Raw genomic sequence first — 115,343 nt, 5'->3', positions numbered from 1 at the left:
TGGACGCCGCCGAGCGGCACCTCGAGGAGACCGAACTCGTGTCGGAGCGCGAGACCCGGGAGGGCAGCGCCAGCCAGCGCGTGATCCACTTCGAGTCGCCCGGCGGGGTGGCCGTGGAGATCTGGGAGCACGCTGCCACGCGCTCCTGACAACGTGGGAAGCCTCGCGGGCCTAGGGTTGAGCCATGCACCAATACTTCGAAGGGGATCCCCGCACGCACCGGGAGCGGATGCTGGCAGGCGACCTGTACCTCGCCGAGGACCCAGAACTGGCAGAACGCCACGACCGAGCCATGCGGCTGCAGGCGGAGTACAACCGGGCTTTCCCTGCAGGAGACGCAAGGGCGGCGGAACTGCTGGCCGAACTCATACCGGACCGGGCTGACGGGGTCGTCATCACCGCCCCTGTCTTCGTCGACTACGGGGACCAGATCTCCATCGGTGCGAGAACCTACGTCAACTACAACCTGACCGCCCTCGACGTTGCGCGGATCACGATAGGGGCGGACTGCCTGATCGGTCCAGGGGTCCAGTTGCTTACCCCCACTCATCCGCTTGACCCGCAGACTCGGCGGGACAAGCTGGAGGCGGCACGGCCCATCACCTTGGGCGACAACGTCTGGCTCGGTGGGGGCGTGATCGTTTGTCCGGGCGTGACCATCGGAGACAACTCGGTCATCGGGGCGGGCTCCGTGGTGACCAAGGACGTGCCGCCCAACGTGGTCGCCGTCGGAAACCCGGCGCGCGTCATCCGGGAGTTGTGACGCCTGGTCGCTCGATTTTGCGCTGATATACCCCCTGGGGTATCTTTGGGTCATGCCTCAGACCAAGACCGAGCCGAACGACCCGAAGCGGATCGTCGTCGTCGGCGGGGTCGCCGGCGGCATGAGTTTCGCCGCCCGCGCCCGTCGCCTCGACGAAGAAGCCGACATCATCATCCTCGAGAGGGGCCAGCATGTCTCATTCGCGAACTGCGGGCTCCCCTACTTCGTGGGTGGCGAGATCACCAACCCCGGGTCATTGCTCGTGCAGACCCCGGAGTCGCTGCGGGCCGCACTCAACCTTGACGTCCGTACCGGGCACGACGTCGTCGCGATCGACGTGGAGCGTCGGGTCGTAACCGCCCGCACCGCCGATGGCGATCAGACCTTCCCCTATGACGCCCTGGTCCTCGCCCCCGGCGCCAAGGCGGCTCGCCCGCCGATCGACGGGCTGGACTCGCCGCGGGTGCGGACCCTCCGGACCGTCGACGACGCGCTTGGCCTGCGTGACCGCGTGGAGACGGGGGCGCGCCGCGCCGTCGTGCTGGGTGCCGGATTCATAGGGTTGGAGGCAGCGGAGGCGCTCGCCGGCCAGGGGCTGGCGGTCGACGTCGTCGAGATGGCCGCCCACGTCCTGCCTCCCCTCGACGAGGAGATCGCCGAGCACGTGACTGCCGAGCTGGAGCGGATCGGCATCACCGTCCGGGCAGGCGTTTCCGCCGAGACCATCGAGCACGGGACCGAGGAGGACATCGTCACGCTTTCAGACGGCTCCAGGCTGCCCGCCGACGTCGTGGTGCTCTCCGTCGGCGTCCGTCCCGACACCGAGCCGTTCGAGGCGGCGGGCATCACCTGCGAGCGGGGCGCCATCATCACCGACGAACACGGCCGCACCTCCGCCGAAGGCGTCTGGGCAGTCGGGGACGCCGTCACCTCCACCGACCCGATCACCGGCGTGCGCCGCCCCGTGGCCCTCGCCGGGCCGGCGAACCGCGCCGGCCGCCTCGTGGCCGACGACATCCTGCGGCCCGCGAGCGCCCGACCCATCCCCGCTCCCCTCGGCACCGCCATCGTGCGCGTGGGAGAACTGACCGCAGCGATGACCGGAGCCTCCAGGAACGCGCTGGAGTCCGCAGGCATGCCGCACCGCACCATCCACCTGCACCCCAACCAGCACGCCGGGTACTTCCCCGGCGCCACCCAGGTCCACCTGATGGTGCACTTCGCGCCCGACGGAAGGCTCTTGGGGGCACAGGCGGTGGGTCGGGATGGCGTTGACAAGCGCATTGACGTGCTGGCGACGGCGATCCGCGCCGGCCTGGACGTCACCGACCTGATCGACCTGGACCTGTCCTACTCCCCGCCGTACGGCCAGGCGAAGGATCCCGTCAACCTCGCCGGCATGGTGGGCGCCAACGTCCTCGACGGGACGTTGCGCCTTTGGTACCGGGAGGACGTGGAACAGGTGCTGGCGACGTCTCTGGTACTCGACGTACGCAGTGCTGCCGAGTACGCCACCGGGCACCTGCCACACTCGGTCAACATCCCCCACACCGAGTTGCGGCAACGCCTCGACGAGGTCCGCGGCGCAGCCGCCGGACGTCCGGTGCGGGTGTTGTGCGCCTCGGGCGTACGTTCAGCCATCGCACACCGGGTCCTCACCCAGGCGGGCTTCGACTCCGCATCCCTCTCCGGAGGCATGCTCACCTACAACCTCAACCGGAAGGAAGACCAATGGCCAGCCAAGACACAGACGCCCAGCGCCGCATCCTCAACCGACTCCGCCGCGCTCGTGGGCAGCTCGACGGCGTAATTCGCGCCGTGGAGGAGGGCGGGTCGTGCCGGGACGTCGTCACCCAGCTCGCGGCTGTCTCCAGCGCACTCGACAAGGCCGGATTCGCCGTTGTCGCCTCGGCGATGAAGGACTGCGTCTCCGAGCCTGACGGCACCCACCCCACCGAGGGGATCACAACCGAGGAGCTCGAGAAGCTGTTCCTCACCCTCGCCTGAACCGCAACAAACAAACCCGAACAACGAAAAGGAAGACGAAACATGTGTTCTGCAGTCACCTGCAAGAAGTGCGGAAAGACCACCTGGGCCGGCTGTGGCCAGCACGTCGACAGCGTCATGCGCGGCGTCCCGAAGTCCCAGCGCTGCGAGGGACACCAGAATGAGCCCTCCACCAGCTTCTTCGGCAAGCTCATGGGGCGCTGACCACACTCCCCCGCCAGAACCCCGGTTCCGTACGGAGCCGGGGTTCTTCGCGCCCCGCGCCGCACCTGCCCCGGTGGTCCTTCGTCCTTGGCGACCGCCGGATTCTGCACGGCGTCGTCGGTAAGGTGGCAACACGGCAAAGCGCCGGCGGCGGGGACCGTCCCGCGCCGCGTACGAAGGAGGCAACATGCCCAACCCGATCGTCAACAGCGCAACCACCGTGTGGAAGGGCGACCTTCCCAGCGGATCCGGCAACGTCACGCTCGACACCTCCGGCACCGGTACCTTCCAGGCGAACTGGAAGGCCCGCTCGGAGGAGTCCGGCGGCACCACCACCCCGGAGGAGCTCATCGCTGCCGCCTATGCCACGTGTTACTCCATGCAGTTCTCCAGCGAACTCTCGAAGAACGGCACCGCGCCGACGCAGCTTGACACGAACGCGAAGGTGACGTTCATCGTCGGCTCCGGCATCACGAAGATCGACCTGGAGGTGAAGGGCCAGGTGGACGGCATCTCGCAGGAGGACTTCGTCCGGATCGCGGAGTCGGCGAAGCGCAACTGCCCGGTCTCAGCAGCCTTGGCGAGCGTCCCGGAGATCAACCTCTCGGCGAACCTCGCCTGAGTCGAAACCCCGGACAAGTATCGGGACCGGTCCCGGGAGCGCGCGGCCTCTGTCCCGAGGATCGCGCGCGACCGGGGCCTGAGACCAGAGTCCGCCGGTTTGGGTTCCAGCCCCGCCCGAGTATAGTTGATTTCTCAATCACATTCTTCGGGACAGGTGACGATGAACAAGATCGCAGTACTGGGCGTGGGGCGCGTCGGAGCAGCGGTGGCGCGGACCGCGCTCCGTGCCGGTTACGACGTGGAAGTCGCGGGATCCGGGCCTGCGGAGGACATCGAACTCATTGCGGAGATCGTCATCCCCGGGGCCACTGCCAGGACCGCAGCCGAAGCCGTCAGGGACGCTGACATCGTCGTCGTGGCTGTGCCACTGCACAAGCACCGCACGGTGGACCCGGCCATCCTGGACGGCAAGATCGTGGTCGACGCCATGAACTACTGGCGCGAGGTGGACGGAACCATCCCCGATTTCGAGCGCGATCTGTCCAGCAGTGAGGTCGTGGCCCGACACTTCCGCGGGGCACGGCTCGTTAAGACCCTGAACCACATCGGCTACCGGGACCTCGAGGACCACGCGCGCCCTGCCGGCGCCCCGGGGCGCCGCGCGCTCGCCGTCGCCTCCGACGACGACGCCGCCGCGGCCGCCGTGCTCGAGGTGATCGACCGGTTCGGCTTCGACGGCGTCCACAGCGGACCACTGGACTCCGGAGCTGCCTTCCAGACCGGAACGGCGATCTTCAACGGCAGCTTCACGGCTTCCGAGCTCGAACGGGAACTCGGACTCGACGCCAGGACCGAGGCAGCCTGACCATGGAGATCGGCGCCTATTCCTTCGGGGACACCCAGCGGAACGACGACGGGACGCTCGGCCCGACTCACGAAGCCATCCGCAACCTCTTCGACGCAATCGTCCTGGCCGACAAGGCTGGGCTGGACTACTTCGCGGTTGGCGAGCACCACACGCTCGAGATGCCTGCCTCCTCGCCGGGCTCGCTCATCAACGCCGCGGCGGGCGCCACCGAGCGGATCCGGCTCGGCTCCGGCGTCAGCATCATCAGCACCGACGACCCGGTCCGGGTCTACCAGCAGTTCGCCACCGCCGACGCCATCTCCGGGGGACGTGTGGAGATAACGGCCGGCAGGGGGTCGTCGGTGGAGTCATTCCCGCTCTTCGGCCATGACCTGGCTGCCTACGACGTGCTCTACGCGGAGAAGTTGGACCTGTTGCTCCGGATCAACGAGTCGGAGCGCGTGACGTGGGACGGCAGCGTCCGCCCGGCGATCAACGACCTGGTCGTAGTACCGCGTCCGGCGCAGCGCAAGCTCCCGATCTGGCTCGGCACCGGTGGGAACGCACCGTCGACGGTGCGCGCCGGCAAGCTCGGCCTCCCAGTCTCCTACGGCATCATCGGCGGGGCGCCCGCCAGGTTCGCTCCTCTCGCAGAGCTCTACCGGCGCACGGCCCAGAAGTACGGCCACACAGGAGACGACATCAAGGTGTCGGTGGCAGCGCTGGGACTGGTGGCACCCACCAAGCAGGAGGCCCTGGACCGGATGTATCCGGGCTGGCGGCGGCTCAACGTGGAGATGGGCAAGCTGCGGGGCTGGCCACCTCCCGACGACCAGGCCTACCTGGCCCAGGCCCATGGCGCCGGGGCCTACTACGTCGGGGACCCCGACGACGTGGCCGAGCGCATCGTCGACCTCCACCGCCACCTGGGCCACGTCCGGCACTTCCTGCAGATGGACATCGGCGGCCTGCCGCAAGAGCACTTCCTGGAGTCCCTGACCCTGCTGGCCACCGAGGTCAAACCACGCGTCGAACGGCTCCTGGCCAAGGACTGACACCGCCTCAGTGCTCGTTGACCACCGTCAGCATCAACACCGAGTCCTCGAGAGCAGCCAGGGCGTGGCGCCGTCTGGGAATGACCACGAAGTCCCCGGCGGTCCCCTCCCAGGGCTCCGTGTTCACCTTGAGCAGGATCCGGCCCTGCAGGACCATGAGGGTCGCCTCGCCGGGGCTGTCGTGCTCGGCCATCTCCTTGCTGGCGGCGAGCGCCACGACGGTCTGGCGCAGCCGCCGGTCCTGACCCCCATGGATGGTCTTGGCGGCCCGGCCCGCGGTGGCCGCACGGGCCTGCCCGAGCAGGTCGTCGGCAAGGGCGGAAAGTGAATGCGAATCCATGTGTGCTCTCCCTTGGTCCTCAGGACCCCCATTCAAACGCACTTGGGGCCGGTGGGCCGGGTTCCCTGAAAAGTCGCCGCACCGCAGCCCGAGAGTCGCGCAAGTCGTGGCAGAGTCGAGCCATGTCGGATCAAGCACTCGACCCCCACCCGATCACCGGACGACTCTTCCCATCCCCGGTACCGCCGGGCAGTGGCTGGCCCGGTGATCCCGCGGACCCGTTGACGCCTGTCGCCACCACTGCTGCGGAGGTGGCGCGACTGGCCGGCGCCGCTGGCTCCGTGGCGGAGCTCGACGCCCGCGTCTCGGTCTGCCGGGCCTGCCCGCGGTTGGTCGACTGGCGCGAGGCGGTGGCCACCACGGGGCGGCGGGCGTCGTTCGCCGACCAGCCCTACTGGGGTCGGCCGGCCCATTCCTTCGGGGACCCAGAGGCCGCGGTTCTGATCGTCGGGCTCGCCCCGGCCGCCAACGGCGCCAACCGCACGGGACGGATGTTCACCGGCGACCGCTCCGGTGACTGGCTGTACGCGGCCCTCCATCGGGCTCGCTACGCCTCCCAGCCGACGGCGGTCGCCGCCGGGGACGGGCTTGAACTGCGCGGGATCCGGATCGTGGCAGCGGTGCGGTGTGCCCCGCCGGCCAACCAGCCGACCACGGAAGAGAAGGCCACCTGCGCACCCTGGCTGGACCGGGACCTGGAACTGGCCACCCCGCGACTTCGCTCGATCCTCGCGCTTGGCTCGATCGGCTGGGACGCCGCTCTCAAGGCGGCGCGCCGGCTGGGTTGGCAGGTGCCCGCACCCAAGCCGCGGTTCGGCCATGGCGCAGAGGCGCTCCTCACCACCCCACAGGGTTCGCCGATCCGGTTGGTCGGCAGCTACCACGTCAGCCAGCAGAACACCTTCACGGGGAAGCTCACCGAAGAGATGCTCGACGCCGTCCTCGCGCGCCTGTGAGGTCGGGGCAGAATTGGGGCATGCCACCCAAGATCACGGCCGTCCAAGGGGACATCACCACGCAGGAGGTCGACGTCGTCGTCAACGCCGCCAACAATGCGATGCGGGGTGGCGGTGGAGTCGACGGCGCCATCCACCGGGCGGGCGGTCCGGACGTACTCGCCGACTGCATCCGGCGCTTTCCCCACGGCCTGGCCACCGGCGACGCCGGCTGGACCACCGCGGGCAGGATGCCGGCCCGCTGGGTGGTCCACACCGTCGGGCCCAACTACGCGGCCGGCCAACGGGACCGTTCACTGCTGGAATCCTGCTACCGGAGGTCGCTGGAGGTGGCCGACGAGCTGGGCGCCGACAGCGTCGCCTTCCCGCTCATCAGCGCAGGGATCTACGGCTGGCCCAAGGACGACGCCATCGCGGCGGCGATCGAGACGGTCGCGGAGGCCGACACGGCCGTGGAAGACGTCAGGCTTGTCGCCTATGACGCGGCGACCTACGACATGATCCGCGCGGCGCTGGATCGCTAGGGGGCAGTTCTCAGTCGTCCAGGTCCTCTCCCGCCAGCGCCTTCGCCGCAAGGTTCTCCTCCTCGGCCACCTCCCAGACCTCCTTGGCGGCCGAGAGGTTCAGCGCCACGAGGAACAGGCCAAGGACGATGTCGGGCCAGCCCGACGTCCACAGCATCGTGATGAACCCGACGGCGATGATCGCCGCATTGGCGTAGACGTCGTTGCGGGCAGCCAGGAACGCGGCCCTGGACATGGAGCCGACGTCGTGGCGCTGGCGGGCCAGGAGATAGGCGCAGATGCCGTTGACCACGATCGCGCCGCCCGCCGTCACCACCAGCGAGAGGGGGTCCGGCGCCTCGGGGTTGGCGAACTTCGCGACGGCGGTGACGATGGCCGCGAGCGCGGGGACGGTGATGATGACCGCCATCAACTTGCCCGCCACGGCACGACGCTGCAGCGTCCACCCGAGCGCGATGAAGATCAGCAGGTTGACGGCGGTATCCTCCAGGAAGTCCACCGAGTCCGCGAACAGCGACACCGAGCCGATCGCGAGCGCCACAGCGTTCTCGACGAAGAAGTACGACAGGTTCAGCGCGACGACGATCAGCGAGGTGCGGCGCAGCGCCCGCACTGCCGACGCGGAAGCGTCGATGTTGCCGGCGGGGGTGATCGGAAGGTTGTCAGGCACTGCTGAAGGCTACCGCTCGCCGTCGGCGGCGACATCGGCGAGGCGGTCCAGCAGACGGACGGCGTCCCAGGGCGCGTGCCCGTGGGCGTCGTTGTCGAAGTACACGTAGGTGTCGAGCCCTTCGGCGAGCCACGTCCTGCACTGGTCCGCCCAGCGGTCGAGGGACTCGTCGGTGTAGCCACTGGTGTAGAGCTGCTGCTCCCCGTGGAGGCGGACGTAGCGGATGTCACTGGTGGCGTCCGGCATCGTCGGCCACTCCCCCGCGCTGTCGGCGATCACCATGCACACGCCTTGCTGGGCGAGGAGTTCATGGGCCTCCTGCGAAGCGAAACTCGGGTGCCGCGGCTCCAAGGCGTGCTGGACGGGACGGTCCGCGGCGACGCCGGGTGCGACGTCGGTGAGTGTCCGTTCGGGGGCGAGCTTGTCGTCGTGCCGCCGCGCCAGCTCCGCAACCTCCCCGAGGGTGCGCGGCAGCATCCGCAGGAAGTGGTCCAGGCGTTCGGCGTGGAAGGACATGCGAGGCGGGAGTTGCCACAACACGGGCCCAAGCCGGTTGCCGAGCGCGAGCACGCCGGAGGCGAAGAAGTGCGCAAGCGGCGCCTCGATGTCATGCAACTGCTTCATGTGCGTGAGGTAGCGGCCGCCCTTGACCGCGAACACGAAGCCCTCCGGAGTGTCGGACGCCCATGCGGCGTAGGAACTGGGCCGCTGCAGCGAGTAGAAGGAGCCGTTGATCTCCACCGAAGTCATCCGCTCGGCCACGTAGCGGAGCTCGTCGCGCTGCCGCAAGCCCTCGGGATAGAAGTCCCCGCGCCAGCCGCGGTACCGCCACCCGGAGACCCCGATGTAGTAGCCGGTCATGAACCGAATACTAGGCAATGGGGTGTGGCCGGGATTGGTGCTCGCTCCCGCACCGGCCTCTGCGCGTTGGGAATCTGGAACGCAAACTCGGCGTGTCGTGGATGGTGAGTGTCCATGACACGCCGTGTTCGCGTCCTGGTTTCTCAACGGTCCGACCGGAGTCAGCCGGCGAGCGGTTCGGTGGAGCTAAGGGGATTCGAACCCCTGACCTCTTCCATGCCATGGAAGCGCGCTACCAACTGCGCCATAGCCCCAGTTCCGCTTCTCAGCGGGGCTTCGCAATGCTAACGCAACCACGTCGCGTGGGGCCAATCGAAACCGGACTCGAGCCCGCCGCCACTGGGGCCATCGGGCCTCAAGTGTGGCGCATGCGGGTCGGCAGTCGGACCCTCAAGCGCCACCCTTGGATGGTGCGGTCACAGGTCTTCGATGACGTGCGGCGGTACGTTGTGGGCGATCAGCCAGGCGTTGTCGTCCGGAGCGATCCCTACCTCCGACCAGTGTGCGTTCCTGAGCCCACCCAGGACCCGGGCGTGCGCCGTGATGCCGACGAGGTTCTGGACGAGCTGGGCCAGCATGAACCCGTGCCCCACCACCAGGACCTGGTGGCCGCGATGGCGCTCGATGATCTCGCGAAGGGCGGGCATGGAGCGCTCCACCATCTCAGCGATCGTCTCCCCCTCCGGCGACCGGCGGAAGTCCTTGCCCTCCCAGTAGAGCGTGGCGAACTCGGGGAACTCCGCCTCCACCTCGGCGCGGGTCTTTCCGCTCCAGCTGCCCATGTGGATTTCCTGCAGGCGCGGATCCACCACGACGGGGAGTCCCAGGTCTGCCGCGACGGTGTCCGCCGTCGCCTTGGCCCGCACCAGGTCCGAGGAGTACACGGCGTCGAAGTGCCGAGAGGCAAGGGCCCTGGCCGCCGCGTGGGCCTGGGTGATCCCGGTCGCATCGAGGTGGACGTCGGCCTGGCCCTGCATCCTGTCGATGTGGTTCCACTCCGTCTGCCCATGCCGGAGGAGCACCAGGTGAGTGAGGTTCACCACCCCCGCAGTTCCTCTTCGAACGCATCGGGCTCGGGCTGCTCGGGCAGGTCGATCTCAAGGGGGATCTGCGGGCAGTCCTTCCAGAGCCGCTCCAGGTTGTACAGGGAGCGCTCCTCGGTGTGCTGCACGTGGACCACGAAGTCGATGTAGTCCAGCAGCACCCAGCGGTTCTCCCGATCACCCTCGCGCCGCACGGGCTTGACGCCCACCTTGAGCAGGGACTCCTCCACGCCGTCGACGACGGCGCCCACCTGACGCTCGTTGCGCGCGCTGGCGATGAGGAAGACGTCGGTGATGGCCAGCTGCTCGCTGACGTCGAAGGCGACGATCTGGGTGGCGAGCTTGTCGGCCGCGGCCTGGGCCGCCTGCCGCACCGGGACGAGGACTTCTTCAGTTACTGGCAACAGATTCTCCTGCGGTTGGGTCCTGCTCGACTTCGAAGCCGGCGTACAGGCCGCGCTTCTGGATGTACTGGACGATACCGTCAGGCACCAGGTACCAGATCGGTTCGGCGGCGTGGACCCTTGCGCGGCAGTCGGTGGACGAGATGGCCAGCGCCGGAACCTCCAGCATCGTCACGCGGTCCTCCGGCAGGTGCTTCAGGTCCTCGACGGTCATCGGAACCCCGGGACGCGTCACCCCGACGAACTGGGCCAGGTCGAACAGTTCGTCGGCCCCACGCCACGTGAGGATCTGGCGGACGGCGTCGGCGCCGGTGATGAAGAACAGTTCGGTGTTGGTGCCGCGCTCAGCCCGCAGATCCTTCAGCGTGTCGACGGTGTAGGTATTGCCCGGGCGATCGATGTCGACGCGCGAGACCGAGAACCGGGGGTTCGATGCCGTGGCGATGACGGTCATCAGGTAGCGGTCCTCAGCCAGCGAGACGTCGCGATGCGCCTTCTGCCAGGGGACGCCGGTGGGGACGAACACCACCTCGTCGAGTTGGAACTTGGCCGCGACCTCACTGGCGGCCACCAGGTGGCCGTGGTGGATCGGGTCGAAGGTGCCGCCCATCACACCGAGCCGGTAGCGCCGGCCGTTCGGCGCTGTCCGCAGTGGGATGTTGTTCACCTGGAGTTGGGCCGACCCGAACCCATACCGGTGACCCAGAGCAGGGCCGCCATCAGGAGGGCGAAGGCGATCACGCCGGCGAGGATGGTGGGCAGCGAGCCGGAACTGGTCGTTTCCAGAAGAGTTGCGAGAACCATGAACGGGATCCTATCCGCATGCCGCGCCTCAGGCGCGAACTTGCCCGTCGCCCTCGACGATGTACTTCGTGGACGTCATCTCCGGCAGGGCCATCGGTCCGCGGGCGTGCAACTTCTGCGTGGAAATGCCGATCTCCGCGCCGAAGCCGAACTCCCCGCCGTCGATGAAGCGGCTGGAGGCGTTGACCAGTACCGCAGCCGCGTCGACCTCCGCCACGAAGCGGTCCGCCGCGGCCTTGTCAGAGGTGACGATGGTCTCCGAGTGCCCGGTGGTGTACCGGCGGATGTGGTCCAGCGCCTCGTCGATGGAGTCGACGACCCTGGCGGAGATGTCCAGACTGAGCCATTCGGCCTCGAAGTCCTCGGGGTTGGCGGCCACCACCTCGGAGGCGGCCTGCACGAAGGCCTCGTCGCCGTGCACCACCACGCCGTGCTCCGTGAGCGCCGCCACTGCCTTGGGCAGGAACTCGTCGGCGATCTCGCGGTGGACGAGCAGCGTTTCCAAGGCGTTGCAGACGCTGCACCGCTGGGTCTTGGCGTTGAGTATGATCTCGATCGCCATGTCCTGGTCCGCCGAGGCGTCGACGAACAGGTGGCAGTTGCCGGTGCCGGTCTCGATCACGGGCACCTTGGAGCCGTCCACGACCGCCTGGATGAGGCCGGCGCCACCGCGCGGGATCAGCACGTCCACGAGCCCGCGCGCCTGCATCATCTCCGTGGTGACCTCCCGTCCCCCTTCCACGAGATTTACCGCGTCGGGGTTCACTCCGGCGCTCCGCAGCCCTTCCCGAAGCGCGGCGACGCTGGCCTGGTTGGTGTTGAACGCCGAACCGGATCCGCGCAGGAGCGCTGCGTTGCCGGACTTCAGGGCGATGCCCGCTGCGTCCGCCGTGACGTTTGGACGTGCCTCGTAGATGATGCCGACCACTCCGAACGGCACCCGGGTCTGGGTGACCTTGACACCGTTGGGCAGGCGCCAGCCTCGCACGACGTCGCCGACGGGGTCAGGCAGTGCGGCCAGGTCACGCAGCCCCTGCACCATGCCGGCGATGCGCGACGGGTTGAGTGCCAGTCGGTCGATGATCGATTCCGACGTGCCGTTGGCACGCGCGGCTTCGATGTCGCGGCCGTTGGCCTCGAGCAGGTCGGCCTCGGCCGCGGCAAGTGCGTCGGCCATGGCGTGGAGGGCGGCATCCTTGGCGGCACGATTCAGGCGGACCAGTTCGATGCTCGCGGCGCGGGCGGCGCGGGCCTGCGTTGTGAAATCCATGTCCCGCAGTCTAGGCGAGGATCCCTGCGCGGCCCGTCCCGTGGTCATTGGGTGACCACGCCCGAACGGGGACGTCAGCCGGCGGTCGCGGGTGCGAGTGTGTCGACGGCGAGCTGCTCCGCCAGCACCGGCGGACCAACCGTGCCTCGCGCGCCGCGCCAGCCGTAGTAGGCGAGGTTCACCACACAGAGCGTGCCCATCAGGACCGAGCAGACCAGGATCGCCGCATCCCCGACGCCGATGCCCCAGACGAGCCAGAGGGCCTGCACGAGCACGTTAACGGCGAGGGTGGGGACCGAGACCCCGGAGAGGTCAGCGGAACGCCGCATGAACAGCAACTGCGAGATCTGACCGAAAACGAGGGGAAGGGCCACGAGCGTCCCGAACACGACGGGGCCGAGCCACAGGTCCAGCCCGAAGAGCGCAAGACCCAGGACGGTCGGGAGGACGAGCCGCGGCAGGAACCGCTCGCCACGGTCGCGAACGATGAAGGCGAGGATGCCCAGCGCGAGCACCGTGCAAACGATGTTGGGCACCTGCATCTGGACGGCTCCGACGAGGAAGCCGTGCATGGTCCAGGCGAAGGTGGCGGCCGCGCTGAACTGCCACATCCTGGTGGAAAGACCGGCGCTGGTGCGGGTGCGGCGCAAACGCAGGATCTGGGGCACGCTGCCGGACATGCCGAAGGCAGCGGCAACCCAGCCGAGGATGTCGAAGAATGTCACAGCAGCCCTTTCAAGAAGCGCTCGCCGGTTCGGCTGTGGCCGGTCACCAGTCCCCCAATTCTAGGCTTTCGTATCCTCTCCGGCCAAACCGATGAGCGGAGCCTCGATCTCGATCCCACCGTTGCGAACCAGCCAACTCACGGACTCCAGGATCGCCTGCTCGGGCTCGTACCGGGGGGCGTACCCGATGACGGCGCGGGCCTTGTCGATGCTGACGTAATGGCTGCGGACCAGGTGCTCCCAGCTCGCATCGGCGTGTTCGGGGGAGGTGAGGTCGCGGAACTCCTCCCAGCCGACGTGCCGCAGCTTCGCCTCCTTGCCGAACCACGCAGCCGCCGTTCTCGCATACCCGCGCACGTTCAGCGCTGACGGCGCGACGACGTCGAAGTCTTCCCCAGCGGCCTCGTCACGCCGGTCGATGGCGGCCTCGAAGGCCTGGGCCACGTCGTCGGCGTGCACGTGCTGCATCAGTTCGGCGCCAAGCCCGGGCACGGCCAGCTCCCGACCCGCGGACAAGGTCCGCCAGACTGAAGGGTCGAAGTTGCCCAGCGGCCCGACCGGATGCCACCCCGGGCCGACGATGTGGCCGGGGTGGAGCGAAGTGGTCACCAGCCCACCCGCCCGGGTTTCCTCCCGCAGCAGTTCCGCGATGGCAGCCTTCGCGATCCCGTAGTCCCCCAACGGCGGCTCCTGGCTGTGCTCCCGCACTGGCAGCCGCTCGCTGGGGCCGTGGCGCCAGATGGAGCCGCAGTGCAGGAGATGGCCGCTGACTCCGCGCAGCGCCTCCACGAGCGCCTTGGCGGACTGGGGCGTGAAACAGATCAGGTCCACCACGACGTCGGCGCCCAGGCCCGCGATGCGCTCGCCGAAGATACCCTCGCGCTCCTCCTGCGTCCGGTCGACGGTCACGGGGCGGACGTCCTGCCAGGCGGCGTCGGCCACGTAGCTGTCCCGCTGCCCACGGCTGACGTTGCGCACCTCATGCCCGGAGCGCACCAGTCTGGGGATCAGGAAACTGCCGATGTGTCCACTGCCACCGATGACGACGACTCGCATGCCGCAAGCCTATGGCCCCGGCGCCGCCGCCGCGCGCTCACAACAGGATCAGGCGGTTGCGGTGCACGACCGCGCGGCCCCGGTCCTCGGGTGAGGACAGTTCGTCGGAGCCGTACTCGACGAAGCCCCTGGCGAACGGTTCACCCTCGGGACCGACGATGGCCACCGGGTCACCGGCGTTGAAGTTGCCCTCGATGCGCACCACGCCCGCTGACAGCAGGGACGCGTGGGTCTGGGTGAGTGCCCGGACCGCCCCGGCGTCGACGTGCAGCTGGCCCCGGATCTTGGCCGCGTGCGCGAGCCAGAGCAGCCGACGCCTGCGACGCTTGCCGACAGGTGAGAAGTGCGTCCCCACTTCCTCGCCCTCCAGGATCTGGTGCAGCTGGTCCGCATGGCCGAGAACCACCTCGATGCCGGCCTGCGCCGCGATCTGGGCGGCTTCCAGCTTCGTGCGCATGCCGCCGGTGCCCACCTTGGAGCCCACCCGAGAGGTGTCTACGACGAGCTTCGTGATGTCGTCGACCTGGGCGATCCTCTCGCTGCCGGACTCACTCGGGTGCGCGGTGTAGAGGCCGTCGACGTCGGTCAGCAGGATTAGTGCGTCGGCCCGCACCAGGTGCGCCACCAGCGCCGCGAGCCGGTCGTTGTCGCCGAAGCGGATCTCGTGCGTCGCGGTGGTGTCGTTCTCGTTGATGATCGGCACCACACCCAGCCGGAACAGCCGCGAGATGGTGTTGAGGGCGTTGCGGTAGGTGGTGCCGCGCAGGACGTCGTCGACGGTGAGCAGCAACTGTGCGACCAGGACGCCGTGGCGCGCGAACGCCTGCGTGTACTGGTGGACCAGCAGCCCCTGACCCACCGCCGCGGCAGCCTGCTGGGTCTCGAGGTCATTGGGTCGCTTGCCCAGACCAAGCGGTCCGATCCCGGCGGCGATGGCGCCCGAGGTGACCAGCACCACCCGGCGGCCGCCGCGATGCAGCGCCGACAGCTCGGCGGCGAGCGTCTCGACCCGCTCGTGGTCGAAGCCGCCACTGGGCGTCGTCAGGGAGGACGAACCGACCTTCACCACCAATCTGGACGCGTCGCGGACGCTACTGCGCATCGTCAGCCTTGCGTGCGTGGTACTCGGCATCCAGCTTGCGCCGCCGCGCGACTGCCGGACGCTCCTCCTCCAGACGGGCATCCTCGCCGCGGCGGGACAGGATCTCCGCGCCGACGTCCACCTGCGGGGCGAAGTCGAACACGACGGCATCCTCGCCGCCGATCGCGACGGCGTCCCCGGGCTGTGCGCCGATGCGCAGCAACTCGGTCTCGACGCCGAGGCGGTTCAGCCGGTCGGCCAGGTAGCCGACGGCCTCGGGGTTGTTGAAGTCCGTCTGCCGGATCCAGCGCTCGGGCTTCTCACCCTGCACGCGCCAGACGAAACCGCCCTCACCGTCACCCTTCCTGGCAATGGTGAAGTCGGCCTCCTTCGTCGCCGCACGGCCCACGGACCTGGGCCTGATGACGGGCCGCTCGGCCGCGGGTTCGGGCAGGGAGGCGCGTCTGGCCGCCACCACCTTGGCCATCGCGAACTTCAGCTCGCCGAGGCCCTCGCCGGTCTTCGTGGAGATCTCGAACACTCTGTGGCCCGCCTTCTCCAACTCGGCGCGCGCCATCTCAGCCAGGAGCGGCGCATCGGGGAGGTCCACCTTGTTCAGCGCGACGAGCCGGACCCGGTCCTCCAGGCCGCCGTGGGCCTCGAGCTCGGACTCGATGACCTCGAGGTCGGCCAGGGGATCGCGGCCGGGCTCGTAGGTGCCCAGGTCGATGACGTGGACGATCGCCTGACAGCGCTCGATGTGGCGCAGGAAGTCGAAGCCGAGGCCCTTGCCCAGTGAGGCGCCCTCGATGAGGCCGGGGACATCGGCCACCGTGTAGGTGACATCCCCGGCCACGACGACGCCCAGGTTGGGCACCAGCGTGGTGAAGGGGTAGTCGGCAATCTTGGGACGGGCTCTGGAGATGGCTGCCACCAGCGAGGACTTGCCCGCCGAGGGGAACCCGACGAGGCCGACGTCGGCCACCACCTTGAGCTCGAGCTGCAACAGCCGACTCTCCCCCTCCTCACCGAGGAGCGCGAATCCGGGGGCCTTGCGCGCCGACGACGCGAGCGCGGAGTTGCCCAGACCGCCCCGGCCGCCGGCGGCCGCGACGAACTCGGCACCGGCAGTGGTCAGGTCTGCGAGGACCTCACCGGTCTCGGCGTCAGAGATCACAGTGCCCGGGGGCACCGCGAGGACGATGTCGTCACCGTTCGCGCCATGCTGGTGGTCGCCCTTGCCGGGCTGCCCGTTGGTCGCCTTGCGGACCGACTGGCGGTGGTACTCCACCAAGGTGGTCAGGTTGTCGTCGACCCGGAAGATGATGGACCCACCCTGACCGCCGTTGCCGCCGTCGGGCCCTCCCAGTGGCTTGAACTTCTCGCGGTGGACGGAGGCGCAGCCGTGCCCGCCGTTGCCGGCCTGGACGGTCAGCTTCACGCGGTCGACGAATGACGGGATGGCCATGGATCCTCCTGGGAACTCTTGCGGGACAACGCTACCGCGTCGGCCGCAAATCAAAGGAGGGGCAGCCGTGCGGCTGCCCCTCCCTGATGAATGATGTGGTTGCTCAGGCCTCGACCGGAGCGACGTTGACGACGCGGCGTCCACGCTTGACACCGAACTCCACGGCGCCGGGAACCAGCGCGAAGAGGGTGTCATCCTTGCCACGTCCGACACCGACGCCAGGGTGGAAGTGGGTGCCGCGCTGACGGACGATGATCTCACCGGCGCCGACGACCTGACCGCCGAAGCGCTTCACGCCGAGGCGCTGGGCGTTCGAGTCACGACCATTGCGCGTCGAGGACGCGCCCTTCTTGTGTGCCATGTCAGCTCCCTCAGCTCTCGATGCCGGTGATCTTCACCTGGGTGTACCGCTGACGGTGCCCCTGGCGCTTCTTGTACCCGGTCTTGTTCTTGTACTTGATGATCCGGATCTTGGGACCCTTGGTGGCGCCGATGACCTCGGCGGTCACGGTGACCTTGCCCAGATCCTTGGCTGCCGAGGTGATGGACTCGCCATCGACCAGCAGCAAAGGCTGCAGGTTGACGGTACCGCCGACCTCTTCGGACACCAGATCGATGTCCAGGATGTCGCCAACAGCAACCTTGTGCTGGCGTCCGCCGTTGCGCACGATCGCGTACACGCCTGACCTACCTTCTCAGCTCTTTGACTTCAATGCTCGGAAACCTGTTGGAGTCCGATTCGTCGGGGTGGAGGCCGCACGCGGAGAACCGCGGAGCCAAATGCACCGATCGACAACTCTACGGGGCTGCCCCGGATCGGTCAAACTGACCAGATCCGGGACCCCAACCCACACTCAGGACTTGCCACCGTTGCGACGGCCGCGGCTGCCGCTGCGGCTGCCACGGCGCTGGTCGCGGTCACCGCCGTCGGCCTGCTCCTGGGAGTCCACCGGCTCGTCGTGGCGGACGTAGCCGGCGCCGTGGCAGTGCTCGCACTCCTCCGTGAACGCCTCCGCCAGGCCCGTGCCGATCCGCTTGCGGGTCAGCTGGACCAGGCCCAGGCTCGTCACCTCGGCCACTTGGTGGCGCGTCCGGTCCCGTGCCAGGCACTCCACCAGCCGGCGCAGCAGCAGGTCGCGGTTGCTCGGAAGGACCATGTCAATGAAGTCGATCACGATGATCCCGCCCAGGTCCCGCAGCCGGAGCTGGCGCACGATCTCCTCGGCAGCCTCCAGGTTGTTGCTGGTCACCGTGGCCTCGAGGTTGCCCCCGGTGCCGGTGAACTTGCCCGTGTTGACGTCGATGACCGTCATGGCCTCGGTGCGGTCGATCACCAGGGATCCACCCGAGGGCAGGTAGACCTTGCGGTCGAGGGCCTTGGCGATCTGCTCGTCGATCCGGAACTCGGTGAAGACGTCCCTGCCATCCTCAGCCGGCGCGTAGCGCTCCAGGCGCTCGGCCAGGTGCGGGGCCACATGGCCGACGTAGTTCTCGATGGCCTCGTACTGGTCATCGGGTCCACCATTGCCCTGCACGATGAGCCTGCCGAAGTCCTCGGTGAACAAGTCACGCACGATCCGCAGCGTCAGGTCAGGCTCGCTGTAGAGGGCCTCGGGGGCCTTGCCGAGCTTGACCTTCTTCTCGATCACTTCCCACTGCGCCTTCAGGCGGTTCACGTCCCGGACGAGCTCCTCCGAGCTGGCACCCTCGGCTGCAGTGCGCACGATCACGGACTCGTCGTCGGAGATGAGCTCCCCGAGGATCTCGCGCAGGCGGGCACGCTCGGCGTCGGGCAGCTTCCGGGAGATCCCGGAGAGGTGGCCACCCGGCGAGTAGACGATGTAGCGGCCGGGCAGCGAGATGTGGCCGGTGAGCCGGGCACCCTTGGCCCCGACCGGGTCCTTGGTGACCTGCACCAGGACCGTCTGCCCGGACTTGAACACCTTCTCGACCTTGCGATCCTCCGCCGAGACGCCGAAGCCGTCCCAGTCGACCTCGCCCGCATAGATCACGGCGTTGCGCCCACGACCGATGTCGACGAAGGCGGCCTCCATGCTGGGGAGCACGTTCTGCACCCGCCCCAGGTAGACGTTGCCGATGAGCGAGGTGGCCGACGCCCGATCGACGTAATGCTCGACGAGGATCCCGTCCTCGATGACGGCCAGTTGGGTGTAGTCCTCACCCTGCCGGATCACGAGCTTGCGGTCCACGGCCTCTCGCCGGGCCAGGAACTCCGCCTCGCTCAGGATCGGTGCCCGACGGCGGCCTGCGGCACGGTTCTCCTTGCGGCGCTGCCGTTTGGCCTCCATGCGGGTGGAACCCTCGATGCCGGTGATCTCGTCGTTGGAGGTACCGAGTTCCCGGTCGTCGGAGCGGCCACCGCGGCGACGGCGGCGGCGACGGCGCGTGCCGCCACCGTCGTCGGCTTCGCTGTCGCCGTTGTCACCCTCATCACCCTCTGCAGGCTCCTCGGTGCTGGGCCGGTCGGGCTCCTCCTCGGAGTCCTCGGCCTCGGCTGAGTCAGCATCCTCAGCATCCTGACGGGATCCGCCGCGACGGCGTCTGCGCCCACCGCGACGGCGGCGACGGCGGGAGGGACGGTCGGAGTCGTCCCCCGCCTCAGAGTCCTCCGATTCCTCCGACTCCTCGTCGGTCTGCTCGTCGTCGTCCTCGTCTTGGGACTCCTCGTCGCCCGCTTCCTCGTCCTCGTCCTCTGCCTCGTCCTGGTCGTCGTCCACAGCTTGACCCGAGGCGATCGCGTCGGCGAGTGAGTCCAGGGCGTTCTGGCGACGGCCGGCGGGAACGCTGAACGGGTCCGCGATGAGCGCCTTGCGCGCCTGGGCAGCCTCCTCGGCCATCCTCAGCGCGGCAGCGATGGAGTCCTCCGCCACCGGCTCCCGGTCCTCTTCCGTGGCCACCGGCTCGGGCGTCGGCTCCGCAGCGGCGGCGGTGCGGGTGGCCCGGCGTCGGCGTCCGGCCGGTCGCTCGGGTGCCTCGTCGGCCGCGGGGGCTTCGGATTCGGGCTGCCGGTCCGACGGCGCGGCCACGGCGGCCGCCTGGGTCTCGGCAGCCATCTCGGCGATCGGGTCGGGCTCGGGGGCGGCGGTGCCGCGGGTCGCACGTCGACGACGGGTGGCGGGCTTGGTATCGGCCTGCTCGCCGTGAGTCTGCGAGGACGACTCCTCCGGCGCCGGCTCCCCCGACGGAGCGGCAGCCGCCGCGGAAGCGGTGTCAGCGGCCATCTCGACGATGGGGTCCTGCTCGGGCGCGGCCGTGCTGCGGCTCGCGCGGCGGCGACGGGTGGCGGGCTTGCCTTCTGCTTGCACGTCGATGTCCGGGGAAACCTCGGCTCCCACGCCAGCCGGAGCGGCCTGGGCGGCAGCGGCCGTGTCCTCGGCGATTCCAGCGATGGGATCCTCCGCAGGGGTGGCGCTGGTGGCCCTACGACGACGGGTGGCGGGCTTCTTCGCCGGCGGCTCAGCAGCGGGAGCGCCAGCACCCTCTGGCTCGGCCGCGAGGGCTCCTTCACCAGCCGGGGCCGCCGCGACGGCGGCAGCGGTGTCACTGGCGAGTTCGGCGACCGGGTCTGCCGGAGCGGCGGGACGGGTGGCTCGACGGCGCCTGGCCGGGGCCGGCTGCTCGGGGTGGCTGGGGGCCACTTCGGGAGTGCCTGCGGGCTTGTCCTCCGAGGTGGGCGCGACCGCGGCCGCGGCAGTGGTCTGCGGAACCTCAAGCGGGGCCGCCACTGCGGGGGGCGGGCCAGCCGGCCTGGAGGCGGCGCGGCGGCGACGGGTGGGCTGGGAGGGGTTCGATTCGGCGACGTTGTTGCCGTTCTGGTTCTCGGCCATGTGGCTCCTCATGCGCACGGTGTGCGCGGAAGTGGCGCAGACAAGCTGCGTACCAAGTTCAACGGTCTACGGGGAACTGCTCCGAGCTGCCGCGGTCGAAAACTTCGTCGCGGTACAAACTCAAGCGGCCTCCGGCGGCACCGGCGGTGCGTGACCTGTCCACATTGTTTCACACGCCCCGTCAAAGCGCCGCATCGACGTGCCGCCCGTGGAGGATCTGACGGAAACCCCGCTTTCCCTGCAGAGCTGTGCGAAGAAAACGGGGTTTCCGTCAGATCCTCCCTCCGACCCGAGGGCTCACGCCTCACGCATGCGCGGACTGGGGACGCAGTGGATCGGCAATCTGGCCGTCGACCAGTGGTCCCTGCGCCAACCGGGTCAGCAGCGGCAGCCCGGCGGGCACGCGCGGGTCCACCTCACGCAGCGCCGTCAGCACGTCGTCGGGCCTGACCAGCGGGGTCTGGTGCAGCGACTGCAACGCGATCTCGTCGTCGGAGAGGGCGACCATCGAGATGATCGCTGAACGCACGTCGAAGGTGCGCATGCCGTTCTTGGTCAGCCGCTGAACCTTCAGTTCAGGCGTGGCCAGCAGTGCGGCCACGGCCTCATCCAGCACACCGGGGGCCGCACCGTCGATGCGGATCCGCCACTGCGAGGCCTGCAGGAGATCACCCAGTGAGTCCTTCACGGCGTCGGCGGCATCGATGACGACGAAGCCGTGAGGCAGTACCTCGTTCATGGCCGCCATCACCTTGGCGGGGTCGCAGCGCTCGCTCAGTCCCAGTTCCACGTACTCCGCCTCCGACGCGGCGGAGGTCGGGGCGGCGCTGCCGTAGGCGATCCGGGGATGCGGTGTGAAGCCCGACGAATAGGCCATGGGGATCTCGGCCCGCCGCAACGCCCGCTCCAGGGCCCTGCCGAAATCGCGGTGCGACGTGAACCTCGCCACCCCGCGCTTGGTGTAGCGCAGGCGGAGTTTCTGAACGGGCGGCGGCTGCTGGACCGGAGGCTGTCTACTTCCCACCCGGGTGAGTCTACGTAAGACCGCCGGGTGCGGGCGCACGGTGCCGGCCCCGGACGCACCGACCAGGGGCCGCAGTCAGGGACCCTCGTGCCCGATCGCACCGAGCACAGCAGCGCGGAACTCGTCCGGACGCTCCAGGTGGGGTGAGTGGCCGACGCCCTCAAGCAGCACCTCGGTGACCAGGCCGCCCGCCGCTGCGTAGGCGTCGAGCACGTCGCGAGTCTGTGACACCATCTCCTGCGCCGGGGAGACGTCGGCGCCGGGCCACCCTGGAATCACACCCAGTGCACCGAGGTTGGAGATGTCGAAAAAGGAGGAGTCGGACACGATCGCGTCAGCGTCCCCGTGGATCCACACGATCGGGGGCTTATTCTCCAGTGCGACGATGCCGGAGACGTCGAAGTACTTGGGGACCATGGTGTTGAGTACGCCAGAGTCACCGGCGGCAAACCCCGGCCAACTGGAGGTCACCACGGAGTTGCCCGGGTAGTTCCCCTCCCCCGTGGCCGTGGTGAGCATCGATTCCACCCACAGGTCCTCGTGGTCGGTCTGGAATCCCGGCGCCACGTAGCCGGTCCGGAACACGGAGCGGGGCGACGTCGGCGCGTCGTCGGTCATGTCTCCCGCCTCAAGCCGCGAAATGAAGTCCGGATTGGCGCCGCCGCCGCCGCAACCTGCGTCGTCATCGCTGACTCGGGAGCCGTCGCGACGCGTGCCGCCGAACCCGTAGGGCGAGACCGGCGCCTGCAGCGCCAGGCTGAGCACAGGGTGGTCGAGCGCGTACTGCATCACCACTCCCCCACCCATGGACCAACCGACCAGGTGTGCGGCCTCCAAACCGAGCGACTGCAGGGTGGCGTGCAGGTCGTCGGAGAAGTCACGAACGCCGCGCGTGGCGTCGACGGGCAGGGTCTGTGTGCCGCCGAAACCGCGCAGGTCGACGGCAAGGACCCGCAGGTCGCGTGGGAGTTCGAGCATCGCCGGCTGCCAGAACAGTGCCGAGGAGACGTTGCCGTGCACCAGGACGACGGTCCGTTCCGGCGGTGTGGATTCGTCGTCACCGGCCCGCTCCAGGATGTTGACGTCGAGGCGTGGGGTCGCAACGGTGCGTGAGGTGATGCCTTCCAGAAGGGTCATTCGTGCTCCAGGTGCCTCCGGGGGAGCCCCGTCGCTCCCGACAGCGCGACTATAACCGAAAACGACGGCGACCTGAATGGACTTTCAGTTTTCTCGAAGGGCACTATGGTTGCCGCCATGACGACAGCCGGGACCCCAGCAGCCGGGGGCCGCACCCACTGGCTCGCCCTCATCGCGGTGCTCGTGCTGGCTTTCAACCTGCGACCGGTGGCGGTCTCGGTCGGACCGGTGCTGACCGACATCAGCGCCGATCTCGGTCTCACCGGAACCACGGCCGGTCTGCTGACCTCCCTGCCGTCGGTGTGCTTCGCGGTTTTCGGCGCCCTGACCCCGGAGATCTCGCGACGGCTGGGAATGCACTACACCGTCGGCCTGGCACTGGCCGCGCTGATCGCCGGGCAGCTCGCACGCGCCTGGGTGACGTCGGGGTGGGCATTCCTGCTGCTTTCGATCCTCGCGCTCGCGGGCATGGCCACCTGCAACATCCTGCTGCCCAGTCTGGTCAGGCACCACTTCCCCCTCAAGGTGGGGCTGGCGACGTCGCTGTACTCGCTGACGCTCTCGATCGGGGTGACCGCGGCCAGCATCGGGACGGTGCCGCTGGCGAACGCACTCGGCGGATGGCGGGCAGCCTTCACTGCGGGCATTGCGATCGCCGTCGCCGCCGCCATCTGCTGGATCCCGATGTTGCGGCACAACGCCGGGAGGCACGGCAGGACCCGCTCGACCGAACACGTCGGGTTCGGGTCCGTCGCACGCACCCGGATGGGCTGGGTGATGGCGGTGTTCTTCGGGCTCCAGAGCACCCATGCCTACACGATCTTCGGCTGGTTGCCCACCGTCTACATGGACGCCGGCATGAGTCAGTTCGACGCGGGGCTGATGCTCGGCATCGCGACCGGCGTCGGGATCGTACCCGCCTTCATGGTGCCCCGCTACGCAGCCCGCGTGGCGGAACCCGTCAGCCTGTTCCTCGTCATCATGGCGTTCCTGGCCGCAGGCTTCATAGGGCTACTGGTGGATCCGATGACACTGCCGTGGCTTTGGTCTGTGTTCCTTGCGCTGGGCACCTCATCATTCCCGCTGATCCTCGCGCTGTTGGGGCTGCGGTCGCGGACGCCGTCTGGCACCACCGCGTTGTCCGGCTTCACCCAGTCGCTGGGCTACACCATCGCGGCGTTCGGCCCATTGCTGTTCGGCGCACTCGGCGGCGTGACCGGGAGCTGGACCCTGTCGCTGTCCATCCAACTCGCGCTGGTGGTGCCGATGACGATCGCGGGCTACTTCGCGTGCCGGCGCTGGTACATCGAGGACGAGGTCAGGCCAGAGCGGGCTTGACGACGGTCAACGGCAGCAACTGCCTGCCTGTCGGGCCGATCTGGATCTGGGTGTCCAGGTCGGGGCAGACGCCGCAGTCGAAGCACGGGGTCCACCGGCAGTCCTCCACCGGAACCTCATCGAGCGAGTCCTGCCAGTCCTCCCACAGCCAGTCCCGGTCCAGACCTGCGTCGAGATGGTCCCAGGGCAGGACCTCCTCGTAGGACCGCTCGCGGGTGGTGTACCAGTCCAGGTCGATCCCGAACTCGGCGAGTTCCTCCGCCGCCACGCGGGTCCACCGCTCGTAGCTGAAGTGTTCGCTCCAGCCGTCGAACTTGCCCCCCTCGCGCCAGACCCGTTCGATGACCCGGCCAACGCGCCGGTCCCCGCGGGAGAGCAGGCCCTCGATGATGCCGGGCTGGCCGTCGTGGTAGCGCAGCCCGATGGCCTTGCCGTAGTTGCGGTCCTGGCGGATCTTGTCCTTGAGAAGCTGGAGGCGCCGGTCGATCGTCTCGACGTCTGCCTGCGCGGCCCACTGGAAGGGGGTGTGCGGCTTGGGCACGAAGCCACCGATGGAGACCGTGCAGCGGATGTCCTTGGTGCCCGACTTCTCTCGCCCCACCTGGACCACCTTGCTGGCGAGTTCGGCGATCTCGAGGACGTCCTCGTCGGTCTCGGTCGGGAGCCCACACATGAAATACAGCTTGACCTGCCGCCAGCCGTTGCTGAAGGCGGCGGCGACGGTGTTGATCAGGTCCTCCTCGGAGACCATCTTGTTGATGACCTTGCGCATGCGCTCGCTGCCGCCCTCGGGTGCGAAGGTCAAACCTGAGCGCCGCCCGTTGCGGGAGAGTTCGTTGGCGAGGTCGATGTTGAAGGCGTCCACCCGGGTGGACGGGAGCGAGAGGGAGACGTTGGTGCCCTCGTAGCGGTCCGCGAGTTGCTTGGTGACCTCGGCGATCTCGGAGTGGTCCGCGCTCGAGAGGCTGAGCAGCCCGATCTCCTCCAGCCCGGTTGCCTTGAGGCCGCCGGCCACCATCTTCCCGATGGTCTCGATGTTGCGCTCTCGAACTGGACGCGTGATCATGCCTGCCTGGCAGAAGCGGCAGCCGCGGGTGCAGCCGCGGAAGATCTCCACGGAGTAGCGCTCGTGGACCGTCTCCGCCATCGGCACGATCGGCTTGGCCGGGTAGGGCCACTCGTCGAGGTTCATCAGCGTGTGCTTGCGAACCTGGAACGGCACCGTCGGCAGGTTTGGTGCCACGCGCTGGATGCGGCCGTCGGGCAGGTAGTCGACGTCGTAGAACTTGGGCACATAGAACGCCCCGGTCTCGGCGAGCCGCAGCAGGACGCCGTCGCGGCCGCCGGGCCGGCCCTCTGCCTTCCACTCCTGCACGATCTGGGAGATCAACAGCGAGGCCTCTTCGCCGTCACCGAGGACCGCGAGGTCGATGAAGTCCGCGATCGGCTCCGGGTTGAAGGCGGCGTGCCCGCCGGCAACGACGAGCGGCTCGCCGTCCCCCCTCTGGGCCGCGTGCAGGGTCATCCCTGCCAGGTCGATGATGTTGAGCAGGTTGGTGTAACCAAGCTCGGTGGCGAACGAGACCCCGAGCAGGTCGAAGGAGCCGACGGGGCGGTGCGCGTCCAGGGTGAACTGCGGGATGCCGTGCTCACGCATCGCCGCCTCCATGTCCGGCCAGACCGCATAGGTGCGCTCGGCGAGGATCCAGTCCGCCTCGTTGAGGATCTCGTAGAGGATGGCCACGCCCTGGTTGGGCTGCCCGACCTCGTACGCGTCGGGGTAGCTCAGGCACCAGCGCACGTCGACCGCATCCCAGTCCTTGACGACGCTGTTGTGCTCACCCCCGACGTACTGGATGGGCTTGTTGACGCTCGCGAGAAGCGGCTCGAGCCTGGGGAACAGGGAGTGCTGTGGCGTTGTGACAGTCATGGCGGGTTCAGGATAACCCGGCGTTGTGGAAATGCCCACGGGTGTCAGTGGCCCGTCCTAGCGTTGGGACCATGACGCAAGAAGGAGTCATCGACTGGCTGCTGGACTCGGACCCTGCCCTGCGCTGGCAGGTGGAGCGGGACCTGCTCGGGGCACCGGACGAGGTCTGGCAGGGCACCCGGGCTCGCGTGCCGACGGAGGGCTTCGGCCGGCAGCTGTTGGCTAGGCAGGACCCCGACGGCCAGTGGGCCGGGGGCGCCTACTTCCCGGCCGACGCCACCCCGGAGGAGTACGAGAACCGGGGGCAGCCGTGGACGGCCACCACCTGGTCGCTCCTCACGCTGCGGGAATGGGGCGTGGACGCCGACGTGCTCGGAGACACTGCTGAGAAGCTGGCGGTCAACTCCCACTGGGAGTACGAAGGGCTCCCCTACTGGGGTGGAGAGGTGGACGCCTGCATAAACGGCTACACCTTCGCCAATGGCGCCTGGCTGGGCGCGGACGTGTCCGCCATCGGGGACTGGTTCCTGGAGCACGAAGCTGCAGAGGGTGGCTGGAACTGCGAGTGGGTTGAAGGTTCCACTAGAGCCTCGTTCCACTCCACCCTCAACTCCGTCCGAGGCATCCTGGAACACGAGCGCTACACCGGAGGAAGCGAGGATCTACGCGCGGCCCGTCACCGCGGCGAGGAGTACCTGCTTCGTCGCCACCTGCTGCGGCGGTTGTCCGACGGCGAGATCGTCGGTCCCTGGGCCACCCACTTCGGGTTCCCCTTCCGCTGGACCTACAGCGCACTCAACGCCGCCGACTACTTCCGCTCGGCGTCGCCCCTGGACGGGTCACCTCCCGACCCACGCCTGTCGGAGGCGGTCGAGTTCATCCGCACCGCGCGCCGTGGGGACGGCCGGTGGGTGCAGGAACGGGTGCCGCGGGGGCGGGTCTGGTTCGATGTCGATGTGCCCGACGGGGAGCCCTCCAAGTGGCTCACCATGATCTCGCTGCGCGTTCTGAAGTGGTGGGACGAGCGGTGATCGGTTCCGGATTGCTGGACTGGCTCCTGGACTCGGATCCCGCCCTCCGCTGGCAGGTGCAGAGGGACCTCGCCGACGAACCTGAGGACGTGTGGCGTGGAACTCGGGCGCTGGTCGCCCGGCAGGGCTTCGGAGCGGCCCTGCTGGCCAAGCAGGACCCGGACGGGCAGTGGGCGGGTGGGGCCTTCTTCCCGCCCGACGTCACCGAGGCCGACTTCGACCACGGCGGTCAACCCTGGAACACGACGACGTGGTCGCTAACGTCCCTGCGGGAGTGGGGCGTCGACGCCTCGGCTCTCGCCGACACCGCTGAACGCCTGGCGGCCAATTGCCGCTGGGAGTTCGAGAACCTGCCGTACTGGGGCGGGGAGACAGACGTCTGCATCAACGCCTTCACCCTGGCCAACGGCGCGTGGCTGGGTGCCGACGTCTCCGAGCTCGCACAGTTCTTCCTGGACCACGAGATGGCCGAGGGGGGCTGGAACTGCGAATGGGTCGAGGGTTCGCGGCGGGCATCGTTCCATTCCACTCTGAACGCCGTCCGGGGCCTGCTCGAACATGAGCGCTACACCGGCGGGAGCGACGCCCTGCGCGCGGCCCGTCGTCGCGGTGAGGAGTACCTGCTGCAACGCGAACTCCTGCGGCGCCGGAGCGACGGCGAGATCGTCGGGCCGTGGGTGGACCATTTCGGGTATCCCTTCCGGGCCGAGTACAGCGCGCTCAACGCGCTGGACTACCTCCGGGCCGCCTCGCTGTTCGACGGCACTGCCCCTGACAGGAGAGCCGCCCCGGCGGTCGAACTGATCCGCTCGAAGCAGGGTGACGACGGGCGCTGGCTGCAGGAGCGCGCCCGCCACGGCCGCGTCTGGTTCGAGTTGGACGTCAACGATGGCCAGCCCTCCAAGTGGCTCACGTTCCACGCCCTTCGGGTGCTCCGCTGGTGGGACGACGTGGCGTGAGTCGGGCGGCCGCCGGCCGAGATCGCCTAGCGCCAACCGCCAGATAGCTCTGGCGGAGGGGCAGGTGCGGGCGGGGCGGCGGGGGCGGCCACGGTCACCATGGCGCGGCGTCTGGCCAGCACCTCGATCACTGCCGCGGCCACCAGGAGCAGCACCAGCTGGACGAGCACGATTGGCCCGGCGACGCCGGCACTGCGGTCGAAGATGCCGCCCCATTCCTGGAACGGCACGAAGGTGAGGCCGACGAGGTTGTTGGCCGCATGCATCGCGATCGCGGCCTCCAGACCCCCGGTACGCCAGGTGAGGTAGCAGAACAACAGGCCCATGCAGAAGTACATGAGGTTCAGCCAAGGATCGGCCGCACCGTGCAGGAGCATGAACACGAAGCTGCTGACAGCCGCGCCCAGCCCGAGCGCCACCCACCTGTGGGGCACCAGGGACCCCGCAGCGCGGAACAGCACGCCGCGGATCAGGTACTCCTCACCCGCCGCCTGGAATGGGGTGACCACGAGGATCGCCGCCAGCAGCGGGAGCCAGCCGGGTCTCAGCTCGAGGCCGAGCGCGGCCCACCCGCCGAGTCCCAGTTCGATGGCGGTGAGCGCAGCGACGGCCAGCAGCGAGATCCAGAAACACGTCAGCAACCATCCCCAGCGGGTCCGTCCGACCACTGAGCTGAGGAATCCCGCCGGCTGCCCGGTGAAACGCTGCAGCAGGAAGGCGAGCGGGATCATCAGCCCGAGCGCGACGCTGTTGGCGATGAAAACCAACCGCGAGACCTCCCCGGCCAGGAGATCGTTGGACACTTCCGTGAACCCGCCGGGCGTCAGGAGACCATCGATCACCACGGCTGCCAGAGTGATCACCAAGGAGATGGCGAAGAAGCCGACCGCCCCGAGGATGACCACCACGAAGGGCTTCCACATGGGGATCCCGGGAGTTCGCCAGAACTCCTGGTACTCCCGCTCGACCACGGGCAGCGTCGGCAAGCGGGCTGGCCGCTGACCGGGACCCGGACCGTACTGAAGCGGTTGCCACGGTGGTCCGGTCGGACCGTAGCCGGGAGGCGGTACCTGGCCGGGGCGCGACGGATGGTATCCGGGAGTCGGCACCTGACCCGGCGCCGGCCAGGTCCCTGGCGGCGCCCAGTTCGAGGGGCCGGGTGAGGGCGTGACCCACCCAGACGGCGCCTGCGCCCCGGGTGGTGTCACCGGCTGCCGAGGCACGCCGATCGGGTGTCCTTGCGGTCCCTCACCGGGGCGCGGTTCGCTCACGGCTTCGGGAACCAGAGCGCAATTTCGGAGGCGGCAGAATCCGCAGAGTCTGATCCGTGCACGCAGTTCTGCCTGGTGGAGGTGGCGAAATCGGCGCGGATGGTCCCGGGCTCGGCCTTCGCGGGATCCGTGGCGCCGTTGATCTCGCGCACGCGCGAGACCGCGTCCTCACCCTTCAGGATCCCCGCGATCAACGGACCCGACGTCATGAACTCCCGCAAGGGTGGGTAGAAGTCCCGCTCCAGGTGCTCGGCGTAGTGGCGGTCAGAGAACTCGCCGTCGATGGTGCGCATGTCGAGTTCGGCTATCCGAAGACCCGCGCTCTCATAGCGGGACAGGATGTTGCCCACGTAGCCGCTGGCAACGGCGTCCGGCTTGATGATGACGAAGGTCTGCTCTGACATTGCGCTCCTCAGGCTTGGTCGACTGCCGAGCGTCGGTCCAGACGCTTCCCCAGCACGAACGACATGATCCAGATCAATGCGAAAACGATACCCATTGCATACATCCAGGGCGTCAGGAGCCCCAGCGCAATGCCCGCGCCCTGTGTGGCCCAGCCGAACCAGTACCCCCAGCCGCGACGCAGCCCGACGGCGCCCAGCAACGCCAACACCGTCGCCGCCGTCGTCCACAGGACCGCCGTGCCGACGGGAACCTTCGACAGCTGCACCATCCCCGCGAAGGCGAGCCAGAACACGACGATGTCGAACACAAGGATCGACATCATCGCAGCGCGGATGGGGTTGCCGGCCGACAGGGTCATGCCTCGTCCACCTCAGTGTCTGCAGGCTTGTCCGAGACGAGCAGGTCGCGAGCCTCGCCGGCGGCGATGACGGAGCCGGCGATGAGCACCCCGGAGTGGGAGCCGGCTGCGTCGGCCAAGGTGGCGGCAAGCTCGATGGCGTCGGCCATCCGGTCAGCGCGCCGGACCCTGCCGGCCGGCCAGATGTCCTCCGCGAGCGCAGCGAGATCCTCAATGGGCAGCGCTCGTGGCGAGTTCGCGGTACGGGTGATCACCACCTGCTCCATCTGCTCGGCGAATATCTGCAGGACCGACTCGGCGTCCTTGTCCCGCATCATCGCGACCACACCGACGAGCGGCGCGAAGGCGAAGGACTCGGTCACGGCGTCGATGGTGGCCCGTGCAGCATGGGGGTTGTGGGCGGTGTCCACCACGATGGGTGGAGAGGTGCGCACGAGCTCGAGCCTCGCCGGTGCGACGACCGCACCCAGACCCTCGTTGATGATCTCCGGACTGAGTGGCTTTCCCCCGAGGAAGGCCTCGACCGCGGCCACCGCCAGCGCGGCGTTGCGGGCCATGTGCTCCCCGTACAGGGGCAGGAATACATCCGGGACCGGTCCGCCGGCGGTGTCGATCCGCAGCAGCTGACCCCCGACGGCCACCCGCCGGTCCAGCAGTGAGAAGTCGACGCCCTCCGCGCGCACCTGGGCGCCGACGTCGACGGCGCGGGAGAGCAGCACCTTCGCGGCCTCAGGGTCCTGGCCAGCCAGCACTGCGGTGGAACCCTCCTTTATGATTCCCGCCTTCTCCGCGGCGACCTCCGTGAGGGTGTTGCCGAGGATGTGCGTGTGGTCCAGCGCCACCGGGCAGACGACTGCGACCTTGGGACTGACCACGCTGGTGGCGTCCCAGCGTCCTCCCAACCCCACCTCCACCACAGCAACGTCGACGGGGGCGTCGGCGAAGGCGGCGTAGGCCATCCCTGTGATCACCTCGAAGAACGTCATGTCCACGCCGTCGAGCTTCTGCTCGTCCACCATGGCGACGAAGGGCTCCACCTCGCGCCAGATCTCGCCGAAGCGCTCCTCGCTGATCGGGTCGCCGTCGATGCTGATCCGCTCCCGGGCATCGCTGAGGTGCGGGCTCGCGAAGCGACCCACCCGGAGCCCAGCGGCACGGAGCAGGAAGTCGATCATGATGGCCGTGCTGCCCTTGCCGTTGGTGCCGGCCACCTGGATGACCGGCACCGAGTGCTGCGGGTCCCCGAGCAGGTCCATCAGCGCGCCGATGCGATTCAGGCTCGGGGCAACCCGGTGCTCAGGCCACCGGCTGGTGAGGTCAGCGACGAGGTCCGCGTGAGTCTGGTTCATGGTGTCCCCAAGCCTAGCGTTCGGCCAAGGCGATGCCGCTGCCCCCGGATGGCCCCGCTTCGGGACACTTGTCCGCTCAAGTTAGGATGTCCCCCGTGCGTAGTGCGCACCCACCAGGCAACCGGACGGCACAGGAGTAGGAACGAGATATGGCCAACAATTCAGGGCTGAGCAAGCGCGCTGCCCTCAAGCAGCAGCAGGAACTCGAGGAACGTCGCAAGCGCAATTCGAGGATTCTTGGCTTCAGCCTCGGCGGCATCGGACTCGTGGTGGTCGTCATCGTGGCCATCGTCATCTTTCAGACGATCGGCCAGAGCGGCAGCCGGAGCGAGAACCAGATAGCCCCGCCGAACGCCACCGAGGGGTACGGCATCGAACTGGTCTCGCAGGACGCCGAACCTGCGGCCGATGCACCGCACGTCGTCCTCTACGAGGACTTCCAGTGCCCCGCGTGCAAGGCCCGCGAGGAGGCCTACGGTCCTGCGTTCAACCAGCTCATCGACCAGGGTGAGATCACCCTTGAGATCCGGTTCGCCACCTTCCTTGAGATCAACCACGGCAACGACGCCTCCACGCGTGCGGCGCAGGCAGCTGCAGCCGCGGATTCGGTGGGCAAGTTCCGCGAGTACCACTCCTACGTCTACTCCCAGCAAGGCGTGAACACCGCCGGGTACAGCGACCAGCAGCTGCGCGTCGACTTCCCCGCCGCCGTCGGCATCGAGGGCGAGGACCTGACCAAGTTCCAGGAGCTCTACGACACCGAGGCGTTCGCAGACTTCGTCGAGAACTCCAACGAGATGTTCAACACCGAGGGCATCGGCTCCACGCCCACGTACCTCGTGGGTGACAAGAGGCTGGAGTTCTTCGACACCACGACGGAGGAGATCCTGATCCAGCCCACGCCGGACGACGTCCTCCGCGCCATCAAGGAACTCGCTGGCTGAGCCTCCCCCGCCGATCGCACACCGCCGCCCCCGCCAGCCGGGGGCGGCGGTTTCGCGTCCGTGTGGCGGGGGTCGTTAAGATCGCACGCATGACTGCAAACGCCGATCAGCGCGGCCTGCCCGACAAGCCCGTCCTCGAAGGACTCGAGGCCAAGTGGAGCAAGGTCTGGCGCGACGAGAAGACGTACGCCTTCCAGCGGCCGGATTCCCGCGACGACGTATTCAGCATCGACACGCCCCCTCCGACGGTCTCGGGTTCGCTCCACGTCGGTCACGTCTTCAGCTACACCCACACCGACGTCGTCGCGCGCTACCAGCGCATGAAGGGCAAGCAGGTCTTCTACCCGATGGGCTGGGACGACAACGGCCTGCCCACGGAGCGCCGGGTCCAGAACTTCTACGGTGTCCGCTGCGACCCCTCCCTGCCCTTTGACCCGGATTTCACCCCTCCGGCCAAGCCGGACCCGAAGCGGCAGGTGCCGATCAGCCGCCCGAATTTCGTGCAGCTGTGCCACGAACTGACCCAGATCGACGAGCAGGCCTTCGAGGCCCTCTGGCGCGAGCTGGGGCTGTCGGTGGACTGGGACAGCCTCTACACCACCATCTCCGACGACGCCCAGACCGTCGCGCAGCGGGCCTTCCTGCGCAACTGCGAACGGGGCGAGGCCTACATGTCCTACGCGCCGACGCTGTGGGACGTGACGTTCCAGACCGCGGTCGCCCAGGCGGAGCTCGAGGCCAGGGACTACCCCGGGCATTACCATCGCGTCGCCTTCCACCGCGACGGCGCCGACCCGGTCCACATCGAGACCACGCGGCCCGAGCTGCTGGTCAGTGTCTGCGCGCTCATCGCCCATCCCGACGACGAGCGCTACCAGCCGCTGTTCGGGACGACCGTGAAGTCACCCCTGTTCGGCGTCGAGATCCCGGTCCTGTCGCACCCCGATGCCGAGCCCGACAAGGGCGCCGGCATCGCCATGTGCTGCACCTTCGGCGACCTCACCGATGTCACCTGGTGGCGGGAACTGGACCTCCCCACCCGGACGGTCATCGGCAGGGACGGCCGCTTCGCCACCGAGACCCCGGACTGGGTGGTCAACACCGAAGCCTACGAGCCGCTCGCCGGCAAGACCGTCTTCGGCGCCCGTGAGGCGACCGTGGCCGCGCTGCGGGATGCTGGGGACCTCGTCGGTGAGCCGACCCCCACCACCCGCATGGCGAACTTCTACGAGCGCGGCGAGAAGCCGCTGGAGATCGTCGCAACCCGCCAGTGGTACATCAAGAACGGCGGCCGGGACAAGCAGTTGCGCGACGAGTTGCTGGCCCGCGGGGAGGAACTCAGGTGGACGCCCGAGCACATGCGGCACCGCTACGAGAACTGGGTGTCCGGCCTGAACGGCGACTGGCTGATCTCCCGCCAGCGGTTCTTCGGCGTCCCGTTCCCGCTTTGGTACCAACTCGACATGGAGGGACAGCCGGACTACGACTCCCCCATCCTCGCCGAAGAGGCCACGCTCCCCATCGACCCGATGACCGACGTCCCGCCGGGCTACTCCGAGGACCAGCGTGACGTGCCGGGTGGGTTCATGGCGGACCCGGACATCATGGACACCTGGGCCACTTCGTCGCTCACCCCGCAGATCGCTGCGGGCTGGGAACGCGACGACGAGCTGTTCAACCTGGTCTTCCCGATGGACATGGCACCGCAGGCGCACGACATCATCCGCACCTGGCTGTTCAGCCGCATCGTGCGCTCGAACTTCGAGCACCACACGCTGCCCTGGAAGCGGGCCACCATCTCCGGTTTCGTGGTGGATCCCGACCGCAAGAAGATGAGCAAGTCCAAGGGCAACGTCGTGGTCCCCACCGAGATCCTGGAGAAGTTCGGGTCCGACGCTGTGCGCTGGCGTGCCGCGATGGCCCGCCCCGGCCTCGACTCGCCGTTCGACGAGTCACAGATGAAGGTGGGTCGTCGCCTGGCCATGAAGGTGCTCAACGCGAGCAAGTTCGTGCTGTCCATGGCCACTGGAGCCCCTGACGCCACCGCCATCACGAACCCCGTGGACAAGGCCATGCTCGCGGCGCTGTCCGGCGTCGTGACCGAGGCGACGGCAGCCTTCGAGAACTTCGACTACACCGGAGCCCTGGAAAAGACGGAGACCTTCTTCTGGGCGTTCTGCGACGACTACCTCGAACTGGTCAAGGAGCGCGCCTACGGTGGCCAGTCCGCCGCCGAGCAGGCCTCCGCCCAGGCCGCCCTTGCGCTCGCGCTCGAGGTGCAGTTGCGGCTGTTCGCGCCGTTCCTGCCCTTCGTGACGGAGGAGACCTGGAGCTGGACCCACTCGGGCTCCATCCACCGCGCACAGTGGCCCACCGTCGAGGAGATCGAGGGCGGAGGGGACCCGGTTCTCCTTGCCGACGTCGCCGCGGCCCTGATCGCCATCAGGGGGGCCAAGTCGAACGCAAAGGTCTCCATGAAGACCGAGGTCTCCCGCGCCGTGTTCTCGGGACCCGCCGACGTCATCTCCCGGCTGCGGCCCATCGAGCCGGACCTGCGCGCCGTCGGCCGCATCACCGGTGAGGTGGCGTGGGTGGAGTCCCAGGAGCCGCTCTCGGTCGACGTCGAACTGGCCGCCCCCACCGAGTAGGGGCGGCCCCTCGAACGTCGTCGGTTGGCCGGTGGGCCCTGACACACGATGACGTCACGCGTCGCGCAACATCCCTGAGCGGTCGCGCGAATTCCCTTGAAGGTGACCCTGTGCGCCACCTAGCGTCCATGGCAGCTCAATATTCGGCACACGGACGTGCAGATCCAGAGGAGTTCCCAAGTGACCCACGGCATTGTTTTGAAACGGTTCAGGTCGGCGCTCGCCGGTGCGCTCGCAGTAGGGCTGGCGCTCGGCCTGACAGCAGCCCCGTTGCCCGCACACGCGGCCGACTTCGACATCTTCGCCTCGGACCCCCATCTGCCCGAGGGTCTGGTGAACCTCGCGGAGGGCAAGCGGGCCACAAGTTCGTCGGCCTATGAGAAGGCGGACGAGGGCTGGGCCACGTCGTTCGTCAACGACGGGAGGATCGGCACCGGTGCCCTGGCCTACGGCTGGTCCACGAACCCGATCGGCAACACTGCCACCGTGACCACGCCTGCCTGGACACAACTGGACCTGATCGCTCCCAGCACCATCGAGTCCGTGGCCGTCTGGCCGCGCATGGATGCCGCCGCGATCGGCCAGAACTTCCCCGTGGACTACGCCGTGGAGGTCTCCGGCGACGGACGCGCGTGGACGACTGCGGCCACGAGCACCGGCAACTCGTCGGTGACCTCGGCGCAGGTTCTGGAGTTCGAGCCGGTCGATGGGCGCTTCATCAGGATCCACGCCACGCGGCGCGCACCCGGCGGGGCCGACGGCCCCCTCGTCCAGGTGGCGGAGTTCGCCGTGTACGGGACCGCACAAGGGTCACTGCTGGAGGTGGACAAGCCCGCCCTCGAACTCCTGCCGGGCGAGTCCGACAGGCTGACCGCGCTTGTCAACGGCACCCCGGCGGATCCGAGCGGACTGACCTGGAAGTCTGCTGATCCTTCCGTCGCCACCGTGGACGCCACCGGACTGGTTCAGGCCGTCGCGCTCGGATCGACGACGATTCTCGCCACCCTTGAGGGCAGCGATCCGGTTGCGGTGCCCGTCGAAGTCATCGCCGAGCGCGTCCACACCGACTCGGAGTTCATGATCTCCGCGTTCTGGCCGCCCACAGCGCAGTACACCACTGCCGAGCAGTACGACCTCCTGGCCGATGCCCACGTCGACTACGTCCAGAACGTCGACAGCACCGACCTGCAGGGGCGCTCGCTGAACCTGGAGATGGCCGCACTCGCCGCGGAGCGCGGCATGCGGGTGGGCATCTCGGATCCTCGGTTGAACGAGTCGCTGGGCCTCAGCGACGCCGAGATCCGGGAGATCGTCGCCTCATACGAGAACGTCCCCGGGGTGGGCGGCTTCTACCTGAAGGACGAACCGTTCAACGCCAACCCCTATGCCCGGGTCCACCGGGCAGTCAAGGACGAAGCGCCCTGGCTGTACCCGTACCTCAACTTCCTGCCCATGTTCGCCTACCCGGACCGGGCCACTTACGAGAGCCAGATGGACGACTTCGTGGAACTCGCGGGCACCGATGAGGTCGACTACCTGATGTATGACCACTACCCGTTCGGCGATGCCCCCAACTCGCTCAACTACCGCTCGATGCTGGAGAACATGGGCGCAGTGCGCACGGTCGGCCTCGAGAACGACGTCAAGACCGGTCTGTACCTCCAGTCGATCGGGCGCGTCAACGCCGACGGCAGCCCGGCGGGCTTCCGGCGCCCCAACGCTGCCGAGATCCGCTACGAGGTCAACGCCGCACTGGCACACGGCTTCAAGCAGATCTCCTACTTCACCTGGTTCACCCCGACGGGCCGGCCCGAGACGTTCACCGACGCCATCATCGCGCCCGACGGCACCCCCACCGACCTCTATGGACCGGTCAAGCAGGTCAACGCCGAGGTCAAGGCGCTCGGCCCCACCCTCATGGGTCTGGACGCCGTCGAGGTCTACCTCGCCGGGCCGGACACCTATGGACAGCCCACCATTCCCGACGGATTCATCGGACAGGTGGGCGAGGACGACAACGTGATCATCTCCCGGATGGTCAACGAGGAAACCGGTCGGCAGTACCTGATGGTGGTGAACAACGACTTCACCGCTGCCCAGAGCGTCGACCTCCACGTGCTTCGTGGCGTGAAGCAGCTGCAGGTCGTCAGCCGCATCGACGGTGCGCTGGAGACCCGCCAGTCCAGGAACGGCCAGTTCAGGTTCGAACTCGACAGGGGCGACGCCGTCCTGCTGGCCCTGCCTGCAGGCGTGAACTACGCCGAGACGCCGGGGGCCGAGGATCCCGTGAACCTGGCCCTGAACGCCGACGTGACGGCGCCAACCTCGGAGGGCGCGGGCGGCTGGTACATGGACAAGCTGACCGACGGCGTCCGGTTCTCCACGGCCGGGAGCCGGGGCTGGCGCGCGACCGAGGCGGCTGAGGGGGAACTCTCGACGGTGACGCTGGACCTGCGCGAGGCCCGCAGCCTCAACCGGATCGACCTCTACCCCACCGGCAGCGTGTTCGGCTTCGGGCAGGGCTTCCCGGGCAGCGTCACGGTCTCGGCCTCCAGCGACGGTCACTCCTGGACAGAGCTGGCCACCGCAGACCTGGACATCGCCCCGGGTGCACCGGTACCGAGTCTGACGTTCGCCGACACGAAGGCACGCCACCTGCGCTTCGAGTTCGCAGACCTGGACCGGATGGGCTCGGAGCCGGCCCTGCAGCTCGGCGAAATCGAGGTGTTCTCCGACGACGGCACCCTGCCCCCGCCGGCGAGCATCGACCCAGGTGTTGACGACGAGCCCTGGTTCGAGGGCAAGAACCTGGCGCAGGGGCGCCCCGTCGAGGCTTCCAGTTCCACCGAGGCCCCCCAGTGGGGTTGGTCGACCGCGTTCGTGGTGGACGGCCAGTCCGGCCCGACCGCAGGCACCAACGGCTGGACCTCACAGGTGGCGGTCAACTGGAACGAGAACGAGCAGGAATGGGTGGCCGTCTACCTCGGTGGGCCGTACCTCCTCGACCAGGTGGTTGCCCACCCGCGGAACGCGGCAACCGACCAGGCCAACGCAGGACTCGGGTTCCCCACCGACTACCGCGTGGAGACGTCGCTGGATGGACGCACGTGGGAGGTGGCCGCAGAGGTGACCGGCGACGTCGCCATCTCGGCAGAGCCCAGGGTCCTGGCCCTGGACCAGCCGGTGGCGGCCGCCTACGTCCGACTGGTGGGCACACGCCTGAAGCTCAGCCAGCACGCTGCGGACGGGTACCTGATGCAGATCGGCGAACTGCAGGCCTACGGAACGCCGGCCTGAGCCGCCCGCCCCAGTTCACCGCTGCGGCAGAATTGGACGGATGGACGACCTGATGCCCCTGCCGCGGTCCTTCTTCCAGCGCCCCGCGCGGGAACTGGGACCGCGGCTGCTGGGGTGTCACCTCGTCGCCGGCGAGGTGGTGATCCGGATCACCGAGGTGGAGGCCTACGAGGGCGACACAGATCCGGGGTCCCATGCCTATCGCGGCAGGACCAACCGGAACGCCACCATGTTCGGGGAGCCCGGTCACCTGTACGTGTACCGGCACATGGGGCTGCATTCCTGCTGCAACATCGTCGCCTCCACCACTGACCACGCCAACGGTTGCCTGCTCCGCGCGGGCGAAGTCGTCCGTGGCGTGGAGACGGCCAGGGCCCGCCGCGCGGCCGCAGGAGTCACCAGGTCAGACAGAGATCTGGCGCAGGGACCGGGACGAATGACCGTCGCGCTCGGGATCAACTGGCTCGACGACGGTCTGGACCTGTGCGATCCAGCCAGTGGAATGCATCTCGCGGACCGGAGCGGAGCGGATCCCGAGATCGTGGCAGGCCCCCGGATCGGGCTGCGGCCGGAAGCGACGGAACCGCAGCACCTGTGGCTGCGGTTCCATGTGGCCGGCGAACCGACGGTCTCAGGCCGGCGCTGAAGTCAGCGCGGGTCTCACAGGAAGGCCGGCGCCCAGCGGATGACCTCGAGGACAACCACGAAGGCGAGCCAGCCGATCAGGATGATCGTGATCCATCCGCCCTTGGCGAACGCGACCGCCTTTTGGTGTGTCTCCGGCTTCAGGAACAGGTTGTTCTCGAGGATGTTCCAGTGCGTCATGGAGATGAAGACGAAGGTGGTTGAGATGGTCACCAGGATGCACCAGGGGCAGAGGGCGCCGATCTCATAGGTGGACTGGAACAGCAGCCAGTAGGCGAAGATCACGCCCAGCAGGTACACCGCGTTCGCGGTGAACATGAACCAGCGCGGGAACCGGACGCCGGAGAGGGAGGCGACGGCGATGGTCATGACCACCGGCTCCGAGATCAGGCCGAGGAAGGCGTTGGGGAAGCCGAACACCGACGCCTGCCATGTCAGCGCCACCTTGGCGCAGTCCAGGAACGGGTTGATCGAGCAGGCCAGCTCCGCGCCCGGGTCGGCCGCCAGGACAATGGCGTCGTAGGACAGGACGAAGGACGCGATCAGGCTCAGGGTGGCGAACAGCAGCATCTCCCCGAACAGGAAGCGCCTGGCCCGGCGCCACTGCCCCGCGCTGAGGAGTCCGTCGTCGGTCTCCTCCGGCTCCAACACGGCCGTATCACTCTGAGTCATGCGGCTGTCCTTTCTGGTCTTGTCAGGGCACCCGCCTGGCCGGGTCCGGAAACAAAGGTACCTGCGAGTTCCCCCACAGAAGCATTGGGCTGACCCATCAGCTCCAACGAGCGGGAGCCGAAATGAATTCCCGCGACCCCTTGCCTTGGTTCGTGGACCGGTCTACACTTTCTTTGTAGATTGATCTACACGCTCAACGTGGAGGTGTCGTGCAGAAGAGTTCGGTGACCATCGCGGACGTGGCCCTGGAGGCCGGCGTCTCCCGGGCAGCCGTATCCAAGGTGATCCGCAGCGCCTACGGGGTCAGCGAGGACATGCGCAGCCGCGTCCAGGCAGCCATCGATTCACTCGGATACCGTCCCAGCGTCGCTGCCAGGGCCATGCGGGGTTCGAGCTACACGATGGGCATCGAGATCCCCACCATCTCCAACCACTTCTTCGACAAGCTCGTGGAGGGCGCCGTCGCGGAACTGGAGGGCACGAAGTACCAGGTGATCATCGCACCCGCCGGCCCCAACCACGACAACGGGCCGAGGGCAATCCAGGCACTGGCGGACCGGCAGGTGGATGGCATCCTCGCAGTGTCGCCCGCGGTCCCACCGGCGTGGCTCGAGAACCTGGCCAGGCGCATCCCCCTGGTGATGATCGGTCGCCACGACGAGTCTGTGGGCTACGACATCGTCGTCGACGATGACGTCCTGGGCAGCCGACTGGCGGTTGAGCACCTCTACCAACTCGGCCACCGCGACATCGCCCATCTGACCCTCGACCCCGGTGCGGAGAACAAGCTCCCGCAGGCCCCGCACGCACTGCGCACCAAGAGTTACCTGGCCACCATGGAAGAACTGGGTCTGGAGTCCCGGGCGCGCATCCTCTACAACGCACCCACCGAGGAGGCGACCTACACCCACACCCTGGAGATCCTCGACTCCGCGGACAGGCCCACCGCGATCTTCGCGGGACACGACGAACTTGCCCTCGGCGCGCTGCGCGCCGTCGCAGAACGCGGCCTCACCGCCGCCGACGTCTCGGTGATCGGCTACGACGACGTCGAACTCGCATCCCACCCCCTCGTGTCCCTCAGCACCATCCACCAGCCGGCAGTGGAGATGGGCGCCACGAGCATGAGACTGCTCCTCGAGCGGATCGCCGGAAGGACGACACCCGTCCACGAAGTCTTCACCCCCACGCTCCGGGCCCGCGGATCCTCCGCGGCTCCCGTGTCTGACCAACACCCACACAAGTAACCGGGAAGCACTCACCGTGCACCCGCCTAACAGGAGGAACGAAGAAGTGTCCTTTGCCAAGATGAAGCTGTCACTCGTGGCCGGCGTGGCCGGCGCGATAGCACTCAGCGCCTGCTCCCCCGGCTCGCTCGGCACCACCGACGAGACCACCGCCGGACCCGACGGGGCCGTGGAGGCCATCGAACTCACCCTGCTGGTGGACAACTCCCCGCAGACCGTCAGCACCACCAACGCAATGGTGGATGCCTTCAACGAAACCCAGGACGAGGTCGTCGTCAAGGTGGAGACCCGGCCGCAGGGGGCCGACGGCGACAACCTCGTCAAGACGCGCCTGGCCACCGGGGAGATGACCGACATCTTCCAGTACAACTCCGGCTCGCTCATGGCGGCCCTGGACCCGGGCACGAACATGGTGCCGCTCACCGACGACGAATACATGTCGTCGATCCAGGACGCCTTCAAGCCAGCTGTCACCAGCGGTGAGGACGTCTACGGCGTTCCCTTCGGACAGGCAATGGGCGGCGGGATCCTTTACAACAAGTCGGTCTACGCAGACCTTGGGTTGGAGACCCCGAAAACCTGGGACCAGTTCATGGAGAACAACGCCAGGATCAAGGAGGCAGGTATCGATCCCGTCATCCAGACCTACGGCGACACCTGGACCTCCCAGCTGTTCGTGCTGGCCGACTTCCACAACGTCACCAGCGCCCAGCCCGACTGGGCCGAGAAGTACACCGCCAACCAGGCCAAGTACGTGGACCAGCCCGCGCTCGCCGGTTTCGAACGCCTGCAGGAGATCCATGAGGCCGGGTACATGAACAAGGACTTCGCCTCGGCGAAACTGCCCCAGGGCCTGCAACAGCTGGTTGACGGCACTGGCGCCCACTACCCGATGCTCACCTTCGCCATCTCCTCCTACCTTGAACTTGCCGACGACGCCGCCGAGAACATCGGCTTCTTCGCACAGCCAGGCGACGATGAGGCCAGCTACGGGCTGACCGCCTGGACGCCCGCGGCCATCTACATCCCCAGCACCACCACCGGGGAGAAGCTGGATGCCGCCAAGAAGTTCTTCGCTTGGGTTGCCACCCCTGAGGCGTGCGACGCACAGAGCGAGGCGATGCCGCCCACCGGTCCCTACATGATCGTCGACAGCACGCTGCCCGATGGTCTGCCGGCTGCGGTCAACGACCTGCAGCAGTACTTCACCGACGGCAACCTGAGCCCGGCGCTGGAGTTCCTGTCCCCGATCAAGGGTCCCAACCTCGAGAAGATCACCGTCGAGGTCGGCTCCGGCATCACCACTGCGGCCGAGGGCGCAGCGCGCTACGACGAGGACGTCAAGAAGCAGGCCCAGCAGCTCGGCCTCGAGGGCTGGTGACCTGACGGGTGGGGGCCGGATCACACGGCCCCCACCCCTCCCCTCCGGCCAACCGTTGGCCCTCCCCACCGTGAGGAGTTACCCGATGACCTCAACCGCGCCGGCGTCGCCGCCGACACTGAACCCCGAGCCGCCACCAGTTCGTCGCAAGACCGGCCATGTGGAGCGGACCTACCCCCTGTGGTTCTACATCCCGGGAGGCCTCGTCTACCTTGTGCTATTCCTGGTCCCAACAGCGTTCTCGTTCTACTTCGCGTTCACCCGCTGGACCCTGTTCGAGTCCCATTTCGTAGGCTTCGAGAACTTCGTCATGTTCTTCAGCGAGCCCGGCCTGATCGGCTCGCTGCGCAACACCCTGGTCTACGGTTTCATCACGTCATTGGCCAAGGTGGTGCTGGGCATGTTGCTCGCCGTCGTGCTGTCAGCGCCGATCATCGCCCGCGGCTACCTGCGCTCGGTCACCTTCTTCCCCGTCCTGCTGAGTGCCGTCGGGGTCGGACTCACCTTCCAGGTGCTGCTGGACCCGTTCAACGGCGTGGTCAACAAGGCCTGGACCGCTGTCCTCGGCGGTGACGGTCCCGGCTGGCTGACCAACCCCGACATCGCACTGCTGAGCGTGGCCGCCATCGACGTGTGGAAGGGCGTCGGCCTCGCCACCCTCATCTACATCGCCGGCATCGCCGCCATCCCCAACGAGTACTTCGAAGCAGCCCGCGTCGACGGCGCCAACAGCTGGCAGGTGTTCCGCGGGGTCATCCTGCCCCTGTCCTTCCCCGCCACCTCTACGGTCATCATCTTGTCCCTCATCGGCGGCCTGCGGTCGTTCGACCTGATCTGGACCACAACCCAGGGAGGGCCCGGCTTCGCCTCCGACGTCATCGCGTCGGTGATCTACAAGCAGTACCAGGCCGGCTTCTACGGCCTGTCCACAGCCGGCAACGTGATCCTGTTCATCGTCGTGACCGCGATCATCTACCCACTGTCCCGCTGGCTGAACTCGAAGGAGACTGACCTGTGAACACCATGCGCAAGTCCAGCAGCTGGACGGTCGGCATCACCGGCATCCTCCTCACCAGCGTCCTGTTCCTGGTGCCCTTCGCCTTCGTGTTCACCATGGCATCCAAGACCGCCCCGGAGGCGGCGCGCCTGGAGTTCAGCTGGCCGACGGAATTCGTGCTCTGGAGCAACGTCGTCGAGGTGTTCCAGGCGCGGGACTTCATGCTCATCATCGCCTTCATCAACTCGACGATCCTCACCGTCGCCAGCGTCTTCGGAATGGTCCTGTTCGGGGCGATGATCGCCTACGTCCTGTCGCGCCGCAAGAGCCGCGTCAACCCATGGGTCAATGGGCTCGTCCTGGCCGGCCTGATCATCCCGCCGGCAGTGGTGCCAACCATCTGGGTGATGCAGTCGCTCGGCCTGTTCAAGACCCTCCCGGGACTCATCCTCATCGAGATCGCGTTCGGGCTGTCGTTCACCGTCCTTACGATGAGGGCTTTCATCGGGACCATCCCCCGGGAGATCGACGAGGCCGCCATCGTCGACGGCGCGGGCCCACTGCGGCTGTTCTTCCAGGTGGTGTTCCCGCTGCTGAGATCCGTCATCGTGACCATCGTCGTGGTCCAGTCGATCTTCGTGTTCAACGACTTCCAGAACCCGCTCTACTTCCTCCCGGGAGACCAGAACGCCACCGTCCAGTTGACGCTGTTCAACTTCCAGAGCCAGTTCACCACCAGCTACAACCTGCTGTTCGCCAACATCCTGATCATCACCATCCCGATGTTGCTCATGTACCTGCTGTTCCAACGCCAGATCGTCTCCGGCATGACCGCCGGCGCGGTCAAGGGCTGAACGCAGACCACCTCCTAGCGTGCGAAAGGCGCTGAAACCAATGTCATTGGCAGTCGATCCTCCCCGTCTCGAGTACGGCCTGGACTCACACCTCGTACCCGTCCCAGCCCCACGGTTGTCCTGGGTGGTCCGGACCAACCACGCCGACTGGCGTCAGCGCTCCGCCGAGGTGAAGCTCACCTCCGGAGGAGAAGAGGCCACAGCCGGGATCGCCGGTGACGAGTCTGTATTCATCGGGTGGCCCTTCGAGGCGCTCTCGCCGCGGCAGCGGGGTGAGGTCCGCGTCAGGGTGGAGGGGCCGCAGGGCTGGTCGGATTGGAGTGACCCGACGCCCTTCCTCACAAGCTTCCTGGCCCCCGGCGAGTGGCTCGGCCAGTTCGTGGGGCTACCCGCACCCGCCGAGCACGCCCAGCCCTTGCTGCTCCGACGGGACTTCAGCGTCGGGTCGGGTCTGCTTCGTGCCAACTGGTACGCCACGGCACAGGGCACCTACCAAACGTGGTTCAACGGATCCGAGGTGGACGACCAGATCCTCAAGCCCGGCTGGACCTCCTACCAATACCGGATGGTGCACGACACCACCGACGTGACGCACCTCCTGACCGAGGGCGAGAACGCCGTCGGCATCGCACTGGCCGGAGGTTGGTTCACCGAACGATACGGATTCCAGGGGCAGGCGAGTCCCTTCTACGGCACTCAGCCTGCCGTGGCTGGGCAACTCTGCCTTGAGTACCTCGACGGTCGGGTCGAGTGGCTCAGCACCGACGAGACCTGGAGGTGCGACCCCGAGGGGCCCTGGGTTGCGGCGGGCATCTATCTCGGCGAGGACTACGACGCCCGACGTGCGCAAGCCGGCTGGAACCAACCCGGGTTCGATGCCGCCGGCTGGGTCCAGCCCGAGCTGCGGGAGGCGGCTGGTCCCACCCCGCAGGCGCGCAACGCGCCCGTCGTGCGAGTGACGGGGACGGTCGCTGTCAAGGATGTGCTCACCTCCCCCACCGGGGCGCTGCTGCTGGACTTCGGCCAGAATCTGGTCGGCCGGCTGCGGATCCGCGTCAACGGAGAGGCCGGCCAGCGTGTCAGCCTGAGGCACGCGGAGGTCCTCGAGGCCGGCGAACTGGGTGTGCGGCCGCTTCGGGTAGCGCGGGCGAGCGACAACTACATCCTGTCCGGCGAAGCCGACGGCGAGCAGTACGCCCCGACGTTCACATTCCATGGCTTCCGATATGCCGAGATCACCGGCTGGCCCGGGGAGTTCGACCCGTCCGACGTCGTCGCCGAGGTCGTCGGCTCCGACATGCAGCGGACCGGTTGGTTCGAATGCTCCGACCCGCTGGTCAACCGCCTCCACGAGAACGTCGTGTGGGGCATGCGGGGCAACTTCCTCTACATTCCCACCGACTGCCCCCAGCGCGACGAACGGCTGGGCTGGACCGGCGACATCCAGATCTTCGCGCCCACTGCGAGCTTCCTGTACGACTGTGACAGCTTCCTCGCATCCTGGCTGAAGGACCTCGCGCTTGAACAGCAGGCGGCCGACGGCAGCGTACCGTTCACCGTCCCGGACGTGCTGGGCTCCGCCCGGGTCCCGGCCGCGGCCTGGGGTGACGCCGCCACGATCGTGCCGCGGGTGCTCTTCGACCGGTTCGGCGACCGCGCCGTCCTGGAGGAGCAGTACCCGTCGATGAAGGCGTGGGTGGACCTCCTGCTGGGCCTGGCCGGTGAGCGCTACCTGTGGGAGGGTGGCTTCCAGTTCGGCGACTGGGTGGATCCGGACTCCCCGCCGGAGGACCCGGCTCGCGCAAAGACCGACGCCGACCTGGTGGCCAGCGCCTTCCTGTTCCGCTCGACGGCGCTGCTCGCGGAGACTGCCGAACTGCTCGGCATCTCCGAGGACGCCCGCCATTACGGCTCAGCTGCTGAGAAGGCCCGCCAGGCGTGGCTGAGGGAGTACGTGACACCGTCCGGCCGGATCGTCTCCGATGCGCAGACGGCCTATGCCCTGGCCATCGAGTTCGGGATAGCCCAAGGTGAGCTCCGTTCCCGGCTCGGAGATCGGCTGGGCTGGTTGGCTCGCAGGGACGGTTACCGCATCAGCACAGGTTTCGTCGGCACCCCCTTGGTCACCGACGCCCTCACCCACACCGGACACCTCGACCAGGCGGCCCGGATGTTGTTCCAGACCGAGTGCCCCTCGTGGTTGTACTCGGTTCTCATGGGCGCCACCACCATCTGGGAGCGCTGGGACTCGCTGCTGCCAGACGGCTCGATCAACCCCGGCGAAATGACCTCCTTCAACCACTACGCCCTCGGCGCCGTGGCCGATTGGCTGCACCGGGAGGTGGCCGGCATCGCAGCCGTCGAGCCCGGGCACCGGAGGGTCAGGATCGCTCCCCACCCGCTGCCCGGCCTGGAGCATGCCTCAGCCCGCTTCGACGGGCCGTACGGACGCATCGAAGTCGCGTGGCGTCGCGACGGTGTGAGGGTCGTCGTCGACGCCACCGTCCCAGCCAACTCAGGCGCCGTGGTCCGACTTCCTGAACGGCAGGAGTTCCACGTGGGTTCGGGCAAACATCAGTGGGTGTTCGACGCGCCGATCGAGCGCGACGGGTCCGCACCGCTCGGGATGGACACCCCCCTGGCGGAGATCATCGACGACCAGGACGCCTATCAGGCAGTGGTGGCCGCCTTCGACGCGATCGCACCTCACGTCGGGGAGGACTTCCGTCGCAGGACCCGCTGGATCCCCAACCAGCCGCTGTCCACCACCGTCGCGCTGCTGTCCACCGAGGCAGCCAAACTGGTCACCCAGCGCGTCGCCGAGTTCAATTCCCGCCGTGGGATCTGACGAGCGCGGCCCGCTCTGGCTGCAGAAGTGGGCGGCCATCGAGGACAGGGTCGACGCGCTTATGGCGGACCTGACCGGCGAGAACGTGGCACAAGTGCTGCTGGGCGACTTCACCCCTTTCCAGCAGCGGGGCGTCCCCGAGCCGAACTACGTGGACTCAGGCACGGGGCTGCGCGGCGTGGACGGCGCCACCGCATTCCCTGCCGGGATCGCGCTCGCGGCGTCGTTCGACGAGGACCTCGCGGCCGAGTACGGGGCCGCGGTGGGCCGGGAAGCGCGCAGGGCCGGTTTCAACGTCGTCCTCGGGCCCACGGTTGACCTCGCGCGCGACCCGCTCGGCGGGCGGATCGCTGAGGCCTTCGGGGAGGACCCGGTACTGGCCGGCCGCATGGGGGCAGCCCATCTCAGTGCCATGCAGGCCCAGCACGTCGTCGCGCAGGTGAAGCACTACGTCGCATACACCACCGAGACGCGACGCACGGGCCACGGGCTGGCGGTCCGTGGAGACGCGCTGGACGTGAGGGCCTCCGACGCGTTGCTGCACGACCTCTACCTGAGGCCTTTCGAATCCGTGGTGAGGGCCGGCGCCTGGTCGCTGATGGGGTCCTACAACCGGTTGAACGGCCGCTACGTCTGCCAGTCTGCGACCGTGCTGGACATTCCCCGACGGCTCTGGGGCTGGCGCGGGTTCTACTGTCCGGACTTCCTCTTCGCGGTCCGGGACCCGCAGCTCGCCCTACAGGCGGGTCTGGACCTGCCGGCCCTCGGCGGCGACGGCGGACGCACGCGCGCGATGGTTGACGAGGCGGAGCCGGGAGGGGCGCGCGAATCGGTTGCACGAGTCGCACGCGCGCTCATCGCCAGCGGTGTCGTCGACGACGCACCCGCTGTCCGGCCGGAGGTGTCCACCGCCGAACACCAGGCGGTCGCGCACAGGGCCGCAGTCGGCGGCACGGTAGCCCTGCGCAACACCGGTTTGCTGCCGCTGTCCAGTGACGTCGGCCGCGTCGCGGTGATCGGCCCGGCAGGTGCCGACGCCTTCCACGTCGGCGGGGGCGCGGCGTCAGTCTCCCTCACCCCGGAACGCATCACCACGCCCTTGGACGCGATCCGTTCGAGAGCCGGGACCCGCACCAGCGTTGTCCACGCCCAAGGCAGCTGGGGCGACGTCCCGCTTCCGGCTGTTCCCGCAGGTGTCCTCAGCGTGCCAGGACTGGACGCGGAAGGGGTTGCGGTGCAGTTCTTCGACGCCGAGTCCACCCGCACGCAGGTCCTGCCACAGGTTGCCCACAACAGCGACGTCGCAGTGCCCGAGCGCGACTGGCCGGCCCAGTGGCGGACCCGCCTCACACCCCGCGAGTCGGGACCCCATCGTTTCAGCCTCACCTTGGGTGGCCTGGCCAGGATGCGCATCGACGGACGCCAGGTGCTCGCGGGCAGCCGGGAGGCGCACCAGTTCATCAGCGGCCCGCAGTACCCGCTGCAAGCTGTTGCGGAACTGCGGGCCGGGCAACCGGTTGACATCGAGATCGACTACGAACCCGGTCCGGCCATCGTGATCGGCCAGATGGGACTCGGACCCAGCCTGCACCTTGGGTGGCAGGAACCCGATTCGCTCATCGACGACGCGGTGGCCGCGGCCGCCGACGCCGAAGTCGCCGTCGTGTTCGCGAACATGGCCAGCGGGGAGGGGATGGACCGCACCAGCATGACGCTTCCCGGCGACCAGGACGAGTTGATCCGCCGGGTGGCCGGGGCAAACCGAAACACCGTGGTGGTCCTCAACACCCCGGGGGCCGTGGAGATGCCATGGCTGGAGCAGGTGGCCGCCGTCCTGCAGGTCTGGTACCCGGGAGAGTGCTTCGGAGCGGCTGTCGCGGCCATCCTCTTCGGCGACGAGGAGCCGGGAGGGCGACTCCCGCTGACCTTCCCCCGAAAACGAGACCACCTGCCCGCCACTGCTTCGGGTGCGCTGGTCCCGATGGAGGTGGACTATGACGCCGACGGCGGGATCGGCTACCGCTCCCCCGCCGTGCTGGACCAAGGTGCGCTCTTCCCGTTCGGATTCGGCCTGGGTTACAGCCCGACGGAGGCGGATTCCTCGATCGATCAGGTTGACGACGACGAGCAGCAACTGACGGTCCGGGTGCGCAATCTCGGCGTCCGCGACACCGTGCACGTCGCCCAGATCTATGCCGCTGTCGACGGCGTCGAACCATGGGAACTGCTCAGCTGGATCCGGATTCCCGTGGAGTCGGGTGCAACCGCCCAGTCGCAGGTGTCCCTGACACCGGACCTGCTGAGACGCTGGGATGGAACTGCACAGGCTCGTCTCCCCAGGCCCGGGACACACCGACTGAAGGTTTGCGCCCACGCGGAGGACCCGGGTCAGCAGTTCGACTGGGTGATCGCGGGCGCTGCCGCACCCTGAGGGGAGCCCGGGGCGGAGGCGCCGACCTTCGGTTGGTCCGTCGGCCCCCGGGTGGAATCTCGGCTCAGCCGACGCGCGGCGGATCGAATTGCGGCGGGGTCGCCGCAGGTGCCTCGTCCAGCCGCCGCAGTGCCTCCGTGATGGCCCGGTCGAGCTGGATGTCGGCGTCCGACTCCCAGTCCGCCGGTCCCATCCCGACCTCGATGTCAGGCTCGGTGCCGTGGTTCTCGAGCGCGAAGCCGCGGTCGTTGAACGCGTGCGCGTACCTGGGCTGCGTCACCTCCGTGCCGTCGACGAGGCTGAACCGGCCGTCGATTCCGACGGTGCCTCCCCAGCTCCGCTCCCCGATCACAGGGCCGAGGCCGAGGTTCTGGGCGGCGGCGGTGACGATGTCGCCGTCGGACCCGGCAAACGGGTTGGTCACGAACACCAAGGGTCCGCGCAGTCCCTGGAACGGGTAGGTGAACGGCCGGTCGTAGTGCCGCCCGAAGCCCCAGCCGATCACGCGTCGGGACAACCGCTCGATGATCAGCTCCGAGGTGTGGCCACCACCGTTGAACCGGACGTCGGCGATCACCGCCTCGCAGCGGGTCGCCTCCTCGATGAGCCGGTGGAACTCCGCCCAGCCGTGCGCCGCCATGTCAGGGATGTGCACGTAGCCCACGCGCCCGCCGGACTTCTCACGCACGTAGGCCGCACACCTGGCCACCCATTCGTGGTAGCGCAGACCGGCCTCGCTGGCGATGGGCACCACGGCGACCCGCCGCTTCATCCTGCCCCGGACCAGGGTCAGCTCGACGACCTTCTCCGCCGATCCCTGCAACAGGGCGCCAATGTCTGGGGCTTCCGCGGTCAGGCGCCCGTCGACGGCCAGGATCACGTCGCCCGGCTGCGCAGCCACACCGGCGGCGCGGAGCGGCGAACGCGCCGTCGGATCCGATGACTCGCCGGAGAGGATCCGGGAGATGACCACCTCACCCTTGGCGTTCCGGCCGAATTCGGCACCCAGCAGGCCGACCCGTGCGGTCTCCTCGGCATGTTCGGGGGGATCGACGTAGGCGTGGGAGGTGTTGAGTTCACCGACGGTCTCCCACAGCACGTCCACGAGGTCGTCATGGCTGGCGATCCGCTCCACCAGCGGCCGGTAGGCGGCGGTGATGGCAGCCCAGTCGTTGCCGTCCATGTCGTCGCGCCAGTAGTGGTCGCGCATCAGGCGGGCGTTCTCGTCGAACATCTGCCGCCACTCGTCACGGGGCCGCAGCTCGCGACGCAGCCGGGCCAGGTCGACGTGGATCTTGGCGTCGTCGTCCTCTGCCGGCTTCGCCTCGGCCGCCTGGACCCAGACCTCCTCCCCGTTTCGCACCACCAGCTGCTTCCCATCGCCACTGACCCAAGCAGCATCACAGGCCTCAACGACCACCGCGAGCTTGCGCTTTCCGACGTCGTAGAACTCGATGGAGTCCTTCAGCTCGTCGCCTGGTACCTTGCCGGCGCCCAGCTCTCCGGTGTAGCTGGAGAGCCTCCGCCACAGCACCCCGTCCTTGCTGGCCTGCAACGCGGTGTAGCGCCCCGACGGGACGGGCAGTGGTGCCAGCCGGCTCTCCGCTCCCTCGAGGTCGAACACGACCGCGTCGGTCTTGTGCTCCTCGTCGCCCTCCTTCTTCGGCTCGTCCTCCTCCTCGCTGATGTTCCAGCCATCGGCGGAGGGGCCGAATGGGGCCGGGTCCTCCGCCCGCAACGGGATGACGAACGGGCGGATGGTGTGGGTGAAGGCGAGGTCGAAACCGAGTTCGTCGTAGGTCGGATCGATCGTGCGGCTCGAGAGGAAGTACAGGTACTTGCCGTCCAGGCTGAACGCCGGGCTGAAATCGTTGAACTGGCCCCGGGTGATCGTGAAGGCCTTGTCATCGGTGAGGTCGTAGCCCACCAGCCGGCCCAGTTGTCCCTCATTGGCCACCGCTTCGCGCCAGATGAGGTAGCGACCGTCGGGCGAGAACACCAGACCCGTCGGCTCACCCTCCCCGGAGCGACCGACCGCCTTGACGGTCCCCTTGGAGGTGTCGACCACGCTGATGGTGCCGTCGTGACTCGCGACGCCGACCAGCGCGCCGTCCGCGCTGGACGCGATGGAGAGCACTCGCCCGAGCTTGCCCTGGGCGATCCGGCGGGGATCGCCGTCGCCGTCCAGTTGCATGATCTCCAGGCAGTCATCGCCTTCTGCGTCGCTGGCCCAGACGGCCTTCCCGGAGTCGCCCAGGATCTGGGGTTCGCGGATCCGCACCCCGGGAAGGTCGCTGAGCGCCCGGGCAGGACCGCCCCGATGGGTGAGGAACCATGCGGTGCCGCGCCAGTCCAGCAGTGATCCGTCGCCGCCGTGGTCGGGGACTATGGCCTCCAGCCGATCGGTCGGCGCCAACTGCACCGGGGCGGGGTCGCCGAGCGCCACGTTGAGGTCGATTCGCCTCGGTTCGGAATCCAGGCCGGCCATCCGGAAAAGTTGTCCACGGGCGTGGAACACGATGCTCGTGCCGTCGGTGACCGCGTCGCGGACATAGCCGTCGTCAAAGCCATGGTTGGTGTGGCGGCGCAGATCCCGGCCCTTGAAGTCGGTGGACCACACCTGGGCCTGGAGTTCACGCGAGCGCCTGAGGACATCCCCGGGTTCTCCGGAGTGCTTCTTCTTGGCGCCCTTGTCCGGGGACTGTCCCGCCGGGTCGAGGTCGGAGGTGAAGATCAGCCGATCCCCGAACCATCCCGGGGTCTGCAGGCTGGCTGGCTCATCCGGCAGGATCCTGGTCCAGTTGCGGCGCTTGGTGTCCGAGACCCAGAGCTTGACGGCCATCCCGCCCCGGTAACGCTTCCATCCCTCGGGCCCGCGGAAGTTGGGCGAGGCGACGACCACCCGGCCGTCGGGATGCACCGCGGCAGCCATTGCCGGCCCCCACGGCAGCCGCTCGAGGTCACCGTCGAGGGACACCGAGTAGAGGCTGGTGAGGGGCCGGTTGCCCTCCAGGTGGTTGGAGGCGAGCAGCACGTGCTCCTCATCCAGCCAGCCGGAGACCAGCATCCGGGAGGCACCGAGCCAGGTCAGCCGACGCCGCCCGCCATTGAGTTCCACGACGTGGAGGTCGAAGCCGCCGTTTACGTCGCTGACGAACGCAACTCGCCCGCCGTCGGGAGAGAACCGCGGACTGCGGGGGGGATGCCCGTCGGCCGTCAGCCGGTGGGCTCGGCCGCCCTCGACCGAGGCCAACCAGATGTCGTCATCGGCGACGAAAACGAGCTGGTCTCCCCGGACATGCGGATAGCGCAGATAGCCAGAAGTCATGCGCTCAAACCTACTCGGTGAACAGCGCCGTTTCGAACCGCCCGGCGCCGGCCGGTGTCAGGCGGACAAGTCCCGCCGACGGGCAAGCTTTGCCCGCGGAACCAGCTCCGGAGAGGCCTTCCCGACCACGGCGTCCCCCGTGATGACCACCTGTGCGACGTCCTCGTCCGAGGGGACGTCGAACATTACGTCCAAGAGCAGTTCCTCCAGGATCGCGCGAAGGCCTCGGGCGCCAGTGCCGCGCTCGAGCGCATTCTCCGCGACTGCCTCGATGGCGTCGTCGGTGAAATCCAGGCGGACCCCGTCCAACTCGAACAACCGGGCGAACTGCTTGATGAGCGCGTTGCGGGGCTCCACGAGGATCCGGACCAGGGCCTCCTTGTCGAGGGGAGAGACGCTGGAGATCATCGGCAGGCGCCCGATGAACTCCGGGATGAGCCCGAACTTGTGGAGGTCCTCCGGACGCACCTGGGACATCGGGTCCGTGGCGTCCACCTTCGCGCCGCTGGCCTTGCTGAAGCCCAGCGGGCGCTTGCCCACGCGGGCGTTGATGATGTCCTCCAGGCCGGAGAACGCGCCACCGACGATGAACAGCACCTTCGTCGTGTCGATCTGCAGGAACTCCTGGTGGGGGTGCTTGCGGCCGCCCTGCGGCGGGACCGAGGCGACGGTGCCCTCAAGGATCTTCAGGAGCGCCTGCTGCACGCCCTCACCCGACACGTCACGCGTGATCGAGGGGTTCTCGCTCTTGCGGGCCACCTTGTCGATCTCGTCTATGTAGATGATCCCGGTCTCGGCCTTCTTGATGTCGAAGTCCGCAGCCTGGATGAGCTTGAGCAGAATGTTCTCGACGTCCTCGCCGACGTAGCCCGCCTCCGTGAGCGCGGTGGCATCCGCCATCGCGAACGGCACGTTGAGCATCTTGGCGAGGGTTTGCGCAAGGTAGGTCTTGCCGCAGCCCGTCGGGCCGATGAGCAGGATGTTCGACTTGCCGACCTCTACGGGCTCGCTGTCGCCCCCGTGCCGGGCGGGCACGTGGGTGTCGGACTGGATGCGCTTGTAGTGGTTGTACACGGCGACGCTCAGGGCCTTCTTCGCCGACTCCTGGCCGATCACGTAGGTGTCGAGGAAGTCCCGGATCTCCCGGGGCTTGGGAAGCTCCTCGACGAGGCCGTGATCCTCGGTCTCCGGGAACTCCTCCTCGATGATCTCGTTGCACAAGCCGATGCACTCGTCACAGATGTAGACCCCCGGCCCGGCGATCAGCTTCTTGACCTGCTTCTGGCTCTTGCCACAGAAGTTGCACTTGAAGAGTTCGCTGGATTCTCCGATCCGCGCCATGCCCTCACCTCCCCGGTGTCCCAGTTGACTTCGTCATGCCTTGTATGCAGCCACACTACCCGCCGTCGAAGCGGCTGACGCGTGAACCCAGCGGCGCGTCAGCCGATCCGAAATAACGATTAGGACTCGATGTCCTTCAGCGAGGTCAGGATGTCGTCGATGATCCCGTACTCGACCGCTTCAGGTGCGGTCAGGTACTTGTCACGCTCGATGTCCTTGCTCACCTTCTCCCTGCTCTGTCCGGTGTCCTCCGCCAGCATGTTCTCCATGAGTTCACGGATGCGCATGATCTCGCGGGCCTGGATCTCCAGGTCCGAGGACTGACCGTAGCCACCTTCAGTGGCTGGCTGGTGGATCAGGATCCGCGAGTTGGGCAGCGCGAGCCGCTTGCCCTTGGTGCCGGCGGCCAGCAGCAGGGCGGCAGCCGAGGCCGCCTGGCCCAGGCAAACCGTCTGGATGTCCGGCTTGATGTAGCGCATGGTGTCGTAGATGGCCGTCAGGGCCGTGAAAGAGCCACCGGGCGAGTTGATGTAGATGGAGATCTGCCGCTCGGAGTCCATCGACTGCAGACACAGCAGCTGCGCCATCACGGCGTTCGCGATGTCGTCGGAGATTGGCGAGCCGAGGAAGATGATGCGGTCCTCGAACAGCTTCGTGTAGGGGTCCACCCGGCGGACGCCGTAGCTGGTGCGCTCCTCCCACTGCGGGATGTAGTAGTCCATCGAGGGCCCGGCCGGGGCGAATCCCCCGGGCAGCTGTGGCATTGGGAAGTTGTTCACTGGTTCGGAGCCTCCGAGTCGATCTGGGACGCACGCTCGTAGACGTGGTCGATGAAGCCGTACTCCTGCGCCTGCAGGGCGGTGAACCAACGGTCCCGATCCGAGTCCGCCTCGATCTGGTCGACCGTCTGTCCGGTGTGCTGGGCGATGAGCTGCGCCATGGTCTTCTTGATGTGCAGGGACTGCTCGGCCTGGATCCGGATGTCCGAGGCAGTTCCCCCCAGGCCGCCGGAGGGCTGGTGCATCATGATCCGGCTGTGCGGAAGCGCGAAGCGCTTGCCGGGAGTGCCCGCGGAGAGCAGGAACTGTCCCATGGAGGCCGCGAGTCCCATGGCCACCGTGGCGACGTCGTTGCTGATCCACTGCATGGTGTCGAAGATGGCCATGCCCGAGTCGACTGAGCCGCCGGGTGAGTTGATGTAGAGGTAGATGTCCTTGGTGGGGTCCTCCGCGTTGAGCAGGAGCATCTGCGCGCAGATCGCGTTCGCGTTCTCGTCCCGCACCTCGGAGCCCAGGAAGATGATCCGGTTCGCCAGCAGGGACGAGTAGACGTTGTCACTAAGTCCGAAGGGGGTCCCGCCGGCGGGACCAGCCATCGTCAGGTCGTTGATTCGCTTTTCGGTCACGTCCCCAAACCTACCGGGTCGCTCCGACAACCGAAGGGCACAGGCCGTTGTTCGCGCAGCGAGTAACCTCACCCCCGAATGGGGCACCCCTCAGTCCGGGGGTGCCTCCAGGACGGGCTCCCGGTCCAGGACACGGCCGCCATCGGGAACGGCCGTCTGCGGGTTGGCGGCGATGATGGCGTTGAGCCACCGGAGCTTCGGATCGTTGTCGATGAGCATGGCCTTGATCATGAGTGTGAACGGCAGCGCGAGCAACGCCCCGAGCGCCCCGAAAACAGCGGTCCACAGAAGGAGCGACAGAAACGACATGGTCGGCGTGATGCCTACGGACTCGCCGGTGTACTTGGGTTGGATGATCGACTGGATCACGAAGTTCAGCACGCTGTAGGCGATCACCACGACCAGCGCCGTGACCGGCCCCCTCTCGAACAGCGCCAGCAGCGCCGGCGGCACGAGGCCGATGATGAAGCCGACGTTGGGGATGTAGTTCGTGATGAAGCTGAGCATCGCCCAGACCAGCGGCAGCGGGATCCCCAGCACTACGAGCACCAGACCGTCCAGGGCCGCCACGATGAGGCCGAAGAGCGTCGTCACCAACCAGTACCTGCGGATGCCGACGACGAAGGACTCAAGCCCGGCGGTGAACTGCGGGTGCAGGTGGTGGGTGATACCGAAGCGCGCGTGGATGGAGGGCAGGTCCATGACCATGAAGACCAGCGCGACCACCACGACCGCCACCATCCCCGTCACACTGGAGCCGGCCGAGGCGACGTCGCCGAGCAGCCCAAGCACGCTCGACGGAGAGATGGACCGCAGTTGCGCGAGCAGGGCCTCCCTGTCGAAGCCCAGTTGCGCGAGGAAGTCGATGGTGGCCTGGTACATGGCGGTGAAGTCGGAGCTGTAGTCACCGAGCGAGGTGACCATAGAAGTCACCGACCACACGATGGCCCCCACGCCGGCGATCAGGACGAGGAACACCGTCAGGCCGGTGGCGAGCGCACCGAGCCAGCGTGGCACGCCCTGCCCGGTGAGCCAGGTGAACACCGGAAAGGCCGTCACGAGCAGGTTGATGCCGAGGAACACGGGTGCGATGATCGCGCTGTACTCGTGGAAGAGCGTGAGCGTCAGCGCCATGGCTCCCAGGACGATGGCCACCCTGCCCAGCCGCGACATGCGCGAGACCGGCAGGGCGGCGCCTGCCGTCGGGTTCCCGTCCTGGACCACCGCGGCCTCGTCGGGGAGCGGGGGCTCAGCGGGGGCCACGCCAGTTGCCTGCGGCGGCTGCGGGTTCTGCGTCATCGGGTCCTCCAGTCCAATCCCCTGCTGCGCTCGGGTCGGACAAGAGTCTATTGCCGGTCAACACCACCTGAAGTCCGGCGATTCCGCCCCCGGACGCGACGACGCCGCCGGGTTCTCCCGGCGGCGTCGTGTGCGCTATCTCAGCTCAGCTCTTGGCGTCCTCGTCGGACCCCTCATCGGGCTCCGGCTCGTCGGCCGCGCTGTCCTGTGCGTCGGCTGCGACGGTGGAGCCGCCGGCGATCTCGCTGGCGGACTTTTCGGCACCCTCCACGACCTTCTCAAGCTCCTCGACCTCCGCGGGCGCGTCGGCCTGGGGTTCGGGGAACTTGATCTGGTTGCCCTGCGAGTCCTTGACGGTGGCGGCCAGGCACATGGCGGCCAGGGCCTTGCCGCGACGGATCTCCTGCATCCAGTCGCCCATGTGGTTGTGCTCCATCATGTGGTTGATCTCGTCCTGCGGAGAGGTGCGGTTCTCCTGCGCCTTGCGGAAGATCAGCTCGGTGAGTTCCTGCTGCGAGACGTCGAGGCTGTTGTCGTCGGCGTACTTGTCAAGCAGGATCTGGGCACGCACGGCCTGCTCGGAGCGCTCGTCGATGGCTGCCCAGAACTCCTCTGGGGTCTCGGCCTCCTCCTCCTCGGCGGTCTCCAGGTAGTCCTCGACGCTCATCCCGCCCTGCGCGAGCTGGCGCTCGATCTGCTGCCGGCGGGCAGCTAGCTCGTCAGCGAGGAGCTTCTCCGGGACGTCGAACCCGGTGGCGGCGATGACGGCTTCCAGCACCTTGTCGCGGGCGTCGGCGAGCTGCTCGGCCTCGCCCTGCTCACGCACGGCGCGGCGCAGGTCCTCGCGCATCTCCTCGACGGTGTCGAACTCGGAGACCAGCTGGGCGAACTCGTCGTCGACCGCGGGCAGCTCCTGCTCCTGGACCTTGTTCACGGTGACCTCGATCTCGGCCTCCTGGCCGCGGAACGCGCCACCCACGAGGGTGGAGGTGAAGGTCTTGCTCTCGCCGGCCTTCAGACCGGTCACGGCCTCGTCGAGGCCCTCGAGCATCCCCTTGCCGTCACCGATCTTGTAGGTCACGTCGTCGGCGGTGGCCTCGGCCAGGGGTTCACCGTTCTGCGAGGCGACCAGGCTGATGGACAGCACGTCGCCATCCTTGGCGGCGCGATCCACGACCGTGTTGGTGGCGAAGCGCTGGCGCAGCAGCTCGATGCGCTCGTCCACGGCCTCATCGCCCATCTCAACGTCGTCGACGGTGGCGACGACGGCATCGAGGTCGGGCAGGTCGAACTCCGGACGGACGTCGACCTCAGCGGTGAACTCGACCAACTCGTTGTCCTCGAGCTTCGTCACGTCCACCTCCGGCTGACCCATCGGCTTGATCTTGGACTCGACGACGGCGTTCTGGTAGGCGTTGGGGAGTGCCTCGTTGATGGCCTCCTGGAGAACCACCCCGCGGCCGAAACGCTGGTCGATGACGGCGGCCGGCACCTTGCCCTTGCGGAAGCCCGGGATGTTGACCTGTTCTGCGATCTCCTTGTAGGCCTTCTCCAGATGGGGCTTGAGGTCTGCGAACGGGATCTCGACGGTGAGCTTCACCCGCGTGGGGCTGAGCTGCTCTAGGGTGCTGGGCACGAAAGTTGTCTCCTGTGAGTTGGTAGTTCCGCCCAATCCTAGCGACGCGGCCCCCCTGGGCAACAATTGATTGGACCGCCCGGCCGCCGCTCCCACGCGGCGATTGGTCCCCGACCCGACTCCCCCTGTAGGATGTGGGCGGTTCTGCGGATGTAGCTCAATGGTAGAGCCCTAGTCTTCCAAACTAGCTACGCGGGTTCGATTCCCGTCATCCGCTCCACTCAGAGGCCTCCGCCGCGCACCAGCGCGCGACGGGGGCCTCTTCTCGCCTCCGCCCGAGGGTTTCCCCGGTCGCGAGAGAGTCCGCCCAGCACCTCGCGCGGGATGGTATCGTGCCGTGAAACGATTCATTCCCGATTGGACGATGGAGCCCTCATGGACGATGCTGCCGCCCTCCACGAACAACTCATTCGGTTGGCCAACCACTTCGGCTCCCAGACGGACTACGCCCGCGCCGGCGGTGGGAACGCGTCGGTGAAGCACGACGGCGTCCTCCACATCAAGCCGTCCGGAACCACGCTTGCCGACCTGCGCGACGCGGACCTCGTCCCCTTGAGGATCGACGTCCTGATGGCCGCGCTGACCTCCGATGACCCGGTTGATGGAGACCCGGTGATCGCGGCTGCCAACGCGGCACGGATCGGGGACTCAGGAGGACGCCGCCCGAGCGTCGAGATCCTGTTCCACGCCCTCATCCCCGACGACTTGGTACTCCACCTTCATCCCCTGGTGGCGAACGCCGTCACCTGCAACGAGTCCGGCAAGGCGCTGGCCCGGCAGTTGCTCGACGACGAGGCGGTCTGGGTGGACTACATCGATCCAGGCGTGCCGCTGGCCCGCGGAATCAACGAGGCGCGCAAGGCCTGCGAGACCCGAACGGGAAGACCGGCACCCAGCATCACCCTGCTGGGCAACCACGGGATCATCGTCTCCGGCAACACCTATCAGGAGGTGGCCGAGCGCACCGAATGGCTCACGACCACCATTCAGGCGGCCATCGACCAGGCCCCCGCGCCGCAGGTCCACCTCAGCCAGGTGAGCGTTGACGTCGAAGCCATGGCCGAGGCGTTCCGATCAGCCGTCGGGGCGGCCGCTGTGACCGGCAGCTCCGAGGAGTTCGTGCGCGCCAACTCTTCGCTCGCCTCCGGCCCGGTCTCGCGCGGCCCCCTCATCCCAGACCAGATCGTCTACTCGGGCTCCCTGCCGGTACGCCTCCCCGAGGACGCGGCGCGCGTGGCAGCCACCGTGGCCGAGTTCGAAACCGAGCGCGGCCGCACGCCTGTGGTCGCAGTGGTTCCCGGGCAGGCCGTGTTCGCCGTCGGGGCCACCGACAGGGCGGCGCGCAACGCCCTCGACACCTTCCTGGACGCGCTTCGGGTGGCACGCGACGCCGACCGGCTCGGCGAGGTGCGCGTCATGGACGCGCGCGAACGCCACTTCATCGAGACCTGGGAGGCGGAGGCCTACCGCCAGTCCGTCGCCGCCGAGGCCTGAGCCTCAGGCGATCCTCGCGGCCGCACGGTCCCAGTCGGCCGTTGCGCCGACGGGCTGGTAGGTCCGGAGCTCCGACGACGCTCGCACCACGTCGCGGAGTTCGGACAACCCGCCCTCCAGCAGCCCGACGGCCCGCGCCTGGACCACCAGGTTGCCCAGCGCCGTGCCCTCCACCGGGCCCGCGATGACGGGCAGGCCGGTCGCGTCGGAGGTCAGCTGGCAGAGCAGTTCGTTGCGCACTCCCCCACCCACCATGTGGATCACACCGACGTCGCGCCCCGCCACCTCAGCGCTGCGCCGGACGGCCCGGGCGTAGGCGATCGCCAGGGAATCGAAGATGCAGCGCGCGAACTCGGCGGGCGACGTCGGCTGCGGCTGCCCGGTGCGGCGGGCGACCTCCGCGATCCGCTCCGGCATGTCACCCGGCGCGAAGAACACCGGGTCGTCGACGTCCACGACGGTTCGCAGGGCTGGGACCGCGGCCGCCTGCTTCACGAGCGTCGGGATGTCCACCGTTGTCCGCCGGGACTCCCAGGTACGCACGGCCTCGTTGAACACCCACAGGCCCATCACGTTCTTGAGGAAGCGGACCGTGCCGTCGACGCCGAGTTCGTTGGTCAGGTTCGCCTCCCGCGCGGCAGGTGTCACGACGGGCCGCTGCAGTTCAAGGCCAACCAGGGACCAGGTGCCGCAGGAGATGTAGGCGAAGTCCTCGCGCTCCGCCGGGATCGCCACGACGGCCGAGGCGGTGTCATGCGTCCCCACGGCCACCAACGGTGTGGGGGCACCTGAGGCTGTGGTCAGCTCGGCGGCACCCGAATTGATTGGCCCCACGACGTGCCCCGGTTCCACGAGGTCCCCCAGCAGGGGCCGAATGTCCTTGGAGAACGCGCCGGCCAGCACGTCGATGACCTCCGCGCGCCACCGTCGCGTCATCGGGTCCAGCAGGCCCGTGGTCGAGGCGTTGGTGACCTCCGCCACCCGGCGGCCCGTCAGCCAGTAGCCCAGCAGGTCCGGGATCAGCAGGAGGTCACGGGCACTGGCGAGCCGCTCGGGCCGCTCGGCCACCAGCTGGAAGACGGTGTTGAACGGCTGCACCTGGAGTCCCACCATCGAGTACAGGTCCTCGGCGGGCAGCTGGGAGAACAGCCGTGCGGGCGCGTCGACGGTGCGCTGGCAGCGGTAGCTCGACGGATTGCCCAGGAGCTCGCCGTCGGCGTCCAGAAGCCCGTAGTCAACTGCCCAGGTGTCGATGCCGACGCTCTCCAGCGGCCCGACGTCGTGGCTGGCGGCGCGAAGGCCACCGACGACCGAATCCCACAGCCTCAGCACATCCCAGTACAGGCGGGGGCCCAGCTGCGTCGGCACCGCAACGGGACCGTTCGGGAAACGGGCGGCCTCCTTGAGGACGAAGCGCCCCCGCTCGAGTGTCCCTGCGATCACACGGCCGCTGGAGGCACCGAGGTCGACTGCCGCCATCGTCGTCATTGTCAGGCCTTTCGTGAAACGTTTCACGAATGATAGCCCATGCCCGGACCTCTGGGACAGCCCGCCGGCTAACCGGCGGCGCGCCCAACCGTGGAGTCGCGGACGACCAGCTCGGGCCGGTGGACGACCGCACGGTGTTCGTGCGCGCCACCCTCGACGATCTCCGATTCCAGCAGCGTGACCGCCTCGCGCCCGAGCGCCTCGGCCGGCTGCCGCACCGACGTGATGGGCACCACTGCACTGGAGCAGAAGTCGATGTCGTCGTAGCCCACGAGCGCGACGTCCCCCGGCACGTCGACGCGCCGGTTCATCACCAACGACTGGAGGACGCCGGTGGCCAGCAGGTCGTTCATCGCGAAGATGGCATCGGGCAGCGGGTCCCCGCCGTCGAGGATCTGATCACCGAGGGCCCGGCCAGCGAGGATGCTCATCTCGGTCGGCTCGAGGTAGCTGACCTCGACGCCGGTACCCTCAGCCGCGCTGAGGGCACCCGCCCGGCGTCGGCCGATCTGACGGAAGTGGCCCGGGCCGCCAAGGATGGTGATCCGCCTCCTCCCGAGCTCCACCAGGTGGCCCACCGCGAGGCGACCACCCTCGAAGTCGTCGGCGGACACCGTGCAGAAATCAGGCTCCGGTTCCACGGAGTCCACCAGCACCACCCGGGTGCCCCTGGAGGCGACCGCGCGGTGGCGTGTCAGGTCCGCCGACGCTGGGGTCACCAGGATGCCGCGGGCGCGCTGCTGCTCGAACTGGGAGAGGTAGAACTCCTCCTTGGAGTGGCGTCGGTGACTGTTGGCGACGAACAACCCGAGCCCCTGCTCCTCCGAGGCGTCCTCCGCCGCAAGTGCGATCGTGCCGTAGAACGGGTTGGAGGTGTCCACCACCACCAGCCCCACGGTGCGGCTGATGCCCGCCTTGAGCTGGCGGGCGGCGTCGTTGGGCACGTAGCCCAGTTGGGTGATCGCCTCCAGCACCCGGTTCCGCTTGGCCTCCGAGACCAGCTCCGGCTTGTTGAGCACGTTCGACACAGTGCCCACAGAAACCCCCGCCGCGCGCGCGACGTCCTTGATGCCCGCGCCGTTTTCTCGTGGCACCGACCCACCTCCAGAACTCAACTACAAAGGACCCACCGAGCAGCAGCGGCCAAAGGTCTCGATTGGGACTCAATCTGGGGACCCGCGTTGACTACTTCAATCCCGGTGTGGTTCCATCATCCCACACCCTGAATCGTTTCATCCTCATTGTGGAGGAACCCTTGAGCCAAGCAGCAGCACCCATCGTCTCCCTCCGGGACGCCGTCAAGACCTTCGGTCCCGTCGTGGCCCTGGCCGAGGGGACGATCGACCTGTATCCCGGCGAGATCCATGCCCTGGCGGGCGAGAACGGCGCAGGGAAGTCGACCATGGTCAAGATCCTCTCCGGGCTCTACCACCGCGACGCCGGCACGTTCGAGATGGAGGGCAGGCCGGTTGCTTTCCACACCGTCGCCGGCAGCCGCGAGGCCGGCATCTCGGTCATCTACCAGGAACCGACACTGTTTCCGGACCTGACCGTCGCCGAGAACATCTTCGTCGGGCGCCAGCCGCGCGGCAGGTTCGGGATGATCGACCACGGCGCCATGCGGGAACAGGCCGCTGCGATCTTCGCCTCGCTCGAAGTGCCGATCGACCCGGCACGCTCCGCCGCGGGCCTCTCGATCGCCGACCAGCAGATCATCGAGATCGCCAAGGCCATCTCGCTGGATGCGAAGGTCCTCATCATGGACGAGCCCACGGCCGCACTGAGCGGGCACGAGGTGGAGCGCCTGTTCACCGTCGCCAGGGCGATCCGTGACCGCGGTGCCGCGCTCATGTTCATCTCACACCGCATGGACGAGGTCTTCGACCTGTGCGACCGGGTCACGGTCATGCGCGACGGCCGCTACGTCACCTCGTACCTGACGGCTGAGACCACCCCGTCCCAGATCGTGCGGGACATGGTTGGGCGCGACATCGACCAGCTGTTCCCGAAGCTGGACGCGGAGGTCGGGGAACCGGTCCTGACCGTCGAGGGCCTCAATCGCGTCGGCGTCTTCCGCGACATCTCCTTCGAAGTCCGAGCCGGTGAGATCGTCGCGCTCGCGGGTCTGGTGGGAGCCGGCCGTTCCGAGGTGGCCCGCGCCGTGATGGGGATCGATCCGATCGACTCCGGCACCGTGACTCTCCTGGGCAACCGGCTGAAGGCCGGCGATCCCATGGCCGCCATCCGCGGGGGCATCGGCTTCGTGCCGGAGGACCGCCGCAAGCAGGGTCTGGTCATGGAACTGTCTGTTCTGCGCAACATCACCCTGACGCTGCGCGACCGACTCGCCAGGTTCGGCATCATCCGAGCCAGCGACGAGGCGGACGCTGCCGACGAGTGGGCCAAGAAGCTGCAGGTGAAGACCGCCAGCCCCCAGCACTCGGTCTCCACTCTCTCGGGCGGGAACCAGCAGAAGGTGGTCCTCGCCAAGTGGCTGGCCACCAAACCGAAGTTGTTGATCGTCGACGAGCCGACCCGCGGCATCGACGTCGGCACCAAGGCGGAGGTGCACCGCCTGCTTTCCCAGTTGGCCGTCGACGGCGTGGCCGTCCTGATGATCTCCTCCGAACTGCCCGAGGTCCTCGGTATGGCGGACCGCGTTCTGGTGATGTGCGAGGGCGCCATCACCGGCCGCTTCACCCGGGCGGAGGCCACCGCCGAGCGCGTCCTCGAGGCCGCCAGCGACCACGCCGGAGCAGCCGCATGAACGCCGCGAGCAAGGGATGGCGCTCAGTTCTAGGCATGCGGGAGTTCCCCGTCACCATGGCACTGGTCCTGCTCGTGCTGTTCACGTGGCTGGCCAACCCAAGATTCCTGTCCGAGCAGGGCCTGAAGGACCTCCTGCTCAACGCGACCATCATGATGATCATGGCCGCTGGCCAGGCGCTGATCATCTCGACCAAGAGCGTCGACCTGTCCGCGGGATCGATGCTCGGCCTCACCGCGTTTCTCACCGGCACGCTGTTCCACCAGTTCCCTGACATCCCCATCATCGTGGTCTTCCTGGCGGGTACCGCGTTCGGGGCGGTCCTCGGCTCCATCAACGGCGCCCTGGTCACCACCGCACACGTCCCCGCCATGGTCATCACCCTGGGAACGCTGTACGTGTTCCGGGGCGTCAACAACTGGTGGGCCGGATCCACCCAGTACTTCGCTGGCGACCGCCCCGAGGCGTTCGGCAACCTGAGCGTGAGCACCGTCGTCGGAGTCCCGATCATCACGATCATCGCCATCATCGTGATCGTGCTGGTCACCCTGACCCAGCGCTACACCCGGTCCGGAAGAGACCTCTACGCCATCGGATCGGACCCGTCGGCCGCAGTGGTCTACGGCATCCCCGTGGGCAAGCGGGTGTTCTCCGCGTTCGTGCTCAACGGTGCCCTGGTCGGACTGGCCGGCGTGCTCTACGCCAGCCGGTTCAACTCGGTCGGCGCCACCACGGGAACCGGCATGGAACTGGAGGTCGTGGCCGCCGCCGTCGTCGGCGGCGTCGCGATCGTCGGCGGCGTCGGCACCGCGGCAGGAGCCGCCATCGGCGCCCTGCTGCTGACCACCATCACGGGGGCACTCACGGCGGTCGGCGTCGACAAGTTCTGGCAGCAGGCGGTCGTCGGCGCACTGATCCTCGCCTCGATCCTCATCGACCGGCTCGCTGTCCTCCGCCGTGACACCAAGCTCAGGAAGGCGGTAGCGGCATGACCGAGACCGAAACGCTGGTCCTGCCGTCCACCAAGCCTGCCGCGCACGGGCTGCGGCGCCTGTTCACCAGCCGCGACGCCCTCATGACCTACATCCTGGTCGCGTTGGTCCTGTTCGCGGTGCTGATGATCCCCCGGTTCGCGCAGCCCAGGACGGCGACCTTCCTGCTGCTCGACGTCGTCGCCACCCTGCTGATGGCCATGCCGATGACGCTTGTCATGATCAACGGTGACATCGACCTCTCGGTGGCCAGCGTCGCCGGACTCTCCAGCGCGGTCCTCGGCGTCCTCTACGCCGGCGGGACGCCGTTCTGGCTGGCCGTGGTGACGTGCCTGGTCATCGGTCTCGCGTGTGGCGTGTTCAACGGTCTGATGTCGGCGTACGTGGGTCTGCCCGCGCTGGCCGTGACCATCGGCACCCTCGCACTGTTCCGAGGGCTGGCGCTCGTCGTGATCGGTGACAACGCCGTCGCGAACTTCCCCGACGCGGCGACGGCCTACGTCACCTCGCCCCTCGGCGGAACCGGGATCCCGCAGATCGTCATCCCCGTCGCGCTGATAGTGATCGTCTTCGCCGTCGCGCTGCACCTGACCCCCTACGGCCGTGGGCTGTTCGCACTGGGGAACAGCATCGAGGCAGCGCGGTTCGTCGGTGTCAACACCAAGGCCTCGCGGCTGTACGCGCTGGCCGCCTCCGGCTTCATCGCCGCGCTCGCCGGCATCTTCTGGACCCTGCGCTACTCCAGCGCCCGCAGCGACAACGCCACCGGGCTGGAACTGACCGTCATCGCGGCCGTCGTCCTCGGAGGCGTCTCGGTCTTCGGCGGCAGGGGTTCCATCTGGGGCTCGGTCTGTGGCGTCCTCATCATCGGCGTGATCAACTACGCCCTTCGTCTCAACAGGATCCCCGAGGTGGTGCTGGTCACCATCACCGGTCTCCTGCTGATCATCTCCGTCGTGGCCCCGTCGATCGCGGCCTCGTGGAGTTCATGGCGGCACCGCCGCCGAGGTTCCCGGGGTCTGACCCCGGGTACAACATCAGCTGACGCCGTCGGCGTCTGAAAGGAATGGGAAAAATGTCCAGCAAGTACCGCCTGTCAATGAGGATCGGCGCGCTCCTGGCGGTCGCGTCGTTGGCTCTGACCGCCTGCGGCGGGGAGACATCGGAGCCGGGAGCGACCCCGGATGCCACCGACACCGCAGCCACGGGTGACACGGCCGCTCCCCCGGCCGAGGACCTCACCATCACGTTCATCCCCAAGCAGCTCAACAACCCCTACACCGACGTCGTTCTCGGCGGCGGCGAGACCGGTGCCGAGGAGGCGGGCTTCGTCGAGGCCAACGTCGTCGGCCCCCTGGACGCGTCCGCGTCCAGCCAGGTGTCGTTCATCAACGCCGAGACGCAGGCCGGCACCAACGTGATCGTGATCGCGGCCAACGACCCCGATGCCGTCTGCTCGGCACTTGAGGAGGCCCGCGCCGGTGGCGCCAAGATCGTCGCGTTCGACTCCGACGCCAACCCTGACTGCCGCGACGTGTTCGTCAGCCAGGTGGTGGCCGAGGACGTGGCAAAGATCCAGGTGGAGATGATCGCCGAGCAGATCGGCGGGGAGGGCGACATCGCCATCCTCTCGGCCACCGCGAACGCCACCAACCAGAACGAGTGGATCAAGTTCATGGAGGAGGAGTTGGCGAGCAACCCTGACTACGCCGACATCAACCTCGTGGCGAAGGTCTACGGCGACGACGACGACACCAAGTCGTTCCAGGAGGCCCAGGGACTCCTGCAGGCCCACCCGGACCTCAAGGGCATCATCTCCCCCACCACCGTCGGCATCGCAGCCACCGCACGTTACCTGTCGACGTCGGAGTACAAGGGCAAGGTCGCACTCACCGGACTCGGCCTGCCCAACGAGATGCGCTCGTTCGTGAAGGACGGGACCGTCACCGAGTTCGCACTCTGGGATCCGGCACAGCTGGGCTATGTGTCCGCCTACGCGGGCATGGCACTGGCCACCGGTGAGATGACCGGAGCCGTCGGCGACAAGTTCACCGCCGGAGAGATGGGCGAGCGCGAGGTCGGCGAGAACAGCGTCATCATCGTCGGTCCCCCGGTTCGCTTCAACGCGGACAACATCGACGACTACGACTTCTGAGCCATCGGCCCGCCGGATCCTTCCCCCGAGGATCCGGCGGGCCCCACCCCGCCACAGCAACCAAGAAGGACGACCATGGGCACGGACGCTCTCGACAACCTGCCGAAACCGGCACGCCCAGCTCTGCGGATCGGGCTGGTCAGTGGTGGACTGGGCGCCTACTGGGACCAGTTCCCCCACCTGCTGCCACAACTCAAGGAGTGCGTGGCCTACGTGGCCGGCCGCTTCGAGGAACTGGACGCCGAGGTCGTCGACGCGGGGTTCGTGTCGGACCCGCACGACTCGCTCGCCGCCGCTGAGAAGCTGCGTCTGGCCGACTGTGACCTCGTGGTCATCCACCTGACCACCTACCTGACCTCGTCCATGGTGCTGCCCATCGCGCAGCGCGTCGGAGCGCCGGTGCTGTGCATCGACCTGCAGCCCACCGAGAAGATGGACCACAACACTTTCGGCACCGGTGAGTGGCTGGCCTACTGCGGCCAGTGCCCGGTCCCCGAGATGGCCAACACGTTCCGCCGGGCCGGCATCGAGTTCCGCTCAGTCAGCGGATGGCTCCGTCAGGACCGGGCGTGGGAGCGGATCCTGCAGTGGGTGCGTGCCGCCGGCGCGCGTTCGCGCCTGCGCCGTGCCCGTCATGGTCTGATGGGGCACCTCTACCCGGGCATGCTCGACGTCTCCACCGACCTCACGACGGTCTCCACCACCTTCGGCAGCCACGTCGAGGTCCTGGAGTTCGACGACCTGCGCGAGCGCGTGATGGCCGTCGAGGCCTCCGAGATCGACGAGCGGATGGACCTGGCCCGCCAGGTGTTCACGCTGGATGATTCGGTCGTCGACGAAGACTTCCGCTGGGCCGCGCAGGTGTCGGTCGGGCTGGACCGCCTGGTGGCGGACTTCGACCTTGACTCCCTGGCCTACTACCATCGCGGGCTGGCTGGCGAACTGCATGAGCGTCTTGGTGCAGGCATGATCCTGGGCGCTTCCCTGCTCACCGCCCGCGGGGTTCCGATGGCGGGTGAGTACGAACTGCGCACCTCCGTTGCGATGCTGATCGCCCAGAGCCTCGGCGCCGGCGGCTCCTTCACAGAAATCCAGGCACTCAACTACCTCGACGAGGTGGTGGAGATGGGACACGACGGCCCCGCCCACCTCGCCATCTCCGCCAACAAGCCGCTGCTCCGGGGCCTGGGGGTCTACCACGGCAAGCGCGGGTGGGGCGTATCCGTCGAGTTCGACGTCGCCCACGGTCCGGTCACCACACTGGGCCTCGGACAGCACCGGGACGGCTCGTACGTGCTGGTGACCTCCGAGGGCACTGTCGTCGACGGCCCGCTGCTGCAGATCGGAAACACCACCTCCCGCGTCGACTTCGGACGCGACCCCGGCGAGTGGGTGGACCACTGGAGCACCACAGGCGTCGGACACCACTGGGCGCTGTGCACCGGCCACCAGGCGGCCACCGTCGCGGCTGCCGCATCACTTCTTGGAATCGAGCACCGACATGTCTGAACTTCGCCGTTATTGCCTGTACGCGCAGGTGGACCCCGCCCGCCTCGACGAGTACAAGCAGCGCCACGCCGCCGTCTGGCCCGAGATGCTGCGCGCCCTCAAGGACTCGGGCTGGCACAACTACTCCCTGTTCCTCCGGCCGGACGGGTTGCTCATCGCCTACGTGGAGAGCGAGGACCTGGCGGCCGCGCAGGCGGCCATGGCCGCCACGGAGGTGAACGCGCGCTGGCAGGCCGAGATGAGCGCGTTCTTCGTCGGCCTGGACTCCACCCCGGACGTCGGCTTCCAGCCGATCGAAGAGGTCTTCCACCTGGAGACCCAACTTGAGAGCGTCACCGATGCTCAGAAGGAGAGCTGAGAACACCATGACCATCCCCCAAGAGACCCTGGACATCCTGGCTCGCCAGAGCATCGAGGTGCCGTCCTGGGCCTACGGAAACTCGGGCACGCGCTTCAAGGTGTTCGGCACGCCCGGCACCCCCCGGACGGTCCAGGAGAAGCTGGCCGACGCCGCCCAGGTGCACAAGTACACCGGGCTCGCACCCGCAGTGGCGCTCCACATCCCCTGGGACAAGGTGGAGGACTACGCCGAACTCCGGCGCTACGCCGAGGATCTGGGAGTTGGCCTCGGCACGGTCAACTCCAACACGTTCCAGGATGACATCTACAAGTTCGGGTCCCTGACACATTCTGATCCCGCGGTGCGGCAGCAGGCCGTCGACCACCACCTCGAGTGCCTCGACATCATGGACGCCACCGGCTCCCGTGACCTCAAGATCTGGCTCGCCGACGGCAGCAACTACCCCGGCCAGGTGAGCATCCGTGCCCGGCAGGACCTGCTCCACGACTCGCTGGTGAAGATCTACGAACGCCTGGGTGAGGACCAGCGTCTCGTCCTGGAGTACAAGTTCTTCGAGCCGGCGTTCTACCACACCGATGTCCCGGACTGGGGCACCTCCTACGTCCAGGTCGCCGCCCTGGGTGACAAGGCGATGGTCTGCCTGGACACCGGGCACCACGCGCCCGGCACCAACATCGAGTTCATCGTGGCCCAGCTGCTGCGGCTCGGCAAGCTCGGCTCGTTCGACTTCAACTCACGCTTCTACGCCGACGACGACCTCATCGTCGGGGCCGCGGATCCCTTCCAGCTGTTCCGGATCATGTTCGAGGTGGTCAACGGGGGTGGCCTTGATGAGGACAGTCCCGTCGCCTTCATGCTGGACCAGTGCCACAACATCGAGGACAAGATCCCCGGCCAGATCCGCTCCGTGCTGAACGTGCAGGAAATGACCGCCAAGGCCTTGCTGGTGGACCGCGAGGCGTTGGCCGAGGCACAGCACTCGGGCGACGTGCTGGGGGCCAATGGGATCCTGATGGACGCCTTCTACACCGACGTCCGCGCGGATCTGGCGCAGTGGCGCGTGTCGCGCGGGTTGCCCGCCGATCCGATGCGGGCGTTCGCCGAATCGGGATACCTGGCCAAGATCTCCGAGGAGCGCGTCGGTGGCCAGCAGGCAGGCTGGGGAGCCTGAGGGAGGTTCCCTGACCCTCGACCAGCTCGGGGACGCGAGTTGGGGAAGAGTCCGGTCAGGCTTCTGGCCGGCTCTCCCGCAGCCAGTCCGCTGCGGTCTGGACGATGACGCTCGGGTGTTCGATGATGTCGAAGACCCGACCTTGCTCATCATCTCCGAGCAGTTCGAGGGTCGCAAGCTGCGAGTCCAGGAGGCTGGCCGGCATGAAGTGCCCGGGCCTGACCTGCATCCGCTCCCAGAGCAGTTCCTTGGTGCCGTGCAGGTGCACGAAGATGGTGTCCGGCGCCCCGGCGCGGATGATGTCCCGGTAACTCCGCTTGAGGGCGGAGCAACCCAGCACCAGGGTCCGGCCCTGGCTTCGGGCCTCGCCCAGTCGGGCGCCGCACTCCGCGAGCCACGGCGCGCGATCGTCGTCGTCGAGGGGAATGCCGCGGCTCATCTTGTCGATGTTGGCCTGTGGGTGCAGGGCGTCACCATCGAGGAACGCGCCCTGCAGTTCCGCAGCCAGCAGCGCCCCGACGGTGGACTTCCCGCAGCCGGACACCCCCATGACGACCACGCGGAAACCCGCGGCCTCGGCCGCGGGCTCCGCATCATGAATGGTCACCAGTCGTGGACCGTTCCGTCGACGAGCCGGTTGTAGGGCAGGTAGGCCTGCTGATACGGGAACGACTCAGCGGCCTCCACGTTGAACTCGACGCCCAGGCCGGGGTTGTCACCCGGGTGCAGGTAACCGTCGATGAACGTCATGGACTGCTCGAACACCTGGTTGGTGGCGTCGGAGTGCTGCATGTACTCCTGGATGCCGTAGTTGTGGATGGAAAGCCCGACGTGCAGCTGTGCGGCGAACCCGATGGGAGAGATGTCCGTGGGACCGTGGAATCCGGACTTGATCTGGTACTGCTCGGCGTAGGCCATCACCTTCTTCAACGGCGAGATGCCACCGAAGTGGGTGGAAGCGGCCCGCACGTAGTCGATGAGCTGTTCCTTGATGAGCAGCTGGAAGTCCCAGATGGTGTTGAAGATCTCGCCGATGGCCAGTGGCGTGGTGGTGTGGTTGCGCACGTGGCGCAGCCCCTCCTGGTTCTCGGCAGGGGTGCAGTCCTCGAGCCAGAACAGGTCGTAGGGCTCCAGCGCCTTGCCCAGCTTGGCAGCCTGGTTCGGGGTCATCCGGTGATGTCCGTCATGGAGCAGCGGGAGCTCGGGTCCGAACTCGTTGCGCACGGCCTCGAAGACCGTGGGCAGGTGGCGCAGGTACGCACGCGTGTCCCAGTCCTCCTCCGTGGGGAACGCCCCGCGCCCGGCCGGCTCGTAGTCGTAGCGCGCGCCGGAGGCCTGCGCCTGGGCGGCCACGCCGTAGACGGCCTTGATGCCGGGAACTGCGGTCTGGACCCGGACCGACTTGTAGCCGAGCTCAAGGTGCTCATTGATGGAGTCGAACAGCGACGGCAGGTCGGTGCCTGAGGCGTGGCCGTAGGCGCGCAGACCGCGGCGGGAAGCGCCCCCGAGCAACTGGTAGACCGGCAGGTTGGCCACCTTGCCCTTGATGTCCCACAGTGCCATGTCGACTGCGGCGATCGCCGCCATCGTGACCGGGCCCCGCCGCCAGTACGAGGAGCGGTAGAGGAACTGCCAGGTGTCCTCGATCAGGTGGGGATCCTTGCCGATCAGGAGCTGGGCGACGTGGTCCTTGAGGTAGCTGGCGACGGCGAGCTCACGGCCGTTGAGCGTGGCGTCGCCGATGCCGACGAATCCCTCGTCGGTCTCCACGCGCAACGTGACGAAGTTCCGCGACGGGCTGGTCACGAATACTTCGGCCTTGGTGATCTTCATTCACTGTTCCTTTCGGCGGTGGCGCTGCCGTGCGCCGGTGGTGGCTGGCTGTTCAGTCCTTGAAGGTCCCGCGGAGGGACTTGAGCGCAGCCACGACGGCGTCGTCGGCAGCCAGGTTCTCGTCGATCACCGCAAGCAGGGCGCGGGTCTGTTCGTCGTTGCCGGCGGCGATCGCGATGCGCGGGCCGGCTGGGTCCTTGACGGTCTCACCCGCGGTCACCTGTTCGGTGACCCGGTCCATCCAAGCGGCGACAGGCCGCAGGGCAGCCGTCCCGTCACGCCCGGCTTCCCTCTCGGCTGCGAAGACCGGGAGCGCACGTGCCGCGAGCTTGAGCGAACCATCCATGCCGATCTGGGCGAGGTAGTGCGCGATCCGCGGATTGTTGAACCGCTCGCGGAGCGCTGCGCGATAACCGGGGATGTCCAGGACAGGGTCGGTGAGGTGGTTGGCCGCGGCGTCCCAGAACTGCTCCACCCACTCCGAGACCTTGGGGTCGGAAAGGGCTGCGGCGACGGTGGCGTGCCCGCGCAGCGCCCCCGCATACGCCATGAGCGAATGCGAACCGTTGAGCAGCCAGAGCTTGCGTCGCTCGAAGGCCTCCAGGTCATCGACGATGACCGCGCCCGCGTTCTCCCACGCCGGGCGACCACCGGGGAAGTCGCCGGCGAGCACCCAGGACGAGAACGGTTCGGTGATGACCGGTGAGGCATCCTCATACCCGGTGGCCTCGGCCACCGCCTGCCGGTCCTCATCGGTGGTGCGGGGAGTGATGCGGTCGATGGAGGTGTCCACGAACGAGACGTTCTCACTGATCCAGTTGGCCAGCAACGGGTCCACCAACTCGGCGATCCCGAGCACGGCGGCCTTGGCGGCAGTGCCGTTGCTGGGAAGGTTGTCGCACGGGACGATGGCGATGGGCCAGCCGTCGGCGGCGCGGCGCGCGGCCAGGCCGACGACCAGGCGCGCGGGAGCGGTCTTCACCTTGCGGCCGTCGAAACCGTGACCGAGGGTGAAGTGGGTGGTCTCGTAGTTCTGGCAGAGGGCGGCGACGTCGGATCTGACCTGTTCGTCGTCGACGTCCAACTCGGTGTTCCCCGGGCGCAGCCGGTAGCCGGCCTCCGTGATCGTGAGGGTGACGATCCCGACCTCCGCCTGGGCCATCAGGGTGGCGAGCGTGGTGAGGTCGGCGCCGTCATGGGCCTCCACGAGATGGCTGATGATGGTCATCTTGTCCTCGACGGGGCCACGCTCGACGAGCGTGTAGAGACCATCCTGCGCGGACAGCGTCTCGGCCGCCTCCGGGCTACGCCCCGTGAAGGAGGCGATTCCCCAGCCGTCGTGGGCCTGCTCGGTGTACCAGACTTGGTGTGCCCGGTGGAAGGCACCCAGACCGAGGTGCACGATCCGGACCCGCGGCCGCTCGCCTGCGTCGTAGGTGGTGGCGTTGAGGGGTTGGGCGCCGACGGCGGTGGCCGTCTCTCCGGCGGGCACCGTGTCTGCAAGGGGTTTGGTGGCGGTCACAGCTTGAAGACCCTTCTGGGCGATGCGTCAACGAGGTCGACGATGATTTCGGCAGCGCGTTCCTCTGTGATCCTGTGCTCGGCCACCAGCCTGGCGAGGAAGCCAGCCTCTACCCTGCGGCTGGCGTCATGCCTGGCCGGGATGGAGCAGAACGCGCGGGTGTCGTCGATGAATCCGGACGACCGGGAGAAACCAGCGGTCTCCGTGACCGCGGCTCGGAAGCGCATCATGGCGTCCGGCGCGTCCAGGAACCACCACGGTGCGCCGATGTAGACACTCGGGTAGAAGCCGGCCAGCGGAGCCAGTTCGCGGGAATAGACCGTTTCATCGATGGTGAACGGCAGGAAGTGGAAGCCCGGAGCGGTTCCGAAGTCCGCCAGCAGCGGCTTCAGACCTGTCGAGAAGTCAACGGCGTGGGGGATGTCGGCGCCCGTGTCCGGGCCGAAGGTCTCCAGCGTGGCGGGGTGGGTGTCGCGATGGACACCGGCATGCATGGTCATCACGAGGCCGTCGTCCACGGCCATGGCGGCCTGCGCGTACATCATGTGGGCCTCGAACGCGAGCGCCTCCGCGTACGTGGCGGAGCCTGCAACGCCCTTGTCGAACAGGGCGGCTGCGTCGTCACGGCCAAGCTTGAGGGTGTTTGCGGTCTGTGTGCCGTGGTCGGACGAGACCGCGCCGTGCTCGACGAAGTAGCGACGGCGGTTCGCCATGGCCGTGAGGTAGCCGTCGTAGCCGGACTTCCCGTCGCCCGCGGCCTGGATGAGGCGGTCGACGTTGTCGGCGAAGCCCTTGGCCCAGAACTTGATGTAGGCATCCGGACGGAAGGTGGGCAGGACGCGGGGCTGGAACGACTCGTCCGCAGCAATCACGTCATGCGAGGCGAGGTCGGCCAACGGGTCATCGGTGGTCGCGAGCACCTCGATGCCGAACTGCTCCATCAGCGCCCTCGGGCGGAACCCCGGCTCGTCGATCTTGACCTGGATGGCGTCGTAGACCTCGTCGGCCGACTCCTCGCGGATGTCGAGGTCGTCAACGCCGAAGACCGTGACGAATTCCTGGCGCAGCCAGTAGCCCGAAGCGGTGCCGTCGTAGAGCGGCCAGTGGCGGCAGAAGGTGCGCCAGGCTTCACGCGGGCTGGCTCCTTCGGAGCCTCCAACCCGCAGTTGGTCCAGCGGGACACCGGCGGAGTGCATTACCCGGGTCACGTAGTGGTCCGGGCTGATCAGTAGGGCGGTCGGGTCCGGGAACGGAGCGTCATCAGCGATGATGGCGGCGTCGACGTGACCGTGGGGGGAGATGATCGGCAGGCTCTCCACTTCCGTGTGGAGGCGACGTGCGATCTCTCGCACCCCGGGGTCTGCGGGCAGGAGCCGATCGGGGTGGTTCGCGATTGCAGAGGGCATGGGGACATGCTTCTGAATACCACCCCTTGTGGGCAACAAGTTGCCGCCGGTTGCCTCACCCACGGGGTTTGCCCGTCGATCCGCGCATCACCAGACGCGTCGGGAGAACGATCGGTTTGAACGGATCGGGCACATTTCCGTTCGACAGGCCGAGCAGATGCCGGACCGCCGTGACACCCAGGGCGTGCAGCGGAGCGGCGACGCTCGTGAGTCCGGGCGTCGTGAGGCCGGCGAAGGCCGAGTTGTCGAAACCGACGACGGAGATGTGTCCCGGGACGTCGCAGCCGAGTTCCTGGGCGCGCATCATGAACCCGAGGGCAAGTTGGTCGTTGTAGCCGACGACAGCCGTGGCGCTCGAGGCGAGCACGGTTTCTGCGACGGCGGCACCACCCTCACGCGTGGGCGCCGGGCTCTCGACGAGACTGACCGTGAGCCCGAGTTCCATGGCTCCCTCTTTGAGTGCCCGCCAGCGCATGCCGTGGGCCCACGACGCGTCCGGTCCGCCGAGGTAGGCGATGTCCTGATGCCCCAGCTCACCCAGATGCTCGATCGCACGACGCATGCCACGCGCGTTGTCGGTCACGACGCTCGCGACCCCGGTCACGCCACGGTTCATCACCAGGGTCGGCTTCTGCTTGGCCATCGCCCGGATCGCCGAGTCCGACATGCGCGAGCTGCTGAGCACGATGCCGTCGACCATCCCGACCACCCGCTCCAGCGCCTCGCGCTCCACGATGGCCGATTCGCGCGTGTGCGCCAGAAGCGTCGTGTACTTGTTGCGCGCGGCCTCCTCCTCGGCGCCTCGGATCATGTCGAAGAAAACCGGGTTGGTGATGTCTGCGACGACCAGCGCGATGGTCCCGTGCCGCTGGGCGCCCTCCCCGAGTTTGACGCGGAGTTCGACGGAGCGGTACCCAAGCCGGGTGGCGACGGACTTGATCCGCTCGGCCGTGGCGAAACTGACACGACCCGGACGCGCGAACGTGCGCGACACGGTTGAGGCGGAGACTCCGGCGGCCCGCGCGACGTCGTAGATCGTCACCGGCTTGGTGACATCTTCGTCTTCTCCCATTCCAACATTGTCGACCATAGATCCCAATGATGCTGCAACCGGCGGCAACAAGCGTGTTCACGGTCCCGCTATCCGGGCCACGTGGGCGTGGCGCTCCTGTCCACTGAGCCCGTCCCCGTCGCCCCCTCCAATGGGTAGCCTTGCCAGCATGCAACTCGTACTGAAGTTGATCGCTGGAGCCCTGGCCACCGCGCTGGCCGTTTGGCTTGTCCCCGGAATCACCATCACTGCGTCCGACAGCGGCGAGTACATCTTCACCCTGCTGGCGGTGGCCGCCATCCTGGGGGTGGTCAACGCGGTGGTGAAACCATTCGCCAAGGTCGTCGGGTTCTGCCTGATCGTGCTGACCCTCGGGCTGTTCCTCGTGGTGATCAACGCGTTGATGCTACTGCTCGTGTCCTGGCTGTCGGCCCAGCTGGGACTCGGCTTCGCGGTGGACGGGTTCTGGCCGGCGCTCTTCGGCTCGATCATCATCACGATTGCCACTGCTCTGGTCGGCGGCATCTTCGGAGTCAACGACAAGAAGTCCTGACGCACCTCGCCGTCTGCCTCCGGACGCCAGAGTGCGACTGTCTGCCTCGGCGCCGCGGTCGTGGCGCGCAGCCCGACCCCGCTCGGACGTCGCTCACGTTGGCTTCGAACCCTTCCGGTGCAGTAGACTCGCCGGAGCCCGCTCGCGGGTGGACGGGGCGTAGCGTAGTGGCTAGCGCGCCTGCTTTGGGAGCAGGAGACCGCAGGTTCGAGTCCTGTCGCCCCGACCATCGAACGCCTAGTCAACCGGACACTCGCGGGGACAGGTGTCATTTCGTGCCAGATCCGTGCCAGTTCGCATGCAGGGTGGTGGCCCACGCTGAGCGTGTTGTGGCACGTGGTCAAGTGGTTGATCCCCATTCCGGCGTCTAGGGGCTGTTGAGCTTTACGAGGTAGCGGTACATGTCTGCCCGTGCTGCCGACCTGGCTACCGCGAAGGGTTGACCTCGCTCGTCGTGGGCATAGCGCAGGCCGGCGCCGCGTTCGGTGAGGTCCTGGACGAGGTTGACCAGGTCCCGCAGGTCACGGCCGAGCCGGTCCAGTTTCCAAACCACGACGGTGTCGCCGGGGCGGACCGCTTCCAATCAGACAGCTAGTTGGGGTCGGTCGTCTAGTTTTCCGAGGGCGTGGTCCTCGTAGAGGTGGTCTGTGGTGACGCCGGCAGCTTCGAGGGCGTCACTCTGCAACAATGTGCTTTGCGTCCCGTCCGCTTCCGGCACGCGCGCGTACCCGACCAGCATCCCGCAACCCTCTGTTACCTAAACGAACGTTTCTGTGGCACCCCACCTGTGGCTCCAGACCATGCGCAGGGTGTCACTCAAGTCGTCACGCAGTCCATGTCACGTCAACCCACGTTGACGGCACTTTAGTAACACCCTCCCCATCTGTAACCTGCCGGTATGGATGTCCGGTTCCTGTGGGGAGTTAACCGCCGAACCGGCGACCCGTGGTTCCTGCCCGACGACACCGCCATCACCAACCGTGACCACGTCAAAGCCCACATCGGCTGCCCCGTCCCCGGCTGCGACGCACCCTTGACGACGGTGTCCCTCAGCCGCGGCCGTGACCATCTGCGGCACCTCACTCACGGTCTCGCCGTGCACAGCCTCGAGTCCCGAGTCCATTCGCAGGGCTGCTCGGCCGTGCACGCCTGGCTGCAGGACCGGTACCCGCGCTCGAAGGTGACCCGGGAGGAGTACACCACCGCTGACGGGGAACGCCGAGCCGACGTCCTCCTCACGGGAACGAGGGGTGACCGGGTCGCGTTCGAGGTGCAGTACTCGCCCCTGACACCGAACGCATGGCGGGCACGGCACCACTCATACCTGCAGCAAGGGATCGTCGACGTGTGGCTGTTCGGGTCGACGACCGCGAAGATCGACAAGGTCGGCTGGTTCACACCAGCACCGATGCATGAGGCGTCGCTGCAGACCGGAGCTCCACTGCTGCTGATCGACGCCACGTCCCCCGCCGACGTCACCGTCACCGTCGTCGCCAGCCGCACCTGGCTGCCGGACCCAGCCGACTACGACATCGACCACGGCAACTGCAAGCCGACGTGGGAGCCTGGCGCAGCCACGACAGTGATCCAGGACCGCGCCGGCATGGTGGCCACGTCCACGCACCCTCTCGTCGAGTTCGACGCACACCCCGACTGGGGGATCACCCATCCGCCGTTGGAGGGGTTGCGTGCCCGCACGAAGCAGTTGAACTCTGCCCGCGGCGCCATCGCGGGCTGGGAACGGAAGAAGACGGAGCGGTACGCCGCCCTCCACGCCCGCCGAGAAGCGCAGGTGCGTCACATCGGCGAGCTCCTGGAGGCTCACCGCGGTGACTGGGCAGGCAGCGCACTCCACCGCGCGATCAGCGCGTACTGGCGGGACGGGCAGTATCTGAAGGGCCGCATCGACGTCGCCGACGGTGTCCTCGAGCAGTGGCAGAGCATCATCTACTTCACCCGGATCGCTGGCCGGCAGAGAACGCAGTTCACCGTCAAGGATGCGTTCAGTGAGATCCGCCAGCGCGGTATCCGCATCGAGAGCCAGTCACCGTTCCAGACAATCTCGGCGTGGCTGCGACACCTGTACGACCTCGACCTCGTGGACAAGGCCCCCGGTGAGGACGGGTACCCCGTGTACTGGGCGGTCACCGCCGGGTCGATGTGGTGACCGCGACGCACCCCTGCAGCTGACGGGTGGTGCGTTGCACTGGTTCGAGTCCAGTCCGGGGAGCAGACAAAGGACGCTGTGATAAGGGGAAACACTTCTCACTGCGAAACTTGGGCAGGAACAGGGCAGGTTTTCAAGTCGAAGACCTGCCCCTCTTGGTGAGCTGCTCCGGTAGAGCAAGGATGCCCCCCCACCACGACCCACCACTTCCCCTCAGTTCACAGGTCGAGCCAGACCAGCAGCAAACCAGCGACGGCCAGCCGCTCATCCCCCGAACGGCCATGTGAGACGTCATCCCCCGTACGCCGCCAGCTGCAACCACTGCCTGCCCCAAAAGTCGTGTCGCGCGCTCGCTGCGATCATAAAGGCGAGACTCGTCTCTGTGGAGGTTGGCATCATACCCGCGGGGAGCAGCTAGCTACCCACATCGTCCTGCCGGACAAGACCCCAGTTGGACCGGCTGCTGCCGCTGATCCGCGAACGTACGAGAGCGGCTAGATGCGTCTCTGCAAACTCGCTGACCGTCGGGGTGTTAATGGGAGTCTCCTGGCGCTTGGACAGAAGCCAGCGCGCTACCGCATCCCTATTCCCCCCGCTGCGTGGCCAGGAACTGTCATCTTTCCGTGCATCGGATCCAGGATGCAGGGAAACCGGTTGGCTCGGCGGTGGCGTCGGACTTTGCCGAGGGCTTTTTGTGCTCGGCGTCAGATCCAGTCTTCAGCCACAGGCGCCTCCAATAACGGCCCCAGTGCGGATGGTATGAGTGTTGCTTGCCGCGGGATTGCTTGCGCGAAGCCAAGCGGTGCTCGGCTGGATTGCCGCCTAGCGTAGGGCCTCGAAAGCCTCAACCATCGGATCTACCTCAGCTCTATAGTTGGAATGTTCGACGGCCGCAAGAAGCTGCTGAGGCCGACGCACGGCCCGCTCCGCTATGAGTACGGCCTCGGGCTCGTGGTATATCCAGTCGACCTCCTCTACGTACTCGTCCGAGCTGTTCAGATGTTCACTGAAGATGCGAATAAGATCTGCTTCGGTCTCGTTGACGAAGGCTTCAATCTGGGCCGGTAGCGAGTCAGCATCTTCGACAAAAACGGTGAGGAGGGTTTCCAGTAGACCCTCTGGCCTTGAGGTTGATGTCTGCCCTTTCGTAAGGCGTTCGGAGGTGGTTATCAGGCTCTCATACAGACGATCTTTCGCGAACTCCGGATCCTCACGCCGTTTGCGCTCCACTTCTCCCACCTCCTGGTCGAAGAGCTCAGTAAGAACGATGAGGCGATTGAGTTTACGCTGCATGTCCTCAGTTGGAGGTACGACAGTCTTGTACTTGAAGCGGTGGTCGACCACGTACCAGGCGTCGACAGCCGACGTCCGAACTTGGACCTCAATCTTGAGAGGTTGGCCTTTGCTGTCGGTGACGTCGTGGGAGTACAGGTCAAACTGCTTCGACCTATACTTCAGTTCGTGCGGTTCACACAGCTTGTCGTCAAGGACGGGATGCCACTGGTCTTGCTCCGAAAGCCACACGGTGAATTGATCGGCTCCGGCTGGAGTCGGGAAGATGGCCTTGAAGGCGACTAGATCGCCGAGCGAGTCCCATGTTCTGGGGGAATCAGGATTCCGTCGAAGCTTGCCGTAAACGCTCCTGTAGGACTTGATCCGGCCAGACACGCGGGCGCCCCGGTCGAACTGCTCAGCCTGCGGTAGCAGGCGGTCCAGCCAGACGTCGTATGCCGCCTGAAGAGACGGCTCCTCTGCCTCATACCGAGCCCAAACCTCGCCGCTAGGCACTAGTCGTCCATCTTTGGCGCACTGCCGTACTGGTACCTCGTGACCCGGCCACGGATCTGGATGGTCACGGAGTCGTCCTCCTGTGCCACGATCTTGAGGTCTCCTCTCTCCAAAGCGAGAGAGTTGGCCGATACAATCACACCGTGAGCGTATAGGCGCAGGCCGCCGCCGCGTCCAGGCACGAGGGACAGGTTCTTTGAGACGACGTTCTTCCGAAGGTCCTCAGGCAGGTCATCGATGAAGGCGTCCCTGTCCTCTGGTTCGAGGAACTGCTGGGCGAACTCGGTGGCTTGGAACGTGTCGGCAGGGGACTGTATGTATGCGGTGACGGCTTGAACGTATTTCATCCGCTTCGCCTCGTCGGTTATCCCCGAACTGAAGAAGTCCAGGGCCCCGTCCATGAAGGCCTTCGTCTGGACTTCCGCGTCGTCGGCCAACCGGCAACCCAAGAAGGCGGAGAGGAAGAACGCAGCATATGCGTCACCGTTCTGTTGATCAACCATCTGACCGATGAGCGTCCCGTCGGCGCCGCCTGTGAGCACAGCCACCTTGTAAACGCGCGTGTTCTGTCCGACTACTAGGTCATCCAAGAGTTGAAGCCCAAAGACGCCGTCACGCTTCTGGAGGCGAATTCCGGCCTGGTGCTCGGCCTTCATGATCAGAAGGGATTGCGAGGCGCCCTCTTTGACGATAGCGACGATTAGGATCCCCGCTGGACTATTGCCGGTTTGTGCTGCGAAGAGGTTCTGAGCGATCCCTTGGGAGGTGTCTACGAAGCGCTTGTCGGGGTCGGTCATGGCGTCCCGAACAAGCTGCGGCGTCGAAGATGAAATCCTGTCGTCTTCAACGATCTGGCGGGGACCCTTTAGCGCGAAGGCGACCATGCTTTCTTCAATGAAGCGCTTCGTTCTCGCGTCCAAATGCAGTTCGGCGGAGGAAGTCTCTACCTGATCCTTTGCCCCTGCCGCGTACTTCCCCCGAGGGATCTCATGGACAATCGCTCGAACGATCTTGTGAGTCACGTGCTTCCTCGCAGACTTCTCTAACTCCCTGCGGGTGAGGCTATCAGGAACACATGCTGAGGGATGCAACTGCGTCCGCGAATCGCCTAAGCCGCGTCCCTAGTGCACTGGAACCCCCGAAGCTTGACGCTGCTGGGGTTCGAATCGTGGTCCTCCGAACCTTTGATCGAAGCCACATGGAGTCCCGCCCTGACGGGTCGAGCACCCAGCCTAGACAGGTCGATCTCCTGGCCCTCAATTCTCCCACGGGCGGTCCCGCAGCCAGCCGTGGATGGTGAGCGAAGGCGTCTTCACGGGATGGGCGCTTGGATTCGGCCTTGACGCCGTTCCGAATGAGCCCTGCCACAAACCCGAGCGCCACCAACAGCACGCCACCAACGGTTGCCATGAGGAAACCGTCCATGTTGGCCAGCCAGCAGCAGCCCCGCACCGGATCGCCGGTTGGCCCTCTACCGCTGGGGATCGCTGCCCTCAGCGCGTCAGAGCTCCGCGAGTGACGTTTACGCCGGTCATCTGTCCTCGGATTGACCCAGAGAACTCACGAACCCGAGGAGCCATGAAGTTCAGCCCCTTCCGAAGGCGCTGTTCAAGCCAGACCCATGTTGCCTGCAGCCTCAACCTTGGCGCGATCTCCTGCCCTCCGCAAGAGATGCTTCGCATGGGATACAGCGTTGGGTGTCCAGTCCCCGGGCATCCCGTTGCCCACATACTCGCCAGGTCATCACGTGGGACACCTCGGCAACCGCTACTTGTGCTAGGTGCTGGCCACTCCAGGGCTCTCCTGGCCCAGAGCATCCTAGCTAGGATGCTTCTCAGGGCATCGTGGGATCGTAGACAGGACGCGTATTGGTGCCCCAGACAACACCGGCCCCCGCCAGGTCACCGCTGGTGAGTAGCTGTCCTTCGACGATCTCCTCCAAAAGGGCAGCTTGCGCCGGTTCCATCTTGGTCAACCGGTCTAGGACGGTGAGCAGGTCTATAAGTTCACCGGTCCAGGCGTGTTCCCAGTGGGTGGGGTTGATGTAGTCAAGCGGAGTGGACTTCTTGCCCGCTGGATCTTCCTTGCGGTAGTCAACCCATCCCTTGATCACGTTCCGACCGCCCACGCCGTACCCGAACGCGGCAGGTGACACCGGTCCGAACCGACCCGTGCCCAGCACCATTTCCGCGCGCTCGGCGTCATACTCATGCCCTGATGGGAGTCCCTGCACCGGCACTAGGGCTCGTATCCGCGCGGGGTCGTCGGGGGAATAGCGGATGTTCCCGACCTCCCGGCCGTTTACTGCGAAGGCCTCCCCGTATGTCTGAACCCAGAGCACTTCGCGCCCGAGTTCAACAGCTTCGGACCATATTCGGCTGTCAGCCGTGATGGGAACGCGGACACCAGGAGTCTCCAGGTCCGCGGCGAACTGCTTAGTGAACGCCGGGTTAGCAGTGGTCGCCGCGACGTAGGCCAGGACGTCGTCGTGATGCACCTCGACTCCCAGCAGCGTGGCCAGCGCTCTAGTGAGTCCGTCGGGGAGGTTGGGCGATGCGTTGGGGTGCAGCCAAGGCATGGTCCGTCCGCCTTCACTACCCTTGAAGTAGTCGAAATCCGGAATCAAGTGGCTGAAGACCAGCGCTGGCCCGCTGGTGAGTTTCCGCCGGTGCTGTTCCACCACGAACACCTGCCCTGGCTGACGGGCGTGCCACAACGGAAGGCGCGGCATGTCGAGAAGGCGACGGTCCGGGATTACGTGTTGTCTATCGAAGGCCCGATACCCAACACGAATCGTCTTGGTGTCTGTGCGCGTCTCCCATTCGAGTCGCGTCTCGGTGCCCGTGACCACGTCTGTTCCCGGCAAGGGCGGGAAGGTCTTGGTGGCGTGCGCGTCGCGTCCGGCCTTCATCAGCGCGTTCTTGGCCTCCGCACCGGGCTCGGCCACCAATCGTCCCCATCGCTGCTGGAGAGCGTCCGGGCTTGGCGAGTAAACCCAAGTTCGCGTGGGGAACAAGCCCGGTGAGTACCACGGCAGGAGGTCCGACACCGCTGGCCACGTGTCCCAATGGCCCAAGGGTGCGGGCGTGAACGGCGCAGACCAGGCGGTGCGTACGGTCTGCCAGTTCGCGCCGCTGAGTTGTAGGCCAGCCAGGGAAGAGAACTTGTCCGCCTGCAACCCAGTCAATGCGGTGTAGTGCAGTGCGGCGGGAGTGGCGGTGTCGTTGTCTGTGGTGCGCACGAACAGGCCAATGGCTAGCGGCTGGCGGACTCCAGGGAAGATGCGCGTGGGTATATCGGGGGTCTGGCCCTCGGGTGTGAGGTCGATTATCCATCCCTCGGTGGATTCGCGCCGGAGGTAGGAACGCATGGCGGTGAAAGCGGGGCCGGTGAGGTAGCCGGATGTCGTGATGAAGCACACAACCCCGGCCTGATCCGTCGGGGTGGACTCCCAGACCTTCCAGGTGGCCCATCGGTAGAAGTAGACGTACAGATTCTTCAATTTGGCCGACAACTTGCCAGGAACGCCGAGTAGGAAGTCCTGCAGGATGCCCTGTACATGCTTGTCTTTGGGCGAGTCGGACCCATGCTCGACCCATCCGCCGCCTCCGGCCGCGAGTTCGCGGTAGGGAGGGTTGCCGATGACAACGGTTACAGGTTGCTCGGACTTGATCTTGTTCGCTTGCCGTCGGGCCTTCGCGATGGTCGCCAACCCCGAAGCCAGCTGAGTCTCTGCGGCGTAGGGGTCGTCCAAGGTGTCAGTCACGAAGAGACGGAGGCCATCCTTTGGTACCTGCGCCCCCAAGGATGCGAGTAGTTCAGTGATTCGCAGCTCAGCAACGGCGTAGGGACCCATCTGGATCTCAAATCCAGCCAAGCGAGCAGCCAGCTCGGTGATCGCTCCAGGCACTGCGCCAAGCCCATCGGCAGCCTCCACGGCACCGTTCACCCTGTCGATGATGGTATGGAGGTAGGTGCCAGTGCCCATGGCCGGATCTACCGTGGTGACTTGATGGGAACGGAACCCCTCCGGGATAAGGAGCTTGTCCGTGAGCACGTTTTCCACCAGTCGTACCATCTCGACAACCAGTTCGCGAGGGGTGTAATAGGTGCCCGAAGCCTGCCGTTTGGCTGGATCGTAGTTCTCTAGGAACTGCTCATACAGGTACAGGTAAACGTCCCGCTTGCCCTTACGGATGCGCTCCCACTGCACGGCACCGACGACCGTAACCAGCAGGTCAAGGACCACCTTGAAGTCTGCAGCCACGTCGTCCGTGAGCAACTGCAATGCGCGCCCCATAAGCGAATGCTCGGCTCCGAGGCGGCGTCCGATGTCGTGAAGGCTGCGGCCTGTCAGATCGATGTTCTCCGTGCGGGCCAACAAAAGAGCAAAGGTGACCGCCTGCGCGTAGCCATCGGCGAAGGTGTCGTCATCGGCCTGAGGGAACAGCAGTTGCCGCCAGTCCGAGGCCAAACCAGTGAAAGGCTGATCCTCACGTGCGGCCCCTCCGCGCATGCTGCGCTTCTCTTGGGTGAGCTGGTCCAGGACCTCACCGCGGAGCAGCCGCGTGAGCGGAGCCACCGCGCGCACCAAGGCAGCAACAGACGTGATGGGCGCGGCCTTCCACTGGAGGAAGTCAGTCAGGAGCCCTTCAAAGTCGGGCTGACCAGCCAGTTGGCTTCCAACATCCTCCAGCGGTTGATCGCTCAGCACTACGGGCCCGCGGACGAGTCCACCGTCACGGAAGAGACGCCAGTGGGTGCCGTTGGTGTAAATCAGGTTCGGGAGGTCCCGTTGTCGCTGCCACTGCTCCTTGTCGTGTCCGGTAAATTGCGCCGGATCGATCCCACGCCCCGGAGCTTTGACCTCGATGTAGCCCATGATGGCTTTGTTTACGCTGACGCCGTAGTCAGGTCTGACTTGGCGGTCCGCGTCTCGGACTTCATCATGTAGTACAGCGGGAACGCCGATAAGCCGTCCCACGCCTTGAATGAGGCCCTCCAGGGGCGCCCGGATGGCCGCCTCGGCCTCACCCGGCCCCGCCAACTTTTGAGCGCACCGGGCGCCAAACCCGCTCACCAAGGCATCAAAGCCGTCCACGTTGCTCACGATTCGAGCTTGCCAGCGACCAGGGACTACGGAGCGGTGGACGCGCCGGAAGGCGGGAGTCCGGGGCCCGGGGACGCCCACTCGTCGCCCCACGCCCAGCAGTCTCGCTCCGCAGGTAGTCCAAACGTGAATCCCACAGGTTACTGTTGATCTATCATATTACATGTGGCGTCGGCGCGTTCTTAGTTGCCGGTTCGCCAGCGGTCCGGCATTGGTCGGGCAAGGGCTCCGATTGCTCGGATCAGGTGTGGGTGTCCGGGCAAGCATGGTGGGATCTGATCGGTCGGGAACCAGGTGTGTTGGCTGTTGAACCACCCTACGAGCGGTCAAGTCCAGCGGAGTGGTGTAGCGGTTCCTTCGTTTAGGCGGTGAGGGCGAGGGGTTCGCTCACCTCCTCGGTGTTGGTGATGGTGGTGAGTCGGCAGCGGGCGAGGATCTCGAGGCCGAGGTAGCGGCGGCCTTCGGCCCACTCGTCGGTTTGTTCGGCCAGGACTGCCCCGACGAGGCGGATGATGGCTTCCCGGTTCGGGAAGATCCCCACGGAGTCGGTGCGGCGTCGGATCTCCCGGTTCAGGCGTTCGGCGGGGTTGTTCGACCAGATCTGCGTCCACACGTCCTTGGGGAAGGAGGTGAACGCCAGCACGTCAGCTCGGGCCTGCTCGAGGTGTTCGGCGACGGCGGGGAGCTTCTCGCTCTCCTTTGAGAGAGCTTTGGTAGGTGAACTCGAAGGATCCCACGGTGACCGCGCTCCCGTCTGCGACGGACACGGCCACCGGGGCCTACACCACTATGAGGGACTTAACTCTACGAGCTCGGAGCCACCGCGAGGTGTCTCGTCGGAGTTCTGGGTCGTGGATGCTGGGGATGTCCCAGAGTTGGGATGATTTCGACCCTCGCCACGAGCGCGCCCGCCGACAGCCCGTCACACGTGGGGTGGGATCGCTGGACTGTGGTCCCGAGGAATGCGAGGCCTGAGGTGACCCGGCGTGGTTTCATGATCTCGTGTGGGACGAGGGCTGTGCGGCATACCTGTGCTCCAGCAGGGCGGCACCAGGAAGTGGATTTTGCCCTGAGCATGAGACCACCCTTGACCGCGGTGGTTGGCTTCCTACTCCTCGTCCGTTGGCAATGGGAGACGCGTCTGGGCATGGCCGGTACGGTGTCGTGGACTGTGACGAGTTCGGGGTGCTGTGTCACGAGTGTGGGGGCGCTTCGCGAGGTTGGCCAGCCATGTGCGCAGGTCCCATCAGATGACGATCGTCAGCTACCGGCGGCTGCACGGTATCCCCGGCCATGTTGGGGTGGCGGCTCCCCCGCGCGCCGATGGTCTGCGTCAGCGGCGGGCTCGTACTTGTCGTCGGTGTGGTCGCACCTACAACACGGTCGGGAAGATCTGCCTGGACTGCAAGGGCGTGCGGGTCAAAGAGTTGGAGGAGCGTCGCGAGACCAAAGCTAGGGCGGTGAAGCGTCCGAGGTGGGCTGAGCTGAGCGAGGCCGATCGCGGCGCGTTGCTCACGGCTGCTGCGGAGGAGCTGCCGGAGTTGGTCCGTCGGCTTCAGGTCGCGCGGGTCCCCTCCAAGGTGATTGGTGAGGTGCTGGGGCGTGGCCCGGGGTGGATGGTGCGGCAGTTCCCGCGACCGGAGTGGACTCCTGGCAAACGAGCTGCCGACGGCGATGAGCGCACAGGGAGCGCATCATGACGGCTCTGCACCCGACGCGGGTCCCGCGGTGTCCATGTGGCGGGGTTCAGGTGGGTGGTAGGGCGCGCAGTGTGGGGTGATGGGAGGCTTTCAGCGCTTCGATGTCGGCGTTGATGCTGGCACGCCGTGCCTGCTGGTTTTCCAGATTGAGATGGCGGTTGTGGGCGGCGCGGCCGGGCCAGGGGGTGTGTTTGTCTTCGCAGTTTCCGCGGGCGGGGCGGGTGCGTTCGAGGAAGAGGGGGACGGTGTAGCGGTGCCACTCGTCGAGGGGGGTGCTGGTGAGGGCCTCGCCGGCGGCGCGGCGTTGGTCGGCGAGCGCGGCGATGTCTCTGACGAGGTGGGGGTGTTCGGTCCAGCAGGCGGGGATCTGGTCTTGGGAGAACCAGGTTTGTTGGCTGTTGAACCAGATGGCGAATTTCTCGAGCCAGTTCCAGGTGTCGAGTCGGAGGTGGGGGTCGTGGATTGTGGTGAGGTCCCAGAGCCGGGGAAGGATTTCGCCGGTTGACAGGATCACGTCGGCGGCTCGGCCGCCTTGCTGCAGCATCCCTAGTTGGGTGAGGACGGTGGCCATGCGATCGGTGACGTCTGGGAACTCGATGAGATGGCTGGGTGGTGTGGTCATGGCGGGCTCCGTCAGTCGGTGGTGAGGCCCAGCTCGCGGGAGATCGCCACTGCCGCCGCGGCCCTTTCCACCGACCGGGTGGCTGGGCCAGTGTGGGGTTGAACATGCGTGCGCAGCTGGGTTTGTTGCTGGAGCAGCTGTCTGCCTCTCTTTCCGTCGATGGAGCGGGTGAGGGTGGCGATGATGGGTTTGCCGTTCTCGGCCACGATCAGTGCGGCGCCGGTGTGGAGTTCTCGGATCTGTTCGGGGCGGATGACTGGGATGTCTTCGCCGTGGCTGGAGCTGCTGGTGTGGGGGCCGTGCTGGTGGTTGCGTCGGGTGATGCGGCGGGTGCCGAGGAGTTCGGAGAGTTCCTTGTTGAAGGGCTGGTCTTTGGAGCCGCCGAACACAACCAGGGTGTTGCTCAACCCGAGGATGGAGCGGGCTTGGGGTCCGTAGACCTGTTCGAGTTGTGAGCGGGTTTGGGATGCCCACAGGATGCTGATCCCCATGGCGCGTTCGTTGGCCATCCGGGTCGCCAACGTGGGTAGCGGGGCGGTGGAGGGGAGTTCGTCGAGGCATGCCAGCAGCGGTGGGCAGAGCCTGCCGTGGCGGCTGGTGTTGGCGAGCCGGAGGGCGGTGTCGAGGAAGTCTTCCGCGACGGCGGTCATCAGCGGGGACGCGGAGACGTAGGGGTCTTCGCGTCCGAGAAGGTAAAGGGTGCCGCCGCGGCGGATGAGGGCGGCGAGGTCGGTTGCTGGCCGGCCGGGGCCGGGGATGCATCGTTCGCGGCGGTCCCTGATGGTGAACAGGGCCAGGGCTTGTTCGACTGTGGTTTTGGTGTTGCCTGAGGTGCGGTCGTCGGCGTTGTGGATAGCACCGGCCAGGAGGCCGTGCCAGTTGGGTTCGGCGTGGGGGTGGTTGAGCAGTACCTCGCTGGGGAGGGTGGCGTTTCGGGGGTTGGCTACCCAGCCGAGGACGTCATCGAGGGTGCCGCCTGTGAGGGCGGCGGCGTGTAGGTAGCACTGGATGACTTTGGCGGCTTCGCCGGCGTAGAACTGGGCGGCGGAGTCGTTGACGCTGCCGGACTTGGCGATGGTGCCGGCGCAGAACGCCTTGGCCCGGCGTTCGGCGACGGCGGCATCGACGCAGCCGGCGATCGGGTCCCACACCAATCGCGGCAGTCCCGGGGATGCGTTGAACGGGTCCAGCACCAGACATGGCCGATCCCGAGTGGAGCGTGCGGTGAAGGTGAGGAGCAGGTCCACCGGTTTGGTGAGGGTGACCAGCGCCGCGCCCGGGGCCTGCAGTAGCGCGGGGGTGAGGATGTCGAGGGTCTTGCCAGAGCCCTGCGGCCCGATCACTCCGGCGGTGCGGTCCCAAGGCTGCCACAGCTCGACGCCCCGGGGCAGTTTGCTGCGACCGATCCGCCAGCCGACGTCGGTGGGGTTGAACCTCATCGCTGCGCCTTCGGGTACAGGTCAGGGCGGATGAGCTTGCGGTTCCTGCGGAGGCGACTGATCCCGAGCAGCTGCTCTGCCTGACCCGGGGTGGCCATCCCCCTCGACGCGCCGCCGCGGATTCGCCAGATGATCCAGCCACAGCCTGCCCACATAGCCGCCGCGATCACCGCCGCCGCACCCCAGACCAGCCCGCCAGGGACCGCGGTCTGGGCTGGCAGCGGGAGCCCAGCCGTGATGTCGCCTCGGATGATCCCCCAGCTGCTGGTCACCAGCTCCTCGGGCGGGGGCCACCACGTCCCGGCGCCGGTGATGATCAACGCGGCGCAGCGACCCAGTTGCAGCGCGAGCACGGAGATGCACGCGACCAGAAGCACGGCGGCCGCGGCCGGTTCCCAAGTCCACGGGTACTCATCCCGATGTTGGCTGTCATCCATTCCCTCTCCTCCAATCAGCGCGGGCTGGTCCCGTATTTGGATCAGGCCCGCTTGGCGTCGTTCTCAGCGCAGGACCCCGGTCCCGGGATGCTGAGGGCCGGCTTGTGGACCGTGGATTCCTCCGTGGGCACGCAGGAGCGCGCCGCGGAGGAGGGACGTTGTTACGGTTGTAGGCCTTGGTCGCGGAGCCAGGTGAGTGGGTCCACGGGTCGGCCTCTGTTTCGAATCTCGAGGTGCAAGTGTGGACCGGAGGCATTACCCGTGGCGCCTACCGCTCCGATGGGTTGGCCGGCCGTGACCTGTTGGCCTTCGGTGACGGTCATCCGGGATTGATGGGCATACCAGACTTGGGTGCCGTCGGAGGCTTGGATCTTGGTGAGGTTCCCCCACGGGCCGCCGGTGCTGCGGGCAGAGACCACTGTTCCGGCAGTGACGGCACGGATGGGTGTGCCTGCGCGGGCGGCGAAGTCCAGCCCCGTGTGGGTGCTTGCCCAGCGAGAACCGCTCTGCCCAAAGTACGCCGAGATCCGGTAGGAACCCTTGGCTACCGGCAACACCGCCCGCGAGTCACCGGGGGCAGTTGGGCCGGTGTATTGGTTGCCGGCGACGCTGATGTGGACGTGGTCCAGGTGCGCGGCGGATGGGTCGGGTCCGGCGTAGCAGGCGCCGGTCGAGCAGGGGCGCCAGCCCTCCGGGTTGCGGGCTTGGCTCCAGATCTTGCGGTCCCAGATGACGTAGGTGACCCCGAATGTGTGGGCGTTTGCGTGTGCCCATTCGGCAATCTGCTGGCCGAGGGCTCGGCCGGTCGGGGTGCGCCAGTTGGGGATAATGACGTCGACGGCGCGGCCGCTGCCGTGGTCTCGTGGATCGCCGGGCCGGAGGCCGCCGATGGTGCGGATCTGGGGCCAGCCGGCGGCGACGCATCTCATCACCATGACCGCATCCGACGTTTGGCCGTATTCGCTGCCCACCGACGACGGAGTCGCCGGACAGTCCACACCCGTCTCGGCAGGTGCACAGCTACTGGTAGCTGCTTCGAGGTCGGCGACGATCGCGCGGGCGACGGGTTCGTGTCGGTCATAGACGTCGGGGAAGGCCGATCGCTGGGGCTGCCGGGCGGCCTGGGTGCTGCTCGGCTGCCCGCCGAGGCCGACGGGTGGGTACGGCTTCTGCCCCCGGTTGATGCAGTACGTCGCTGATTGAGTGGCGTGCTGGTCGGCTTGGACGCCTCCTGCGAGCACCGGCACGAGCAACGAGAGGGCAAGGAGCGGGACTGTCAGGAACGCTGCGGCAGCGGCGGCGAGGGGTTTCATGTCGCGTGCAGGTGCTGGTTGGTGTGGGTGAGCGGTAGTTCCAGGTCGGGGTGCAGGGCGAGTTGGACTTTGTGGGTGCGGGGTCCGACGCAGACGAGGGCTCGGCCTTTGTGGTTCATGGCCCAGCCGGTGACGGCGTCGCGTGCGACCGGGCCGAGGTCGAGCAGTCCTTCGAGGTCGTCGGCGACCTGCGCGTCCTGGCCGTAGAGGACTTTGATGTCGGCCAGGTGGAGCAGGTCCTTGGCGATCTCCTGGGTTTGGGAGCCGGTGTGGCCGGCGCTTTGGTAGTCGGAGGGTTTGTGGGACACGGCCAGTTCGATGTCACCGTGGGCTCGGCTGAGGCGCAGGTCGGCGTCGAAGGCGGCGACCGCATCTGGGCCGAGACGCAGCTGCTTCCAGGCCTCGTCGCGCACGTTGATCCGGTTCCCACCAGCGCCGGTGGAGCGCGTCGCCGCCCCCCACGACGACAGGCACGTCAACGCAGTCCCGGTGGCTTGGTCCCCGAGGTCCGCGAGCCGGGACAGCGACAGCGACTGGACGGGTGCGGTCCAGTCGATCCGGATGGTGGTTTCGGAGTCGAAGATGCCCGCCAGGACTCCTGTGGTGAGTTGCGCGGTGGCGTCGCGCAGCAGCCGGGTGTCGTCGAGGAACCGTTGCCGGTCCTGGAACCGGGTGTGGGTCACGAGGTCGGGGGTGGGGTCGTTGAGGGCGGCCCAGATCTGCGGCAGCGTGATCGGCCGCAGTTGGCGGGAGTCGCTGGCGTGGCGGGTGAGTGATTCCAGCACTGCTTTGAGGACCTGCTCCTCGCTCGGCCCGACCGGTACGTGTTGGTCGCCGATGGTCTGGGATCCGATCAGGCCGCGCAGCAGCACCAGCCACCGGCCGAAGATGATGCGTGAGCGTGATTCCCTCTCGAGGCGGTCCATCCGGTCCCACCCGGCTGCGAGGGGGCCGGGGTCGAGTGGGTTGAGCCTTGCCGACATCCCCGGCCCGATCCGGAACGGCTCGACGTCGAAGTGGTGGCATAGCGCCTCGTATTCGTCTTTGGGGTCGCCGAGGATCAGGGCGCGGTAGCCGAAGGCGAACATCCTGTTCAGGAAGGCCTTCACCCACGCCGACTTCCCCCGGCCGGGTTTGCCGAAGATGAAGATGTTCGGGTTCGTCACGGGGACCTGGTCGTCTTGTACCCAGCCGTGGGGGTCGACGTAGAAGGTGGCGCCGGAAGAGACGTCGGTCCCCATCGGCGCGCCGGTCGGGGCGGTCGCAGCCGGAGCTGTGAAGGGCCAGTACAACCCGGCTTGGTCCGACGTCATCCGGTACCGCCTCACCGGCGGCCGGGAGGCTGCCCACCCGGCGCCGGGCCAGCGGCGTCCCCGCCACGACGGGACAGCTGTGAACGGACTCCGAGTGTGGGTGGGGGTTGGTGTGTCGGGCCTGGTTGGCAGGTCGTGGCCGAAGTCGGCCAGGAGTTCGGCGATGCGGCGGCCCATCACAGTCCCTTCGCTGCCAGTGAGATGCCCAGGGGGATGTTGGCGGTGACGAAGGCTGTGTCCTGGGCGAGGTCGAGGCGTTGGGGGGCGAACCCGGCCTGCCGGATGGATGCGTCCAGCCGTCGGCCGTATTCGTTGATGGGGGCGGTGGCGGGGACGGTTGTGGAGCACAGGGCGTAGGGGTGGGTGAGGGCGGCGCCGAGTGAGAGTTGGTTCTCGACCTGTTCGATCTTGTCCTGTTGGCGGCGGTCCTTGATGCCGGTGCGGATCCCGAGCCGGTCGCGGAGTCCCTGGCCGAGACTGCTGGTGAACTCGGTCTGGGAGGCTTTCCGGTCGGCGGCCGACTGCTGCTCGATGGGGAACACCACAGCGACGCTGCGCCGCTCCGCCGCTGATGTGGGGACCAGGATGTCGGCCAGGGCACCCATGGCGGTGCCGCGTTCGGGCAGCTTCAGGGTGGAGGTGACGCTGTGCCAGGCGTCGTGGGTCCAGTGCCGCACCGCCGGGGTGGCGTGTGAGGGACCCGCAAGCGCCCATGGCACATCAGCGTTCACCGTGGGGTTGCTGGCTTGCTGCGCCTGGGCGTGCACGATGCCGGCCCGGTCGCCGGGTGCGAACCCGGTCCGCACCGCCACTGCGAGTTCCGGGGAGGTGAGCCAATCGACGCTGGTCGCGCCAACGGGGCCGGTCAGGGTCGTTTCGATCTCGGCGGCGACCGCGACCAGGGCACTCATCCGGCCGGCGACCTGTCCGCCTAGGTGTTTGGCCTCCCGCGCGAGCCGGGTTTCCGGTATCACGAGGGTGAGGAAGTACTCGTTGCGGGTGCCGGCCTGTCCCCACCGGAGCAGCTCGATGTTGGTGGCCACCGACGCATCGGGTGCATCGTCGGCGATGTGGGCGCGGAGCCACAGTTCCCGCTCGGCGCAGTCGTCGGGGGTGGCTCGCACCATCAGATGGATCTCGGTCACGAGTTCACCGCGGGCGGCGGCGTCGACCAGCTCCGACAAACCGGCGGCGAACCGCGCCAACACCGCTGAGTCGGACATGGCGGTCCCGTCGTGCTGGAGTCGGGCGGTGATCGCCCAGGTCCGTGCGGCGGAGTTCTTGATCACAGCGATCCGGTGCTGCTCCAACCCCGTGGGTGGGCCCTCCAACACCTCGACCGGCTGCAGGCACCCAGGCATGTCCAACTCCGACAGGTCCCGCAACCGGCCGCGTTCAGCCCGGGACGTGAACTCCGACCAACCGGTGAGGGCGGAGATCCCGAACGCGGCCGCTGCCGCCATCCACCCGATGCTGGGCCGGCCCCCCAGCGGCACCACCGTCAGCAGCACCACTACCCCCCACACCAGCACGAACACCCCTGCCGCGGTCCAGCGCTGCGCGCTGATCGAGACCCAGACCGGGAACGAGGCGGCGATGATGATCCCCAACTGGGCTGGTCCCTGGCCCAGTAGCCAGCCGTTCCGGGGCTGGGTGTAGTTCCTAAACGTCGTTGGCATTGTCGTGCTCCTGGCTGATCACGGCCGATCGGTGCCTCGCCGGGGTGCGGCGGCTGGTGTGGTGCGGGCGGCGGGTGTCCCCGGCCGGGTCGTAGGGGTAGCTCGGATCCCCCGATCCCATCCCGCTGGCCGAGTCCGCGACGATCCCCGTCGTAGCCGCCCCGGCAGCCTTGAAAGCCCTCACCAACGCCGTCGCCCCGGCCAGCGCGCCCACCGCAACCACCCCGGCCGCCCCGCCCGGAACCCGAGCACCGCCGGACGCCCCAGCACCACCCGCCCCAGCGGTGCCGGCCCCTGCACCACCCGCCCCAGCGACGGGTGCTGCTGCGGCTGGGCCGGTGGTCGCAGCGGGCGCCGCAGCCGGTTTCGCGCCACCAGGTGCGCCGGATGGGGAGATGCTGCTGGTCTGGGCGTTGCTGGTTCGGGTGGCGGTGGTGGCTTCGGCGCTGCTCGCTTGGCCGGTGGCCTTCTCTGTGGCGTGTTCGGTGAGCTTGTCCTGGAGCTGTCCGAGCCGGTGGCTGGAGGAATGGCTGGGTTGCAGGGCCGCGCGGAAGTTCGCGCCAGATGTGGTGCCGGGGTCGACGAAGGCGAGCAGCCGGAACAGGGCGAACGGGCTCCAGGAGGCGACCAGGATCATCGCCACCGCCGGCACGGCCATCGCGGCTGCCTTCTGGACGTCGTTTTCCTGGCCGAGGGCGACGCTGTTGGCGATCTGGATCCCGATCCCCAACATCAGCGTCATCAGGATCGGTGCCAGCGCGGCGGCGTGGAACCAGCGGAACGTCTTCCAGAACCAACCCTTCAGCGGCTCATACAACAACCCGGCAGCCGCGATCGGGGCGGTCGCGGTGAGGACCACCAACGCCACCGACCTGCCCAGCAGCACGACGATGTGGCTCAACGCGGCCAGCCACAACACCAACCCCAGTGCCAGCAACACCGTCGCCACCACTGCGGAGACGGCGGTCTCGGCGATGTTGAAGCCTGGAACCTCCAGATCCCGCATCGTCGTGATCCCGAGCACCTCCCGCATCAACGCCTGGTTGATCCCGGCGACAGCAGTCACCACGGCCGCGGCGTAACCGAACGCCACAGTCGACACCAGCAGGAACTGCACAGCCCCCAACAGCAGCGATCCCAGGGACTTGGCGTCGCGGCGGATCACCGCGGCAATCAGATGCACCACCGTCAGCAGCAACGCCAACGCCAGCGCGAACCACAGCGTGACGCTGTATGCGTAGGTCAACGACGTCGCAGAACCATCCCGATTGGTGGCCGACAGCGGTGGTGTCAGGAGCCACTCACCCACCTCCAGCACAACCCGGAACACCCACAGCCCGGCTCCCCACACGCCCATGCAGATGCTGATCCACAGGCTGGTCACGATCGCGCCGCCGGCGGCGGCGAGGTCGGAGAAGATGTCCAACACCGTGTCCCACGGCACGCCTCAGCCCTCCACCCAGGTCAGCCAGCCGGCCTCACGGGCCAGGTCGGTGCCCGGCCACGTCGAGGGCGCCGGGGGCGGATGGGAACCTTCCGCGACCACCCACCGCCCCCCGGTCCAGGCCATTCGCTCGCAATGCCCATACGCCATCCGGGCCGTCTGCACGTGGGTGTAGGTGACATCGAGCAGCACGCACGCCACTGTCCAGTCGGGCCCGTCGGAGCCCTTGACCTGCGCCCCAACCGGGGCCACGGTCAGGGTCGCCGGGGCCTCCAACCCAAGCGGCATCCCCGCCTCCTCCAAGAAGCGCTGCACCAGCAGCATCACCGGCCACACCCCATCCGAGTCCGGATCCTCGAACCAGGCTTCGCGGACCTCGCGGGCATGCTCCAGGTCCATCCGCCCCAACGCCGAGACCAGGATCTGGGCCAGCTGCGCAATCGCGCCCTCCGCCGTGTTGGGGAACCCGGCCGGGATCCCCGCCGGCCCCAGCACCGTCGGCGGCGGCAGCGTCATCGCCGCGGCCGGGACCAGCGCAGGGGTGCCGCCGGTGGCATCCTCAGGTGAAACCTGCGGCATCGGCTGCTCAGCGATCCGGTCCCGCACCCCCACCCCCGACGGCGGCGTGGAGTGGGCGGCGGTGTCAGTGGGGGCGGGTGCGGTGTCGGTGAAGGCGAAGTAAAAGGCCAGCGCCAGCCCGGAGACCAGGATTGCGGCGATGGTTGCTGCGGCCGCTACCAGCTTCACCGCTGCGGCTCTGTTCGGGTTCATGTCAGGACCCGTCCGTTAGCGGGTGACGCAGCCGTCGCCGAGGAAGCCGGCCAGGATTCCAGGCACGACCAGGTAGAGCAGCGCGGCTCCCAGCACCACGAACAATCCGATCAAGCCGGCCTTGCCGACGTGGGCCATCGAGAAGATCTTGCCGAACACGATCATCCCGACAGCGGCGAGGATGCCGGTGGGGAACGCCACCCACACCAGGAACCATGCGAACCAGCCAAGGAACTGATCCACCAACGGCTGCGCACCGGCCGGGGCCATCGGACACACCCTGCCCCGCGGCGGCGGCTCCGCAGCCGGGAACCCGACCACACCGAGCACGGTGCCGACGGTGTGGAGGAACGCAAGTTCCAGACGGGTGAAGAGAATGGAAACGGTCAGCATGGCGGGTCGACCTCCAGGTCCTTGACGAGACGGGTGGTGGCAGCAAGCAGGCTCTTGGGCAGCGGCTGGCCGGTGATCCCGGCACGGCGCAGCACCGGGTACTCAGGAAGCGCGTGCACCAGCCCATCCGCCAGCGCCGACCGCAGCAGCGGCCCGATCCTGGCCATCACGGGCCTCGGCCACCCTCGGGTAGGTGCCCCAACCACCGCGCACACAGCCGACAGGTCAGGCAGGGACTCCAACACGTTCGACAGCCTCCGCAGGCTCGGGATGTTGTGGCGGGCAACAACAACCAGGTTCGAGAACTGGTCGATGGCTGCCGGTGGGCTGCCGTCCCAAGCTCCGGCGTCGACCACCGCAAGGCCGGGCAGGTCACGCATCGCGGCAGCGGGGTCATGGAGCCGCTCGACCAGCAGGTCCCCACGCTTACCGAGCCGCCACCCCTCCTCCAGCCCCAGTTCAGCTGTGGTGGCATCCGCCAGACCCGACGCCCACGGCGGACACAACTCGACCAGCCGCGCAGCGCGCGTGACCTCCGCGACCGCCAACGCCGTCACCGTGGCACCAACCCCGCCACCAACACCCATCACCCCGATCGCAGACACACCCGCAGGCAACGGGCCCGGCCGCACTGAAGCGCGAGGGTGCTCCGTCCTGAAGACGCCGGCGTCCAAGCTGTGTACCGCGGCCCGCAGTTCCTGTAGCGAGAAGGTGGTGGGGCTCATCGGCTTGCCCTCAGCGCTTCCCGCAGGTCGGCCGGTGGCAGCTGCGCCAGCATCGTGCGGGCCTCGTGAGCCGCACGCAGCGTCTCTGCCCAGCGGGTGATCTGCCGGGCAGCCTCCGCGTCCCGCCTCGCCTCAGCCATCAGCGCCGCCACATCAGTTGCACCCATCACAGGGGCCTCCTTTCCCACCCCAGACAGGCCCCCCAGCCACCCCGCACCGCGCACGCCGTCCTCTCAGCGCCGCACCCCAGCGGCCTCGCGCAGCACACCCAACGTCTGCCGGGCCCGGTACTGGACCTGGTTGACCGTCAAGCCGCGCGCCTCCGCCAGCCGCTGGCACGCTGTCCTTGACGTGATCCCCGCGCTCGTGCGGCTCGTGACCCCCTCATCGGTGGCGATCACCGCCAACTGCAGCAACACATCCAGATCCGCAGCAGCCACCCCACCATCGCGCAGCGCCCACCAGTAGACGTCGCTGGCCTGCAACGCCCGGTCCCCATGCGACATGGATGGGATCCGTCCGAGGTCCTCCGCCGGCAGGTGTACCCGCTCCCGCCAGGTGCCGTCGCCGCGATCTCCCCACCCGAACTCCCTGTCCACCGCCCGGCCCACCGACCGCAGCAGAGCAGCCGGGATCCAGGAATCAGGAGGAGACTGCCACGGATAGTCCAGGATCGTGGTCCACACGTAGCCGGCGACGACCGACTCCACCTCCGCCGCGTCCACGTCCCCGCGGCGCCGCCGAGCCGCCAACGCAGCCACCCCCGGCCCCAACAGGTGAGCCATCACCGCCACCGCCCGATGGGACGAACCCGGCTCCTGCACCAGCCGTCCCAACGCCCGGAACCCGGCCTCGATCTCGGCATGGCCAGCACCATCGCGCCACTCCACCATCCCGGCCACCGACCCCAACCCTGAAACCCACTCCTCCGAGGCAGTCCACTCCAGCCAGGAAGCATCAGCCTCCTCAACCAACCCCGCGATACCCAACGCCTGTCGCACGCACATGACAACGGTCCCTCCAGCTCGACTGATCTCGTGGCTGGAGACTCCCCCACCGACCTCACCCTTTCCGTACCCCCCGCGGCGAGAAACCCGAGGGGTACGCGAACCCAACAGTCGGTTGACAAGGACCGCAGAACATACCCCCGAGAGTTCGAGCGGGAGGTGCCGGGTGGAGCCTGAATGCTGTGGAAACGCAGCACCGGTAGGGAGAACGACCAGTCAGCGGGAACCAGGAAACGGGTCAGCCACACCACCCGGATCGCGGTGGTCGCAACGATCGCAGATCGGAACGAAGACCGGATCGAGGCTCCGTCAATCATCGATGCTCCACTCTGCTTCTTGAGAGCCCCGACCCGGCCAGTCCTCGGCAGCGTCGCTTGACATGTAGCAAACCCATGAATACTATTTCAGTATGCACCCTTTAGGTGAGGCGGAGATGGACGGTCTGCACTCGGTGGCTGATGCCATCCGCGAAGAGGTAGAGAGTTACCTCCATACGATCGACAAGGCGCTGGAACTGCACCCCGCTTACCGGGAAACGCAGCACATAACGAGCGAGATGGTCCGAAGTCTGGTGGTGCACGCTGCACGTTCATCTGGAGGCGAGGTACGGCTTCCACTTGCCTCCACCCTCGGAGGGTTCGACCTCGTGTGGTCGGATGATCACGTGTTCCGTAAGTACCGCGTCAAGAAGGCAACAAGGAACGACGAGTCCGGCGAGTTTGAGATGCTTGTCGGACCAAATTCGGGCCTTCTTACTTCGTGCACCGAACCTGACCCCCTCTTTGCGGAGGAGCAATGGGTCTTCGGTTACACGGTCTCACCGCTACGAACGATCGACGAAGTGTTCGTCGCCGAAGTTCTCGGATCCACCGCCGCGAAGGTGGGTCACTTGCTGCTCGGGACGCCCATCGTGCTGGCCCGGACTGCGCCGCCTGACGACGGGCGCTTCCACTCGGACGAGGAGGACCATCTCCCCGGCTACGACGAGGGTCTGTTCGGCTGGGGCAACCAGCCAGAGGTTGCGAGGTGACATCGAAGTGATAGATAGCGCCTCCCTAGGAGAACGTGTACGTCGTCTGAGAATGGCCACCGGGCTGTCGCAGACTGACTTGAGCCGACAGCTGGGCGTGTCCGGAAACGCCGTAGTGTCGAAGCTCGAGACCGGACGGCTTGCCCCAGATGAAGGGTTACTGAATGAATTGGCAGACTGTCTTGGATGCACGACCGGCTACCTAAGTCGGTCGGGTTTCGACGGGGTGTCGACCAAGCCCTGGCTCCGGGCCTACGCGGACGCTTCCGCGAAGGTGGTCGACAGAGTACTGGCTGACAACCTGCTGGCTCATGAGTTTGTGGACGCCGTCGGGCTGCAGCCGGTTCCAGACAGCCTTCCCCTCATGACCGGTGACGCAAACGATGACGATGCGATCGAGGAGTTCGCTGGGGAGGTCCGAACTGCGGCGGGCGTTCCGGAAGGCGGTGTCGTCCGGAACGTCATCCGAGCTTCCGAGCGGGTCGGTGTCACGGTCTTGCCGATGGAGTCAGAGTTGGGCAGGCATCTAGGGCTATCTCAACGGATCGACGGGAGGCCCATCATCAGGGTTGCCGGGCCCGGACGGGCAGGCGTCCCCGGGGATCGTCAACGGTTTACCGTCGCCCATGAGCTGGGTCATCTGGCCTTGCACTCGGAGCTGCCGCCACCGCGTACCCCCGAAGAGGGTAAGAGGCTCGAGAAGCAGGCCCACCGATTCGCGGCCGCCTTTCTCACCCCCGCCGCTCCCCTCCTGGACGACTGGCAGGCATCTGGTTCCCGCGTCACCTTGGGAGCGCTGCAGAAGCTGAAGACGACCTGGGGGGTGGCAATCAAGATGCTGGTGACCAGATTCCGTCACCTGAATGTCATCGACGATGATCACGCGCGCAGTCTGTACCGTCAAATCTCTGCCCGAGGCTGGAACCGGAATGAGCCCGTCGAGGTGTCCACTGAGGGAGCCGTCTGGTTCGGCAAGGCGCTCTCAAGGGCTTTCCCAAGCAAGGATTTGGAGGAGAGTATGCACCGCGCCGCCGGCCACCATGGGCTGAATTTCCGCTACATCGCCGGTTGGGCGATGTGGGATCACGGCAGTTCAACGGTAATCCGACTGGAACCGAACGGCTCGGAGCTCTCCCAAACACCAGCGGGACACCTTGCAGAGGTAGTCCATCTGACACGAAACCGTGACCGATAGGGGTACCAGGATGAGCTTGATTGAAATCGGATCTGTGCTCGGCAGCTTCTTTGATCGTGGCCAAGGCCCCTCTCACGACGAGTTGGATCGCGCAGTCGAGCGCTTTGGCTTGCGGACCGGAGATCCAGCGCCCTCGGGACGCTCGCCGGAAGGCGGCACTATCGGCAAGACAAAGAGAATCCGTCAGATACTGATGTACGCCGAGGATCAGGATCCAACTGCAGGGCTCCGACTCTGCGAGCATCTAGTGGCGCTCCTGCGTGCGGATGGGATGTTCACACCCAACTTGGACACTTTTGCAGGTACTGACAAGGTATCTCGATTGCAGGCCGCTCTCAGCAGGGCTGGGTACACCTTGACCACTGACGGCGTCCTCCACCAGACGGTCATCGACAACCTCAGCGGAACAGAGGTATCAGCCGTTCTCAAGGCGTACATCAACCGCGTTAACCTCAACCCTGACGATGCCCCGCTCCAAATCGGCACCGGAAAGGAACTCGATGAGGCAGCCGCCCGTCATGTACTCATCGAGAAGCAAGGGTCGTACGCCGTCAGCGGCCGTGACAGCAGCTTTCCCGTCACTCTTGCGGCGGCGTTCACGGCACTTGGGCTCGAGATCGCGCCGGACCTCAGCACGCACCTCCACTCAAATCCCCATAAACACCTTCAACAGTGTCTTTTCATGTTGGGTCTCGCCGTCAACCGTCTGCGCAATGATGCAGGCACCGGTCATGGACGTCCGGACGAACCCAATCGCTCCGGATCTCTAACGCCTGCAGAGGGGCGCCTTGTTGCACGGACGACCGCACTCCTCGCCGGGATGCTGCTGGACTCATAAGAGGACAGGCCACGATTGTGAAGGTTCCTGGGAAGAAGTGCTACGCGTGAGATTCGCATGGCAGCACCCTGATGCCGTTTCACAACAGATCGAGGCACCGGCCTCGATCCTTCCCCCTTCCTACATTGAGGCTCTCCCGATCGGTGGTGTTGTTCCGGTCTAGAGCCGCCTGTCCCGACGCGCGAACCGCCGAGGGGCAGTTCGTTGGACGACCACCGGGCAACCGCCGCCATCGCTGGATGAAGCGGGGGTACTGGGCAGGTAGTGGACGGGGGTCTTGACGTTGGGGCTTAGTCTCGATCTTCACGTTGGCGCTTAGTCTCGACACCGCCGATGTCACCTCGCCTGCGCGCTCGACGGTGGTGGTTGCCGGCGATGGTTGCGCCGCGGCGCCGCGCGAGTCCCTGCGTCCTCGGTTGCGGTGGGGTGAGGAGCGGGAACGAGTTGGCGGACCAGGGTCAGAGCTTGGTGGTAGTACCGTTCAACGCTGGTCCGCGACATTCCGAGTTCCTCGCTGATCTCCTGGTTTGTCCGGGCTGGCTTGCCGTCGAGGCCGTGTCGGGCGAGCAGCACGGCCGCGACGACGGGGGTGAGCTGGTCGGGGACCAACTGTTCGATCTGGTGAACCAGGTGCTTGTGTTCGGAGCGGTCACGCCGCTGTTCGAGAGCCTCCGGCGGCTCGGGCACGGGTGAGTTGGTGTTCACGCGGCGGTTGAGGCTGACGTCGTTCATTTCGCTGGGGATCGGAAGATTCTCCACGTCACGTCTGGAGTGTGCTGCCGCCCAATTCGACACGCGGATGGCGTAGCTCAGCCAGCGTGCCTTGGCGGGATCCCACTCGGCAGCGGCCTTGGTGACGTCGAGTGCCGCGTTCTGCATCGCATCGGCCATCAAACGGCGCGGGATCCCGTGATGCTGTGACTGCATCGCGGGGACGACAGAGATCACCATCTGGCTCAGGGCGTTGCGGCCGTCGGCGACCAGCGCTATCAACTCCTGTTCGGAGGCTGTGCTGGTGATGGCACGCGCGTCGGGATCGCCGCGGAGGGCGGCTTCGGCGAGGATCCCGACGTCGCGTCGTCTTGCCAGCCCCATTTCGACCTCCCTCGTGAGGAGGATCGGCTCTGAATGGATCCCGGAACGCCCCTTCGCGTCCCCGCTTGGTGACTCCGTCAGCGAAGTCGCCTTGCGTGTTGTGGCAGGTGTCGATCCGTTGGCTGGTGGAGTGGCCTGCGGTTGGATGTCTTGGAACCGGTCTCCGAAGCGGCGGTTGGTGAGCGGGTCGGCGGTTAGTTCCAGTTCGTGCGCCGCCATGACCGCTTCGGAGGATCCCCGGAGGCCGGGGGAAGCGGCTACGAGGCTGGCGACGAGATTGCCGCCGAAACCAGTCTGGAGAAGGGCATCGAGTTGCGCGCTGGCGGGGGTGTTCGTTGCCAGGGCGGTGCGGAGTGAGGCGGAGGCGGCCGCCAGCCCTCTGATGGTGTCTGTGTCCGCATCGGCCGGGGGTTCAAGGATGGTGTCGTAAAGGTTCTGGGCTATCTGCTGCCACGCGCTGGCGCTGGCCTCCGTCCGGGTAGTGAGCCGGTTCATCGCTGCGGCGCCGTCGTTGGAAAGCTCCACCTTCCTGAAGAGTTCTTGTGTGTGTTTGAGGAGTCGAAGCTGAACCAGTGTGATGGCGGTGAGTACTTGCGCGGAGGGTTGCCGGCTGGGGTGGCCCGCAGTGGCCACCATGGCCTGCCAGCGCAACAGTGCCGGTTCCAGTTCGATCGTCGCGATAGAACTGGGCGAGAGCTCTCTCTCTACGCCCGCGAGAAGGGTGCGCGTGACGCCTCGGGCGCTGCGGGCGGCGGCATGCGTGGCGAACCACAACGCCCTCCGCCCCTCCGAGTGGGCTGCTTCCCTCTCCTCGCCGCCGACGGTGGAACTCGACGCCGCGAGAATCGCCCGGGCCATGGGACCCCATTCTCCTCTCGGGCCGATGAGGGTTGCGATCGCTGCAGCGGATGTGACTGCTTCGTCGCGGATCGTGAGGGCGTTGAAGGCGTGGGCGCAAGCCACGGCCACGGTCGACCATTGCGTCACTGTCGGCCCGTCACCGTTCACGCTCGCCGTGGCCAGGCCCAGGGCGTCGTGGAAGGGGCCGGTCACGGTCGGCCCGAATCGGTGATTGCCTGCCGGATCTCGGCGATGGCCGCGGCGACGCCCTTGGACTCGGGCGACAGGGTGGAGTGGTCCCAAGCAGCGGTCTGTTGGGCTGCGAGTTCGACCGTCTCAGTCAGCGTCGCCGGGTGCTCGATGACCAGGAGACGGTGGCGGGGCACCAATGCCAGGACCTCGAGGTGAAGGGACGCGATGCCGAACTGAGGGACTGTGTCCAGGTCCTCCCCGTCCGCTCGAAGCAGCATCATGGACGCGTGCCTCAGCAACAGATAGGTGCGCTCGACCGCTTCGTCGGAAGCTGTGGTGGTGGTCATGGACTTTCCCTTCTTGGGTTTGGTTCACCTTCACCATGTCGTCGACGTCGTCGTGGACGTCAGGTCGGCCGACTTGTGCACAACGGCATCCGTGCCCGGTTGCGGCTGGCCGGGCAGCAAGGATCGTGCTCCATGCCGCCGCGACAGCAGCGAGGCGCGTACTGCCCGGCCTGACGATCCACCCGCCCCCCGTCCGTGTAGGTAGACCTCCCCCTCCGGACGGGCTGATCGCAGCCCCTCCTTCGACTTTGTTCCGCGGCGCGGGTGGGAGGTTCCGGCGGGTGCGCTGGCTCATGGTGGGTTTCCTCATTACTGCCCCGGGTCCGGTGAGGTGCTCGCGGTCACCTGAGATGGGCCACCGGAGGTGGGTTGTGGCGTGACCGGGACATCCATCTGCGCCTCAGCGGTGACTCGGCGGCGCTATAGGGGCATGGGAGAACTCGAATCGGAGACGGAACCGCACGAACTGGACAGTGACGTGCTTGTGGTGCTGGAAGACGTCCTGCTCCAGATAGAAGAGCAGGAAACCGGTGGTGGAGACCCGGCGGAAATCGCGGCGCTGCGAACCACCGCTTCCGAGCTGCTGGAGCAGCTGTGACCCGCCGACAGCTGAGCGACCACGACCAGGCTCGGTTCACGGCCCAACGCGAGGAAAAGCTCCAAGCCCTCCAGGCCCAGCTGGCCACCGGGCTCCAGCAGCTGATGCAGTCCGACGCCTGGCTCGCGTGGCTGCAGGTAGCGCGGAACTTCCACACTTACTCCTTCCGGAACCAGCTCCTGATCGCCATGCAAGACCCGGATGCCACCCGGGTCGCCGGCTACCGCGCCTGGCAGGCCATCGGCCGCCAAGTCCGAAGAGGCGAGAAGGCGATCACGATTATGGCGCCGGTCACCAAACCCCTCACCACACCCGACGGCGCCCCGGTCCTGGACGCCGCAGGCAACACCAAACGCGAGATCGTGGGCGTCAAACCCGCCAGCGTCTTCGACATATCCCAGACCGACGGCCCCCCACTCCCCCAGGCCGACCACCCGACCACCCATCTCAGCGGGCACGCCCCCGAAGGCATGTGGGACAACCTCCACCACTACGCCACCCGGGCCGGCTTCACCGTTCAAATAGGGCCGTGCCGGCCTGAAGGGCTGACCAGCTTCACGCAGCGGGCCATCCTCGTACGTGAAGGATTCGAACCAGCCCATGCCGCCTCTGTGCTGGCCCACGAAATCGGGCACGTCAGCATGCACGACCCCGGCGCGCTCGGAACCCGGGACGGCGGCTACTGCCGCGGCATGGTCGAGGTTGAAGCCGAGTCATTCGCGTGGCTGGTCAACAACGAATGGGGACTGGACTCCAGCACCGACTCATTCCAATACCTCGCAGGCTGGGCCACCCGGGCGGCGCAACAGGAGCGCAAGACTCCCGAGGAAGTTCTCACCGCCAGCGCCGAACGCGTCCGCGCAGCCGTCAGCCGCTACCTCGACTACCGCCACCCCGAGCCCCCCGAGCACCCAACCACCGCGCTGGCAGACCAGGTGAAACACCAAGTCGGCATCAACCCCACGCAAGCCACAAGAACGGCCCCACCGGCCCCAGAGACCACCCGCGGTCGAGCATCCCGGCGCGCGGCGGCACCCACACGCTGAGATCCCGGTACCCACGCCACACCATCCGCGGCTCGGGGATCCAATCGGCACCGTGCAGGTGAAGATGTCCGCCGGGGCACGGGACCTGTGGGAAGCAATCCACCACCAGCCAGAGACGACACGCCGATGGATGACGTGACCGCCCCAATTGACGACCTGCGCCAGTGGGCCCGCGGCGCTTACCCGCTGGAGGCCGCTGTCGAACTCTTGGGCCGCGCATTCGGCGGCAGGTTCGCCGAACCGAACAATCCATGGATCCGCATCGGCGATGCCGGCCACCTGTGGCTCGATGCTGAACTGATCATCGACGCAACCATCAACCGGTACTCCGGTGGGGAGCAGCGTGTTTTGCGGATCGTCGCTTCGCTGGCCGGTGCCCTGCCTGTGGCACTGAACGAGGTGCTCTCCGGCAATGACAGCGAGGTCACCAACCTGGTGTTCGCCGCGATGTCGCATGCCGGCGGCGGCCACGGCGGCGAGACGGTCGAACATCCACGCGCCATCGACAGCGTCAACTGGGGCGCGCCCTACCCAACTCCATGACCGCACTTCATTCATGAGAGCTCAGGTGCGCTGCTCGACGCTGCCGCCATAGTCCTGGTAAGTGCCCCTTGCGCGCTTTCCGGATCTCGACGGCTCATGCCGACGCAGTTCCGGCGAGTCGGCCGGGCCGATGCCGGGCATCAGGCTTGACCAGAGTTCGTCGAAGTCGTGGTAGGTCGTCTGGGCCGTCAACGGCTCCTCACAAACGGCGGTGAAGCCAGCCCCGGACGGGAGCCGGCTGTGTTCACCTTGCCGACCGAAGCGGATGACCTCAAGTTCGTCGGGGACATCGGGGTCGAGTGAGACCGCAGCGTCCCAGAGGCGCGCAGCATCTCCATGCCCCCTCGAGGTCCCACAAGCACAAGGCCGCCCGGCCGCCGGGGCGGATGACCCGTCGTAGCTCCAGTGCGGCCGCCTCGGGGTCATCGACGACGTGGAACACGAGCTGGGCCAGCGCAAAGTCGAGGCAGTCGTCACGGAAGGGCAGCGCCTCGCCCGGCTCTCCCGGAGGTCGACGCCGGGGAGACGCTGACGACATGACGCGAGGAAGCTCGCAGACGGATCACAGCCCACGACGTTCGCCGCGCCGACGATCCGGGACCAGTTCGGTCGTCAATGCTCCCGGACCGCACCCGACGTCGAGCACCCGCAGCACAGGAGCGACACCGGCGAATCGGGCGGAAGTGGGGCGAGGGCGATCGAGTAGCGCCCCATGACCGCGTCGTAGGCGTCGCACCCGCGGTGAAGGTCCGAGCTCCGGTGGCCGCTCCCATTCGTCCAGTATGTGACCGGCCCGCGGACGGGTCAATGACGGTGCTTCTAGCGCACCGGTGCCGCCGGGCCCGGCTGGTGAGCCCGCCATCTGCGTCTCGCAGTCATCGTGTCCGGGGCGCCGACGGTTCTGTGAGGTGGAGGGTTCTGTCTGGGTTCTGTGAAGTCGATCAATAGCGCCAGCGCCAGTTCGGGCGGGGAGGTCTGGAGTTGTGGGATTAGCGTGGCGGGGTCGACCCCGACTGTTGTGCCGAGGAGGTGCAGCTGCTTGGCGATTGTCGGCCAGTGTTCGCTTTGCAGTAGCAGGGGGTTGGTGCGTCTTGCCCAAATGATCCACTGCTCTTGGGGTGCCTGCTGCATCCGTTCTCGGAGTTGGCGGGTCTGTTCCCGCCGCGCCAACTCCGCTGCCTTCTCCGGCTGGTCGGTCCACCTGTCGACGGCATCCAATAGGGCGCGCTTGGCGTCCACCTCTCGACAGCCGACGTCGCGGGCCAAGGTCGTCAACCGGGCCCAAGTCCCGGCGGGGCGTGCGGCGAGGATCTCGGAGATCTGCTGCAATGCCTGCGGCTGCGCCAGGTGCATGAGTCGCTCATCGGCCATGACTTCGCCTTGGCTGCGAGCAGTTTCGAGGGCCCGGAGGAGCGCTCGCGGGCCTCGGGTTTGGAGAAGTTCAGCTGGATCGGAGCCGGGCGGCAGCAGGGCGCGGCCGGGGTCAAAGCGGTGGGCTGCTAGGAGCCAGAAGGCGTTCTCGGCGGCTATGCGGCCGGCGGCGTCCGGGTCGGTGGCAATGACCGGGGTTGAGCCACCCGCAAGGACAACGGCCTGTTCGGCTGTGAGTGCGGTACCAAGGGGTGCCACACCGACAAAACGGCCAGCACCGGCCAGGGTGACAGCCATCGCATCCATCGGGCCCTCCACGATCACCGGCACCGCGTCCGGGGCGAGCTGGTCTTGACCGAACAGCACGTCGCGCTTGCAGTACAGGGGTGTGATGGCGGTGTTCAGGTACTTCGGACCAGCCTGCTCCTGAGTGCGGTCTGGGTTGCGGCGGCCGACGAACCCCAAGATCGTGTTGTTGGCGATGATCGGGAACATGAGCCGGTCGCGGAACTTGTCGATCAGCCGACCATCCCGGGTGCGTGCCGCAACCCCTGCTGTGAGCATCTCCTCCTCGCTGATCCCCTGACCGCGGAGGTGGTTGACGAGGATGCTCCACCCGGCTGGTGCGTAGCCGGGGAGGAAACGCAGGTCGCCGACCAGGTCCGTGCCGAACCGCTCCACCAGGTGGCGCTGCGACCAGGAATCTGGAAGCTGGTTGGCGTAGAAGGTGGCGGTCAGGTCGTTGACGTGGACGAGGCGCTGCGGAGCGTGCTGGGTCGCTTCCCATCTGTCGGCGGCCTCGAAAGCCTGCTGCAGCCGGGTTTCGGTGAGGTCGGGTTCGGTGATCTCGCGGCGTTGGGCTGCATGTTTCAGCTCGGCGTCGAGGTCGGGGGCGGCGTCCCAGTCGATCAGGTGCAGGTCCGCAGGTGGGAGTTCGTCTGGGTGAGGAGGTGGTTCCAGCTCCGGGTCCTCAGGTGCGGTGGTGAGCTGTTGCGTCCGCCACATCAAGGCCTGGCAGAGATCCTCGAAGCCGGAGAGGTCCCCGGCCCGGGTCGTGAAGTCACGTAGCGGGATGCCGGCCGCGACGCCTTCGTCGACGGCCCCGACCAGGGCGGGCCACCATGGGCTGGACTCAAGCTCGACAACCCTCCCCTCCCCAACCAGGGCTGCCAGCTCCCCAATCCACGGAACCGACCGGACCTCTTGGGCGGCGGCCTGATGGCGCGGGGCGAGGTGGCGGGTGAGGCGCCACCAGAGGGCTGCGGCGGGGTGTTCGGCTGGGAGTGGTCCGTCGGCTGCGGCTTGGGCGAGCAGTGCTGAGATGGGGACGCCGTTGTTGTGGAGTGCGGCGATGCGGTGGCTGAGTGCCGTGGCGTAGGGGTCGTTGTGGATGTGGGGGTGGAGGTCGGTGAGCATGTCGGCCCAGACACCGCTGATGGCGGGTTGTAGCCGTTGCTGGAGTTGCTTCTGCCACGCCCTCGGTGCGGTGCCGAGTTGGGCCGGTCCCGTGGGGCGCCGGTCGGTGGGGTCGACGGCGGTGGCGGCGCGCCAAACCTCCACATCGGCGACCAGTGCAGGGGTGAGGTGCTGGCCGGGCAGCGCCCACACCGGCCGACCTTTAGTGTCGGCTGCGTCTCTTGTGGTGGCGGCGCACTGTTGGACGAGGGTGGCGCGGGCGGCCAGGTACGGCCCCCAATCGGGATCGGTGCGGAGCTTTTCGGGAACGGCAGGTAGCCATGGCAGCGGCCCTTTCCCGGTTGGGGTTGGGATGCGCCAGGTCAGCACAGCTGCAGGATCGTGAGCAGAGTCCAGTTCCCTGACGGCGACCGCAGCGCTGAGCTCGTCTAGCGGGTCACGGCCGTCGGCGGCGTTGACGATCAGGGTGGCCCGCAGGGTTGGCCAGGCCGCACAAGCGGTGAGCCCGGGGTGGATGTGGTCGGCGCCCCGGTCAAGGTTGCCGAAGATGGCCGGGTCGAGGGTGGTTTCGGCGGCGGCGTGGAGCGCGTCTGTGTAGCGGGCGGCAGCGGCGGTCAGCTGTGCGGCCGGGGTGGTGGCCTGCCGGGTCTGGGTGGTGGCGGAGACGGGGGCGCCGTCGCGGCCGAGGGTGGCCTCGAGCACGTCGACAGCGGTCTCCGGCCGGAGGGTGGTGGGGTGCAGCAGGGTGTGTTCCTCCCCGTCGCCGACCACGGGGGCGTAGAGGTGGTTGGCGTGGCGGCCGCGGGTCAGCATCACATACAGCTGCTGCCTCGATTCGGCCCCGGTCAGGACACTGTGCGTGGAATCGACGGTGATTCCTTGGGCGGTGTGGGCGGTGACGGCGTAGCCGAGCTGCACATGCCCGGCCACATAGCCGGCCGGCAGCGTCACGGACAAACCAGAACCCTGATGCCTGGCCCTGACACCCCCCGCCGCGGCTACTTTCTCGATGGTCCAGCGGTCGCCGTTCTTCACCCAGTCCGTCGCCGAGACCCGCAGCCTGCGGTCATTCAACCTCGTGATGATCAGATCGCCGGCCGAGGCCTCGTTCCCGTCCCCCAACCAGACGCTCGGGACGTCTGTCTCGGCTGCCGACGCGAGGCGGGTTTCGCGGGCGCGGCGGTTGAGTTCGGTGACGGTGTCGCGGGTGCTGGCCAGCATCAGGCTGTCCTGGCCGGCGGCCCGGTCTCGGGTCCAGGCGTGGAAGGCGGCCTCGATGCTGGTTTGGTGGGTGCCGGGGTGGATGCGGTCGTTGTCGAGGTAGAACCCGAGCGCCTCGCCGCGGCCTTCGCGCAGCGCCAGCGAGGCGGCGGCTTCAGCGGGGTCGGTGAAGCGAAGCAGCTCGGTCAACTCCACCGCCCCGTGGATGCGGGCGATGTCGCGCAGCACCCCACCGGCGCTGATCGCCGCCAACTGCTGATCATCCCCCACCAACCGGACCGAACCCCCACGACCCACGACATGATCGATCACGGCGCCCAGGGCGATGGTGTCGGCCATCCCGGCCTCATCGACGATCACCAAAGTCCCCGGCCCAATCCGGACGTCACCGGCTCGACCGTGTGTCAGGTCCCACACCAGTTTCGCCACCGTGGTCGCTTCCCCGACCTGGTCACCAAGCATCCGGGCGGCGACCGCCGACGGTGCCAACCCCAGCACCTCTCCCCCGCCCTCGCGCCAGGCGTCGGCCAGCACCCGCAGCGCGGTGGTCTTCCCCGACCCGGCGGCTGCGAGCGCCAGCTGGACCCGGGCGCCGCTGGTTGCCATGGCCCGGACCAGAGCGGTCTGTCCGGCATTCAATGTGATGCCGTTCGCCTGCGAGGCGAGCAACGCCAACGACACCTGCAACTCCCCCACCCGGCGGCCGTCGCTGCGGCCGGCGAGTTCGATGATCCGCTGCTCGGCGTGCATGATCCGGGCCGAGGTGAACAACTGCGCCCCGGAGACTGAGTACACCGAGGCGCCGTCCCGGCGCCGCAACACCGCAGGCTCGCTGATCCCATCCCCCACTCCATCCAATCGCACGCAAAGCCCGGTGGCGCGGCGCAGCACCTCCCCCGTCAACGCCTCCGCCACCACCGGATCGGTGGCGTGCTGCCGGGCCCTGCGGGAGGCTTCGGCGCGCAGGTGCCACACCTGCCAAGTCGCCCGCGACCCCCCCACCGCCGCAACCACCCCCGCGGCAGTCTCATCAATCCAGGAGTCGGCCACCGGGGTGCGTGTCCGGGTGTGGGAGGTGGCCGCCGCGACCATGCAAGCGACCCCCGCGTCCCCGAGCACCGACTGGGCCTCAGCCAGCCAGGACTGGCGTTGCTGGGCGATGGTGCGGGGTTCGTGTTTGGCGGCCCGGGTCTCCAACGTCGCCTGCTGCGCCAACCGCAGCGCCTCCACCGGCGTGGGCGGCCGGCCATGACCGGCCTGGAAGTCCGCGGCGAGCTGCTGCTGGCGGGTGGTGATCGCCGCCCGCCGCGACGACCACCGCGCAGTCAACACCCCCGGCACCCCCACGATCTCCCGCACCGGCGCCTTGCCCGGGTCGCCACCGGAACGCTCCACGAACCCGATCCCCAGTCTGGCCAGGTGGGCTTCCAGTTGGGTGTTGTAGGTCTCCGAGATCGACACCATCGCCTTGAACACCAGCCGGCCGTCGATCGCCAACCACTTCCCCGCCAGAGTTTGCACCTTGTTCGCCACCGCCACATGCGTATGCAAATTCGGATCCCCAGCCCGCGAATCCCGGTGCACGAACACCGCCGCCACCAAACCGGTCACATCAACCTGCCGAACCCCACCGGCCCCCTCCCGCGAAAACAACGCGTGCCGCTCCCAGAACCGCAACGCGTCCGCCACCGCAGCGTGGTGGGCCTGCTCGATCCGGGCCGCAAGTTCCAGCGGAGCCACCGCCCACAACGCCGACACCGACTTCACCGGCGTGAACGTCACATCAAACCCAGCACACGTTGTCGACGGATCCCGCGACAACCGCGCCACCTCCGACGACAACTCCAACCCCGACGGCAACCGACCCAACCGCCGCACGAAACCCTCCCGGGCGACGTCGTTGCGGATCCCAGCCAACACCGCGACCGGCACCTCCAACGCGTCGGGATGCTGCTGCTGCCACCGGCCGCAACGGGCCGCGACCTCCCGCTGGAACCCGGTGACGGCAGGACCCACCTGGAACGGTCGCCCCAACCGCGACGCCTGGTTGATCTGGTCTGGGGTGGCGTCGGTCGGCAGGTCGGCGAGCCTGGCGGCCATGTTCGGGTGGAACCCGCCACCGAACAGCGCTTTCATCTGCTCCGCCGACACAGGGCCACCGACCGCGACATCCCCCAACCCCGCCACACCAGCGCCCCGCCAGGAGCCGGGGACCTCACCCTTCTCCGAGTAGTACGACGCCAACGACACGTGGCCCTTCTCCGTCCAATCCTGCACAGCCACCTGCCGAGTCAGGTAGTCATAGCCCGACCCAGCCGTCAGCTTGTGAACAGAAGCAACCACACCCCCAGATGGCCCACCCGACCACGGCTACAGCCCACGTACCCCCAAAACTTGAAGAGCCACACACCTCTTGCACTACCGGAGGAAGGGTCCCGAATCAACCCTGGGTTGATCGGTGCGGAGTGCGCGTTCACCCAATGGGTCGTGAGTGGTCCGTCTCCGGTTTCGTCAGGGCCTTGTGGCGTTCGGGTCGCCATGATGACCGTGGTCACTTTCCATTGTCATCGTCACTTCTAAGTTTACGGCTGGGGTGGGTGGTGACCGTTCCCGGTGCTGCACATCTGGTCCTGGCCCCCGGCATCGCGCACTTGAACGAGCCCGTCGCGGTATTCGAGGCGATGGTGTCGGGTTGGGCTCGGCAGCAGCGTTCCCGACTGCTGGTGGATGCGACGGTCGAGCCCAGGATCGCGTTGATCCGCAGGTCCACCTAGGTGACCGACTCGTTCCCCTGGGTGTGGACCGCGGGCGATGTCGAGACTTCACAGCAGGCTTGGTGATCGGCCCTGATCGGTTGGCACCCTCGACGATCCGCGGCTACCACCAGACCCTGCGGTTGTTCTGTAACTATCTGCTCGATGGACGCTACGGCTGGGTGGAACAGTGTGAACGACGCTTCGGGATGATCCCCTCCCAGGCGTGCCACGACTTCAACACCGCCGCCCATCTGGTCGAGTACGAAGGGCGACCCGAACGCCGACCGTTCACCTACGACGAACTGCAACACCTGTTCGACCACGTCGACACCCGCATCGAGCGCGCGCAACGCTCGGGCCGCAAGGGTGCGTTGGCGGCGCTCCGCGACGCGCAGATGATCAAGACCGCCTACGCGTTCGGGCTACGAAGACGCGAGTTGTGCATGCTGGACGTGGCCGATCTTCGGCCGAACCCGAGCATGCCGGCCTGGGGCACCTACGGCGCGATACATGTGCGCTACGGCAAGTCCAGCGGCGGTGGGGTCCCCCGGCGACGCACCGTGCTGTCGGTTCCCGAGTTCGACTGGGTGATCGAGGGGCTGCGTCAATGGGTCGACCAGGCCCGGCCGCTGCTTCAACCAGGGCCACGCCAAGAGCTGTGGTTGACCGAGCGCCGACAGCGGGTCTCGGTCAAGACGATGGACCACAGGTTCGCCTACCTGCGCCAACAGGCCGAACTTCCGGCCGAGTTGACTCTGCACTGCCTGCGGCACTCGTATGTGACCCACCTGGTCGAGTTCGGCTACCCCGAACGGTTCGGCACCGAACAGGTCGGCCACTCATATGCGTCGACGACAGCGATCTACACCTCGGTATCGAACAATTTCAAGACCAAGACGCTCCAAGCCGCGCTCTCGCGCGTCTACGGGGCCAAGGAGGACTGATGACCACACGGGTGAGTTTCTACTGGCACCTGCGTCAGGTGATGGCCGAGAACGGCATCTTCCAGACCACCGACCTGGTCGCCCCGCTGGCAGAGCGCGGCATCCACCTGTCCCGTCAAATGATCCACCGGTCGTGACGAAAACACCACAACGGATCAACGTCGAGCTGCTCGCCGCCCTGTGTGACATCCTCAACTGCAACGCTGGCGACCTGCTGCAGCTGCGCCGCGAACACGTCCGCGACCTCCCCGTCGCGGTCAACGACAGCCAGCCGGGGATCGGCACCTGAAGCCCGTCAGGGCCACCATCCGTCGCCCCCACGAGTGAGCGAACGGGCCTGCTGGGACTGCGGCGGGAACCGTCACTCCTTCACCACCGCCCCCGGGGGTCAGCTGTGTCTGGCCTGCCGGCGACGCCGCCACTACCACCCAGCGACCTGCCCGCAATGCGGAGACCTGCACCACCCCAGACGCCCTCCTGGCAGACAAGCCACCCGCGACCGGGCAACCCCACGACGGCGCCGCCCTTACGGCGGCATGAGGATGTCGGCTTGCGATGTCGCGGACTGCTTCATTGGCGGACGGTAGCGTCGAGCGCGCGATCGTTTGGCTGAGTGGCGCCCATGGCGCAGGCAAGACGACCACCAGCGCGCTGGTCCAGCAACTGATCCCGAACTCAAGGGTGTTCGACGCAGAGAATGTGGGCAAGACACTCATGGACATCACACCGCGACTGCCCATCACTGACAACTTCCAGCACTAGCCGCCGTAGCGACCCTTGGTTGTTGAAACCGCCCGACGCGTGGACTACGTCGGCGGCACGTTGGTGATCCCGGTGACTGCCTTGGCCGAGCGTATTGGCGTGAGATCAGCGAGGGCCTTGCCGGACACGGCATTACCATACGCATTTCATCCTGCACGCTGACCAGGTCACGCTCCGCCGTCGCATCGAGAGGGACCGTCCCTTCCCGTCCCCATTCCGTCTCCAGCATCTTGAGCTGTACTGCCAGGCTGCCCGCACGCGGCTGCGCGGAGTGGTCGAGGTTGTCGACACCACCGATCTCGCAGCTGCCGAAGCTGCCGGGCAGACGCCTCGCCCTCCTCAGCTGGAGCCCCGGCGTCGGCCGGCTGCCTGACCTCCACCGGGAGGCCCTCGACGATGAGCGGCACGACAGGGAGCGGGAACTCGGGTTCACTCACGGACGTACCCCCGTGACCGGGAGTTCCTGCGGCTCCATGACCTCCTGGTCGGCCGCGGCCGAGGTCGCGATGGACTCCCCCTCGCCGCCCGCCCCGGCGCCGTTCGGCGCAACACGATCCGCACCTCCCGGTCGATGACCTGGACGGGGTCGGCGTGGAAGTCGAGCTCGCGTCCCCGGCGTCCGACCAAGTCCTGGATTGAGCGGAACCTGCGCGTTTGCGCTATTCGTAGCCGCC

The 115,343-nt window shown here is 67.4% G+C and carries 100 protein-coding genes, 3 tRNA genes and 2 pseudogenes (1 of these 105 running past the window's edge); 46 read left to right on the top strand and 59 right to left on the bottom strand.

Translation table 11 applies throughout. The features are described from left to right. From LKO27_RS04200 to LKO27_RS04165, 8 genes are all read left to right on the top strand, one after another. Positions 1–149: the final stretch of a VOC family protein gene (locus tag LKO27_RS04200; protein ID WP_227735621.1), read on the top strand. The gene continues 322 nt to the left of window position 1, outside the view; the window shows 149 of its 471 coding nt (coding positions 323–471); its start codon lies off the left edge, out of view; it ends in the stop codon at positions 147–149. Between the two features lie 35 nt (positions 150–184). After that, on the top strand, positions 185–763 hold the full coding sequence (locus tag LKO27_RS04195) for a sugar O-acetyltransferase (RefSeq protein ID WP_227735620.1): 579 nt from the start codon (positions 185–187) through the stop codon (positions 761–763). Between the two features lie 52 nt (positions 764–815). Next, positions 816–2,573, top strand: coding sequence for an FAD-dependent oxidoreductase (locus LKO27_RS04190; protein WP_227735619.1), 1,758 nt, complete (start codon positions 816–818; stop codon positions 2,571–2,573). Further along, the gene (locus tag LKO27_RS04185) at positions 2,495–2,770 is read left to right on the top strand and encodes a metal-sensitive transcriptional regulator (protein ID WP_227735618.1); all 276 of its coding nucleotides are present in this window, start codon (positions 2,495–2,497) and stop codon (positions 2,768–2,770) included. Before LKO27_RS04190 ends, LKO27_RS04185 begins: the two co-directional genes overlap by 79 nt. A 42-nt stretch (positions 2,771–2,812) precedes the next feature. After that, positions 2,813–2,974, top strand: coding sequence for a hypothetical protein (locus tag LKO27_RS04180; RefSeq protein ID WP_227735617.1), 162 nt, complete (start codon positions 2,813–2,815; stop codon positions 2,972–2,974). A 187-nt stretch (positions 2,975–3,161) separates the two neighbouring features. Next, positions 3,162–3,596, top strand: coding sequence for an OsmC family peroxiredoxin (locus LKO27_RS04175; protein WP_227735616.1), 435 nt, complete (start codon positions 3,162–3,164; stop codon positions 3,594–3,596). 156 nt (positions 3,597–3,752) lie between these two features. Beyond that, a complete protein-coding gene (locus tag LKO27_RS04170; protein WP_227735615.1) occupies positions 3,753–4,403 on the top strand; it encodes an NAD(P)-binding domain-containing protein in 651 nt (216 codons plus the stop codon). 2 nt (positions 4,404–4,405) lie between these two features. Beyond that, positions 4,406–5,440, top strand: a complete 1,035-nt coding sequence (locus LKO27_RS04165; protein ID WP_227735614.1) for an LLM class flavin-dependent oxidoreductase — start codon at positions 4,406–4,408, stop codon at positions 5,438–5,440. A 7-nt stretch (positions 5,441–5,447) separates the two neighbouring features. Here LKO27_RS04165 and LKO27_RS04160 read toward each other — a convergent pair whose 3' ends face one another. After that, positions 5,448–5,780 (bottom strand): cupin domain-containing protein, encoded by a 333-nt coding sequence (locus tag LKO27_RS04160; RefSeq protein ID WP_227735613.1) that lies wholly within the window; start codon positions 5,778–5,780, stop codon positions 5,448–5,450. Between the two features lie 122 nt (positions 5,781–5,902). Here LKO27_RS04160 and LKO27_RS04155 point away from each other — a divergent pair, with 122 nt between their 5' ends. Beyond that, the gene (locus LKO27_RS04155; protein ID WP_227735612.1) at positions 5,903–6,736 is read left to right on the top strand and encodes a uracil-DNA glycosylase; all 834 of its coding nucleotides are present in this window, start codon (positions 5,903–5,905) and stop codon (positions 6,734–6,736) included. A 20-nt stretch (positions 6,737–6,756) separates the two neighbouring features. Next, positions 6,757–7,260 (top strand): O-acetyl-ADP-ribose deacetylase, encoded by a 504-nt coding sequence (locus tag LKO27_RS04150; protein WP_227735611.1) that lies wholly within the window; start codon positions 6,757–6,759, stop codon positions 7,258–7,260. 10 nt (positions 7,261–7,270) lie between these two features. Here LKO27_RS04150 and LKO27_RS04145 read toward each other — a convergent pair whose 3' ends face one another. The 17 genes from LKO27_RS04145 to LKO27_RS04065 all read right to left on the bottom strand — a co-directional run bounded on the left by LKO27_RS04145 (position 7,271) and on the right by LKO27_RS04065 (position 22,651). Next, positions 7,271–7,930, bottom strand: coding sequence for a cation transporter (locus tag LKO27_RS04145; protein ID WP_227735610.1), 660 nt, complete (start codon positions 7,928–7,930; stop codon positions 7,271–7,273). Between the two features lie 9 nt (positions 7,931–7,939). Further along, positions 7,940–8,791: a DUF72 domain-containing protein gene (locus LKO27_RS04140; protein WP_227735609.1), complete on the bottom strand. Its 852-nt coding sequence runs from the start codon at positions 8,789–8,791 to the stop codon at positions 7,940–7,942. Between the two features lie 181 nt (positions 8,792–8,972). Then, a tRNA-Ala gene (locus LKO27_RS04135) sits at positions 8,973–9,045 on the bottom strand. Positions 9,046–9,207: 162 nt separating this feature from the next. Next, positions 9,208–9,831, bottom strand: a complete 624-nt coding sequence (locus LKO27_RS04130; RefSeq protein WP_227735608.1) for a histidine phosphatase family protein — start codon at positions 9,829–9,831, stop codon at positions 9,208–9,210. Beyond that, entirely contained in the window at positions 9,828–10,238 is a 411-nt protein-coding gene (gene rsfS / locus LKO27_RS04125) for a ribosome silencing factor (protein ID WP_227735607.1), read from the bottom strand. Before rsfS ends, LKO27_RS04130 begins: the two co-directional genes overlap by 4 nt. Beyond that, the gene (gene nadD, locus LKO27_RS04120) at positions 10,225–10,905 is read right to left on the bottom strand and encodes a nicotinate-nucleotide adenylyltransferase (RefSeq protein ID WP_227735606.1); all 681 of its coding nucleotides are present in this window, start codon (positions 10,903–10,905) and stop codon (positions 10,225–10,227) included. The genes rsfS and nadD overlap by 14 nt, the downstream gene beginning before the upstream one ends. Further along, a complete protein-coding gene (locus LKO27_RS04115) occupies positions 10,902–11,042 on the bottom strand; it encodes a hypothetical protein (RefSeq protein ID WP_227735605.1) in 141 nt (46 codons plus the stop codon). Before LKO27_RS04115 ends, nadD begins: the two co-directional genes overlap by 4 nt. 28 nt (positions 11,043–11,070) lie before the next feature. Further along, the gene (locus LKO27_RS04110) at positions 11,071–12,360 is read right to left on the bottom strand and encodes a glutamate-5-semialdehyde dehydrogenase (protein WP_227735604.1); all 1,290 of its coding nucleotides are present in this window, start codon (positions 12,358–12,360) and stop codon (positions 11,071–11,073) included. Between the two features lie 26 nt (positions 12,361–12,386). Continuing rightward, the gene (locus LKO27_RS04105; protein ID WP_227735603.1) at positions 12,387–13,037 is read right to left on the bottom strand and encodes a PQ-loop domain-containing transporter; all 651 of its coding nucleotides are present in this window, start codon (positions 13,035–13,037) and stop codon (positions 12,387–12,389) included. A gap of 60 nt (positions 13,038–13,097) precedes the next feature. Further along, positions 13,098–14,093 carry an NAD(P)-dependent oxidoreductase gene (locus tag LKO27_RS04100; RefSeq protein WP_227735602.1) on the bottom strand — a complete coding sequence of 332 codons (996 nt, stop codon included), beginning with the start codon at positions 14,091–14,093 and terminating at the stop codon, positions 13,098–13,100. Positions 14,094–14,130: 37 nt separating this feature from the next. Next, on the bottom strand, positions 14,131–15,195 hold the full coding sequence (proB, locus tag LKO27_RS04095; protein ID WP_227735601.1) for a glutamate 5-kinase: 1,065 nt from the start codon (positions 15,193–15,195) through the stop codon (positions 14,131–14,133). Next, positions 15,185–16,642 (bottom strand): GTPase ObgE, encoded by a 1,458-nt coding sequence (gene obgE / locus LKO27_RS04090; protein WP_227735600.1) that lies wholly within the window; start codon positions 16,640–16,642, stop codon positions 15,185–15,187. The genes proB and obgE overlap by 11 nt, the downstream gene beginning before the upstream one ends. A gap of 103 nt (positions 16,643–16,745) precedes the next feature. Then, a complete protein-coding gene (rpmA, locus tag LKO27_RS04085) occupies positions 16,746–17,003 on the bottom strand; it encodes a 50S ribosomal protein L27 (protein WP_227735599.1) in 258 nt (85 codons plus the stop codon). 10 nt (positions 17,004–17,013) lie between these two features. Then, positions 17,014–17,322 carry a 50S ribosomal protein L21 gene (rplU, locus tag LKO27_RS04080; RefSeq protein WP_227735598.1) on the bottom strand — a complete coding sequence of 103 codons (309 nt, stop codon included), beginning with the start codon at positions 17,320–17,322 and terminating at the stop codon, positions 17,014–17,016. A gap of 174 nt (positions 17,323–17,496) precedes the next feature. Next, entirely contained in the window at positions 17,497–20,490 is a 2,994-nt protein-coding gene (locus LKO27_RS04075; protein WP_370629941.1) for an Rne/Rng family ribonuclease, read from the bottom strand. 304 nt (positions 20,491–20,794) lie between these two features. Further along, positions 20,795–21,514: a TIGR03936 family radical SAM-associated protein gene (locus LKO27_RS04070; protein WP_227735597.1), complete on the bottom strand. Its 720-nt coding sequence runs from the start codon at positions 21,512–21,514 to the stop codon at positions 20,795–20,797. Between the two features lie 75 nt (positions 21,515–21,589). After that, complete coding sequence (locus LKO27_RS04065) at positions 21,590–22,651, bottom strand: alpha/beta fold hydrolase (RefSeq protein WP_227735596.1); 1,062 nt, start codon at positions 22,649–22,651, stop codon at positions 21,590–21,592. Positions 22,652–22,768: 117 nt separating this feature from the next. On the opposite strand from LKO27_RS04065, the gene LKO27_RS04060 reads away from it, so the two are divergent. Next, positions 22,769–23,989, top strand: coding sequence for an MFS transporter (locus tag LKO27_RS04060; protein ID WP_227735595.1), 1,221 nt, complete (start codon positions 22,769–22,771; stop codon positions 23,987–23,989). Here LKO27_RS04060 and LKO27_RS04055 read toward each other — a convergent pair. Beyond that, entirely contained in the window at positions 23,970–25,919 is a 1,950-nt protein-coding gene (locus tag LKO27_RS04055) for a TIGR03960 family B12-binding radical SAM protein (protein ID WP_227735594.1), read from the bottom strand. The two genes, LKO27_RS04060 and LKO27_RS04055, sit on opposite strands and share 20 nt — an antisense overlap. A gap of 71 nt (positions 25,920–25,990) precedes the next feature. On the opposite strand from LKO27_RS04055, the gene LKO27_RS04050 reads away from it, so the two are divergent. Further along, a complete protein-coding gene (locus LKO27_RS04050) occupies positions 25,991–26,950 on the top strand; it encodes a squalene cyclase (protein WP_227735593.1) in 960 nt (319 codons plus the stop codon). Beyond that, positions 26,947–27,909 (top strand): squalene cyclase, encoded by a 963-nt coding sequence (locus LKO27_RS04045; protein ID WP_227735592.1) that lies wholly within the window; start codon positions 26,947–26,949, stop codon positions 27,907–27,909. Before LKO27_RS04050 ends, LKO27_RS04045 begins: the two co-directional genes overlap by 4 nt. Before the next feature lie 26 nt (positions 27,910–27,935). Here LKO27_RS04045 and LKO27_RS04040 read toward each other — a convergent pair whose 3' ends face one another. The 4 genes from LKO27_RS04040 to LKO27_RS04025 all read right to left on the bottom strand — a co-directional run bounded on the left by LKO27_RS04040 (position 27,936) and on the right by LKO27_RS04025 (position 31,292). Next, on the bottom strand, positions 27,936–28,895 hold the full coding sequence (locus tag LKO27_RS04040; RefSeq protein ID WP_227735591.1) for a CPBP family intramembrane glutamic endopeptidase: 960 nt from the start codon (positions 28,893–28,895) through the stop codon (positions 27,936–27,938). Between the two features lie 281 nt (positions 28,896–29,176). Further along, positions 29,177–29,584 (bottom strand): nucleoside-diphosphate kinase, encoded by a 408-nt coding sequence (ndk, locus tag LKO27_RS04035; protein WP_227735590.1) that lies wholly within the window; start codon positions 29,582–29,584, stop codon positions 29,177–29,179. An 8-nt stretch (positions 29,585–29,592) separates the two neighbouring features. Beyond that, a complete protein-coding gene (locus LKO27_RS04030; RefSeq protein WP_227735589.1) occupies positions 29,593–29,943 on the bottom strand; it encodes a DUF4233 domain-containing protein in 351 nt (116 codons plus the stop codon). Then, positions 29,940–31,292, bottom strand: coding sequence for a folylpolyglutamate synthase/dihydrofolate synthase family protein (locus tag LKO27_RS04025; protein WP_227735588.1), 1,353 nt, complete (start codon positions 31,290–31,292; stop codon positions 29,940–29,942). The genes LKO27_RS04030 and LKO27_RS04025 overlap by 4 nt, the downstream gene beginning before the upstream one ends. Before the next feature lie 149 nt (positions 31,293–31,441). Between LKO27_RS04025 and LKO27_RS04020 the strand changes: the two genes are divergently transcribed. From LKO27_RS04020 to LKO27_RS04005, 4 genes are all read left to right on the top strand, one after another. Continuing rightward, on the top strand, positions 31,442–32,236 hold the full coding sequence (locus LKO27_RS04020) for a thioredoxin domain-containing protein (RefSeq protein ID WP_227735587.1): 795 nt from the start codon (positions 31,442–31,444) through the stop codon (positions 32,234–32,236). Positions 32,237–32,325: 89 nt separating this feature from the next. Continuing rightward, positions 32,326–34,884, top strand: a complete 2,559-nt coding sequence (valS, locus tag LKO27_RS04015; protein WP_227735586.1) for a valine--tRNA ligase — start codon at positions 32,326–32,328, stop codon at positions 34,882–34,884. A 180-nt stretch (positions 34,885–35,064) separates the two neighbouring features. Then, on the top strand, positions 35,065–38,181 hold the full coding sequence (locus tag LKO27_RS04010; protein ID WP_227735585.1) for a discoidin domain-containing protein: 3,117 nt from the start codon (positions 35,065–35,067) through the stop codon (positions 38,179–38,181). A gap of 40 nt (positions 38,182–38,221) precedes the next feature. After that, positions 38,222–38,827, top strand: coding sequence for a DNA-3-methyladenine glycosylase (locus LKO27_RS04005; RefSeq protein WP_227735584.1), 606 nt, complete (start codon positions 38,222–38,224; stop codon positions 38,825–38,827). Positions 38,828–38,841: 14 nt separating this feature from the next. On the opposite strand, the gene LKO27_RS04000 is transcribed toward LKO27_RS04005, so the two are convergent. Beyond that, the gene (locus LKO27_RS04000; RefSeq protein WP_227735583.1) at positions 38,842–39,498 is read right to left on the bottom strand and encodes a vitamin K epoxide reductase family protein; all 657 of its coding nucleotides are present in this window, start codon (positions 39,496–39,498) and stop codon (positions 38,842–38,844) included. A gap of 209 nt (positions 39,499–39,707) precedes the next feature. On the opposite strand from LKO27_RS04000, the gene LKO27_RS03995 reads away from it, so the two are divergent. The 6 genes from LKO27_RS03995 to LKO27_RS03970 all read left to right on the top strand — a co-directional run bounded on the left by LKO27_RS03995 (position 39,708) and on the right by LKO27_RS03970 (position 49,256). Continuing rightward, positions 39,708–40,745: a LacI family DNA-binding transcriptional regulator gene (locus tag LKO27_RS03995; protein WP_227735582.1), complete on the top strand. Its 1,038-nt coding sequence runs from the start codon at positions 39,708–39,710 to the stop codon at positions 40,743–40,745. A 46-nt stretch (positions 40,746–40,791) separates the two neighbouring features. Continuing rightward, positions 40,792–42,126 (top strand): extracellular solute-binding protein, encoded by a 1,335-nt coding sequence (locus LKO27_RS03990; protein WP_227735581.1) that lies wholly within the window; start codon positions 40,792–40,794, stop codon positions 42,124–42,126. 85 nt (positions 42,127–42,211) lie between these two features. Beyond that, complete coding sequence (locus LKO27_RS03985) at positions 42,212–43,144, top strand: carbohydrate ABC transporter permease (protein WP_227735580.1); 933 nt, start codon at positions 42,212–42,214, stop codon at positions 43,142–43,144. Positions 43,145–43,149: 5 nt separating this feature from the next. Beyond that, positions 43,150–43,977 carry a carbohydrate ABC transporter permease gene (locus tag LKO27_RS03980; RefSeq protein WP_227737204.1) on the top strand — a complete coding sequence of 276 codons (828 nt, stop codon included), beginning with the start codon at positions 43,150–43,152 and terminating at the stop codon, positions 43,975–43,977. A 40-nt stretch (positions 43,978–44,017) separates the two neighbouring features. Continuing rightward, complete coding sequence (locus tag LKO27_RS03975) at positions 44,018–46,825, top strand: alpha-L-rhamnosidase (RefSeq protein WP_227735579.1); 2,808 nt, start codon at positions 44,018–44,020, stop codon at positions 46,823–46,825. Continuing rightward, positions 46,815–49,256 carry a glycoside hydrolase family 3 C-terminal domain-containing protein gene (locus LKO27_RS03970; RefSeq protein WP_227735578.1) on the top strand — a complete coding sequence of 814 codons (2,442 nt, stop codon included), beginning with the start codon at positions 46,815–46,817 and terminating at the stop codon, positions 49,254–49,256. Before LKO27_RS03975 ends, LKO27_RS03970 begins: the two co-directional genes overlap by 11 nt. Positions 49,257–49,320: 64 nt before the next feature. Here LKO27_RS03970 and LKO27_RS03965 read toward each other — a convergent pair whose 3' ends face one another. The 6 genes from LKO27_RS03965 to tig form a co-directional block, all read right to left on the bottom strand. Then, positions 49,321–52,584: a S41 family peptidase gene (locus LKO27_RS03965; protein WP_227735577.1), complete on the bottom strand. Its 3,264-nt coding sequence runs from the start codon at positions 52,582–52,584 to the stop codon at positions 49,321–49,323. Positions 52,585–52,641: 57 nt separating this feature from the next. Beyond that, positions 52,642–53,925 carry an ATP-dependent Clp protease ATP-binding subunit ClpX gene (gene clpX, locus LKO27_RS03960; protein ID WP_227735576.1) on the bottom strand — a complete coding sequence of 428 codons (1,284 nt, stop codon included), beginning with the start codon at positions 53,923–53,925 and terminating at the stop codon, positions 52,642–52,644. A gap of 119 nt (positions 53,926–54,044) precedes the next feature. After that, the gene (locus LKO27_RS03955) at positions 54,045–54,689 is read right to left on the bottom strand and encodes an ATP-dependent Clp protease proteolytic subunit (protein WP_227737203.1); all 645 of its coding nucleotides are present in this window, start codon (positions 54,687–54,689) and stop codon (positions 54,045–54,047) included. 11 nt (positions 54,690–54,700) lie between these two features. Then, complete coding sequence (locus tag LKO27_RS03950) at positions 54,701–55,300, bottom strand: ATP-dependent Clp protease proteolytic subunit (RefSeq protein ID WP_227737202.1); 600 nt, start codon at positions 55,298–55,300, stop codon at positions 54,701–54,703. Positions 55,301–55,420: 120 nt separating this feature from the next. After that, the gene (locus LKO27_RS03945; protein ID WP_227735575.1) at positions 55,421–56,629 is read right to left on the bottom strand and encodes an AI-2E family transporter; all 1,209 of its coding nucleotides are present in this window, start codon (positions 56,627–56,629) and stop codon (positions 55,421–55,423) included. A 145-nt stretch (positions 56,630–56,774) separates the two neighbouring features. Continuing rightward, positions 56,775–58,265 carry a trigger factor gene (gene tig, locus LKO27_RS03940; protein ID WP_227735574.1) on the bottom strand — a complete coding sequence of 497 codons (1,491 nt, stop codon included), beginning with the start codon at positions 58,263–58,265 and terminating at the stop codon, positions 56,775–56,777. A gap of 146 nt (positions 58,266–58,411) precedes the next feature. On the opposite strand from tig, the gene LKO27_RS03935 reads away from it, so the two are divergent. After that, a tRNA-Gly gene (locus LKO27_RS03935) sits at positions 58,412–58,485 on the top strand. A gap of 155 nt (positions 58,486–58,640) precedes the next feature. Continuing rightward, on the top strand, positions 58,641–59,759 hold the full coding sequence (locus LKO27_RS03930; RefSeq protein WP_227735573.1) for a class II aldolase/adducin family protein: 1,119 nt from the start codon (positions 58,641–58,643) through the stop codon (positions 59,757–59,759). 3 nt (positions 59,760–59,762) lie between these two features. Here LKO27_RS03930 and LKO27_RS03925 read toward each other — a convergent pair whose 3' ends face one another. Together LKO27_RS03925 and LKO27_RS03920 are read right to left on the bottom strand one after the other, a co-directional pair. After that, entirely contained in the window at positions 59,763–61,238 is a 1,476-nt protein-coding gene (locus tag LKO27_RS03925; protein ID WP_227735572.1) for a rhamnulokinase family protein, read from the bottom strand. Between the two features lie 77 nt (positions 61,239–61,315). Further along, a complete protein-coding gene (locus LKO27_RS03920) occupies positions 61,316–62,341 on the bottom strand; it encodes a LacI family DNA-binding transcriptional regulator (RefSeq protein WP_227735571.1) in 1,026 nt (341 codons plus the stop codon). A 161-nt stretch (positions 62,342–62,502) separates the two neighbouring features. Between LKO27_RS03920 and LKO27_RS03915 the strand changes: the two genes are divergently transcribed. The 7 genes from LKO27_RS03915 to rhaI all read left to right on the top strand — a co-directional run bounded on the left by LKO27_RS03915 (position 62,503) and on the right by rhaI (position 70,202). After that, positions 62,503–64,014, top strand: coding sequence for a sugar ABC transporter ATP-binding protein (locus LKO27_RS03915; protein ID WP_227735570.1), 1,512 nt, complete (start codon positions 62,503–62,505; stop codon positions 64,012–64,014). Then, on the top strand, positions 64,011–65,006 hold the full coding sequence (locus LKO27_RS03910; protein ID WP_227735569.1) for an ABC transporter permease: 996 nt from the start codon (positions 64,011–64,013) through the stop codon (positions 65,004–65,006). Before LKO27_RS03915 ends, LKO27_RS03910 begins: the two co-directional genes overlap by 4 nt. Then, complete coding sequence (locus tag LKO27_RS03905; RefSeq protein WP_227735568.1) at positions 65,003–66,067, top strand: ABC transporter permease; 1,065 nt, start codon at positions 65,003–65,005, stop codon at positions 66,065–66,067. The genes LKO27_RS03910 and LKO27_RS03905 overlap by 4 nt, the downstream gene beginning before the upstream one ends. A 14-nt stretch (positions 66,068–66,081) precedes the next feature. Beyond that, the gene (rhaS, locus tag LKO27_RS03900; RefSeq protein ID WP_227735567.1) at positions 66,082–67,161 is read left to right on the top strand and encodes a rhamnose ABC transporter substrate-binding protein; all 1,080 of its coding nucleotides are present in this window, start codon (positions 66,082–66,084) and stop codon (positions 67,159–67,161) included. A 75-nt stretch (positions 67,162–67,236) separates the two neighbouring features. Continuing rightward, positions 67,237–68,670 carry an L-fucose/L-arabinose isomerase family protein gene (locus LKO27_RS03895; protein WP_227735566.1) on the top strand — a complete coding sequence of 478 codons (1,434 nt, stop codon included), beginning with the start codon at positions 67,237–67,239 and terminating at the stop codon, positions 68,668–68,670. Beyond that, complete coding sequence (locus LKO27_RS03890) at positions 68,663–69,028, top strand: L-rhamnose mutarotase (protein ID WP_227735565.1); 366 nt, start codon at positions 68,663–68,665, stop codon at positions 69,026–69,028. Before LKO27_RS03895 ends, LKO27_RS03890 begins: the two co-directional genes overlap by 8 nt. A 7-nt stretch (positions 69,029–69,035) precedes the next feature. After that, the gene (rhaI, locus tag LKO27_RS03885) at positions 69,036–70,202 is read left to right on the top strand and encodes an L-rhamnose isomerase (RefSeq protein WP_227735564.1); all 1,167 of its coding nucleotides are present in this window, start codon (positions 69,036–69,038) and stop codon (positions 70,200–70,202) included. A gap of 55 nt (positions 70,203–70,257) precedes the next feature. Here rhaI and LKO27_RS03880 read toward each other — a convergent pair whose 3' ends face one another. The 5 genes from LKO27_RS03880 to LKO27_RS03860 are packed head-to-tail and all read right to left on the bottom strand — an operon-like array spanning position 70,258 to position 76,035. After that, the gene (locus tag LKO27_RS03880) at positions 70,258–70,809 is read right to left on the bottom strand and encodes a gluconokinase (protein ID WP_227735563.1); all 552 of its coding nucleotides are present in this window, start codon (positions 70,807–70,809) and stop codon (positions 70,258–70,260) included. Next, a complete protein-coding gene (gene manD, locus LKO27_RS03875; RefSeq protein ID WP_227735562.1) occupies positions 70,806–72,035 on the bottom strand; it encodes a D-mannonate dehydratase ManD in 1,230 nt (409 codons plus the stop codon). The genes LKO27_RS03880 and manD overlap by 4 nt, the downstream gene beginning before the upstream one ends. 52 nt (positions 72,036–72,087) lie before the next feature. Beyond that, on the bottom strand, positions 72,088–73,557 hold the full coding sequence (locus LKO27_RS15505; protein ID WP_227735561.1) for a mannitol dehydrogenase family protein: 1,470 nt from the start codon (positions 73,555–73,557) through the stop codon (positions 72,088–72,090). Continuing rightward, on the bottom strand, positions 73,554–74,963 hold the full coding sequence (uxaC, locus tag LKO27_RS03865; protein ID WP_227735560.1) for a glucuronate isomerase: 1,410 nt from the start codon (positions 74,961–74,963) through the stop codon (positions 73,554–73,556). The genes LKO27_RS15505 and uxaC overlap by 4 nt, the downstream gene beginning before the upstream one ends. 55 nt (positions 74,964–75,018) lie before the next feature. Next, positions 75,019–76,035 (bottom strand): LacI family DNA-binding transcriptional regulator, encoded by a 1,017-nt coding sequence (locus LKO27_RS03860; protein WP_227735559.1) that lies wholly within the window; start codon positions 76,033–76,035, stop codon positions 75,019–75,021. 148 nt (positions 76,036–76,183) lie between these two features. Between LKO27_RS03860 and LKO27_RS03855 the strand changes: the two genes are divergently transcribed. Together LKO27_RS03855 and LKO27_RS03850 are read left to right on the top strand one after the other, a co-directional pair. Beyond that, positions 76,184–76,567 (top strand): phage holin family protein, encoded by a 384-nt coding sequence (locus LKO27_RS03855; protein WP_227735558.1) that lies wholly within the window; start codon positions 76,184–76,186, stop codon positions 76,565–76,567. A gap of 153 nt (positions 76,568–76,720) precedes the next feature. Beyond that, a tRNA-Pro gene (locus tag LKO27_RS03850) sits at positions 76,721–76,796 on the top strand. A 138-nt stretch (positions 76,797–76,934) separates the two neighbouring features. Here the strand turns inward: LKO27_RS03850 and LKO27_RS15500 are convergent. Next, positions 76,935–77,306: pseudogene (locus LKO27_RS15500) on the bottom strand (recombinase family protein). 159 nt (positions 77,307–77,465) lie between these two features. On the opposite strand from LKO27_RS15500, the gene LKO27_RS03840 reads away from it, so the two are divergent. Continuing rightward, the gene (locus tag LKO27_RS03840) at positions 77,466–78,734 is read left to right on the top strand and encodes a competence protein CoiA family protein (protein ID WP_227735556.1); all 1,269 of its coding nucleotides are present in this window, start codon (positions 77,466–77,468) and stop codon (positions 78,732–78,734) included. Positions 78,735–79,556: 822 nt separating this feature from the next. Here the strand turns inward: LKO27_RS03840 and LKO27_RS03835 are convergent. The 16 genes and pseudogenes from LKO27_RS03835 to LKO27_RS15110 all read right to left on the bottom strand — a co-directional run bounded on the left by LKO27_RS03835 (position 79,557) and on the right by LKO27_RS15110 (position 98,475). Then, entirely contained in the window at positions 79,557–80,522 is a 966-nt protein-coding gene (locus LKO27_RS03835) for a RelA/SpoT domain-containing protein (RefSeq protein WP_227735555.1), read from the bottom strand. Further along, entirely contained in the window at positions 80,522–81,544 is a 1,023-nt protein-coding gene (locus LKO27_RS03830; RefSeq protein ID WP_227735554.1) for a nucleoid-associated protein, read from the bottom strand. Before LKO27_RS03830 ends, LKO27_RS03835 begins: the two co-directional genes overlap by 1 nt. 812 nt (positions 81,545–82,356) lie before the next feature. Further along, positions 82,357–85,632 (bottom strand): type ISP restriction/modification enzyme, encoded by a 3,276-nt coding sequence (locus LKO27_RS03825; RefSeq protein WP_227735553.1) that lies wholly within the window; start codon positions 85,630–85,632, stop codon positions 82,357–82,359. A 361-nt stretch (positions 85,633–85,993) separates the two neighbouring features. Next, positions 85,994–86,344, bottom strand: a pseudogene (locus LKO27_RS03820) (transposase); the annotation flags it as partial. A gap of 1,034 nt (positions 86,345–87,378) precedes the next feature. Beyond that, positions 87,379–87,954, bottom strand: a complete 576-nt coding sequence (locus LKO27_RS03815; RefSeq protein ID WP_227735552.1) for a hypothetical protein — start codon at positions 87,952–87,954, stop codon at positions 87,379–87,381. An 11-nt stretch (positions 87,955–87,965) separates the two neighbouring features. After that, a complete protein-coding gene (locus tag LKO27_RS03810; RefSeq protein WP_227735551.1) occupies positions 87,966–89,393 on the bottom strand; it encodes a type IV secretory system conjugative DNA transfer family protein in 1,428 nt (475 codons plus the stop codon). Continuing rightward, positions 89,390–89,830, bottom strand: a complete 441-nt coding sequence (locus LKO27_RS03805; protein ID WP_227735550.1) for a hypothetical protein — start codon at positions 89,828–89,830, stop codon at positions 89,390–89,392. The genes LKO27_RS03810 and LKO27_RS03805 overlap by 4 nt, the downstream gene beginning before the upstream one ends. Positions 89,831–89,991: 161 nt before the next feature. Next, positions 89,992–91,143: a M23 family metallopeptidase gene (locus tag LKO27_RS03800; RefSeq protein ID WP_227735549.1), complete on the bottom strand. Its 1,152-nt coding sequence runs from the start codon at positions 91,141–91,143 to the stop codon at positions 89,992–89,994. Further along, positions 91,140–92,633, bottom strand: a complete 1,494-nt coding sequence (locus LKO27_RS03795; RefSeq protein WP_227735548.1) for an ATP-binding protein — start codon at positions 92,631–92,633, stop codon at positions 91,140–91,142. The genes LKO27_RS03800 and LKO27_RS03795 overlap by 4 nt, the downstream gene beginning before the upstream one ends. Continuing rightward, positions 92,633–94,135, bottom strand: coding sequence for an SCO6880 family protein (locus tag LKO27_RS03790; RefSeq protein ID WP_227735547.1), 1,503 nt, complete (start codon positions 94,133–94,135; stop codon positions 92,633–92,635). Before LKO27_RS03790 ends, LKO27_RS03795 begins: the two co-directional genes overlap by 1 nt. Then, entirely contained in the window at positions 94,119–95,579 is a 1,461-nt protein-coding gene (locus tag LKO27_RS03785) for a type IV secretion system protein (RefSeq protein WP_227735546.1), read from the bottom strand. The genes LKO27_RS03790 and LKO27_RS03785 overlap by 17 nt, the downstream gene beginning before the upstream one ends. A gap of 3 nt (positions 95,580–95,582) precedes the next feature. After that, a complete protein-coding gene (locus LKO27_RS03780) occupies positions 95,583–96,350 on the bottom strand; it encodes a hypothetical protein (protein ID WP_227735545.1) in 768 nt (255 codons plus the stop codon). A gap of 15 nt (positions 96,351–96,365) precedes the next feature. Continuing rightward, the gene (locus LKO27_RS03775; RefSeq protein WP_227735544.1) at positions 96,366–96,743 is read right to left on the bottom strand and encodes a hypothetical protein; all 378 of its coding nucleotides are present in this window, start codon (positions 96,741–96,743) and stop codon (positions 96,366–96,368) included. Then, positions 96,737–97,348 (bottom strand): hypothetical protein, encoded by a 612-nt coding sequence (locus LKO27_RS03770; protein WP_227735543.1) that lies wholly within the window; start codon positions 97,346–97,348, stop codon positions 96,737–96,739. Before LKO27_RS03770 ends, LKO27_RS03775 begins: the two co-directional genes overlap by 7 nt. Positions 97,349–97,464: 116 nt before the next feature. Next, positions 97,465–97,635 (bottom strand): hypothetical protein, encoded by a 171-nt coding sequence (locus tag LKO27_RS03765; protein ID WP_227735542.1) that lies wholly within the window; start codon positions 97,633–97,635, stop codon positions 97,465–97,467. Positions 97,636–97,701: 66 nt separating this feature from the next. Continuing rightward, positions 97,702–98,475, bottom strand: coding sequence for a hypothetical protein (locus tag LKO27_RS15110; RefSeq protein ID WP_255621763.1), 774 nt, complete (start codon positions 98,473–98,475; stop codon positions 97,702–97,704). 433 nt (positions 98,476–98,908) lie between these two features. On the opposite strand from LKO27_RS15110, the gene LKO27_RS03750 reads away from it, so the two are divergent. From LKO27_RS03750 to LKO27_RS03740, 3 genes are read left to right on the top strand one after another with little or no spacing between them, the layout of a single operon-like run. Next, complete coding sequence (locus LKO27_RS03750; RefSeq protein ID WP_227735540.1) at positions 98,909–99,505, top strand: hypothetical protein; 597 nt, start codon at positions 98,909–98,911, stop codon at positions 99,503–99,505. Between the two features lie 7 nt (positions 99,506–99,512). Further along, the gene (locus LKO27_RS03745; RefSeq protein WP_227735539.1) at positions 99,513–100,700 is read left to right on the top strand and encodes an XRE family transcriptional regulator; all 1,188 of its coding nucleotides are present in this window, start codon (positions 99,513–99,515) and stop codon (positions 100,698–100,700) included. 10 nt (positions 100,701–100,710) lie between these two features. Next, the gene (locus LKO27_RS03740) at positions 100,711–101,538 is read left to right on the top strand and encodes an abortive infection family protein (RefSeq protein ID WP_227735538.1); all 828 of its coding nucleotides are present in this window, start codon (positions 100,711–100,713) and stop codon (positions 101,536–101,538) included. A 336-nt stretch (positions 101,539–101,874) separates the two neighbouring features. On the opposite strand, the gene LKO27_RS03735 is transcribed toward LKO27_RS03740, so the two are convergent. Together LKO27_RS03735 and LKO27_RS03730 are read right to left on the bottom strand one after the other, a co-directional pair. Continuing rightward, entirely contained in the window at positions 101,875–103,686 is a 1,812-nt protein-coding gene (locus LKO27_RS03735) for a sigma-70 family RNA polymerase sigma factor (RefSeq protein WP_227735537.1), read from the bottom strand. Continuing rightward, positions 103,683–104,012 carry a hypothetical protein gene (locus tag LKO27_RS03730; RefSeq protein ID WP_227735536.1) on the bottom strand — a complete coding sequence of 110 codons (330 nt, stop codon included), beginning with the start codon at positions 104,010–104,012 and terminating at the stop codon, positions 103,683–103,685. Before LKO27_RS03730 ends, LKO27_RS03735 begins: the two co-directional genes overlap by 4 nt. A gap of 430 nt (positions 104,013–104,442) precedes the next feature. On the opposite strand from LKO27_RS03730, the gene LKO27_RS03725 reads away from it, so the two are divergent. From LKO27_RS03725 to LKO27_RS03715, 3 genes are all read left to right on the top strand, one after another. Beyond that, positions 104,443–104,610: a hypothetical protein gene (locus LKO27_RS03725; RefSeq protein ID WP_227735535.1), complete on the top strand. Its 168-nt coding sequence runs from the start codon at positions 104,443–104,445 to the stop codon at positions 104,608–104,610. Then, the gene (locus LKO27_RS03720) at positions 104,607–105,656 is read left to right on the top strand and encodes an ArdC-like ssDNA-binding domain-containing protein (RefSeq protein ID WP_227735534.1); all 1,050 of its coding nucleotides are present in this window, start codon (positions 104,607–104,609) and stop codon (positions 105,654–105,656) included. Before LKO27_RS03725 ends, LKO27_RS03720 begins: the two co-directional genes overlap by 4 nt. Before the next feature lie 126 nt (positions 105,657–105,782). Beyond that, entirely contained in the window at positions 105,783–106,199 is a 417-nt protein-coding gene (locus tag LKO27_RS03715; protein ID WP_227735533.1) for a hypothetical protein, read from the top strand. 21 nt (positions 106,200–106,220) lie between these two features. Here the strand turns inward: LKO27_RS03715 and LKO27_RS03710 are convergent, their stop codons facing one another. The 3 genes from LKO27_RS03710 to mobF all read right to left on the bottom strand — a co-directional run bounded on the left by LKO27_RS03710 (position 106,221) and on the right by mobF (position 112,550). Then, positions 106,221–106,391, bottom strand: coding sequence for a hypothetical protein (locus tag LKO27_RS03710; RefSeq protein ID WP_227735532.1), 171 nt, complete (start codon positions 106,389–106,391; stop codon positions 106,221–106,223). A 79-nt stretch (positions 106,392–106,470) separates the two neighbouring features. Next, positions 106,471–106,737 carry a methyltransferase domain-containing protein gene (locus tag LKO27_RS15495; protein ID WP_227735531.1) on the bottom strand — a complete coding sequence of 89 codons (267 nt, stop codon included), beginning with the start codon at positions 106,735–106,737 and terminating at the stop codon, positions 106,471–106,473. 281 nt (positions 106,738–107,018) lie between these two features. Then, the gene (gene mobF / locus LKO27_RS15490) at positions 107,019–112,550 is read right to left on the bottom strand and encodes a MobF family relaxase (RefSeq protein WP_227735530.1); all 5,532 of its coding nucleotides are present in this window, start codon (positions 112,548–112,550) and stop codon (positions 107,019–107,021) included. A gap of 257 nt (positions 112,551–112,807) precedes the next feature. Between mobF and LKO27_RS03695 the strand changes: the two genes are divergently transcribed. From LKO27_RS03695 to LKO27_RS03675, 5 genes are all read left to right on the top strand, one after another. Beyond that, positions 112,808–112,981 carry a hypothetical protein gene (locus tag LKO27_RS03695; RefSeq protein WP_227735529.1) on the top strand — a complete coding sequence of 58 codons (174 nt, stop codon included), beginning with the start codon at positions 112,808–112,810 and terminating at the stop codon, positions 112,979–112,981. 62 nt (positions 112,982–113,043) lie between these two features. After that, a complete protein-coding gene (locus tag LKO27_RS03690) occupies positions 113,044–113,907 on the top strand; it encodes a tyrosine-type recombinase/integrase (RefSeq protein WP_227735528.1) in 864 nt (287 codons plus the stop codon). Beyond that, the gene (locus LKO27_RS03685) at positions 113,907–114,044 is read left to right on the top strand and encodes a hypothetical protein (RefSeq protein WP_227735527.1); all 138 of its coding nucleotides are present in this window, start codon (positions 113,907–113,909) and stop codon (positions 114,042–114,044) included. Before LKO27_RS03690 ends, LKO27_RS03685 begins: the two co-directional genes overlap by 1 nt. Next, entirely contained in the window at positions 114,041–114,196 is a 156-nt protein-coding gene (locus LKO27_RS03680) for a helix-turn-helix domain-containing protein (protein WP_227735526.1), read from the top strand. Before LKO27_RS03685 ends, LKO27_RS03680 begins: the two co-directional genes overlap by 4 nt. 266 nt (positions 114,197–114,462) lie before the next feature. Continuing rightward, positions 114,463–114,669: a hypothetical protein gene (locus LKO27_RS03675; protein WP_227735525.1), complete on the top strand. Its 207-nt coding sequence runs from the start codon at positions 114,463–114,465 to the stop codon at positions 114,667–114,669. Positions 114,670–115,343 lie beyond the last annotated feature (674 nt).

The sequence above is a fragment of the Tessaracoccus sp. OS52 genome (genome assembly GCF_020687685.1).
Taxonomy (GTDB): Bacteria; Actinomycetota; Actinomycetes; order Propionibacteriales; family Propionibacteriaceae; genus Arachnia.
Note: the sequence above shows the minus strand (reverse complement) of the source record. Positions and strands in the feature narration are given on the sequence as shown.

What these genes read in the sequence shown, in the direction of transcription:
- LKO27_RS04195 (WP_227735620.1), top strand. Translation starts at nt 185, where the DNA reads ATGCACCAATACTTCGAAGGGGATCCCCGCACGCACCGGGAGCGGATG.
- LKO27_RS04190 (WP_227735619.1), top strand. Translation starts at nt 816, where the DNA reads ATGCCTCAGACCAAGACCGAGCCGAACGACCCGAAGCGGATCGTCGTC.
- LKO27_RS04185 (WP_227735618.1), top strand. Translation starts at nt 2,495, where the DNA reads ATGGCCAGCCAAGACACAGACGCCCAGCGCCGCATCCTCAACCGACTC.
- LKO27_RS04180 (WP_227735617.1), top strand. Translation starts at nt 2,813, where the DNA reads ATGTGTTCTGCAGTCACCTGCAAGAAGTGCGGAAAGACCACCTGGGCC.
- LKO27_RS04175 (WP_227735616.1), top strand. Translation starts at nt 3,162, where the DNA reads ATGCCCAACCCGATCGTCAACAGCGCAACCACCGTGTGGAAGGGCGAC.
- LKO27_RS04165 (WP_227735614.1), top strand. Translation starts at nt 4,406, where the DNA reads ATGGAGATCGGCGCCTATTCCTTCGGGGACACCCAGCGGAACGACGAC.
- LKO27_RS04160 (WP_227735613.1), bottom strand. Translation starts at nt 5,780, where the DNA reads ATGGATTCGCATTCACTTTCCGCCCTTGCCGACGACCTGCTCGGGCAG.
- LKO27_RS04155 (WP_227735612.1), top strand. Translation starts at nt 5,903, where the DNA reads ATGTCGGATCAAGCACTCGACCCCCACCCGATCACCGGACGACTCTTC.
- LKO27_RS04150 (WP_227735611.1), top strand. Translation starts at nt 6,757, where the DNA reads ATGCCACCCAAGATCACGGCCGTCCAAGGGGACATCACCACGCAGGAG.
- LKO27_RS04140 (WP_227735609.1), bottom strand. Translation starts at nt 8,791, where the DNA reads ATGACCGGCTACTACATCGGGGTCTCCGGGTGGCGGTACCGCGGCTGG.
- LKO27_RS04115 (WP_227735605.1), bottom strand. Translation starts at nt 11,042, where the DNA reads ATGGTTCTCGCAACTCTTCTGGAAACGACCAGTTCCGGCTCGCTGCCC.
- LKO27_RS04110 (WP_227735604.1), bottom strand. Translation starts at nt 12,360, where the DNA reads ATGACCACGGGACGGGCCGCGCAGGGATCCTCGCCTAGACTGCGGGAC.
- LKO27_RS04100 (WP_227735602.1), bottom strand. Translation starts at nt 14,093, where the DNA reads ATGCGAGTCGTCGTCATCGGTGGCAGTGGACACATCGGCAGTTTCCTG.
- proB (WP_227735601.1), bottom strand. Translation starts at nt 15,195, where the DNA reads ATGCGCAGTAGCGTCCGCGACGCGTCCAGATTGGTGGTGAAGGTCGGT.
- obgE (WP_227735600.1), bottom strand. Translation starts at nt 16,642, where the DNA reads ATGGCCATCCCGTCATTCGTCGACCGCGTGAAGCTGACCGTCCAGGCC.
- rpmA (WP_227735599.1), bottom strand. Translation starts at nt 17,003, where the DNA reads ATGGCACACAAGAAGGGCGCGTCCTCGACGCGCAATGGTCGTGACTCG.
- LKO27_RS04075 (WP_370629941.1), bottom strand. Translation starts at nt 20,490, where the DNA reads ATGGCCGAGAACCAGAACGGCAACAACGTCGCCGAATCGAACCCCTCC.
- LKO27_RS04065 (WP_227735596.1), bottom strand. Translation starts at nt 22,651, where the DNA reads ATGACCCTTCTGGAAGGCATCACCTCACGCACCGTTGCGACCCCACGC.
- LKO27_RS04060 (WP_227735595.1), top strand. Translation starts at nt 22,769, where the DNA reads ATGACGACAGCCGGGACCCCAGCAGCCGGGGGCCGCACCCACTGGCTC.
- LKO27_RS04055 (WP_227735594.1), bottom strand. Translation starts at nt 25,919, where the DNA reads ATGACTGTCACAACGCCACAGCACTCCCTGTTCCCCAGGCTCGAGCCG.
- LKO27_RS04050 (WP_227735593.1), top strand. Translation starts at nt 25,991, where the DNA reads ATGACGCAAGAAGGAGTCATCGACTGGCTGCTGGACTCGGACCCTGCC.
- ndk (WP_227735590.1), bottom strand. Translation starts at nt 29,584, where the DNA reads ATGTCAGAGCAGACCTTCGTCATCATCAAGCCGGACGCCGTTGCCAGC.
- LKO27_RS04030 (WP_227735589.1), bottom strand. Translation starts at nt 29,943, where the DNA reads ATGACCCTGTCGGCCGGCAACCCCATCCGCGCTGCGATGATGTCGATC.
- LKO27_RS04025 (WP_227735588.1), bottom strand. Translation starts at nt 31,292, where the DNA reads ATGAACCAGACTCACGCGGACCTCGTCGCTGACCTCACCAGCCGGTGG.
- LKO27_RS04020 (WP_227735587.1), top strand. Translation starts at nt 31,442, where the DNA reads ATGGCCAACAATTCAGGGCTGAGCAAGCGCGCTGCCCTCAAGCAGCAG.
- valS (WP_227735586.1), top strand. Translation starts at nt 32,326, where the DNA reads ATGACTGCAAACGCCGATCAGCGCGGCCTGCCCGACAAGCCCGTCCTC.
- LKO27_RS04005 (WP_227735584.1), top strand. Translation starts at nt 38,222, where the DNA reads ATGGACGACCTGATGCCCCTGCCGCGGTCCTTCTTCCAGCGCCCCGCG.
- LKO27_RS04000 (WP_227735583.1), bottom strand. Translation starts at nt 39,498, where the DNA reads ATGACTCAGAGTGATACGGCCGTGTTGGAGCCGGAGGAGACCGACGAC.
- LKO27_RS03985 (WP_227735580.1), top strand. Translation starts at nt 42,212, where the DNA reads ATGACCTCAACCGCGCCGGCGTCGCCGCCGACACTGAACCCCGAGCCG.
- LKO27_RS03980 (WP_227737204.1), top strand. Translation starts at nt 43,150, where the DNA reads ATGCGCAAGTCCAGCAGCTGGACGGTCGGCATCACCGGCATCCTCCTC.
- LKO27_RS03975 (WP_227735579.1), top strand. Translation starts at nt 44,018, where the DNA reads ATGTCATTGGCAGTCGATCCTCCCCGTCTCGAGTACGGCCTGGACTCA.
- LKO27_RS03965 (WP_227735577.1), bottom strand. Translation starts at nt 52,584, where the DNA reads ATGACTTCTGGCTATCTGCGCTATCCGCATGTCCGGGGAGACCAGCTC.
- clpX (WP_227735576.1), bottom strand. Translation starts at nt 53,925, where the DNA reads ATGGCGCGGATCGGAGAATCCAGCGAACTCTTCAAGTGCAACTTCTGT.
- LKO27_RS03955 (WP_227737203.1), bottom strand. Translation starts at nt 54,689, where the DNA reads ATGCCACAGCTGCCCGGGGGATTCGCCCCGGCCGGGCCCTCGATGGAC.
- LKO27_RS03950 (WP_227737202.1), bottom strand. Translation starts at nt 55,300, where the DNA reads ATGGCTGGTCCCGCCGGCGGGACCCCCTTCGGACTTAGTGACAACGTC.
- LKO27_RS03945 (WP_227735575.1), bottom strand. Translation starts at nt 56,629, where the DNA reads ATGACGCAGAACCCGCAGCCGCCGCAGGCAACTGGCGTGGCCCCCGCT.
- LKO27_RS03930 (WP_227735573.1), top strand. Translation starts at nt 58,641, where the DNA reads ATGGACGATGCTGCCGCCCTCCACGAACAACTCATTCGGTTGGCCAAC.
- LKO27_RS03925 (WP_227735572.1), bottom strand. Translation starts at nt 61,238, where the DNA reads ATGGCGGCAGTCGACCTCGGTGCCTCCAGCGGCCGTGTGATCGCAGGG.
- LKO27_RS03910 (WP_227735569.1), top strand. Translation starts at nt 64,011, where the DNA reads ATGAACGCCGCGAGCAAGGGATGGCGCTCAGTTCTAGGCATGCGGGAG.
- LKO27_RS03905 (WP_227735568.1), top strand. Translation starts at nt 65,003, where the DNA reads ATGACCGAGACCGAAACGCTGGTCCTGCCGTCCACCAAGCCTGCCGCG.
- rhaS (WP_227735567.1), top strand. Translation starts at nt 66,082, where the DNA reads ATGTCCAGCAAGTACCGCCTGTCAATGAGGATCGGCGCGCTCCTGGCG.
- LKO27_RS03895 (WP_227735566.1), top strand. Translation starts at nt 67,237, where the DNA reads ATGGGCACGGACGCTCTCGACAACCTGCCGAAACCGGCACGCCCAGCT.
- LKO27_RS03890 (WP_227735565.1), top strand. Translation starts at nt 68,663, where the DNA reads ATGTCTGAACTTCGCCGTTATTGCCTGTACGCGCAGGTGGACCCCGCC.
- rhaI (WP_227735564.1), top strand. Translation starts at nt 69,036, where the DNA reads ATGACCATCCCCCAAGAGACCCTGGACATCCTGGCTCGCCAGAGCATC.
- manD (WP_227735562.1), bottom strand. Translation starts at nt 72,035, where the DNA reads ATGAAGATCACCAAGGCCGAAGTATTCGTGACCAGCCCGTCGCGGAAC.
- uxaC (WP_227735560.1), bottom strand. Translation starts at nt 74,963, where the DNA reads ATGCCCTCTGCAATCGCGAACCACCCCGATCGGCTCCTGCCCGCAGAC.
- LKO27_RS03860 (WP_227735559.1), bottom strand. Translation starts at nt 76,035, where the DNA reads ATGGGAGAAGACGAAGATGTCACCAAGCCGGTGACGATCTACGACGTC.
- LKO27_RS03855 (WP_227735558.1), top strand. Translation starts at nt 76,184, where the DNA reads ATGCAACTCGTACTGAAGTTGATCGCTGGAGCCCTGGCCACCGCGCTG.
- LKO27_RS03840 (WP_227735556.1), top strand. Translation starts at nt 77,466, where the DNA reads ATGGATGTCCGGTTCCTGTGGGGAGTTAACCGCCGAACCGGCGACCCG.
- LKO27_RS03815 (WP_227735552.1), bottom strand. Translation starts at nt 87,954, where the DNA reads ATGACCACACCACCCAGCCATCTCATCGAGTTCCCAGACGTCACCGAT.
- LKO27_RS03810 (WP_227735551.1), bottom strand. Translation starts at nt 89,393, where the DNA reads ATGAGGTTCAACCCCACCGACGTCGGCTGGCGGATCGGTCGCAGCAAA.
- LKO27_RS03805 (WP_227735550.1), bottom strand. Translation starts at nt 89,830, where the DNA reads ATGGATGACAGCCAACATCGGGATGAGTACCCGTGGACTTGGGAACCG.
- LKO27_RS03800 (WP_227735549.1), bottom strand. Translation starts at nt 91,143, where the DNA reads ATGAAACCCCTCGCCGCCGCTGCCGCAGCGTTCCTGACAGTCCCGCTC.
- LKO27_RS03795 (WP_227735548.1), bottom strand. Translation starts at nt 92,633, where the DNA reads ATGGGCCGCCGCATCGCCGAACTCCTGGCCGACTTCGGCCACGACCTG.
- LKO27_RS03790 (WP_227735547.1), bottom strand. Translation starts at nt 94,135, where the DNA reads ATGCCAACGACGTTTAGGAACTACACCCAGCCCCGGAACGGCTGGCTA.
- LKO27_RS03780 (WP_227735545.1), bottom strand. Translation starts at nt 96,350, where the DNA reads ATGAACCCGAACAGAGCCGCAGCGGTGAAGCTGGTAGCGGCCGCAGCA.
- LKO27_RS03775 (WP_227735544.1), bottom strand. Translation starts at nt 96,743, where the DNA reads ATGCTGACCGTTTCCATTCTCTTCACCCGTCTGGAACTTGCGTTCCTC.
- LKO27_RS03765 (WP_227735542.1), bottom strand. Translation starts at nt 97,635, where the DNA reads ATGGGTGCAACTGATGTGGCGGCGCTGATGGCTGAGGCGAGGCGGGAC.
- LKO27_RS15110 (WP_255621763.1), bottom strand. Translation starts at nt 98,475, where the DNA reads ATGTGCGTGCGACAGGCGTTGGGTATCGCGGGGTTGGTTGAGGAGGCT.
- LKO27_RS03750 (WP_227735540.1), top strand. Translation starts at nt 98,909, where the DNA reads ATGGACGGTCTGCACTCGGTGGCTGATGCCATCCGCGAAGAGGTAGAG.
- LKO27_RS03740 (WP_227735538.1), top strand. Translation starts at nt 100,711, where the DNA reads ATGAGCTTGATTGAAATCGGATCTGTGCTCGGCAGCTTCTTTGATCGT.
- LKO27_RS03730 (WP_227735536.1), bottom strand. Translation starts at nt 104,012, where the DNA reads ATGACCACCACCACAGCTTCCGACGAAGCGGTCGAGCGCACCTATCTG.
- LKO27_RS03725 (WP_227735535.1), top strand. Translation starts at nt 104,443, where the DNA reads ATGGGAGAACTCGAATCGGAGACGGAACCGCACGAACTGGACAGTGAC.
- LKO27_RS03715 (WP_227735533.1), top strand. Translation starts at nt 105,783, where the DNA reads ATGGATGACGTGACCGCCCCAATTGACGACCTGCGCCAGTGGGCCCGC.
- LKO27_RS15495 (WP_227735531.1), bottom strand. Translation starts at nt 106,737, where the DNA reads ATGTCGTCAGCGTCTCCCCGGCGTCGACCTCCGGGAGAGCCGGGCGAG.
- LKO27_RS03685 (WP_227735527.1), top strand. Translation starts at nt 113,907, where the DNA reads ATGACCACACGGGTGAGTTTCTACTGGCACCTGCGTCAGGTGATGGCC.
- LKO27_RS03675 (WP_227735525.1), top strand. Translation starts at nt 114,463, where the DNA reads ATGTCGCGGACTGCTTCATTGGCGGACGGTAGCGTCGAGCGCGCGATC.